Annotated in this window: 102 protein-coding genes, 4 tRNA genes and 1 pseudogene (2 of these 107 cut by a window edge); 64 read left to right on the forward strand and 43 right to left on the reverse strand. The window is 61.0% G+C overall.

All coding sequences use genetic code 11. The features are described 5' to 3' along the window. On the reverse strand, positions 1-1,158 hold the 5' portion of the coding sequence (gene trhP / locus L6D81_RS00500) for a prephenate-dependent tRNA uridine(34) hydroxylase TrhP (RefSeq protein WP_236177416.1). Its footprint begins 171 nt before the window's first position; 1,158 of the gene's 1,329 nt are visible here — the first part of the coding sequence; its start codon is at positions 1,156-1,158; the stop codon falls past the left edge of the window. Between the two features lie 156 nt (positions 1,159-1,314). Between trhP and L6D81_RS00505 the strand changes: the two genes are divergently transcribed. Further along, positions 1,315-2,376, forward strand: coding sequence for an AI-2E family transporter (locus L6D81_RS00505; protein WP_236177418.1), 1,062 nt, complete (start codon positions 1,315-1,317; stop codon positions 2,374-2,376). On the opposite strand, the gene L6D81_RS00510 is transcribed toward L6D81_RS00505, so the two are convergent. The 3 genes from L6D81_RS00510 to L6D81_RS00520 all read right to left on the reverse strand — a co-directional run bounded on the left by L6D81_RS00510 (position 2,373) and on the right by L6D81_RS00520 (position 3,449). Further along, positions 2,373-2,555 carry a hypothetical protein gene (locus L6D81_RS00510; protein ID WP_236177419.1) on the reverse strand — a complete coding sequence of 61 codons (183 nt, stop codon included), beginning with the start codon at positions 2,553-2,555 and terminating at the stop codon, positions 2,373-2,375. The two genes, L6D81_RS00505 and L6D81_RS00510, sit on opposite strands and share 4 nt — an antisense overlap. Positions 2,556-2,657: 102 nt before the next feature. Continuing rightward, a complete protein-coding gene (locus tag L6D81_RS00515; RefSeq protein ID WP_236177421.1) occupies positions 2,658-2,852 on the reverse strand; it encodes a hypothetical protein in 195 nt (64 codons plus the stop codon). 246 nt (positions 2,853-3,098) lie between these two features. Continuing rightward, positions 3,099-3,449, reverse strand: coding sequence for a hypothetical protein (locus L6D81_RS00520; RefSeq protein WP_236177423.1), 351 nt, complete (start codon positions 3,447-3,449; stop codon positions 3,099-3,101). 254 nt (positions 3,450-3,703) lie between these two features. On the opposite strand from L6D81_RS00520, the gene L6D81_RS00525 reads away from it, so the two are divergent. Both L6D81_RS00525 and L6D81_RS00530 read left to right on the forward strand, forming a co-directional pair. Beyond that, on the forward strand, positions 3,704-4,522 hold the full coding sequence (locus L6D81_RS00525; protein ID WP_236177425.1) for a shikimate 5-dehydrogenase: 819 nt from the start codon (positions 3,704-3,706) through the stop codon (positions 4,520-4,522). A 97-nt stretch (positions 4,523-4,619) separates the two neighbouring features. Then, a complete protein-coding gene (locus L6D81_RS00530) occupies positions 4,620-5,138 on the forward strand; it encodes a cupin domain-containing protein (protein ID WP_236177426.1) in 519 nt (172 codons plus the stop codon). Positions 5,139-5,154: 16 nt separating this feature from the next. Here L6D81_RS00530 and L6D81_RS00535 read toward each other — a convergent pair whose 3' ends face one another. Then, a complete protein-coding gene (locus tag L6D81_RS00535) occupies positions 5,155-5,805 on the reverse strand; it encodes a YceH family protein (protein ID WP_236177428.1) in 651 nt (216 codons plus the stop codon). A 125-nt stretch (positions 5,806-5,930) separates the two neighbouring features. On the opposite strand from L6D81_RS00535, the gene L6D81_RS00540 reads away from it, so the two are divergent. Beyond that, entirely contained in the window at positions 5,931-6,440 is a 510-nt protein-coding gene (locus tag L6D81_RS00540; protein ID WP_236177430.1) for a DUF1993 domain-containing protein, read from the forward strand. Between the two features lie 67 nt (positions 6,441-6,507). Here the strand turns inward: L6D81_RS00540 and sstT are convergent, their stop codons facing one another. Then, on the reverse strand, positions 6,508-7,740 hold the full coding sequence (gene sstT, locus L6D81_RS00545) for a serine/threonine transporter SstT (protein ID WP_236177432.1): 1,233 nt from the start codon (positions 7,738-7,740) through the stop codon (positions 6,508-6,510). Between the two features lie 335 nt (positions 7,741-8,075). Here sstT and L6D81_RS00550 point away from each other — a divergent pair, with 335 nt between their 5' ends. Continuing rightward, entirely contained in the window at positions 8,076-9,236 is a 1,161-nt protein-coding gene (locus L6D81_RS00550) for an MFS transporter (RefSeq protein WP_007951570.1), read from the forward strand. On the opposite strand, the gene nhaR is transcribed toward L6D81_RS00550, so the two are convergent. Beyond that, a complete protein-coding gene (nhaR, locus tag L6D81_RS00555; RefSeq protein ID WP_236177434.1) occupies positions 9,233-10,132 on the reverse strand; it encodes a transcriptional activator NhaR in 900 nt (299 codons plus the stop codon). The two genes, L6D81_RS00550 and nhaR, sit on opposite strands and share 4 nt — an antisense overlap. Before the next feature lie 146 nt (positions 10,133-10,278). On the opposite strand from nhaR, the gene L6D81_RS00560 reads away from it, so the two are divergent. Beyond that, complete coding sequence (locus tag L6D81_RS00560; RefSeq protein WP_236177436.1) at positions 10,279-10,518, forward strand: hypothetical protein; 240 nt, start codon at positions 10,279-10,281, stop codon at positions 10,516-10,518. A gap of 29 nt (positions 10,519-10,547) precedes the next feature. Beyond that, complete coding sequence (locus L6D81_RS00565) at positions 10,548-11,297, forward strand: TerC family protein (RefSeq protein ID WP_236177438.1); 750 nt, start codon at positions 10,548-10,550, stop codon at positions 11,295-11,297. 77 nt (positions 11,298-11,374) lie between these two features. On the opposite strand, the gene L6D81_RS00570 is transcribed toward L6D81_RS00565, so the two are convergent. Next, positions 11,375-11,542: a hypothetical protein gene (locus L6D81_RS00570; protein ID WP_007951566.1), complete on the reverse strand. Its 168-nt coding sequence runs from the start codon at positions 11,540-11,542 to the stop codon at positions 11,375-11,377. 231 nt (positions 11,543-11,773) lie between these two features. On the opposite strand from L6D81_RS00570, the gene L6D81_RS00575 reads away from it, so the two are divergent. The 3 genes from L6D81_RS00575 to L6D81_RS00585 all read left to right on the forward strand — a co-directional run bounded on the left by L6D81_RS00575 (position 11,774) and on the right by L6D81_RS00585 (position 12,964). Further along, positions 11,774-12,445 carry a peptidase C39 family protein gene (locus tag L6D81_RS00575; protein ID WP_236177440.1) on the forward strand — a complete coding sequence of 224 codons (672 nt, stop codon included), beginning with the start codon at positions 11,774-11,776 and terminating at the stop codon, positions 12,443-12,445. Between the two features lie 93 nt (positions 12,446-12,538). Continuing rightward, positions 12,539-12,745 (forward strand): DUF6021 family protein, encoded by a 207-nt coding sequence (locus L6D81_RS00580; protein WP_236177442.1) that lies wholly within the window; start codon positions 12,539-12,541, stop codon positions 12,743-12,745. A gap of 12 nt (positions 12,746-12,757) precedes the next feature. Continuing rightward, complete coding sequence (locus tag L6D81_RS00585; protein WP_236177447.1) at positions 12,758-12,964, forward strand: hypothetical protein; 207 nt, start codon at positions 12,758-12,760, stop codon at positions 12,962-12,964. 53 nt (positions 12,965-13,017) lie between these two features. Here the strand turns inward: L6D81_RS00585 and pbpG are convergent, their stop codons facing one another. Both pbpG and folD read right to left on the reverse strand, forming a co-directional pair. Further along, on the reverse strand, positions 13,018-13,956 hold the full coding sequence (gene pbpG / locus L6D81_RS00590) for a D-alanyl-D-alanine endopeptidase (protein ID WP_011335039.1): 939 nt from the start codon (positions 13,954-13,956) through the stop codon (positions 13,018-13,020). Positions 13,957-14,186: 230 nt separating this feature from the next. Then, positions 14,187-15,041, reverse strand: coding sequence for a bifunctional methylenetetrahydrofolate dehydrogenase/methenyltetrahydrofolate cyclohydrolase FolD (folD, locus tag L6D81_RS00595; protein ID WP_011335038.1), 855 nt, complete (start codon positions 15,039-15,041; stop codon positions 14,187-14,189). A 274-nt stretch (positions 15,042-15,315) separates the two neighbouring features. Here folD and L6D81_RS00600 point away from each other — a divergent pair. The 12 genes from L6D81_RS00600 (at position 15,316) to L6D81_RS00655 (ending at position 26,204) form a co-directional block, all read left to right on the forward strand. After that, positions 15,316-15,392: transfer RNA gene (locus L6D81_RS00600), tRNA-Arg, on the forward strand. Positions 15,393-15,424: 32 nt separating this feature from the next. Then, positions 15,425-15,500 (forward strand) — tRNA-His (locus tag L6D81_RS00605). A gap of 58 nt (positions 15,501-15,558) precedes the next feature. Further along, positions 15,559-15,643: transfer RNA gene (locus L6D81_RS00610), tRNA-Leu, on the forward strand. Between the two features lie 76 nt (positions 15,644-15,719). Beyond that, positions 15,720-15,795 (forward strand) — tRNA-His (locus L6D81_RS00615). Between the two features lie 400 nt (positions 15,796-16,195). Continuing rightward, entirely contained in the window at positions 16,196-17,506 is a 1,311-nt protein-coding gene (gene tig, locus L6D81_RS00620; protein ID WP_039767617.1) for a trigger factor, read from the forward strand. A 92-nt stretch (positions 17,507-17,598) separates the two neighbouring features. Beyond that, the gene (gene clpP / locus L6D81_RS00625) at positions 17,599-18,234 is read left to right on the forward strand and encodes an ATP-dependent Clp endopeptidase proteolytic subunit ClpP (protein WP_007951559.1); all 636 of its coding nucleotides are present in this window, start codon (positions 17,599-17,601) and stop codon (positions 18,232-18,234) included. 113 nt (positions 18,235-18,347) lie between these two features. Further along, positions 18,348-19,631 (forward strand): ATP-dependent Clp protease ATP-binding subunit ClpX, encoded by a 1,284-nt coding sequence (clpX, locus tag L6D81_RS00630; RefSeq protein WP_007951558.1) that lies wholly within the window; start codon positions 18,348-18,350, stop codon positions 19,629-19,631. A 162-nt stretch (positions 19,632-19,793) separates the two neighbouring features. Further along, a complete protein-coding gene (gene lon, locus L6D81_RS00635) occupies positions 19,794-22,190 on the forward strand; it encodes an endopeptidase La (protein WP_236177449.1) in 2,397 nt (798 codons plus the stop codon). 149 nt (positions 22,191-22,339) lie between these two features. Next, complete coding sequence (locus L6D81_RS00640) at positions 22,340-22,612, forward strand: HU family DNA-binding protein (RefSeq protein ID WP_002552737.1); 273 nt, start codon at positions 22,340-22,342, stop codon at positions 22,610-22,612. A gap of 231 nt (positions 22,613-22,843) precedes the next feature. Continuing rightward, entirely contained in the window at positions 22,844-24,715 is a 1,872-nt protein-coding gene (locus L6D81_RS00645; protein WP_236177450.1) for a SurA N-terminal domain-containing protein, read from the forward strand. A 291-nt stretch (positions 24,716-25,006) separates the two neighbouring features. Beyond that, positions 25,007-25,888, forward strand: coding sequence for a DUF2242 domain-containing protein (locus tag L6D81_RS00650; RefSeq protein WP_236177452.1), 882 nt, complete (start codon positions 25,007-25,009; stop codon positions 25,886-25,888). A gap of 127 nt (positions 25,889-26,015) precedes the next feature. Continuing rightward, the gene (locus L6D81_RS00655) at positions 26,016-26,204 is read left to right on the forward strand and encodes a hypothetical protein (protein ID WP_236177454.1); all 189 of its coding nucleotides are present in this window, start codon (positions 26,016-26,018) and stop codon (positions 26,202-26,204) included. 4 nt (positions 26,205-26,208) lie between these two features. Here the strand turns inward: L6D81_RS00655 and L6D81_RS00660 are convergent, their stop codons facing one another. Both L6D81_RS00660 and L6D81_RS00665 read right to left on the reverse strand, forming a co-directional pair. Beyond that, complete coding sequence (locus L6D81_RS00660; RefSeq protein WP_236177456.1) at positions 26,209-27,249, reverse strand: AraC family transcriptional regulator; 1,041 nt, start codon at positions 27,247-27,249, stop codon at positions 26,209-26,211. Between the two features lie 3 nt (positions 27,250-27,252). Then, the gene (locus L6D81_RS00665) at positions 27,253-28,380 is read right to left on the reverse strand and encodes a nitrilase-related carbon-nitrogen hydrolase (protein ID WP_236177458.1); all 1,128 of its coding nucleotides are present in this window, start codon (positions 28,378-28,380) and stop codon (positions 27,253-27,255) included. 205 nt (positions 28,381-28,585) lie between these two features. On the opposite strand from L6D81_RS00665, the gene L6D81_RS00670 reads away from it, so the two are divergent. Both L6D81_RS00670 and L6D81_RS00675 read left to right on the forward strand, forming a co-directional pair. Further along, positions 28,586-30,625, forward strand: coding sequence for an NADPH-dependent 2,4-dienoyl-CoA reductase (locus L6D81_RS00670; RefSeq protein WP_236177460.1), 2,040 nt, complete (start codon positions 28,586-28,588; stop codon positions 30,623-30,625). 41 nt (positions 30,626-30,666) lie between these two features. Further along, positions 30,667-31,575, forward strand: coding sequence for a 1-aminocyclopropane-1-carboxylate deaminase/D-cysteine desulfhydrase (locus L6D81_RS00675; protein WP_236177462.1), 909 nt, complete (start codon positions 30,667-30,669; stop codon positions 31,573-31,575). On the opposite strand, the gene L6D81_RS00680 is transcribed toward L6D81_RS00675, so the two are convergent. Both L6D81_RS00680 and L6D81_RS00685 read right to left on the reverse strand, forming a co-directional pair. Then, positions 31,572-32,126 carry a cytochrome b gene (locus tag L6D81_RS00680; protein ID WP_236177464.1) on the reverse strand — a complete coding sequence of 185 codons (555 nt, stop codon included), beginning with the start codon at positions 32,124-32,126 and terminating at the stop codon, positions 31,572-31,574. The two genes, L6D81_RS00675 and L6D81_RS00680, sit on opposite strands and share 4 nt — an antisense overlap. A gap of 112 nt (positions 32,127-32,238) precedes the next feature. Then, the gene (locus L6D81_RS00685; RefSeq protein ID WP_236177466.1) at positions 32,239-32,757 is read right to left on the reverse strand and encodes a hypothetical protein; all 519 of its coding nucleotides are present in this window, start codon (positions 32,755-32,757) and stop codon (positions 32,239-32,241) included. A 10-nt stretch (positions 32,758-32,767) separates the two neighbouring features. Between L6D81_RS00685 and L6D81_RS00690 the strand changes: the two genes are divergently transcribed. Then, positions 32,768-33,073 (forward strand): hypothetical protein, encoded by a 306-nt coding sequence (locus tag L6D81_RS00690; RefSeq protein ID WP_236177468.1) that lies wholly within the window; start codon positions 32,768-32,770, stop codon positions 33,071-33,073. A 111-nt stretch (positions 33,074-33,184) separates the two neighbouring features. On the opposite strand, the gene phnX is transcribed toward L6D81_RS00690, so the two are convergent. Then, entirely contained in the window at positions 33,185-34,012 is an 828-nt protein-coding gene (gene phnX / locus L6D81_RS00695) for a phosphonoacetaldehyde hydrolase (protein WP_236177470.1), read from the reverse strand. A 57-nt stretch (positions 34,013-34,069) separates the two neighbouring features. Beyond that, on the reverse strand, positions 34,070-35,179 hold the full coding sequence (locus tag L6D81_RS00700) for a 2-aminoethylphosphonate--pyruvate transaminase (protein ID WP_236177472.1): 1,110 nt from the start codon (positions 35,177-35,179) through the stop codon (positions 34,070-34,072). Positions 35,180-35,292: 113 nt separating this feature from the next. Between L6D81_RS00700 and L6D81_RS00705 the strand changes: the two genes are divergently transcribed. Then, positions 35,293-36,153 carry a LysR substrate-binding domain-containing protein gene (locus tag L6D81_RS00705; RefSeq protein ID WP_236177474.1) on the forward strand — a complete coding sequence of 287 codons (861 nt, stop codon included), beginning with the start codon at positions 35,293-35,295 and terminating at the stop codon, positions 36,151-36,153. Positions 36,154-36,177: 24 nt separating this feature from the next. Here the strand turns inward: L6D81_RS00705 and L6D81_RS00710 are convergent, their stop codons facing one another. Further along, on the reverse strand, positions 36,178-37,050 hold the full coding sequence (locus tag L6D81_RS00710) for a LysR family transcriptional regulator (RefSeq protein ID WP_064380790.1): 873 nt from the start codon (positions 37,048-37,050) through the stop codon (positions 36,178-36,180). 270 nt (positions 37,051-37,320) lie between these two features. On the opposite strand from L6D81_RS00710, the gene L6D81_RS00715 reads away from it, so the two are divergent. Further along, on the forward strand, positions 37,321-38,646 hold the full coding sequence (locus L6D81_RS00715) for an MFS transporter (protein ID WP_236177475.1): 1,326 nt from the start codon (positions 37,321-37,323) through the stop codon (positions 38,644-38,646). A 71-nt stretch (positions 38,647-38,717) separates the two neighbouring features. Then, positions 38,718-40,109: an FAD-dependent oxidoreductase gene (locus tag L6D81_RS00720; protein WP_236177477.1), complete on the forward strand. Its 1,392-nt coding sequence runs from the start codon at positions 38,718-38,720 to the stop codon at positions 40,107-40,109. Positions 40,110-40,112: 3 nt separating this feature from the next. Here L6D81_RS00720 and L6D81_RS00725 read toward each other — a convergent pair whose 3' ends face one another. After that, the gene (locus L6D81_RS00725) at positions 40,113-41,519 is read right to left on the reverse strand and encodes a type VI secretion system Vgr family protein (RefSeq protein ID WP_236177479.1); all 1,407 of its coding nucleotides are present in this window, start codon (positions 41,517-41,519) and stop codon (positions 40,113-40,115) included. Between the two features lie 220 nt (positions 41,520-41,739). Here L6D81_RS00725 and L6D81_RS00730 point away from each other — a divergent pair, with 220 nt between their 5' ends. Continuing rightward, positions 41,740-42,444: a YebC/PmpR family DNA-binding transcriptional regulator gene (locus L6D81_RS00730; RefSeq protein WP_236177481.1), complete on the forward strand. Its 705-nt coding sequence runs from the start codon at positions 41,740-41,742 to the stop codon at positions 42,442-42,444. A gap of 38 nt (positions 42,445-42,482) precedes the next feature. Here L6D81_RS00730 and L6D81_RS00735 read toward each other — a convergent pair whose 3' ends face one another. Beyond that, positions 42,483-43,796, reverse strand: a complete 1,314-nt coding sequence (locus L6D81_RS00735) for a leucine-rich repeat-containing protein kinase family protein (RefSeq protein ID WP_236177483.1) — start codon at positions 43,794-43,796, stop codon at positions 42,483-42,485. Between the two features lie 62 nt (positions 43,797-43,858). Continuing rightward, positions 43,859-44,992 carry a cell division protein ZapE gene (gene zapE, locus L6D81_RS00740; protein ID WP_236177485.1) on the reverse strand — a complete coding sequence of 378 codons (1,134 nt, stop codon included), beginning with the start codon at positions 44,990-44,992 and terminating at the stop codon, positions 43,859-43,861. Between the two features lie 286 nt (positions 44,993-45,278). Here zapE and L6D81_RS00745 point away from each other — a divergent pair, with 286 nt between their 5' ends. From L6D81_RS00745 to L6D81_RS00775, 7 genes are all read left to right on the forward strand, one after another. Continuing rightward, a complete protein-coding gene (locus L6D81_RS00745) occupies positions 45,279-45,788 on the forward strand; it encodes a Csu type fimbrial protein (protein WP_236177781.1) in 510 nt (169 codons plus the stop codon). Positions 45,789-45,888: 100 nt separating this feature from the next. After that, positions 45,889-46,422 carry a Csu type fimbrial protein gene (locus tag L6D81_RS00750; RefSeq protein ID WP_236177487.1) on the forward strand — a complete coding sequence of 178 codons (534 nt, stop codon included), beginning with the start codon at positions 45,889-45,891 and terminating at the stop codon, positions 46,420-46,422. Between the two features lie 20 nt (positions 46,423-46,442). After that, positions 46,443-46,979, forward strand: coding sequence for a Csu type fimbrial protein (locus L6D81_RS00755; protein WP_236177489.1), 537 nt, complete (start codon positions 46,443-46,445; stop codon positions 46,977-46,979). Positions 46,980-46,983: 4 nt separating this feature from the next. After that, entirely contained in the window at positions 46,984-47,484 is a 501-nt protein-coding gene (locus L6D81_RS00760) for a Csu type fimbrial protein (protein ID WP_236177491.1), read from the forward strand. Positions 47,485-47,508: 24 nt separating this feature from the next. Beyond that, positions 47,509-48,291, forward strand: a complete 783-nt coding sequence (locus L6D81_RS00765; RefSeq protein WP_236177493.1) for a fimbrial biogenesis chaperone — start codon at positions 47,509-47,511, stop codon at positions 48,289-48,291. 84 nt (positions 48,292-48,375) lie between these two features. Further along, positions 48,376-50,733 (forward strand): fimbria/pilus outer membrane usher protein, encoded by a 2,358-nt coding sequence (locus L6D81_RS00770; protein WP_236177495.1) that lies wholly within the window; start codon positions 48,376-48,378, stop codon positions 50,731-50,733. Then, on the forward strand, positions 50,730-51,707 hold the full coding sequence (locus L6D81_RS00775) for a Csu type fimbrial protein (protein WP_236177497.1): 978 nt from the start codon (positions 50,730-50,732) through the stop codon (positions 51,705-51,707). The genes L6D81_RS00770 and L6D81_RS00775 overlap by 4 nt, the downstream gene beginning before the upstream one ends. A gap of 5 nt (positions 51,708-51,712) precedes the next feature. Here L6D81_RS00775 and L6D81_RS00780 read toward each other — a convergent pair whose 3' ends face one another. Further along, complete coding sequence (locus tag L6D81_RS00780) at positions 51,713-52,465, reverse strand: anti-sigma factor family protein (RefSeq protein WP_236177499.1); 753 nt, start codon at positions 52,463-52,465, stop codon at positions 51,713-51,715. After that, positions 52,462-52,968 (reverse strand): sigma-70 family RNA polymerase sigma factor, encoded by a 507-nt coding sequence (locus L6D81_RS00785; protein WP_236177501.1) that lies wholly within the window; start codon positions 52,966-52,968, stop codon positions 52,462-52,464. The genes L6D81_RS00780 and L6D81_RS00785 overlap by 4 nt, the downstream gene beginning before the upstream one ends. A 259-nt stretch (positions 52,969-53,227) precedes the next feature. On the opposite strand from L6D81_RS00785, the gene L6D81_RS00790 reads away from it, so the two are divergent. From L6D81_RS00790 to L6D81_RS00810, 5 genes are all read left to right on the forward strand, one after another. Then, on the forward strand, positions 53,228-54,802 hold the full coding sequence (locus L6D81_RS00790) for an amino acid adenylation domain-containing protein (RefSeq protein WP_236177503.1): 1,575 nt from the start codon (positions 53,228-53,230) through the stop codon (positions 54,800-54,802). 62 nt (positions 54,803-54,864) lie between these two features. Then, positions 54,865-56,133 carry a hypothetical protein gene (locus L6D81_RS00795; protein ID WP_236177505.1) on the forward strand — a complete coding sequence of 423 codons (1,269 nt, stop codon included), beginning with the start codon at positions 54,865-54,867 and terminating at the stop codon, positions 56,131-56,133. A 49-nt stretch (positions 56,134-56,182) separates the two neighbouring features. Next, complete coding sequence (locus L6D81_RS00800) at positions 56,183-56,947, forward strand: enoyl-CoA hydratase-related protein (protein ID WP_236177507.1); 765 nt, start codon at positions 56,183-56,185, stop codon at positions 56,945-56,947. Positions 56,948-57,067: 120 nt separating this feature from the next. Continuing rightward, complete coding sequence (locus tag L6D81_RS00805; RefSeq protein ID WP_236177509.1) at positions 57,068-58,162, forward strand: catalase family peroxidase; 1,095 nt, start codon at positions 57,068-57,070, stop codon at positions 58,160-58,162. Further along, positions 58,159-58,704, forward strand: coding sequence for a cytochrome b (locus tag L6D81_RS00810; protein WP_236177511.1), 546 nt, complete (start codon positions 58,159-58,161; stop codon positions 58,702-58,704). The genes L6D81_RS00805 and L6D81_RS00810 overlap by 4 nt, the downstream gene beginning before the upstream one ends. 9 nt (positions 58,705-58,713) lie before the next feature. Here the strand turns inward: L6D81_RS00810 and L6D81_RS00815 are convergent. Together L6D81_RS00815 and L6D81_RS00820 are read right to left on the reverse strand one after the other, a co-directional pair. Then, a pseudogene (locus L6D81_RS00815) lies at positions 58,714-59,455 on the reverse strand (MFS transporter). Between the two features lie 146 nt (positions 59,456-59,601). Next, positions 59,602-60,753 carry a M14 family metallopeptidase gene (locus L6D81_RS00820; RefSeq protein WP_236177513.1) on the reverse strand — a complete coding sequence of 384 codons (1,152 nt, stop codon included), beginning with the start codon at positions 60,751-60,753 and terminating at the stop codon, positions 59,602-59,604. Positions 60,754-60,850: 97 nt separating this feature from the next. On the opposite strand from L6D81_RS00820, the gene L6D81_RS00825 reads away from it, so the two are divergent. Next, the gene (locus tag L6D81_RS00825) at positions 60,851-61,069 is read left to right on the forward strand and encodes a hypothetical protein (RefSeq protein ID WP_236177514.1); all 219 of its coding nucleotides are present in this window, start codon (positions 60,851-60,853) and stop codon (positions 61,067-61,069) included. 159 nt (positions 61,070-61,228) lie between these two features. Here L6D81_RS00825 and L6D81_RS00830 read toward each other — a convergent pair whose 3' ends face one another. Then, positions 61,229-61,567 carry a DUF6124 family protein gene (locus L6D81_RS00830; protein WP_236177515.1) on the reverse strand — a complete coding sequence of 113 codons (339 nt, stop codon included), beginning with the start codon at positions 61,565-61,567 and terminating at the stop codon, positions 61,229-61,231. Between the two features lie 129 nt (positions 61,568-61,696). On the opposite strand from L6D81_RS00830, the gene L6D81_RS00835 reads away from it, so the two are divergent. Next, positions 61,697-62,353 (forward strand): LexA family protein, encoded by a 657-nt coding sequence (locus L6D81_RS00835; RefSeq protein WP_236177516.1) that lies wholly within the window; start codon positions 61,697-61,699, stop codon positions 62,351-62,353. Between the two features lie 39 nt (positions 62,354-62,392). Here L6D81_RS00835 and L6D81_RS00840 read toward each other — a convergent pair whose 3' ends face one another. The 4 genes from L6D81_RS00840 to L6D81_RS00855 are packed head-to-tail and all read right to left on the reverse strand — an operon-like array spanning position 62,393 to position 67,954. Continuing rightward, positions 62,393-64,342: an acetyl/propionyl/methylcrotonyl-CoA carboxylase subunit alpha gene (locus L6D81_RS00840; protein WP_236177517.1), complete on the reverse strand. Its 1,950-nt coding sequence runs from the start codon at positions 64,340-64,342 to the stop codon at positions 62,393-62,395. Continuing rightward, positions 64,342-65,157, reverse strand: coding sequence for a gamma-carboxygeranoyl-CoA hydratase (locus L6D81_RS00845; RefSeq protein WP_236177518.1), 816 nt, complete (start codon positions 65,155-65,157; stop codon positions 64,342-64,344). Before L6D81_RS00845 ends, L6D81_RS00840 begins: the two co-directional genes overlap by 1 nt. Positions 65,158-65,170: 13 nt before the next feature. Then, complete coding sequence (locus tag L6D81_RS00850; RefSeq protein WP_236177519.1) at positions 65,171-66,778, reverse strand: carboxyl transferase domain-containing protein; 1,608 nt, start codon at positions 66,776-66,778, stop codon at positions 65,171-65,173. Between the two features lie 12 nt (positions 66,779-66,790). Further along, complete coding sequence (locus L6D81_RS00855) at positions 66,791-67,954, reverse strand: isovaleryl-CoA dehydrogenase (RefSeq protein ID WP_236177520.1); 1,164 nt, start codon at positions 67,952-67,954, stop codon at positions 66,791-66,793. Between the two features lie 201 nt (positions 67,955-68,155). Here L6D81_RS00855 and L6D81_RS00860 point away from each other — a divergent pair, with 201 nt between their 5' ends. After that, positions 68,156-69,853 (forward strand): AMP-binding protein, encoded by a 1,698-nt coding sequence (locus tag L6D81_RS00860; RefSeq protein ID WP_236177521.1) that lies wholly within the window; start codon positions 68,156-68,158, stop codon positions 69,851-69,853. Between the two features lie 594 nt (positions 69,854-70,447). On the opposite strand, the gene L6D81_RS00865 is transcribed toward L6D81_RS00860, so the two are convergent. From L6D81_RS00865 to L6D81_RS00875, 3 genes are read right to left on the reverse strand one after another with little or no spacing between them, the layout of a single operon-like run. Then, complete coding sequence (locus L6D81_RS00865; protein WP_236177522.1) at positions 70,448-71,347, reverse strand: hydroxymethylglutaryl-CoA lyase; 900 nt, start codon at positions 71,345-71,347, stop codon at positions 70,448-70,450. Positions 71,348-71,376: 29 nt separating this feature from the next. After that, the gene (locus tag L6D81_RS00870) at positions 71,377-71,778 is read right to left on the reverse strand and encodes a MerR family transcriptional regulator (RefSeq protein ID WP_039767497.1); all 402 of its coding nucleotides are present in this window, start codon (positions 71,776-71,778) and stop codon (positions 71,377-71,379) included. A gap of 55 nt (positions 71,779-71,833) precedes the next feature. Then, the gene (locus L6D81_RS00875; protein ID WP_236177523.1) at positions 71,834-72,778 is read right to left on the reverse strand and encodes a LysR family transcriptional regulator; all 945 of its coding nucleotides are present in this window, start codon (positions 72,776-72,778) and stop codon (positions 71,834-71,836) included. Positions 72,779-72,968: 190 nt separating this feature from the next. Between L6D81_RS00875 and L6D81_RS00880 the strand changes: the two genes are divergently transcribed. Continuing rightward, positions 72,969-74,198, forward strand: a complete 1,230-nt coding sequence (locus L6D81_RS00880; RefSeq protein WP_011334996.1) for an acyl-CoA dehydrogenase — start codon at positions 72,969-72,971, stop codon at positions 74,196-74,198. Positions 74,199-74,262: 64 nt separating this feature from the next. Here the strand turns inward: L6D81_RS00880 and L6D81_RS00885 are convergent, their stop codons facing one another. Continuing rightward, positions 74,263-75,597 (reverse strand): substrate-binding domain-containing protein, encoded by a 1,335-nt coding sequence (locus tag L6D81_RS00885; RefSeq protein ID WP_236177524.1) that lies wholly within the window; start codon positions 75,595-75,597, stop codon positions 74,263-74,265. Positions 75,598-75,717: 120 nt separating this feature from the next. Further along, positions 75,718-76,530 carry an exodeoxyribonuclease III gene (gene xthA / locus L6D81_RS00890; protein ID WP_236177525.1) on the reverse strand — a complete coding sequence of 271 codons (813 nt, stop codon included), beginning with the start codon at positions 76,528-76,530 and terminating at the stop codon, positions 75,718-75,720. Positions 76,531-76,704: 174 nt separating this feature from the next. On the opposite strand from xthA, the gene L6D81_RS00895 reads away from it, so the two are divergent. The 7 genes from L6D81_RS00895 (at position 76,705) to L6D81_RS00925 (ending at position 87,858) form a co-directional block, all read left to right on the forward strand. Beyond that, complete coding sequence (locus L6D81_RS00895; RefSeq protein ID WP_007951503.1) at positions 76,705-77,355, forward strand: GNAT family N-acetyltransferase; 651 nt, start codon at positions 76,705-76,707, stop codon at positions 77,353-77,355. A gap of 66 nt (positions 77,356-77,421) precedes the next feature. Beyond that, complete coding sequence (locus L6D81_RS00900; RefSeq protein ID WP_236177526.1) at positions 77,422-79,149, forward strand: autotransporter assembly complex protein TamA; 1,728 nt, start codon at positions 77,422-77,424, stop codon at positions 79,147-79,149. Beyond that, the gene (locus tag L6D81_RS00905; protein WP_236177527.1) at positions 79,146-82,820 is read left to right on the forward strand and encodes a translocation/assembly module TamB domain-containing protein; all 3,675 of its coding nucleotides are present in this window, start codon (positions 79,146-79,148) and stop codon (positions 82,818-82,820) included. Before L6D81_RS00900 ends, L6D81_RS00905 begins: the two co-directional genes overlap by 4 nt. 267 nt (positions 82,821-83,087) lie before the next feature. Further along, entirely contained in the window at positions 83,088-83,570 is a 483-nt protein-coding gene (locus L6D81_RS00910) for a MarR family winged helix-turn-helix transcriptional regulator (RefSeq protein ID WP_236177528.1), read from the forward strand. Beyond that, positions 83,560-85,029, forward strand: coding sequence for an efflux transporter outer membrane subunit (locus L6D81_RS00915; protein WP_236177529.1), 1,470 nt, complete (start codon positions 83,560-83,562; stop codon positions 85,027-85,029). Before L6D81_RS00910 ends, L6D81_RS00915 begins: the two co-directional genes overlap by 11 nt. Positions 85,030-85,044: 15 nt before the next feature. Then, complete coding sequence (locus L6D81_RS00920) at positions 85,045-86,247, forward strand: HlyD/EmrA/EmrK family protein (RefSeq protein WP_236177530.1); 1,203 nt, start codon at positions 85,045-85,047, stop codon at positions 86,245-86,247. A gap of 81 nt (positions 86,248-86,328) precedes the next feature. Then, complete coding sequence (locus L6D81_RS00925; RefSeq protein WP_169430969.1) at positions 86,329-87,858, forward strand: DHA2 family efflux MFS transporter permease subunit; 1,530 nt, start codon at positions 86,329-86,331, stop codon at positions 87,856-87,858. A 152-nt stretch (positions 87,859-88,010) separates the two neighbouring features. Here L6D81_RS00925 and lpxH read toward each other — a convergent pair whose 3' ends face one another. Both lpxH and L6D81_RS00935 read right to left on the reverse strand, forming a co-directional pair. Then, on the reverse strand, positions 88,011-88,766 hold the full coding sequence (gene lpxH, locus L6D81_RS00930; RefSeq protein WP_236177531.1) for a UDP-2,3-diacylglucosamine diphosphatase: 756 nt from the start codon (positions 88,764-88,766) through the stop codon (positions 88,011-88,013). Further along, complete coding sequence (locus tag L6D81_RS00935; protein ID WP_169430967.1) at positions 88,763-89,269, reverse strand: peptidylprolyl isomerase; 507 nt, start codon at positions 89,267-89,269, stop codon at positions 88,763-88,765. The genes lpxH and L6D81_RS00935 overlap by 4 nt, the downstream gene beginning before the upstream one ends. A 250-nt stretch (positions 89,270-89,519) precedes the next feature. On the opposite strand from L6D81_RS00935, the gene L6D81_RS00940 reads away from it, so the two are divergent. Next, positions 89,520-91,220, forward strand: coding sequence for a glutamine--tRNA ligase/YqeY domain fusion protein (locus L6D81_RS00940; RefSeq protein ID WP_236177532.1), 1,701 nt, complete (start codon positions 89,520-89,522; stop codon positions 91,218-91,220). A 20-nt stretch (positions 91,221-91,240) separates the two neighbouring features. Then, a complete protein-coding gene (cysS, locus tag L6D81_RS00945; protein WP_039767472.1) occupies positions 91,241-92,623 on the forward strand; it encodes a cysteine--tRNA ligase in 1,383 nt (460 codons plus the stop codon). Positions 92,624-92,774: 151 nt separating this feature from the next. On the opposite strand, the gene L6D81_RS00950 is transcribed toward cysS, so the two are convergent. Further along, positions 92,775-94,640, reverse strand: coding sequence for a sigma-54-dependent Fis family transcriptional regulator (locus tag L6D81_RS00950; protein ID WP_236177533.1), 1,866 nt, complete (start codon positions 94,638-94,640; stop codon positions 92,775-92,777). 270 nt (positions 94,641-94,910) lie between these two features. Between L6D81_RS00950 and L6D81_RS00955 the strand changes: the two genes are divergently transcribed. The 6 genes from L6D81_RS00955 to L6D81_RS00980 are packed head-to-tail and all read left to right on the forward strand — an operon-like array spanning position 94,911 to position 100,863. Continuing rightward, a complete protein-coding gene (locus L6D81_RS00955; RefSeq protein ID WP_085690014.1) occupies positions 94,911-96,005 on the forward strand; it encodes an ABC transporter ATP-binding protein in 1,095 nt (364 codons plus the stop codon). Beyond that, positions 96,005-97,117, forward strand: a complete 1,113-nt coding sequence (locus tag L6D81_RS00960; protein WP_236177534.1) for an ABC transporter ATP-binding protein — start codon at positions 96,005-96,007, stop codon at positions 97,115-97,117. The genes L6D81_RS00955 and L6D81_RS00960 overlap by 1 nt, the downstream gene beginning before the upstream one ends. Beyond that, on the forward strand, positions 97,114-97,980 hold the full coding sequence (locus tag L6D81_RS00965) for a carbohydrate ABC transporter permease (RefSeq protein WP_236177535.1): 867 nt from the start codon (positions 97,114-97,116) through the stop codon (positions 97,978-97,980). Before L6D81_RS00960 ends, L6D81_RS00965 begins: the two co-directional genes overlap by 4 nt. Before the next feature lie 9 nt (positions 97,981-97,989). Continuing rightward, a complete protein-coding gene (locus tag L6D81_RS00970) occupies positions 97,990-98,790 on the forward strand; it encodes a carbohydrate ABC transporter permease (protein WP_007951486.1) in 801 nt (266 codons plus the stop codon). 10 nt (positions 98,791-98,800) lie between these two features. Beyond that, the gene (locus L6D81_RS00975; RefSeq protein WP_039767461.1) at positions 98,801-99,073 is read left to right on the forward strand and encodes a DUF2160 domain-containing protein; all 273 of its coding nucleotides are present in this window, start codon (positions 98,801-98,803) and stop codon (positions 99,071-99,073) included. 47 nt (positions 99,074-99,120) lie between these two features. After that, a complete protein-coding gene (locus tag L6D81_RS00980) occupies positions 99,121-100,863 on the forward strand; it encodes an ABC transporter substrate-binding protein (protein WP_236177536.1) in 1,743 nt (580 codons plus the stop codon). 43 nt (positions 100,864-100,906) lie between these two features. Here L6D81_RS00980 and L6D81_RS00985 read toward each other — a convergent pair whose 3' ends face one another. From L6D81_RS00985 to L6D81_RS01005, 6 genes are all read right to left on the reverse strand, one after another. Then, a complete protein-coding gene (locus L6D81_RS00985; RefSeq protein ID WP_236177537.1) occupies positions 100,907-101,785 on the reverse strand; it encodes an alpha/beta fold hydrolase in 879 nt (292 codons plus the stop codon). Beyond that, positions 101,782-102,732, reverse strand: a complete 951-nt coding sequence (locus L6D81_RS00990; RefSeq protein WP_236177538.1) for a class I SAM-dependent methyltransferase — start codon at positions 102,730-102,732, stop codon at positions 101,782-101,784. The genes L6D81_RS00985 and L6D81_RS00990 overlap by 4 nt, the downstream gene beginning before the upstream one ends. Then, the gene (locus L6D81_RS00995) at positions 102,729-103,952 is read right to left on the reverse strand and encodes a YcaO-like family protein (protein ID WP_236177539.1); all 1,224 of its coding nucleotides are present in this window, start codon (positions 103,950-103,952) and stop codon (positions 102,729-102,731) included. Before L6D81_RS00995 ends, L6D81_RS00990 begins: the two co-directional genes overlap by 4 nt. Positions 103,953-104,002: 50 nt before the next feature. Then, on the reverse strand, positions 104,003-104,131 hold the full coding sequence (locus L6D81_RS29480) for a hypothetical protein (protein ID WP_276574189.1): 129 nt from the start codon (positions 104,129-104,131) through the stop codon (positions 104,003-104,005). 384 nt (positions 104,132-104,515) lie between these two features. Next, positions 104,516-105,925, reverse strand: coding sequence for a heavy metal sensor histidine kinase (locus L6D81_RS01000; protein WP_236177540.1), 1,410 nt, complete (start codon positions 105,923-105,925; stop codon positions 104,516-104,518). Beyond that, positions 105,922-106,596, reverse strand: a complete 675-nt coding sequence (locus L6D81_RS01005; protein ID WP_236177541.1) for a heavy metal response regulator transcription factor — start codon at positions 106,594-106,596, stop codon at positions 105,922-105,924. Before L6D81_RS01005 ends, L6D81_RS01000 begins: the two co-directional genes overlap by 4 nt. 409 nt (positions 106,597-107,005) lie before the next feature. Here L6D81_RS01005 and L6D81_RS01010 point away from each other — a divergent pair, with 409 nt between their 5' ends. The 4 genes from L6D81_RS01010 to L6D81_RS01025 all read left to right on the forward strand — a co-directional run. Continuing rightward, the gene (locus L6D81_RS01010; protein ID WP_236177542.1) at positions 107,006-108,253 is read left to right on the forward strand and encodes a TolC family protein; all 1,248 of its coding nucleotides are present in this window, start codon (positions 107,006-107,008) and stop codon (positions 108,251-108,253) included. 49 nt (positions 108,254-108,302) lie between these two features. Next, complete coding sequence (locus L6D81_RS01015; protein ID WP_236177543.1) at positions 108,303-109,496, forward strand: efflux RND transporter periplasmic adaptor subunit; 1,194 nt, start codon at positions 108,303-108,305, stop codon at positions 109,494-109,496. A gap of 15 nt (positions 109,497-109,511) precedes the next feature. Further along, positions 109,512-112,664, forward strand: coding sequence for a CusA/CzcA family heavy metal efflux RND transporter (locus L6D81_RS01020; protein ID WP_236177544.1), 3,153 nt, complete (start codon positions 109,512-109,514; stop codon positions 112,662-112,664). 134 nt (positions 112,665-112,798) lie between these two features. Continuing rightward, positions 112,799-112,814: the 5' portion of a co-regulatory protein PtrA N-terminal domain-containing protein gene (locus tag L6D81_RS01025; protein ID WP_236177545.1), read on the forward strand. The gene runs 185 nt beyond the window's last position; only the first 16 of its 201 coding nucleotides appear in the window; its start codon is at positions 112,799-112,801; its stop codon lies off the right edge, out of view.

Consider the following 112,814-nt stretch of genomic DNA (forward strand, 5'->3'; position numbering starts at 1 on the left):
CAGATGATCGCCCACGGCAAAGCGGTTCTTCACCTTGACCTCAGCCAGCCGATCCCGGCGCTCACCGGTCAGTTCACCCACGAACTGCTGACGTTCTGACACCGAGCTGCCGTTCTGATAGTTCTGGTATTCGTCATGCACGTGCCGGCGCAGGAAGCCTTCGGTGTAGCCGCGCTGGGCGAGGGATTCCAGATCGGTCATCAGGCTGCGGTCGAATTCGCGACCGGCCACCGCATCGTCGATGGCCCGGCGATAGACCTGAGTGGTGCGCGCGCAATAGAAGTGCGATTTGGTCCGACCTTCGATCTTCAGTGAGTGCACGCCCATGCGGGTCAGGCGCTCGACGTGCTGCACCGCGCGCAGGTCCTTGGCGTTCATGATGTAGGTGCCGTGCTCGTCTTCGAAGGCCGGCATCAGTTCGCCGGGGCGATTGGCTTCTTGCAACAGGAACACCTGATCGGTGGGGGCGCCGAGGCCGAGGGTCGGTTGCGGTTCGAAGGTCTGCACGATTTCGCCGAGCTGATTTTCGGTGGCCTCCTGCGCCGAATATTTCCAGCGGCAGGCGTTGGTGCAGGTGCCCTGATTGGCGTCGCGTTTGTTCATGTAACCCGAGAGCAGGCAGCGGCCGGAGTAGGCCATGCACAGTGCGCCGTGGACGAACACTTCCAGCTCCATGCCGGGCACTTGCTCGCGGATTTCGCCGATTTCTTCCAGCGACAATTCACGGGACAGGATGATCCGGCTCAAGCCCAGTTGTTGCCAGAATTCGACGCTCGCCCAGTTCACCGTGTTGGCCTGCACCGACAGGTGGATCGGCATCTGCGGGAAGTGCCGGCGCACCAGCATGATCAGGCCAGGGTCGGACATGATCAGCGCGTCCGGTGCCATTTCGATCACTGGCGCCAGATCCTTGAGGAAGGTCTTCAGCTTGGCGTTGTGCGGCGCGATGTTGACCACCACGTAGAAGCGCTTGCCCTGGGCCTGGGCTTCACGAATGCCGAGCGCCAGGTTGGCATGATCGAACTCGTTGTTGCGCACCCGCAGGCTGTAGCGTGGCTGGCCGGCATACACCGCATCGGCCCCGTAGGCGAAGGCGTATCGCATGTTTTTCAGGGTGCCGGCGGGGGCGAGCAGTTCGGGGGTGAAGGAGGTCGTCATGGCGGCGTCGGTCGCAAAAGCGCGGCAGGTTAGAGCAGTTGCACCGAGGGTTTATTGATCTGGATCTATGCTCCATGAAGAAACAGGGCACTCGCGCTGACGCTGGCTGACTAAACGGGATGGGCGCGGCTGGCGCCTGACTGACCTGGACCGGACATGAACCAAAAGAGTCTGCAATTCAAATCCCTCACCGTGCTGCTGTTTCTGGTGACGGTCGCCTTCATCTGGATCCTGCTGCCGTTCTATGGTGCGGTGTTCTGGGCGGTAATCCTTGGCATCCTGTTCGCACCGATGCAGCGCCAGTTGCAACTGAAATTCGGCTGGCAACGCAACCTCACATCACTGTGTACGTTGAGCATCTGCCTGGTGATCGCGATCTTGCCGGTGATCGTTCTCAGTGTGCTGCTGGTGCAGGAAGGGGCGACGCTCTACGACAATATCGAAAGCGGCAAGCTCGATATCGGCGCTTATCTGGCGCAGTTCAAGCACAGTCTGCCGCCTTACTTTCAGCACCTGCTCGACCGCTTCGGCATGGGCGAGCTCAATGCCTTGCGCGAGAAGATCGTCAAGGCCGCCATGCAGGGCAGTCAGGTGCTGGCGAGCCAGGCATTCAGTTTCGGCCAGGGCACGTTCGAATTCGTGGTGAGTTTTTTCATCATGCTGTACTTGCTGTTTTTCTTCCTGCGCGACGGCGCCGAGCTGGTGCGCAAGGTGCGCATTGCGATACCGCTGGAAGAGCATCACAAGCGTCGCTTGCAGTTGAAATTCAATCGCGTGGTGCGCGCCACGGTGAAGGGCAATCTGTTGGTGGCGATTACGCAGGGTGCGCTGGGCGGAGCGATTTTCTGGTTCCTCGACATTCCCAGCGCGTTGCTTTGGGCGGTACTGATGGCGTTTCTGTCGTTGCTGCCGGCGGTGGGCGCGGGGATTGTCTGGGTACCGGTCGCCATTTACTTTCTGCTCAGCGGGATGATCTGGCAGGGCGTGGTGCTGGGGTTGTTCGGGGTGTTCGTGATCGGTCTGGTGGATAACCTGCTGCGCCCGATCCTGGTGGGCAAGGACACCCGGATGCCGGATTACATGATCCTGATCTCGACCCTGGGTGGGCTGGCGGTGTTCGGCCTCAACGGCTTTGTGATCGGGCCGCTGATCGCGGCCCTGTTCATGTCGAGTTGGGCGCTGTTCATCGAAAGCAAACCGAAAGTGCAGCTGCCTTAAGCCTTGAACGGGCCGTTGATCAGCTGTTGCGACAGCGCCTGAGCCGCCGGCAAGGACGTGAGCGGGCCGCTGACCGGCTCGCCGTCGCGCACCAGATACCAGCAGGCGAGCAGTCCCAGCTCTCTGAGCGATGCGGGAACGGCGCTGCCGATAACGGACATGATTTGAACCTGAGCCATGAGAAGTACCTCCATCAAACGATGGAGGTACCTTAGGGAATTGGCTGTTTCAGGGACAATCAACGCTTTCGATAGTGGTCATTGATGCCGCTGAGGGCTGGATCAATCGACCACTTGATCGAGCATGTGCACGACCTCGTTTTCGTTGAGAAAACCCTTGCGCACCAGGTTTTCTGCCAGCAGCGAGAGAAACTTCGCTGTGCGGTGGCCTTCCAGGTGCTTGAGTTCGGTCAGGGCGTTATAGACCTTGCTCGAGGTGCATAAACCGACGATGCGGTGCGGATTCTGTGTAGGCATTCAAGTCGTCCTTGTTGTTATCAACCTGTTGTATGCGGACGGATTCAGAGTGCGGTTCCGTCATGACAAATAGATGACCGTTTGTGTCTGGCCCCCAACGGTCGAGTCCATCATGCCGACTTTAGCGGTTCAAACTGTCCCCACAGCGACCTTGGCGAGATTTTTTCAGACCTTGGCCGACGGACGGTTGGCTTTCTTGAAAGCAATAAAAAGCCCCGCGCTATCAGGCGGGGCTTTGTGTACCGCTTACCAGCGCGGGCCACCGTAGTAGTGCGGCCGACCGTAATAACCACGGGGCGGGCCGTAGTACACCGGGGCCGGCCGGACGTAAACCGGTTGCTGCACATAAACCGGGGCCGGCTGGTAGTAGACCGGTGGCGGCGGTTGCTGCACGTAGACCGGTGCCGGTTGAACGTAAACAGGCTGCTGGACGTACACCGGCCGATCCTGATTGATGAGTGCCGAGCCGATGATGGCCGAGCCGACGATCGCGCCAAATACCGCCGGACCCTGCCAGCCACCGCCGTGGGCTTCTGCCTGACCTGTGATCGCGAATGCACCAATCAACAAGGCCACGATGGGGAGTTTACGAATCATGATAATTCCTCGGTTCTTCGACCCGGCGTCCGAGCCTGCAACAGGCACGGGATGGCACGGGGATACTTCTAAGACAGCAACATTTTGAAAAACAGCACGGCCGCCAGGTAAATTTTGTGTAAGGTCTGTACCGGTTTGTTTACCGAGCTTGCGGCATCGACTCTGATGCCCGGAACAGACCGCCTTATGATCGTTCAGAACCCGATGGCCTGGCTAATCCCGTCCATCCGATAGTGCATTCGAAGGAGCCTCCCATGCAGATGAACCCCAACAAAGACACCCAATTGTGCATGTCCCTGTCTGGGCGTCCCGGGAATTTCGGTCTGCGTTTTCATAACCATTTGTATGAACAGCTGGGGCTGAATTTCTACTACAAGGCGTTCAGCAGCCAGGACCTGCCTGGTGCGGTCGGCGGCATCCGCGCGCTGGGGATTCGCGGTTGCGGGGTGTCGATGCCGTTCAAGGAAGCCTGTATCGCACTGGTCGATGAACTGGATGCCTCGGCGGCGGCGATCCAGTCGATCAACACCATCGTCAACACCAACGGTCATCTCAAGGCCTACAACACCGATTACATCGCAATTGCCCAGTTACTGCAGACCCACGCGGTGCCGCAGGACACGACCTTCGCCCTGCGTGGCAGTGGCGGTATGGCAAAAGCCGTGGCCAGTGCCTTGCGCGATGGCGGTTACAAAAACGGTTTGATCGTCGCCCGTAACGAGCGCGCCGGCCGTGCGCTGGCGGATGCACTGGGCTATCGCTGGCAGGCGGAGCTGGGCGACGAGCGCCCGCAGATGCTGGTCAACGTGACGCCGGTCGGCATGGACGGTGGCCCGGAGGCGGGGCAGTTGGCGTTTGAAGTGGATGTGATCAAGTCTGCCGACACGGTGTTTGATGTGGTGGCGATCCCCTCGGAAACGCCGCTGATCGTGCGCGGCCGTGCCGAGGGCAAAAAAGTGATCACCGGGCTGGAAGTGATCGCGATCCAGGCGCTGGAGCAATTCGTGCTGTACACCGGCGTGCGGCCGACGGTCGAGCAGTTCGAGGCAGCGGTGGCGTTCGCGCGCAGTTGATGGCACCTGAACGACGGCAAGTCCGCCCGGATTTGCCGTTGCCTATACTGGCCGGGTCAGCAAGCACAGACTTGCCCATCACAAAGCTGAGGTTTGCATGCATCCGCCGATTCTCAACCTGAATGATGTCGAACTCGAACCGCTCCCCGAAGCCCTGTCTCCCGAGGGAGAAACTGCCGGGCGTTATCAGCAGCGCCTGGCCCGGGTCGGGCAGCAACTGGGCGCGCAGAAGCTGGGGTATCGACTGTATGCGCTGCCGCCGGGCATGCGTGGCAGCCCGTTTCACAGTCATCGGGTCAATGAGGAAATGTTCTACGTGGTGGCTGGGGAAGGGGAAGTACGCCTGGGCGCCGAACGTTTTCCGATCCGCGCCGGTGACGTGATTGCCTGTCCGCCGGGCGGCCCGGAAACCGCGCACCAGATCATCAACACCAGTGCGGCGGAGCTGCGCTATCTGGCGGTCAGCACCCAGCAGCAACCGGAAATCTGCGAGTACCCGGATTCGAACAAATACGTGGTGATGGACAACTTCAACATCGATGCCGAGGGCAACGCCTCAGGATTCGTGGCGGTGGCGCGACAGGCGGACGGGGTGGATTACTGGGACGGCGAATAACGCCGCCCCGGTGCAATTACTCTTCGAGGCGGGCCAGACGCTCTTCCAGCGCTGCAATCCGCGCTTCCAGCTCTTCGATACGTTCCACTGACACGCCGCTGGCCGCCCCGCGCTCACTCGGGTTCTGCCGCGCCGCGATAATCGCCTCGATGTCCGCCGGATCGCCCAGTGCGTGGGTGTAGCGATCTTCGCGCTGGCCGGCCTGACGCGGAATCAACACCGCCAGCTCCCGGGCAATCAGGCGTTCGAGCTGATGCACCACCTGTTCGGCGTCTTCAAACTCATGCATGCGACCGCTGCGGGTCAGCAGTTCGTTGACGGTCTGCGGGCCGCGCAGGAACATCAATCCGGTCAGGATCAATTGCGCCGGCACCAGCTCCATGGCCTTGTCGACCTTGTGCTCCCAGCGGTCGGCGCGACTGCCCATCACCAGTCTGGCGAAGCCGCGGCTCTCGAGGGCGCGCAGGCTCTGGCCGACCTGGCCCGGGGTCAGGTTCATCACCGGTTCCCGGCTGGTTTTCTGGTTGCAGGCCAGCACCAGCGCGTTGAGTGTCAACGGATAGGTTTCCGGGCTGGTGGCCTGTTTCTCGATCAACGAGCCCAGAATGCGGATTTCCGTGGCGTTGAGCCGTGGTTCATCGGAGCGGGTTTCAAATTCTGTGGTCATCGCGCGTTCCCTCTGCAGTCGAAGGCGCCTAGCCTAATCCTTGCTGGATAAAAGACAAGCCGCGGCGCCTGCGAGCATGGCTATAATCGCCCCCACGATTCACCCAGCCACCACGTGAGACTGCCATGACCCTTTCCCTGTACGCCGCATCCGTCCCGGTTTTCCAACAAATGCTCAACGCCGTGAGCGATGTGCTGAAAAAGGCTGAAGCCCACGCCACCGAGAAAAACATCGACCCGAACGCCTTCCTGCAAGCGCGTCTGTACCCGGACATGTTCCCGCTGGTGCGTCAGGTGCAGATCGCCGTGGACTTCGCCAAAGGCGTGTCGTCGCGCCTGGCCGAAATCGAAATCCCGAAATATGACGACACCGAAACCACCTTCGCCGAGCTGCAGGCGCTGATCGCCAAGGTTCTGGCCTTCATCGGCGAGATCAAGCCCGAGCAAATCAATGGCAAGGAAGGCATCGAGATCGTGACCCGTCCGGGCACCCCGAAAGAGAAGCGCTTCAGTGGCCAGGCTTACCTGCTGAGCTACGGCCTGCCGCAGTTCTTCTTCCACGTCACCACCACCTACGCACTGCTGCGTCACAACGGTGTGGAAGTGGGCAAGCGCGATTACATGGGCGCGTTCTAAACCGCTCTGCAATGAAAAAGCCCGCCAAGGTTTGCGCCTTGGCGGGCTTTTTGTTGCGAAGGTTTTTTTACGCCGGACGCTGGGTTTTCTGTTCCTCGCCCAGGCACGCGGCGGCGGTGAACAGCACGTCGGTGGAGGAGTTAAGCGCCGTCTCGGCCGAATCCTGCAACACTCCGATGATGAAACCGACCGCCACCACCTGCATGGCAATTTCGCTCGGGATGCCGAACAGGCTGCACGCCAGCGGGATCAGCAGCAGCGAGCCACCGGCCACGCCCGAGGCGCCGCAGGCGCAGGTCGCGGCGACAACGCTGAGCAGAATGGCGGTCGGGATGTCCACGACAATCCCCAGTGTGTGCACGGCAGCGAGGGACAGCACGGTGATGGTGATCGCCGCGCCGGCCATGTTGATGGTGGCGCCGAGCGGGATCGACACCGAATAGGTGTCTTCATGCAGGCCCAGGCGCTTGCTCAGTTCCAGGTTGACCGGAATGTTCGCCGCCGAGCTGCGGGTGAAAAACGCAGTGATGCCGCTTTCACGCAGGCACTGGAGCGTCAGCGGGTACGGATTGCGGCGCAGCTTCCAGAACACGATCAGCGGGTTCATCACCAGCGCCACGAACAGCATGCAGCCCAGCAACACCGCCAGCAGGTGCGCATAACCGATCAGTGCGCCGAAACCGGAGGTGGCCAGGGTCGAGGCCACCAGACCGAAAATCCCCAGCGGTGCAAAACGGATCACCACCCGGACAATTAGCGTCACGCCATTGGACAGATCGCCCAGCACTTCGCGTGTAGTGTCACCGGCGTGCCGGATCGCCACGCCCATGCCGATGGCCCAGGCCAGAATGCCGATGAAGTTGGCGTTCATCAGTGCGCTGACCGGGTTGTCGACCACGCTCAGCAACAGGCTTTGCAGCACTTCACTGATGCCGCCCGGCGCGCTCACCGCGATGTTGTCGGTAGACAGCACCAGATGCGACGGGAACATCATGCTGGCAATCACCGCGACCACGGCAGCGGCGAAGGTGCCCAGCAGATACAGGAACAGAATCGGCCGGATGTGGGTTTCCTGGCCGTGTTTGTGGTTGGCGATGGAGGCCATGACCAGCACGAACACCAGGATCGGTGCCACGGCTTTCAATGCCGAGACGAACAGCTTGCCGATGAAGGCCGTGCCTTTGGCCGCTTCCGGCGCGAACAGCGCGAGGGCGATGCCGGCAATCAGGCCGATCAGGATCTGCGTGACCAGGCTGAGACTTTTAAGACGTTGCAAAAGAGAAGTGGATGAAGCGGTCATGAACGGCATCTCTGTTTTTATAGGGTGCAAGGTTGCGTGATCCGGGCGATTGATCGGGGCAGGCCACAGACACGAACCGAAAGGTCTTTCGCGCCAGCCACTCCGGTAAACGAGTGGCTGAACAGGGTGTACGTTTTGCAGGGCGCGGACTTTATCACAGGGTCGTCCAATTCCTTCAGACCTGTGACGATCTGCCACCGGATCCATCTACAACTTAGACAGGTTTGTGCAAGTCACTCGGGAAACACTCTGTTAAGATTGCGCATCCTTATTTTCAAGTTCTGCCAGCGGGCCCTCGGGTCAACGCTGGTGTCGTCGTTTTGCTGGAGTTCCTCATGCTGTTGCCCATCCTTCTGTTGTCCGCTGCCGGGTTTACGGTGCTGACCACGGAGTTCGTCATTGTCGGCCTGTTGCCGGCCATTGCCCGCGACCTGGCGGTCACCATCCCGCAAGCCGGGCTGCTGGTGACTCTTTTCGCTTTCACCGTGGCCATGTTCGGCCCATTCCTGACCGCGTATTTCGCCCGCTTCGAACGCCGCAAACTGTTCATCACCATTCTGATCATGTTCGGCCTGGCCAATACTGTGGCGGCCCTGGCGCCGAATATCTGGGTGATGGCCATTGCCCGATTGATCCCGGCGCTGGGGCTGCCGGTGTTCTGGGCGCTGGCCAGTGAAACGGCGGTGGATATCGTCGGCCCGGACTTCGCCGGTCGTGCGATCGCCAAGATCGGCTTCGGCATTGTCTGCGCCACGGTGTTCGGCATCCCGGTCGGCACATTGATTTCCGATGCGTTCGGCTGGCGCAGTGCATTCGCCATTCTGGCGGTGATCGCATTTGCCAAGGCGCTGCTGCTGTTTGTCTATCTGCCGAAAACCAGCCTGCACCAGCATCAGGTCAGTTTCGCTTCGCAGTTCAAGATCCTGCGCAGCCCGCTGATGCTGGGTCATGTGCTGCTGTCGATCCTGGTGTTCAGTGGCATGTTTACCGCCTACACCTATCTGGCGGATATCCTCGAACGTCTGGCCGGCTTCAATGGCACCGTGGTCGGCTGGTGCCTGATGGGCTTTGGCGCGGTCGGTCTGATCGGCAACTCGCTGGGCGGTCGCGCGGTGGATCGCCACCCGCTGATGGCGTCGGTGATGTTCTGTGCGTTCATGATTCCCGGGATGGTGGCGCTGGTGCCGAACATCAATTCGTCGCTGGGTCTGGCGGCGGCGATGGGCATCTGGGGCGTGACGCAAGCGGCGCTGTTTCTGGTCAGCCATGTGCGCTTGATGAAAGCCGCACCCGAGGCGCCGGCCTTCGCCGCGTCGCTGAACATTGCCGGGGCCAACCTCGGGATCGGCCTGGGCGCGATCATTGGTGGTCGAGTGATCGACAGCGCCGGTCTGGGCTTTGTGGGCTTTGCCGCCGCCGGGTTCATTCTGCTGTCGATTTTCCTCGCCATGGTGCTGATGGTGCTCAAGCCGCGGGACGTCTGCGCGCCGGCTTAAAACGTTGTAAACAGCTCGCGTCGGGCACCTTCGGTAATCGCTTTGATGCCGGGGTGCTTGACCTTGCGCTCCACCGAGATCGCGTAGAACGACTCGCTCACGGCATCGGTCTGGCCGATCAACTCGACGCCGTACTGGCGCTTCACCTCATCGGCAATCACGCTCGGGCCGATGAAAATCCCGCTGCCGGACTGGCCGAACGCCTGCATCAGCGCGCTGTCATCGAACTCCCCGACAATCCTCGGCTGAATCTGCTGCTCGGCGAACCAGCGCTGCAAACGGCTGCGCACCACGGTTTCCGCGCCGGGGATCAACAGCGGCGCACCGTGCAGACTGCGCGGGAAATCCTGACCGTATTGAGCGGCCAGCTCGGCGGTGGCAAAAAAACTGATCCCGCATTCCCCGAGTTTCTGGCTGTAGCCCTTGATGTCCAGGTGCGAGGGCATGGGGCTGTCGGAGATCACCAGGTCAAGGCGCTGGATCGCCAGGTCCGCCAGCAAGCGTTCGAGTTTGTCTTCGCGGCAGGTGATGCGCAGTGGCTCGCTCAATTCCATGGTCGGCGCGATCAGGCGATAGACAATGGATTTGGGGACCACGTCCGCCACGCCGACCCGGAACAGGATCTGCTGTTCGTTGGGTTGGGCGCGGAGCATCAGCTCCAGTTCGCCGCCGAGCTGGAACATCTGTTCGGCGTAGGGCAGGGCCTGACGTCCGGCCTCGGTCAGTTCCAGTTGCCGGCCCACCCGTTGGAACAATTCAATGCCGTAGGTCTGTTCGAACAGGGAAATCTGCCCACTGATGGTTTGTGGTGTCAGGTTCAGCTGCTCGCACGCGCGCACGATGCTGCCGGTCTTGGCCACCACCCAGAAGTAATGCAGTTGTCGGTAGTTGAGCATGGGGTTCCGTCTGCCAAATACAGTTCGTATAAATCGAAGTATAGCCGCTAAAAATACGAATTTTCCTGAAGTGTTTGTCTCCCTAGAATGCCCAGCCATCGACGGCCGGTCTGTACGGCGCTGTCTGTTCTATCGAGGGAAGCATCATGAAATTAAAGCGTACGGCGTTATTGATCGCGTCTTTACTGGTACTGGCCGGTTGCGATCAGGCCGAAAAGAGCGCCCAGCAACTGATGGGGCAGGCCGCTGAGGCGGCCAAGCAAGCCATCGACGACACGCACAAAGCCGCCGAGCAGGCGCTCAGCGATGCCACCGGCAATTTGATCAGCAAGAAAGAACCGAAAGACGACGAAGAACAATCCGAATCGTCCTCCCAGGAAATCTAAACCGTCTTATACAGAGTCAGGACTGACCCATGGAATACCTGTTAGAACTCGCTTCCAGCCCGACCGCCTGGATTGCCTTGGCCACACTGGTGGTGATGGAAATCGTGCTCGGCATCGATAACCTGATCTTTATCTCGATCCTGACCAACAAGCTGCCCGAGCAGTACCGGCAGAAGGCCCGTCGTCTGGGGATCGGCATGGCGCTGATCATGCGTCTGGTCCTGTTGAGCACCATTGCGTTCATCGTTCAGTTGACTGCGCCGGTCATCGAGATCCTCGGCCAGGCGTTCTCCTGGAAGGACATGATCCTGATTGCCGGTGGCCTGTTCCTGGTGTGGAAAGCGACGACCGAGATCCATCACAGCATGGACCCGGCGCCGGAAGATCCGAAGTCTGCGACCTCGACGGTAACCCTGGGTTTTGCCGCCGCCATCGGGCAGATCCTGATGCTGGACATGGTGTTCTCGATCGACAGCATCATTACGGCGGTCGGCATGACCGAGCACTTGCCGATCATGGTGATCGCGGTGGTGGTTTCGGTGCTGGTGATGCTGTTTGCAGCTGATCCGCTGGCCAAGTTCATCAACGACAACCCGACGGTGGTGATGCTGGCTCTGGGCTTCCTGATCATGATCGGCATGACGCTGATCGCCGAAGGCTTCGGCGCTCACGTACCGAAAGGTTATGTGTATGCCGCCATGGCGTTCTCGGCTGCGATTGAAGTGCTGAACATGATGTCGCGCCGTGCCAGGCAGAAGAAATTGACTGCTGAAGCGTAAACGCTGGAAAACCAAAGGCCGCCTGAACTCGCGAGAGTCCAGGCGGCCTTTTTTTTGTTTGAAGCGGTTACCGAAAGTCAGTGCGCGGTGGCGTGACGGGCGTCGTGTTTCTCGATCTTTCTGGTCGGTGCAGGTTGCACCGGGTGGTGATGGCGACGGGAAATCCGCAGTACGCCCCACAGCATGGCGGCGGCAACAGCCAGCCAGCCGGCAATCAGCATTACGATGGTCATGGTCAGGCTCATCTGTGCCTCCTCTTTGCCCTGCGCCGGGCTAACGCTCTTTGGCTCTTGTCTGAATGACAGTCTAGTCGCTGGTGTGTTTCAAGCTATTGACCGAAGGTCGGTGGTGACCAATCAGTTCGCTCTATGCAACCGGTGCATCTGCCGCTTCGGGCTATACCGCAGCGTGGCGCCGCCCTATGATTCTCGACCAAGCCGGAACACGATGACCGGTAACTGATCAAGAGAGTGACGATGGTTCAGCTATTTTCCCGGATTCGCGCGGCGCTGCTGGCAGCCGGTTGCGTGACAGCATTGGTGGGGTGTGCGGGCAGTGTGGCACCCGAGGTCAAGCGCCTGCCGGAGCGGGTCGAGCTCAGTGGCACCTTCTATCGCGGTGAGGCCAATCAAAGCGGGCCGCAAGTGTTGGCCAGCCTGCTGTCGCAGCAGGGCATTGTGATCACACCGGGTCTGTTGGAAAAACCGCTGCACTTGCCGGGCGCCGAGGACAAGTTGCAACAGAACCTGCAGAACCTTGCCCGTGAATACGGCATGGTCGTGTATCCGCTGGACAGCAATCTGCCGGCGCTGCTGACCCAGGTGGCGGCCGGGTATCCGGTGATGGTGCGTTTCAGCGAGGGTTCGGCGTTTTGGGCAGAGCCGCGCTACGCGATCCTCTCCGGCTACGATCGTCTGAAGCAGAAAGTGTTGCTTCGCGCCGGGATGAATCGCCGTGAATTGATGAGCTTCAGCGCGTTCGAGTCGGCCCTCGAAAAGTCCGGCGGGTGGGCGGTATTGATCCAGAAACCGACGCAGATTCCGGCCGCGGTCGATCCACAGCGCTGGCTCAAGGCCGCCGATGCACTGGCCCAGGCCGGGCAGGAGCGGGAAGCGGCGCAAGCGAGGAAGGCGCTGGCGGCGCATTGAGGTTCCGTTCGTCGCCTTTCGGGCACCCTGGCGAAGGATGCGCTTCTGAACTGTAGCGTCCCGTATTTTTCGGGCCAGTATCAGGAGGCGAACATGGCAATTCCAACTTCACCCAGTGGGCCGCATTCTTCCGAGCATGGCAGCGGCGACGACCTGGGCTTTGATCCGGACTCGCCTGATCTGGACGATCCGCAGGTCGATCCCATCGGCCCGGCGAAGGCGCCTAAGGATGTGCAGTCGGACGATGATCCCAAGCGTCCGGCCAAGCCTTACGATCCCTTGGCTGATCTCAAGCCTTGAAGCGAGGTGCGTATGAGTACCGATTCGAGTTTCGACGACCATAAGCCTGACAGTGTGCCCACCACCCCTGAGCCGGAGGTCGATCCGGTGCTGGATCCGGAAAGCCCTCTGCGAGATCCTCTGGCGCGCCCGGCGGTGGTCACGCCAGAGCATTCGCGTGACTCGAGTGCCGGCGACGGCATTCCCGATGATGACAAGATGCCCTTGCCCAACGACTGAGTGCTGAAACGAAAAAGCCCCGACGATTCGGGGCTTTTTCATGGGCGGGCGATTTACTTGGACGCTTCGATCACGCCGCTCTGGCGACTCTTGAGGTTTTTGTCGGCCTTGTATTGCTGGGCCACGGCCGGGACGTTGGCGCTCTTGCCGGTTTCCACCCAGCTGCGGATACGGCTGGCGTCGGCAAAGTGGGTGTACTTGCCGAACGCGTCGAGAATCACCAGGGCGACGGGACGGTTGGCCATGCGAGTCACCAGCACCAGGCAGTGACCGGCGGGGTTGGTGAAACCGGTCTTGGTGATGCGGATATCCCAGTCGGCCTTGTTGACCAGGTGGTCGGTGTTACGGAAACCCAGGGTGTAATTGGGTTTGCGGAACGAGACGGTCTTTTCCTTGGTGGTGGTCAGCTCGATGAGCAGCGGCTGTTTGTGCGCAGCCACCAGCAACTTGCTCAGGTCGCGGGCGGTGGAAACGTTGCGCTCCGAAAGGCCTGTGGGCTCCACAAAGTGCGTGCTGGTCATGCCCAGTGCCTTGGCTTTGGCGTTCATCGCTGCGATGAATGCAGCGTAACCGCCGGGATAGTGGTGGGCCAGGCTGGCGGCGGCGCGGTTTTCCGAGGACATCAGGGCAATCAGCAGCATCTCTCGGCGGGGCAGTTCGCTGCGCAGCTTGACGCGGGAAAACACCCCCTTCATTTCCGGTGTGTGGCTGATGTCGACGTCAATCCATTCGTCCATGTTCTGGTGAGCTTCGACCACTACCAAACCAGTCATCAACTTGCTCACGGACGCGATGGGCACCACCACGTCCGGATTGCTGGAATAAATGACTTTGTTGGTCTGCAGATCCATCAGCAGGGCGCTGCCGGAGGCAATCTTCAATTGCGAAGCGTCTCGAGGGGCAGCGGTAGTTTCGGCGGCGTTGACCGTTGGCGTGAGGAGCGTGCCTGAAAATGCAAAAACCAGGCTCAGGATGGACAGACGAATATTCACGCGGGCGAACTCATGAAGGTTGGAAATGCCGTATTTTGTAACGGCCTGTGTCGTAAAAACGACGCATTTTAGGAGTATGGCTGAAGAACTGTCGATGGTTGTTTGGAGGGCATGAAAAAGTCGTGAAAAGCCCTGTAGAAATAGGGGTTTCCGGCGAACGGTAAAGGTTTTTTCGAGGGCATGAAAAACCCCGCACGGGGCGGGGTTTCAGGTGTGCAAAAAAACGCGACTCAGGCGTGCAGTGTTTCTGCCGCGTAGAGGGTGTTTTCCAGCAGGCAGGCGCGGGTCATCGGGCCGACGCCGCCGGGTACCGGAGTGATCCAGCCGGCGCGGGGCAGGGCGGTCTCGTAGACCACGTCGCCGACCAGTTTGCCGTCTTCCTGACGGTTGATGCCGACGTCGATCACGATCGCGCCTTCCTTGATCCACTCGCCCTTGACCAGGCCCGGCTTGCCGGCGGCTACAACCACCAGGTCGGCGCGCCCGACGTGGCCGGCCAGATCCTTGGTGAAGCGGTGGGTGACGGTTACGGTGCAGCCGGCCAGCAGCAGTTCCATTGCCATCGGGCGACCGACGATGTTGGAAGCGCCGACAACGACTGCGTCCATTCCGTACAGGTCGGCACCAGTGCTTTCCAGCAGGGTCATGATGCCCTTCGGCGTGCATGGGCGCAGCAGCGGAATGCGCTGGGCCAGGCGGCCGACGTTATAAGGATGGAAACCATCGACGTCCTTGTCCGGGCGGATGCGCTCCAGCAGTTTGGAGGCGTCCAGATGCTCTGGCAGAGGAAGTTGAAGCAGAACGCCGTCGATTGCCGGGTCGTCGTTCAGTCGATCGATCAGATCGGTCAGTGCTTCTTGAGTGGTTTCGGAAGGCAGGTCGTACGCTTGAGAGAGGAAGCCGACCTCTTCACAGTCTTTACGCTTGTGCGAGACATAAACCTGAGAGGCAGGATCGCTGCCGACCAGGATCACCGCGAGGCCTGGCGTGCGCAGACCTTGCTGGCGACGTTCGGCAACCCGTTGGGCGATCTGCTGGCGCAGGCTGGCGGCGATCGATTTGCCGTCGATTAGTTGTGCAGTCATTGCGCGTGATTAACCATCGAGAGGGGAAAAAAAGAGAACGCATTCTCGCATGTCAAACGGTGAGGGCAAAGGCGCTTGGTCAGCAAATTCCCCTAAGCCCTTTAATTAAATGAATTTTTTTTAAAAAGGATTTGACGACCTTCGGGTCGCTCTATACTATTCGTCGCACTTGTCGGGCACAGCCTAGCACTGGTTAAGAAGGTCGAACGAAATTACGGTTTCTAACGGCTGGAAAGCACTTAGTTTGTAGTCCTCCAAGGGTACAGCTAACAAGGCGCCCGTAGCTCAGCTGGATAGAGCATCCGCCTTCTAAGCGGATGGTCGCAGGTTCGAGTCCTGCCGGGTGCGCCATTAGGCAGCATTGGCACAAGTAGCGCGATATGGTGGGCGTAGCTCAGTTGGTAGAGCACGGGATTGTGACTCCCGTTGTCGTGGGTTCGATCCCCATCGTCCACCCCATATTTCGAAAGGCGCCAGATGTAACAGTCTGGCGCCTTTGCTTTAAAAAGCTTCATCTGCGGATGTGGTGGAATTGGTAGACACACTGGATTTAGGTTCCAGCGCCGCGAGGCGTAAGAGTTCGAGTCTCTTCATCCGCACCAATCAAAGCTTCATTCATGCCGTTGGCCGGGTGAAGTTCTACAAAGAAGTTGTTTGGCTTCTTTGGCACGCAATATGGTGGGCGTAGCTCAGTTGGTAGAGCACGGGATTGTGACTCCCGTTGTCGTGGGTTCGATCCCCATCGTCCACCCCATATTTCGAAAGGCGCCAGATTTAACAGTCTGGCGCCTTTTTTGTTTTACGGTTTCGGATTTCGGCGATTGCAGGTTTTGGGTCGCAGGGTGGTGTGCTTCGTCGTATTAATGTTGCTCGATGATGCTGCGCTGTCCGTTGGCCTTGCTTGCGAGGTCGGCTGTCAGGGAAATGATTCAATCGCCTCTATATATAGAAGAGGTTGGCGCAGAGCCCTGGCTTGAATTGGCTGTATTTGCTAACAGGGCGAGGCGCAACCGTTTGTCCCCGCCTTCAAATGGCCTGCTGTTTTTTTACCCGTTTTCAGTAGGGTGACTTCTTGAGTTTGACCTACTAGAATGCTTGCCCTTGATTCTTGGGTCGGAAACGGCCGGCTAATGTCTGTGCAACGAGGAATATCCATGCAAGTTTCTGTTGAAAATACTACTGCTCTTGAGCGCCGCATGAGCATCACCGTGCCGGCTGAGCGCATCGAGACTCAGGTCAACAAGCGTCTGCAGCAGACTGCCAAAAAGGCCAAGATTGCTGGCTTCCGTGTTGGCAAAGTGCCAATGAGTGAAATCAAGCGCCGTTTCGGTGCTGATGCGCGCCAGGAAGCGATCGGCGACGTGATCCAGTCCTCCTTCTACGAAGCTGTGGTTGAGCAGAAGCTGAACCCGGCCGGTTCGCCATCGATCGAGCCCAAGTCGCTCGAAGCTGGCAAGGATCTGGAATACGTAGCCGTATTCGAAGTGTTCCCTGAGTTCACCGTTGCTGGCTTCGAAGGCATCACCGTCGAGCGTCTGAGCGCTGACGTGGCTGACGCCGATCTGGACAAGATGCTGGACATCCTGCGCAAGCAGAACACCCGTTTCGAAGTGGCCGATCGCGCTGCCCAGAACGAAGACCAACTGAACATCGATTTCGTTGGCAAGGTTGACGGCGAAGTATTCGCTGGCGGTTCCGCCAAGGGTACTCAGCTGGTCCTGGGTTCCGGCCGCATGATCCCTGGCTTCGAAGAAGGCCTGGTCGGCGCTAAAGCCGGCGAAGAGCGCGTTCTGAACCTGACCTTCCCAGAGGACTATCAGAACCTGGACCTGGCTGGCAAAACCGCCGAGTTCACCGTCACTGTAAACACCGTTTCCGAGCCAAAGCTGCCTGAGCTGAACGAAGAGTTCTTCGCTCAATTCGGCATCAAGGAAAGCGGCATCGACGGTTTCCGCACCGAAGTTCGCAAGAACATGGAGCGTGAACTGCGTCAGGCGATCAAATCCAAGGTCAAGAATCAGGTCATGGACGGTCTGCTGGCCACCAACCCGATCGAAGTGCCTAAGGCTCTGCTGTCCAACGAAGTTGACCGTCTGCGCGTGCAGGCTGTTCAGCAGTTCGGTGGCAACATCAAGCCAGACCAACTGCCGGCCGAGCTGTTCGAAGAACAAGCCAAGCGCCGCGTTGTTCTGGGTCTGATCGTGGCTGAAGTGGTCAAGCAGTTCGACCTGAAGCCAGACGAAGCCCGCGTTCGCGAAATGATTCAGGAAATGGCTTCGGCTTACCAAGAGCCTGAGCAGGTGGTGTCCTGGTACTACAAGAACGAGCAGCAACTGAACGAAGTTCGTTCGGTTGTGCTGGAAGAACAAGTTGTGGATACTGTTCTGCAGAAAGCTAGCGTGACCGACAAATCGGTCTCTTACGAAGAAGCGGTCAAGCCGGTAGAAGCTCCAAAAGCCGACTGATTGTTTTTGCGTTAGAAGCACACACCATAAGCCAGCCTTCGAGCTGGCTTATGCGTATTCAAGACATGACTATTTGGGAGTGACTGCAGAGCATGTTCCGTAATTCCTATATTCAGCAGAACTCTGATATCCAGGCCGCCGGCGGCCTGGTCCCGATGGTTGTCGAGCAATCTGCTCGTGGCGAGCGCGCCTATGACATCTACTCGCGTCTTCTCAAGGAACGAGTGATCTTTCTGGTGGGTCCGGTAGAGGACTACATGGCCAACCTGATTTGCGCGCAATTGCTGTTCCTTGAAGCGGAAAACCCGGACAAGGACATCCATCTTTATATCAACTCCCCGGGCGGTTCGGTAACGGCGGGCATGTCTATCTATGACACCATGCAGTTCATCAAGCCAAACGTATCGACGACCTGTATCGGTCAGGCGTGCAGCATGGGCGCGTTCCTGCTGACGGCCGGTGCCCCTGGCAAGCGTTTCTGCCTGCCGAACTCGCGCGTGATGATTCACCAGCCACTGGGCGGTTTCCAGGGCCAGGCATCGGACATCGAAATCCATGCCAAGGAGATCCTCTTCATCCGCGAACGTCTGAACACGCTGATGGCCAAGCACAGCGGCCGTACGCTTGAAGAAATCGAGCGCGACACCAACCGCGACAACTTCATGAGTGCAGAAGCTGCGAAGGAATACGGTCTGATCGACGAAGTCATCAACCAGCGCCCAGCTTAAAAATAAGCAGCTCAAAATAGGCTTGGTCGGCGCGTCTGATCAGCGGCGGGCTTGAAAAAGCCCGCAATAGCCTTCATCTTGTGTTGCAAGCCTATCGGATTTGGATCGAACGAATGACTGACACCCGCAACGGCGAGGACAACGGCAAGCTGCTCTATTGCTCCTTCTGTGGCAAAAGCCAGCATGAAGTACGCAAATTGATTGCCGGCCCCTCGGTCTTTATCTGCGACGAGTGCGTCGACCTGTGCAATGACATCATCCGCGAGGAGGTGCAGGAAGCACAGGCCGAAAGCAGCGCGCATAAATTGCCTTCGCCTAAAGAAATCAGCGGCATCCTTGATCAATATGTCATTGGTCAGGAGCGTGCCAAGAAGGTTCTGGCAGTAGCGGTGTACAACCACTACAAGCGTCTGAACCAGCGTGACAAAAAGGCTGACGACGTCGAACTCGGCAAGAGCAACATCCTGCTGATCGGCCCGACAGGCTCCGGTAAAACCCTGCTGGCCGAAACCCTGGCCCGCTTGCTGAACGTTCCGTTCACCATCGCTGACGCAACCACCCTCACCGAGGCGGGTTATGTGGGTGAAGACGTCGAGAACATCATTCAGAAGCTGCTGCAGAAGTGCGATTACGACGTAGAGAAAGCCCAGATGGGTATTGTCTACATCGACGAAATCGACAAGATTTCGCGCAAGTCCGACAACCCGTCGATCACCCGGGATGTTTCCGGTGAAGGCGTGCAGCAGGCCTTGCTCAAACTGATCGAAGGCACGGTCGCTTCGGTTCCGCCGCAAGGTGGCCGCAAGCATCCGCAGCAGGAATTCCTTCAGGTTGATACCCGTAACATCCTGTTCATCTGCGGTGGCGCATTCTCCGGTCTGGAGAAGGTTATCCAGAACCGTTCCACCAAGGGTGGTATCGGTTTCAACGCAGAAGTGCGCAGCAAGGAAGAAGGCAAGAAAGTCGGTGAATCCCTGCGTGAAGTCGAGCCTGACGATCTGGTCAAGTTCGGTCTGATCCCGGAATTCGTCGGTCGTCTGCCGGTTCTTGCAACGCTGGACGAGCTGGATGAGGCTGCTTTGATGCAGATTCTCACCGAGCCGAAAAATGCTCTGACCAAACAGTATGCCAAGCTGTTCGAGATGGAAGGCGTGGATCTGGAATTCCGTTCCGACGCGCTCAAATCGGTCGCCAAGCGTGCCCTGGAACGTAAAACCGGTGCCCGTGGCCTGCGTTCGATTCTCGAGGGTGTGCTGCTCGACACGATGTATGAAATCCCCTCGCAGTCCGAGGTGAGCAAAGTCGTGATCGATGAAAGCGTGATCGAAGGCAAGTCCAAGCCACTGTATATCTATGAAAACAGTGAGCCGGCTGCCAAGGCAGCGCCGGACGCGTAAGCGCCCTTACTGCCGGAACAAAGAAGAGGCCTTCGGGCCTCTTTTTTTTATGTCGTTTTTTACATCCGCTTTGCGCTTGTTTTTTTTCAAGGCAGCCCCCATCTTGGTTTCAAGCTTAATTCCATCTGATTACGGCCATATGGCCGCCGTAGAGGCGAAATCATGAAGACCACCATCGAATTGCCTCTCCTGCCATTGCGTGATGTCGTTGTGTATCCGCACATGGTTATCCCGCTGTTCGTGGGGCGCGAGAAATCCATTGAAGCCCTCGAGGCCGCGATGACGGGCGACAAGCAGATCCTGCTACTGGCCCAGAGAAACCCGGCTGACGACGATCCCGGTGAGGAAGCTCTCTATCGCGTAGGTACCATCGCCACTGTTCTGCAACTGCTGAAGCTGCCGGACGGCACCGTCAAGGTTCTGGTCGAAGGCGAGCAGCGTGGCGCTGTGGAACGCTTCAGTGAAGTCGATGGCCACTGCCGTGCCGAAGTGTCGCTGATCGACGAAGTCGATGCCGCCGAGCGCGAATCCGAAGTGTTCGTGCGCAGCCTGCTGTCGCAGTTCGAACAATATGTGCAGCTGGGCAAGAAAGTCCCGGCTGAAGTCCTGTCGTCGCTCAACAGCATCGACGAGCCTGGCCGCCTGGTGGACACCATGGCCGCGCACATGGCGCTGAAGATCGAGCAGAAGCAGGAAATCCTCGAAATCATCGATTTGTCGGCACGGGTCGAGCACGTTCTGGCCTTGCTGGACGCCGAGATCGACCTGCTGCAAGTCGAAAAACGCATTCGTGGCCGCGTCAAAAAGCAAATGGAGCGCAGCCAGCGCGAGTACTACCTGAATGAGCAGATGAAGGCCATTCAGAAGGAGCTCGGCGACAGCGACGAGGGTCACAACGAAATCGAAGACCTGAAAAAGCGCATCGACGCTGCCGGTCTGCCGAAGGATGCCCTGGCCAAGGCCACTGCCGAGCTGAACAAGCTCAAGCAAATGTCGCCGATGTCCGCCGAAGCCACCGTGGTGCGCTCGTACATCGACTGGCTGGTTCAGGTGCCGTGGAAGGCTCAGAGCAAGGTGCGTCTGGACCTGGCCCGTGCCGAAGACATTCTCGACGCCGATCACTACGGCCTCGAGGAGGTCAAGGAACGCATTCTTGAATACCTCGCTGTTCAGAAGCGCGTGAAGAAAATCCGTGGCCCGGTGTTGTGCCTGGTCGGTCCTCCGGGCGTGGGTAAAACCTCGCTGGCCGAATCGATCGCCCATGCCACCAACCGCAAATTCGTGCGCATGGCCCTCGGTGGCGTGCGTGACGAAGCGGAAATCCGTGGTCACCGTCGAACCTACATCGGTTCGATGCCAGGAAGATTGATTCAAAAGATGACAAAAGTGGGGGTGCGCAACCCGCTGTTCCTGCTCGATGAAATCGACAAAATGGGTAGCGACATGCGTGGCGACCCGGCGTCGGCGTTGCTGGAAGTGCTTGATCCGGAGCAGAACCACAACTTCAACGACCACTATCTGGAAGTCGATTACGACCTCTCGGATGTGATGTTCCTGTGCACCTCCAACTCGATGAACATTCCGCCGGCGCTGCTGGACCGGATGGAAGTGATCCGTCTGCCGGGCTACACCGAAGACGAGAAGATCAACATCGCGGTCAAGTACCTGTCGCCGAAGCAGATTGCAGCCAACGGCCTGAAGAAGGGCGAGCTGGAATTCGACGAAGAAGCGATCCGCGACATTATCCGTTACTACACCCGCGAAGCCGGTGTGCGTGGCCTCGAACGGCAGATTGCCAAGGTCTGCCGCAAGGCGGTCAAAGAGCACGCACTGGAAAAGCGCTTCTCGGTAAAAGTGACAGCTGACGTGCTTGAACATTTCCTTGGTGTCCGCAAATTCCGCTATGGTCTGGCCGAGCAGCAGGATCAGATCGGTCAAGTGACCGGCCTGGCCTGGACTCAGGTGGGCGGTGAATTGCTGACCATCGAAGCCGCGGTGGTACCGGGTAAAGGTCAGTTGATCAAGACCGGTTCGCTGGGTGACGTAATGGTCGAATCGATCACTGCGGCCCTGACGGTGGTGCGCAGTCGCGCCAAGAGCCTGGGCATTCCCCTGGACTTCCACGAGAAGCGCGACACCCACATCCACATGCCCGAAGGCGCTACGCCGAAAGACGGCCCGAGCGCTGGTGTAGGCATGTGTACTGCGCTGGTGTCGGCTTTGACGGGAATTCCTGTGCGTGCCGATGTCGCCATGACCGGCGAGATCACCCTGCGTGGTCAAGTTCTCGCCATTGGCGGTCTGAAGGAAAAACTGCTGGCCGCTCACCGTGGCGGAATCAAGACAGTGATTATTCCGGAAGAGAACGTGCGCGATCTGAAGGAGATTCCTGACAATATCAAGCAGGATCTGCAGATCAAACCGGTTAAATGGATTGACGAGGTCCTGCAAATTGCGCTGCAATACGCGCCGGAGCCCTTGCCGGATGTGGCTCCGGAGATAGTTGCCAAGGATGAAAAACGTGAGTCTGACTCTAAGGAAAGAATTAGCACGCATTAATACGCTTTTGCCTGGGGGGCTTCCTTGACAGCTTTTTAGAGCCCTTGTTATAAAGCGGCTCTTAAGTGTCTGTAGGCCATTCAGCACTCGTTTTTGCTTTCACCAAAAAACTTAGAATCATACTCAAAATAGATATAAGGGGACTTAGAGTGAACAAGTCGGAACTGATTGATGCTATCGCTGCATCCGCTGATATCCCGAAAGCTGCTGCTGGCCGTGCGCTGGACGCTGTAATCGAATCCGTCACTGGCGCTCTCAAGGCTGGCGACTCCGTTGTTCTGGTTGGTTTCGGCACGTTCTCCGTGACTGATCGTCCAGCTCGCATTGGTCGTAACCCACAGACCGGCAAGACTCTGGAAATCGCGGCAGCCAAAAAGCCAGGTTTCAAAGCCGGTAAAGCCCTGAAAGAAGCCGTCAACTAAGTTTGATTCAGGTTTTTACCCATCCGGGTCGGGGTCATGCCTGACTTGGCAGCGGAGCGGTAGAGCAGGCGGTTGGAATAGCTGCCTGTCACACCGGGATCGAGGGTTCGAGCCCTGTCCGCTCCGCCAGTTACGAGAAGGCGCATCCTCGGATGCGCCTTTCTTCTATCCGGATTCTACCCACGCTCCACGGTTGCCTAATTTTGAAGTTCAACCGTTTCTGGGGGACGCATGCTGCAGAATATCAGGGACAATTCACAAGGCTGGATTGCCAAGACAATTATCGGGGTCATCGTTGCACTGATGGCTCTGACCGGTTTCGACGCCATTTTTCAGGCCACGACTCACAAGAATGAGGCGGCCAAGGTCAACGGTGAAGAAATCAGCCAGAACGAGCTGAGCCAGGCGGTGGATATGCAACGCCGTCAGCTGATGCAACAACTGGGCAAGGACTTCGACGCGTCCTTGCTGGACGAAAAAATGCTGCGCGAATCGGCCCTCAGAGGGCTGATCGATCGCAAGCTGCTGCTGCAAGGCGCAGAACAATCGAAATTCGCTTTCTCCGAAGCGGCGCTGGACCAAGTGATCCTGCAGACGCCTGAATTCCAGGTCGACGGCAAGTTCAGCTCCGACCGTTTCGATCAGGTGATTCGTCAACTGGGTTACAGCCGCATGCAGTTCCGCCAGATGCTGGCTCAGGAAATGCTGATCGGCCAACTGCGCGCCGGTGTGGCGGGCAGCGGTTTTGTGACCGACGCTCAAGTGCTGGCTTTCGCCCGTCTGGAAAAACAGACCCGCGACTTCGCCACCCTGAACATCAAGGCTGACCCTTCGGCGGTGAAGCTCACCGATGACGAGGTCAAGGCTTACTACGACGAGCACGCCAAGGAATTCATGACCCCGGATCAAGTGGTCATCGATTACCTGGAACTGAAGAAGGCTTCGTTCTTCGATCAGGTCACCGTCAAGGACGAAGACCTGCAGGCGGCGTATCAGAAAGAGATCGCCAACCTGTCGGAACAACGTCGTGCGGCGCACATTCTGATCGAAGTGAACGACAAGACCACCGAAGCCCAGGCCAAGGCGAAGATCGAAGAAGTCCAGGCGCGTCTGGCCAAGGGCGAGAAATTCGAAGCGCTGGCCAAGGAGTTCTCGCAGGATCCGGGTTCGGCCAACAACGGCGGTGACCTTGGCTATGCCGGTCCTGGCGTTTACGATCCAGCTTTCGAGAAAGCCCTGTATTCGCTGAACAAGGATCAGGTTTCCGAGCCGGTTCGCACCGACTTCGGCTTCCACCTGATCAAGCTGCTGGGTGTCGAGGCGCCTGAAGTGCCGACACTGGCCAGCCTTAAAGACAAGCTGACCCGCGAGCTGAAAACCCAGCAGGTCGAGCAGCGTTTCGTCGAGGCGACCAAGCAACTGGAAGACTCTTCGTTCGAAGCATCCGACCTGGCCCAGCCGGCGCAGGACCTGAAACTGACCGTGCACACCTCCAAGCCGTTTGGCCGTGAAGGTGGCGAGGGCGTTGCAGCCAACCGTGCTGTAGTGACTGCCGCGTTCAGCACTGAAGTGCTGGAGGAGGGTGCCAACAGCACCGCGATCGAGCTGGATCCGGAAACCGTGATCGTGCTGCGCGCCAAAGAGCACCTCAAGCCGACTCAATTGCCGCTGGAGAGCGTGGCCCCCGCCATTCGCGCCCAGTTGACCAAAGAGCACGCCAGTGCGGCTGCCAAGACCAAGGCGGAGCAACTGATTGCCAGTCTGCGTGATGGCAAGACCCCGCTGGACAAGGCTGTGGACGGTCAGAGCTGGAAAGTCACTGAAGCGGCGAACCGTGCTCAGGAAGGGGTTGATCCGGCGGTGCTGCAAGCGTTGTTCCGCATGCCAAAACCGACCGCCAAGGACAAGCCGACCTTCAGCAGCGTGACGCTGGCGGACGGTAGTCTGACTATCGTGCGCCTGAACGGTGTGAACGAAGGGGCGGCTCCGACCGATGAAGAGAAAGCGCAATACCGTCGCTTCCTCGCATCGCGTGTAGGCCAGCAGGACTTCGCGGCGTACCGCAAGCAGCTGGAAAGCGAAGCCGACATCAAGCGTTTCTGATGCCTGGCTGAGCCGCAAGACCCGAGCCCCGGATGAAAATCCGGGGTTTTTTTATGCGCGCTATATGGCGTTCGGGAAGCCGTGGGATCGGGCACTGACGGTCGCATACAGGGTGAGCAGCAACAGAGCTGTCGCCAAGTGGCGGGTGTTCATCGATCATTTATCGGTGCGACTTTTTCCTGTCGCCCATGACCGGTAGAGTTGTAACTGTTTTAAGACACTAATCCATACGCCGCGGGGCAGCGATCTGTTGCACAATACGCCCCGGACCGTTTTCCCTCAGGATGTTTAATGTTGAATTCTATTCCCGTGCGTTTCATCGGGTTGGCGTTGTTGCTGACCGCCGCTGCCGGCTGCTCCAAGGACAAGCCTATCTACGAGCATGAGAATTTCGACGACTCCGGCACCTTTTCGCGCAATTATCCGGTGACCGACACCGCCAGTTGCGAAGCGGCCCGCCGAGCGTTGCTCAGCCAGGGCTACATCATTACCAGCAATGACCCGAAACTGGTCAGCGGGCACAAGAGCTTCCAGCAGACCGGCGAAACCCACCTGGAGATCAGCTTCAACGTGGTGTGCGCCGATGATGGCAGCGCCGGCCATCACGCCACCGTGTTCGCCAATGCCCTGCAGGACCGTTACGCGCTGAAGAAGACCAACAACTCGGCCAGCCTCGGTGTCGGCGTGTTGGGCTCGGTGTCGATGCCGATCGGCTCGTCTGACGATTCGATGGTCAAGGTGGCCAGCGAAACCGTGTCGTCGCAGAAGTTCTATGAGCGCTTCTTCACGCTGGTCGAGTTGTTCTTGCCGGCGGAAGCGAAGAAAGCCGCGCACATTAGCGAAAAACCCAAGACTGACCTGGGTGTCCCGGAGGCCAAAGCGGCGCCGGCTCCGCTGGTTCCCGCCCCTGCGGCTGAACCTACCCCGGCCCCTGCGCCGACCGCCGAGCCCGCTGCAGCACCTGCGCCAGCGCCTGTGCCTGTAGAAGCGCCTGCAGAAGCGGCCCCGGCCAGTTCCGAGCCGGTAGCACCACCGGCCGAAGCTGCGCCAATCACCCCGGCACCGGTTGCCGAGCCTGCGCCCGCAACGGAAACCATCACGCCGCCGGCCAACCCGACGGACATGCCGCCGCCCTCAGAGCCGATTCCGGCCATGCCTGCCTCCGGGCAGTAAGCTTTATGCCACGCGCCCGACCTCTGTCGGACGCGTGGCGTTTTGTTGTGCCCTTTGAGCTTCTTCCTGCCTGCCCCGTCGAAAAATTTCCCGCGATAAATTCCTGATTGCCTGCTACGTTTATTTCATGAAGGCCGTGTTTCATTTTTCCTTCACACGGGCACTTTATGCTCGAGGCACTGGTCATTTGTTCCAGGCCATTTCAAGCAAGCGTCAGGGGGATTACGTAATGGATGACTATCAAGAAGAGCTGCTCGAGTTCCACGCTTACGAACTGGACTCACCGGAGCCAGCAGAAGACGCCACCGAGCTGTGAGGTGTCAGCCTGTCTTGCGGTGACTGCGGCGAAATTCGCCCGGTGTCTGACCGCTCCAGCGCTTGAAGGCGCGCTGGAAAGCTTCGGCCGAGGCAAAGCCCAGCAGGTAGGCGATTTCACCGAATGCCAGTTCGGTGTCGCGGATGTAGGTCATTGCCAGATCACGGCGGGTGTCATTGAGGATCGCGCGAAACTGCGTGCCTTCCTCAGCCAGCTTTCGCCGTAACGTCCAGGTCGGCAGCTTCAGGCGTGCCGCCACTTCTTCCAGGTCCGGTTCCCGGCCGCCATTGAGCAACGGCCCGAGCAATTGCGTGATGCGTTCACGCAGGCTGCGAGTGCGGGTCAATTGCTCCAGTTCCCGTTCACACAAACCGAGCAAATGTTTCCAGGTGCTGGGGCAATGCTCCGGGTTGCGTTGGGCCAGGCTGGTGAGGCTCAGGCGCAGTTGATTGTGTTCGGCGCCGAACTGGATCGGGCATTCGCCGAGCACCGCATAAGCGTCGCGATAGTCAGGCGTGTCGAACTCAATCTCGATCCGTTCGGCGCGTAACGGTTCGCGGCTGACGCTGGACAACTGATGCAGCCAGCCGGCGATGATCGAATCCACCACAAAGCGGTTGTAGGCGTTGTACGGGCTGATCGAATAGAAGCGCAGCCACGCACCGCTGGCGTCTTCGTGGAAACTCGACTGGCCGCGATAATTGGAACCGTACAAGGGTTCGAAGCGAGTCAGGCAGCGGGCGGCTTCGCGCACGGTCGGAGCCTGCGCGGCGGTCACACCGGCCAACCCGGCCTGACTCAAGCGACTGAGCCGGCCCATGCGCAAACCCAGTGCCGGATCGCCGGTCAGCTGGATCGCGCCGTGCCCCAGACGCATGTAGCGCGGGATCGACAGACGCGCCCCGGCTTCGGCCAGTCGTGCGGCATCCAGGCCATACTGTTCAAGCAATGGCAGTGGATCGACGTCATGGCTGCGCACAGCGTCCGCCAGGCTGTGGACAAAGCCCACCGACAGATCCCCGAGACGCATCGGCAGTGGCTTCATGGGTTACAACCAGAGGTTCAGCAGGCGCGCGCCACGGGCTTCGCTGTCGGCGAACTGCTGGCCGTTGCTGCTGAGGAAACTTTGTCCGGAACTCGGTTTGTCCCAGAACTGCCCGCGCAGAAACACACTCATGCCGGCCACCGCCTTGCTGGCTGGCGGTTGCGCGGTCAGGGTCAACTGTTGCCAGGCCTGGCCTTCACTGACAGTCCCCGGTTTCAGGCTGACCGAGTCCGGCACGCTCAAGCCTTTGTAACCACGCCAGGGTTGATCCCACACGCCATGACCGACCACAAACGCAGGTACCGCGATCAGTTGCGCGCCTTGCTCGTCGAGTTTGCGGTAGTTGTCCGGATACCAGCTGTCGTTGCCGATCAAGACGCCGAGGCGCCCGGCCGGGGTGTCGATCACATTGATCCGGGAAGCCTCGCGGCGGCTGGAGTCATCCTGATCGAAGATCGGGCGCATCTGTCGCTGTGGCTGGCCGAGCGGGGCGCCGTCGCGACCGAACACCACCGTGCTGTTGTACAGCGCGCCACTGCCGGCCTTGAGCCGGCCGTCGGTGATATTAGGCTCGGGCAATACGATCGAACCGGCTACCAACGTGATGTGAAATTCCTTGGCCAGGCCGCCGAACAGCGCCTGATAGTCCTTGGCCATGTCCCGGGCTTTCATGCGCAGGTGCGCGTCATCCAGACGGCTGCTGCCCTTGGCGGTGAGCCAGGCACGAGCGAATTGCACCGGGTTGCTCGCCGCCAGCCAGTTCATCGCTTCGGCGAGGGTGGCGGCCTGGTACAGCTCGTCTTTCTCGCCGCTGATCATCAGCCAGGTGCCGACGTGTTCAGGCAGGATGACCACGGTTTTTTCATTCAACAGCCCTTGATCCTGCGCTTGCTGCAAATAGGCCGCGAGCTTGCGGTGCAGGCGTTCGGGGCTTTGGTAGTCGGTGGGGAACAGCTCGGGCTGGATACCCAGCAGGTTGCCACGGTCGGCGGGCGTACCCTGATCGACCGCGAGTTTGATCCGCAGGTCCGACAGGTAGTGGCCCACCGGCCGGTCAGCCGCCCACATGGCATAGAAGGTGAGTGCGGCGATGAGCGCCATGGAAAAGGTCAGGTACAGAAGTTTACGCATGAAATTCAACAACAGCCGGGTACAGGGTGTGCGGACAGGGTAGGGCGCCAGCCCCGGCTTGCCAAGGGGCGCTGCGCATTTGGATCAATAACTTGTCAGTTTCGGTCATTGAGTGGCAGCGAGGCGACTCCTAATCTGTCGAGCATGACTGACGGGGGACGCAGAGCTCCCGCATTTTCCGTGATTGCCTGCTGTGGAGTTAACGATGACCGCCACTCAATACCCGCACCTGTTGGCCCCGCTGGACCTGGGATTCACCACCTTGCGCAACCGCACCCTGATGGGCTCGATGCACACCGGCCTTGAAGAGAAGCCGGGCGGTTTCGAGCGCATGGCGGCGTATTTTGCCGAGCGTGCCCGTGGCGGCGTCGGCCTGATGGTCACCGGCGGTATCGGCCCGAATGATGAGGGCGGCGTGTATTCCGGTGCGGCCAAGCTGACCACCGAGGAAGAAGCGCTCAAGCATCGCATCGTCACCCGTGCCGTGCACGATGCAGGCGGCAAGATCTGCATGCAGATCCTCCACGCCGGCCGTTATGCCTACAGCCCGAAACAGGTTGCACCGAGCGCCATTCAGGCGCCGATCAACCCGTTCAAGCCCAAAGAGCTGGACGAGGACGGGATCGAGAAGCAGATCCGCGATTTCGTCACCTGCTCGGTACTGGCCCAGACCGCCGAGTACGACGGCGTGGAAATCATGGGCTCGGAAGGCTATTTCATTAATCAGTTCCTTGCGGCCCATACCAACCACCGTACCGACCGTTGGGGCGGCAGCTACGAAAACCGCATGCGCCTGCCGGTGGAAATCGTCCGCCGCGTACGTGAAGCGGTGGGCCCGAACTTCATCATCATTTTCCGCCTGTCGATGCTCGATCTGGTCGAGGGCGGCAGTACCTGGGAAGAAATCGTCACTCTGGCCAAGGCCATCGAGCAGGCCGGCGCGACCCTCATCAACACGGGCATCGGCTGGCACGAAGCGCGGATCCCGACCATCGCCACCAAAGTGCCGCGTGCGGCGTTCAGCAAGGTCACGGCCAAGCTGCGCGGTTCGGTGAATATTCCGCTGATCACCACCAACCGCATCAACACCCCGGAAGTCGCCGAGCAGATCCTCGCCGAAGGCGATGCCGACATGGTCTCGATGGCGCGGCCATTCCTCGCTGACCCGGACTTCGTCAACAAGGCCGCCGAAGGCCGCGCCGATGAAATCAACACCTGCATCGGCTGCAACCAGGCCTGCCTTGATCACACCTTCGGCGGCAAGCTCACCAGTTGCCTGGTCAACCCGCGTGCCTGCCACGAGACCGAACTCAATTACTTACCGGTCAAGCAGATCAAGAAAATAGCCGTGGTCGGTGCCGGTCCTGCCGGTCTGTCCGCCGCCACCGTGGCCGCCGAACGCGGGCATCAGGTGACGCTGTTCGATTCGGCCAGCGAGATCGGTGGCCAGTTCAACGTCGCCAAGCGTGTACCGGGCAAGGAAGAGTTCTACGAAACCCTGCGCTACTTCAAACGCAAGTTGCAGACCACCAACGTCGAAGTGTGTCTGAACACCCGCGTTGACGTAGCAAAACTGGTCGAGGGCGGTTACGACGAAGTCATTCTGGCGACCGGCATTGCGCCGCGTCTGCCGGCGATTCCGGGTGTCGAGAACGCCAAGGTGCTGAGCTACCTCGATGTGCTGCTCGAGCGCAAACCGGTCGGCAAGCGCGTGGCAGTGATTGGCGCCGGCGGTATCGGTTTCGACGTCTCGGAATTTCTCGTCCATGAAGGCGTGGCCACCAGTCAGGATCGCGCTGCGTTCTGGAAAGAGTGGGGCATCGACACGAATCTGCAAGCCCGGGGTGGGGTGGCCGGGATCAAGGCTGCGCCGCACGCACCGGCCCGTGAGGTGTTCCTGTTGCAACGCAAGAAAACCAAGGTCGGCGACGGCCTGGGCAAGACCACCGGCTGGATTCACCGCACCGGTCTGAAGAACAAGCAGGTGCAGATGCTCAACAGCGTCGAGTACCTGAAGATCGACGACGAAGGCCTGCACATCCGCATCGGCGAAACCGGCGAACCGCAAGTGCTGCCGGTGGACAACATCGTCATCTGCGCCGGTCAGGATCCGCTGCGCGAACTGCACGACGGTCTGGTTGAGGCCGGGCAGAACGTGCACCTGATCGGCGGCGCTGACGTGGCGGCCGAGCTGGATGCCAAGCGTGCGATCAATCAGGGTTCGCGTCTGGCCGCCGAGCTCTGATCCACCCTAGAATGCCGGCTCTTTGTACAGAGCCGGCCTTCATGTTTCTCCCTCCCACCGACTGGCTGACCCCAGCCCCCCTCGAACCACTTCATCTGGACTGGCTTACCGCCTCCGGTGTTGAAGTCGCGATCCTGCGCCTTGACCGGATCGATCCGCTGATCAGCGGCAATAAGTGGTTCAAACTCGTCGAGCATCTCAAAGCCGCCGACCGTGCGGGTGCCGAAGGCATCATCAGCCTGGGCGGTGCGCACTCCAATCATCTGCATGCACTGGCGGCTGCGGGCAAGCGCCTGGGATTCACAACAGTCGGCCTGTTGCGCGGGCATCCGCAGGACACGCCGACGGTCAGGGATCTGCAGGAATTCGGCATGCAGTTGCACTGGCTCGGGTTTGGCGGTTATCGGGCGCGGCATCAGCCGGGGTTCTGGCAGCCGTGGCTGGCGCAATATCCGACGCTGCATCCGGTGCCCGAAGGGGGCGGTGGTTTGCCGGGTGCGCAGGGTTGCGCGTCATTGAAGGATCAGGTCAGTCAACAACTCGGCAAGCTCGGCTGGGACGACTACCACGGTTGGTGGCTGGCCTGCGGCACGGGCACCACGCTCGCGGGATTGGTGTTGGCGCAGGCCGGTCAGCATGCTGTATACGGCGCCATGGCCGTTCCCGACGATCACGGCGTCGCGGCCAATGTCGAGGCGATTGTGGGCAAGGCTGGAGGCTTTGATCTGATCGACGCCAGCCGTGGCGGCTTCGCCAAGGTCGATCCGGCGTTGCTTGAGTTCATCGCGCAAACCGAACAGGCCAGCGGCGTTCCTCTCGAACCGGTGTACACCGGCAAGGCCTTGCTGGCGCTTGAACAACAGATCGAGGCGGGCCGCTTTGCCCGGGGTTCACGCTTGATCTTCGTCCACACCGGCGGCTTGCAGGGCCGGCGTGGATTCGATGGTTAACCGTGGCTTCGCTTGGGCATCATCCGCAGCAACGTGTTATCGCGCACCACGTAATGGTGGTAGATCCCCGCCAGTGCGTGCAGACCGATCATCCAGTAGCCAATCGTGCTGATCAGTACGTGCCAGTACTCAACCTGTTTGGCAAAGGCCTTGTCCTCACTCACCAGCAACGGCAGGTCGAACCCATAGAACATCACCTGATGGCCCTCGGCGCTGGTGATCAGCCAGCCAAGGATCGGCATGCTGATCATGAACAGGTACAAGGCCCAGTGCATCAAGCGTGCGAGGATGGTTTGCCACGGTGGCGAGGCCGGGAAGATTTTCGGCGCCGGGCCCAGGCTGCGGGCGAACAGGCGAAACCAGACCAGCACGAACACGGTCAGCCCAAGCATGTAATGCACTTCGCGGATCAGCGTGCGACCGCCGCTGCCCTTGGGAAACAGGCCGCGCAGTTCCATGCTGGCGTACACCAGCACCAACAGCACCAGCATCAGCCAGTGCAACAGGATCGACACGGTGCTGTAACGGGATTCGGAATTTGTCCACGGCATACGGCGCTCCTCACGGTTCAGGGCTCAAGCGTGCCGTTCTGCGACGGCATGCCTTAACTGTAACCGTGTTGAAATCATTCTTCCTGCGCAATCCGTTTTTTATTGACGCATGTCATTGGCAGTGCAGTGCGTTATCAACGTGCCGGCCGGATGGCTGTAACAAGGCTTTGTTTATATTTTGTATTTGCGAAAGTTTGAGAACGCCAAGTGAGGTGGTTATTGTCTGTGGCAGTCGAAAGTTGAAATTCGGCTCGATAAATAAATCAATGGCGTCGATAAGGATGCTGTAATGGAAAAAGGATTTAATCATGGCTTTCAATATTCTTCTTAATAACAAACATGGATTTATTGTCAAAAAGGCAATGGCCAAACCAACGGTGCCGAAGCCAAGACCGAAGCCTGTGATCACGCCGCCCTCCAAGCCGGGAACCAAGCCGTCCGTTCCGCCCGTCAAGCCGCCGGTAAAGCCTCCAGTCAAGCCTCCGGCAGCGCCTGTGAAACCATCCGTGCCCCCGGCCAGGCCACCAGTAAAACCTGCTCCGCCGGTCAAGCCAAACACGCCACCTGTGACGCCGAGCACGCCAGTCAATGTCGCCAGGCCCCCAATGCCGTGGCCTACGCTCAATGTCAACGTAGACCCTGTGGCGCTGATCAACCTGCTGAGTGCGATTGGAAGCCGCCGTAATCCGGATGGATCCACCGTGTTGGCCGATGGCAGTCTGGTGAATGCGCAGCAGACGGCGGTGACGCGTCCGGACGGCATCATTCAGCATACGGACGGCAGGGTCGAATACCCCGACGGACGCATCGTCTGGCCAGACGGTACAGTCGAATATCTCGATGGGCGCATTGTTTGGGCTGATGGAACCGAACAACTGGCAGATGGTTCGGTGAAGTATCCAGACGGGCTGATTTACGATGCGCAGGGTAATCTGGTTTCCGAATGATTCTGTTTTTCTTGGAGGAAGATGATGGATCACTAGTTATCTGTTCAGAATAGGTAGTGCATTAATAAAAAGCCGCCAGCTAGTTTCAGCTGGCGGCTTTTTCTATGGAGTTTAATTGTTTTGCGGCATTTCCCCTTTGGCCAGGCGCTTGTTGATGTCGGCGATCACTTGCGGCAGATCGCTGATGGTGTCGATCATGTAGTGCGGGCGCGAGCCCTCGAACAGCGCGTGAATGCGCTTGCGCTCGCTGGCCAGCGCGTCGCTGCCCAGTGCGCGGTAGCCTTCGTAATCCAGGCCCAGCGCGTTGCCGGAGCAGATCAGCGCAACGGTCCACATCCCGGCCCGACGCCCTTCGAGAATCCCCGGTACGGTGTCGTCGATCTTCACGCAGGCGGCGACATCGTCGATGCCCAGCGCAATCACGTTGGCCAGGGCCTGGGCCGGCCAAGGGCGGCCGTTCGGCACTTCGTCGGTGGCGACGACGTGGTCGGCGATATAGCCGTTGGTGGCGGCCAGTGCCACGACCTTGTCCATCACCTGCTTCGGATAACCGGAGCAGGAGCCGATCTTGATCCCTTGCTGGCGCAGGTTGGCAATGGTCTCCAGCGCGCCGGGAATCAGCGCCGAATGCTCGGCGATTTTCTCGATCTGCAGCGGCATGAAGCGGTTGTAGATCGCGGTGACATCATCGTCGGTCGGGGTGCGGCCGAACACCTTGCGATAGCGCTCGGCAACTGACGGCTGGTCGCACAGGGTGCGAATGTGATCCCACTTGCCCATGCCCATCGGGCCACGGGCCTCTTCGATGGAGACCTGAACGTCGAATTCGGCGAAGGCTTCGACGAAGATCTGGGTCGGTGCGAAAGAACCGAAGTCGACCACGGTGCCGGCCCAGTCGAGAATGGCGGCTTGCAGTCGGGTTGGGTTGTTGTAGTTCATGTTGGTCAGAATCCTGTGTGGGCAATGCAATTCAAATGAGGGCGCGAGCTGTTCGAATCAGATGTCGAGCACTTCCATCTCGCGCAGTACTTCACCCACCGCCGCGACGGCTTCGCGCATCTGCGCCGGGGTGACGTGGCCGATGCAGCCGACGCGGAAGGTTTCGACCTGGGTCAGCTTGCCGGGATAGAGGATGTAACCCTTGGCCTTGACCCGTTCGTAGAAGTCCTTGAACTGGTAGCGCGGATCTTTCGGTGCGTGGAAGGTCGCGATGATCGGCGCCTGGATCGCAGCCGGCAGGAAACTGCGCAAGCCGAGTTTGCCCATCTCTTCCATCAGCGCCTGGCAGTTGGCGGCGTAACGCGCATGCCGCGCCGGCAGCCCCCCTTCTTCGTGGTATTGCAGCAGCGCTTCGTGCAGTGCCGCGACCACATGAGTCGGCGGGGTGAAGCGCCATTGGCCGGTCTTTTTCATGTAGCTGTGCTGGTCGAACAGGTCCATCGCCAGCGAATGCGAGTTGCCGGCGGCTGCGGCCAAAGATTCCTTGCGGGCAAACACGAAGCCCATGCCTGGCACGCCTTCCAGGCATTTGCCGGAGGCAGCAATCAATGCGTCGAACGGGATTTGCTGTGCATCCACCGGCAGTGCGCCGAACGCGCTCATCGCGTCGATGATCAGACGTTTGCCGTGTTGCTCGACGACCTGAGCGATTTCCGGCAAAGGATTGAGAATGCCGGTGCTGGTTTCGCAATGGATCAGCGCGACGTGGGTAATGTCGCTGTCGGCGCGCAGCAGGCGGTCGACGTCGGCGGCGGTGGTCGGTTCGTCTTCAGCGGTTTCAAAGGTGCTGAACGAGCGGCCGAGCACTTCGCAGATTTTCGCCAGACGCTTGCCGTAGGCGCCGTTGATCAGCACCAGCACCTTGCCGTCACGGGGGACGAGGGTGCCGATCGCGGCTTCGACGGCGAAGGTGCCGCTGCCCTGCAACGGCACGCAGTGGTGGGTGGCGGCGCCGTTGAGGATGGCCAGCAGTTGTTCGCACAGGCTGGCGGTCAGTTGGTTGAAGCGGTCATCCCATGAACCCCAGTCGACCATCATCGCCTGGCGGGTGCGGGCCGAGGTGGTCAACGGGCCGGGAGTGAGCAGGATGGGTGCGGCAGTACTCATTCGTGTGTCCTCGCGATTGCGCTGTGGGATGAAGCTACGGGGCCTACGTTGCAATTCGGCGGATCATCAATCAAATTGTTTATTGTTATGCCAACCATCAGTGAGGGTTATTCATGAACCTGTTCCAGCTTCGCGCCTTCGATGCCGTGGCCCGGGAAGGCAGCTTTACCCGGGCCGCCGCACGCCTGTTCATCAGCCAGCCGGCGGTCACCGGGCACATCAAGGCGCTGGAGGAGCATTACCAGATCACCCTGTTGCGACGCACGGCACGCCGGGTCGAGCTGACGGAGGAGGGCACCAAACTGGCAGCGATCACCCGGGCGATGTTCGGCATGGCCGAAGAGGCCCAGGCGCTGCTGGAGGCCAACCGGCAGTTGCTGACCGGGCGTCTTGAGGTGGCGGCGGACGGCCCGCACCTGGTCATGCCGATGCTCGCCAGCCTGCGGGCGCGCTATCCGGGAATCACCGTGAATCTGCGGTTGGGCAATGCTCAGGAAACCTTGGCTGCGTTGTTGTCCGAACATGCTGATGTGGCGGTGCTGACCGAGGTCGAGCCGCGCAAAGGGCTGCATCTGCAAGCACTGAGTGAATCGCGCATTTGCGCGCTGGTGCCGGCAGGGCATCCGTGGGCGACACGCAGCGGCGAGGTCAGGCTCGAGGCGCTGGATCAGGTGATCATGGTGTTGCGCGAGCCGAGTTCGATTACCCGGCGCACGTTTGATCAGGCCTGCGCCCAGGCGTCGGTCAGCCCACGGGTGTTGCTGGAACTGGACAGCCGCGAGGCCGTAACGGAGGCGGTGGCGGTTGAGCTGGGGGTTGGGGTGGTGTCATCGGTGGAGGTCAGCCACGATCCGCGCGTTGTCGCGATTCCCATTGCGGGAGAAGGGCTGGTGAACCGGCACATGATCGGCTGCGTGGAGCGACGGCGGGAGTTGCGCTTGATTCAGGCGTTTTTCGGATTGGCCCCCACCTGATACCCACCAGAGCGTGGGAACGATCTATACCAAGCTTTCGCGCACCATCTCGAGAAACGTCGCCACCACTCGCCGCGAACTCTGCTCGCGCAGGCACACCAATGTTTCGGTCAGGCGCCGGGTGCAATCGGTGATCGGCAGCGCGCAGACCCGCGAGTCCGCACCAAACTCCGCCGCCGACACCACCCCCACGCCAATCCCCACCACCACCGCCTCGCGCGCGGCTTCCCGGCCTTCGACCTGAATCGCCGGGCGGATGCGGAAACCGGCGCGGGCCATTTCCTCTTCCAGGGTCTGGCGGGTCACCGAGCCGTGTTCGCGCAGCACCAGCGGCGTGTCGTCCAGATCTTCCAGGCAGATCGATTCACGCTCGGCCCACGGATGATGGCGGGAGACAAACGCCACCATCGGGTCGTTGCGCAGCGGTACGCACAGCAGGCGTTCATCGCTGACATCGCGCCCCAGCAACGCCAGATCGGCCTGATAGTTGAACAGGCGAAACAGCGATTCATCGGTGTTACCGGTCTCGATCTTCACGCTGATCCCCGGATAGCGTTCGCAGAACCGAGCGATCTGCGGCAACACATGCACCGGCGCATCCACCGCCAGAATCAGGCTGCCGGTCTGCAAGGCCTGAGACTCTTGCAACAACTCCTGGGCTTCGGCCTCAACCACGAACAGACGCTGGGTGATTGCCAGCAAGCGTTCGCCCAGATCCGTCAGGCGCACCGAGCGTTTGTTGCGATGAAACAGCAACACACCGAAGCGTTCTTCGAGTTTGCGCACCTGGTCGGAAATCGCCGGTTGCGTCAGATAAAGCCGCTCGGCGGCCTTGGTGAAGCTTCCGTGCACGGCCACGGCGTGAAAGGCTTTGAGCTGGGCGTGTGAAACCGACATGGCTGACTCCATTAACAAGCTGAGCTTATTTGTGAAATACGATAAATCGATTTTATTTATTAAACAGTAATTGCTTTGATCGGCTCACGCCAACGCTGACTGTCCGGTCGGGCAGCGACGCTGGCCATGAGCCTGTGCGTGCAACACCAGGACTCATCTGACCGGTATCGCCGAAGGGACGGGGTGATATCGCAGTGCTCAACAATAAAAAACACAGGCGTTTACTTAACGATTCTGCCGGCACACTCACACCCTGAGGTCAGAACCACAATGAACAAGCACATCGGCACCCTTGCGCGTTGGCGCATGCAGATCTTCGCTATTACCTGGCTCGCTTACGCCGCGTTCTATTTCACCCGCAAAGCCTTTTCGGTGGCCAAACTGGGCATCGCCGAAGACCCAAGCTTCACCCTCGACAAAATGGCCATGGCCAACCTCGACGCGATTTACCTGGCGGCCTACGCCATCGGCCAGTTCACCTGGGGCATGCTCGCCGATCGCTTCGGCCCGCGGGTCGTGGTGCTCGGTGGTTTGCTGATTTCCGCCGCTGCAGCGCTGGTGATGGGCAGCTTCGCAACCTTGCCGATCTTCGCCACCTGCATGCTGATTCAGGGGCTGGCGCAGTCCACTGGCTGGTCGGGGTTGTGCAAGAACCTCGGCAGTTTCTTCCCTTCCGAACAGCGCGGGCGCGTGCTCGGTTTGTGGAGTTCCTGTTATGCATTCGGCGGTCTGGTGGCCTCGCCGTTCGCCGGTTGGTGGGCGTACACGCTGATCGGTTCGTGGCACGCGGCGTTCATTTCCAGTGCGGCGGTGGTGGCGATGGTGGCGGTGTTGTTCTTCATCTTTCAGCGCAATAAACCGGAAGATGTAGGCCTGCCCGCTGTGGAGCCGGAGCCGGTCATCAGCGCCGAGGAAGCCGAAGCCAACAGCAAACTCAGCGTGTGGGAACCGCTCAAGGAAATCCTGCGCAACCGTACGGTGCTGGTGCTGGGTCTGGCGTATTTCCTGTTGAAACCGGCGCGATACGCGATTCTGCTGTGGGGCCCGGTGATTGTGTTCGAGCAGATGCCTTCGGTCGGCAAGGTCGGTGCGGCGATCATTCCCACGGCGTTCGAGCTGGCCGGGCTGTTGGGGCCGATCATGATCGGCCTGGCCTCGGACAGACTGTTCGGTGCCCGCCGCATGCCGGCCTGCGTGCTGAGCCTGCTGGCATTGACCGTGACCCTCGCGCTGTTCATGGGCGCCTTGCAAACCGGCAGCGTGATGCTGGTGGTGGCACTGCTGTTTGTGATGGGCCTGACCCTGTACGGCCCGGATTCGATGATCAGCGGCGCGGCTGCGATCGATTTCGGCAAGGCCAAGGCCGGCGCCACGGCGGCAGGATTTGTCAACGGCTGCGGCTCGGTCGGTGCGGTGCTCGGTGGTTTGCTGCCGGGCTACTTCGACTCGGTGACGGTGTTCATCGTGTTCGCCGGTTGCGCGCTGTTCTCGGCGCTGGTGCTGATTCCGCACTGGAACAGCCGTCCGGTCGGCGTCATGGAACCGCGTGCCTGCGTGCCCAATCGCGCCCTGAGCATCAAACCCCTGCGTAACTGAAAAACCTTGCCTCGCGGCCTGCTGCGGCGCTCGCGGCAGGCAGTGCCGTGGCTGACTGACTGGAGAATCCCATGAGACCGTTTTGGCTGGAGCAGGCTTTGCAGCTCGACACGTCCCAACCTTGCCCGCCGCTGCAAGGCGACGTGCGCACTGACGTGTGCATCGTTGGCGGCGGTTATACCGGGTTGTGGACGGCGATCATGCTCAAACAGCAGAACCCCGAACTCGATGTGTTGCTGATCGAAGCCGACATCTGCGGTGCCGGCGCCAGTGGGCGCAACGGCGGTTGTGCGCTGTCGTGGTCGGCGAAGTACTTCACCCTCGAGCGGCTGTTCGGCGTTGAAGAAGCGGTGCGGCTGGTCAAGGAATCGGAGCGCAGCATCCACGCCATCGGCGAGTTCTGTGAGCAGTACGACGTGGATGCCGATTACCGGCTCGACGGCACGCTTTACACCGCCACCAACCGCGCGCAATGCGGCGCCACCGATGCGGTGATCGCGGCGCTGGAACGCAATGGCATAAATTCGTTTACCCAACGGCCGGTCGCCGATGTACAGCGCATGGCCGGTTCGGAAAAACACCTGGAAGGCTGGTTCTCGCCCGCCGCCGCCAGTGTGCAGCCGGGCAAACTGGTGCGTGGCTTGCGCCGGGTGGCGTTGCAACTGGGCGTGCGGATTCACGAAAGCACGGCGATGACGGGGCTGGAGGAGGGCCGCCCGGCGCGCCTTCACACGGCGAACGGGCGGGTGGCCGCCGATCGCGTGGTACTGGCGATGAACGCGTGGATGGCCCGCGCCTTTCCGCAGTTCGAGCGCAGCGTGGCGATCGTCTCCAGTGACATGTTGATCACCGAACCGCGTCCGGACCTGTTGCAGGAAATCGGTTTGACCAGCGGCGTGACCGTGCTTGATTCGCGGATTTTCGTGCACTACTACCACAACACCCCGGACGGCCGAATCATGCTCGGCAAAGGCGGCAACACCTTCGCTTTCGGCGGGCGGATGCTGCCGGTGTTCGACCAGCCATCGCCTTATACCGGTTTGCTCAAGCGCAGCCTCGACGACTTCTTCCCGGCGTTCGCCAATGTGAAGGTTGACGCCACCTGGAACGGTCCTTCGGATCGCTCGGTCACCGGCCTGCCGTTCTTCGGCCAGATGAGTGCCAGCGGTAATGTGTTCTACGGTTTCGGTTATTCCGGCAGCGGTGTCGGGCCGTGCCACATGGGCGGGCAGATCCTCGCTTCGCTGGTGCAGGGCCTCGACAACCCGTGGACGCGTTCGCCGCTGGTCAACGGGCCGCTGGGTTACTTTCCGCCGGAGCCGATCCGCTACCTCGGCTCGCTGATAGTGCGCAACGCCATTCGCCGCAAGGAGCGCGCCGAGGATCACGGACGATGGCCCCGGCACCTTGACGTGCGTCTGGCGAAACTCGCGGCGGCGGCGGGCAAGGCCGACAAGGCTTGATCGTCAGCGCGGCGGGGCGGAGCGGTTGAGCAGCCAGTCGAGCAGGAGGTCATCGTCGGGCTCGGTTTCTTTCGGTTGTGCCGGTTGAGGCCGGCAGGCGTCGAGGCAGAGGACCGGCCGGTCGGGATCGCTGTCGAGAAAACTCACCCAGACCTCACTGCCGGCACAGGGCAGATGTTCCCGAGTCAGGCCGGCGCCGGCATGGGGCATGACCACCGGCAGCCACAGCCCTTCGCTTGCGCCGTCAAGTGAGTGTTCCGGCCACAACCGGACGGCAATGCGTCCCTGTTCGTCCACTTGCGCCGGTTGCCCCGGCGCACCGAGCAATTGCGCCGGGTGATACCCCGGAATGCCCGGACGCGGTTGTTTCGGCGGCGGACGAAACGGGGTCGACCACGGCAGCGCCGTGAAATCGTTGTGATAGCGGCGAACCGTCGGCACCGGATCGAGAATCGAAGGTTGCTGGCCCTGATGACGCAAGTCGGTAATCAGCCACTGCTCGTTGAACGCGCTTACCGGGTGATCCATCACTTGCAACAGGCGTCCGCTGAGCAATCGCGGACAATCGCTGCGGCCCTGAATCGAGCGCGATCGACAGCGTTGGCGCTCCAGCAGGCGACGACTGCGCTGGGCCGCGTGACGTTGCGCAGTCGGTAGAAATCCCGCTGGGGCGATGGCACTGCCCAGCGTGTGATTGGCGGCCTCCTGGCCCGCAATCGCTTGCCCTCGCTCATGCACGCCGGCGGGCATCTGAGGTAGCACTGCCTCATGGCGCTGGAAAAGGCTGCTGAGGCCGGTTGCTGGCGCATCGATCTGCGTGTTGAAAGGAATCGCCGTCGGTTGTTGCGGCAGGCTCAGGCTGTCATCGGCGAACACCACCACATGGCCGTCCGGCTGATGTTCGAAGTGATAGTGGATGCCTTCCTCCTCACACAGCCGTTGCAAAAACGCCAGATCGGTTTCTTCGTACTGAATGCAGAACGGGCGCGGCGGGTAGTGGCCGACGGTCATCTCGATCCGGTAACTGTGAGCAGGCAGGTGATGTTCACTGAGCAATTGCTCAAGGATGGCCGGCACGCTCAATTGCGTGAAGACCCGGCGTACGGGATGTTGCTCCAGCGCTTGCAGATGCGGCATCAGCACCAGTTGGTAGGCGATCCGGTGCGTTGCCCGGTGTTCGCAGCTGGCACTTTGAATGATGCCGTGAATCCCGTGGTCGTCGCCCAGATGCAGAAACGCCGCCTGATGCAGCAGTGTGCCGGGTGACCAGGCGGGCGCCAGGCCCATGACCTCGACGTCGAACCGATAAGGCTGATTCAGCGCCTCATGACCGTTGAAGCGCAGAACCGGCAGGCGGATCCCGCCTTCGGCCAGGGTCAGCGAAAACGGACTTTCCTTGTCATTGAGCATGGGGGGCGGGCTCTGTCAGGCAATACGGGCGAATGAGGGTACGAAAACGCGGCGCTGAATGGACGTGGCAAACCGGTTTTTCAGAATCGCCCTACAAGGCGCGTAGAAGATGTCGATGCGCATCGGAATTTTTGGTCGATTGCCGACTTTAGGCCGTATAAACTTGGCGCCATGCGTCGGCCAATAGATGTCTCGGCGCCACAGATCAAGAGAGTGAGTAATGGGCGCACAGTGGAAGGTTAAACACAAAGAAGCGGCAGCCAACGCCAAGGGCAAGATCTTCGGCAAACTGGTGAAGGAAATCACCATTGCTGCACGTAACGGTGCCGATACCGCCACCAACGCACACCTGCGTCTGGTGGTCGAACAGGCCAAGAAAGCTTCGATGCCCAAGGAAACCCTGGATCGCGCCATCAAGAAGGGTGCAGGCCTGCTGGGCGAAACCGTTCAATACCATCGCGTGACCTACGAAGGTTTTGCACCGCATCAGGTGCCGCTGATCGTCGAGTGCGTAACCGACAATATCAACCGCACCGTGGCGGAAATCCGCGTGGCATTCCGCAAGGGGCAACTGGGGGCTTCCGGTTCCGTTGCCTGGGACTTCAACCATGTCGGCATGATCGAAGCATCGCCGGACACCCCGGACGCCGACCCGGAAATGGCCGCGATCGAAGCCGGTGCTCAGGATTTCGAGCCGGGCGAAGACGGCGCGACCCTGTTCCTGACCGACCCGACCGACCTTGATGCCGTGCAGAAAGCTCTGCCGGGACAAGGCTTCACCGTGCTGTCGGCCAAGCTGGGCTACCAGCCGAAGAACCCGGTCAGTGGCCTGAGCGACGAGCAGATGGCTGAAGTCGAGGCCTTCCTCGAAGGCCTGGACAACCATGACGACGTGCAGGACATGTTCGTCGGTCTGGCCGGCTGACAAACCAGAACATCGCAGCCTTCGGGCTGCGATTTTTTTCAGCCGTGTTGCAACGCCTGGCTGATCTCGCCGAACCCCGGCCGCGCCAGCACATCCGACTGACAGCAGCGCTGTTCCAGGGCTTCCAGCGCCTGACGCTGCTCATCGCTCAACCCCGAGTCGATGCGCGCCAGCAGTTCCCCCAGCAAAATCCCGAACGCCCGCACTTCGAGGCGTTGCAAGGCGCGGGTTTCAGGCGTGTCCGCCGTGGCATGGAATGACGCCGCACCAAAATCCCCCAGCAGACAATCGCCCTGATCGTTCAACAGAATGTTGTGTCCGTAAAGATCGCCGTGGGTGATGCCGTGACCGTGCAGATGCCCGGCGACCGAGGCGATGCCCCGGGCGATGCGCAGGGCGACCTCGGCACTGAAACGGTAATCTTCGGCATACACATCCCGTGAACAGGACGCCAGGCTCGGCAACCCGGCCAGGTTGCGGTAACTCGGATCGATCAACTGCATCACCAGGCCTTGCTGACCATCGGGATGTTGACCGATGCGGCCTTCGACGCGGATCAGGTTGGGGTGCAGCCCGGCAGTGATGCACGCGTTCATTTCATGCAGCGGCGAGCCGTCGCTGGTCATTTCGCCCTTGTACAACTTGACTGCCACGGGCGTGGCCGGCTGATCCGCAGGCTGCCACTGCGCCCGGTAGATGACCCCGGAAGCGCCTTCGCCCAGCCGTTGTTCCAGCTGCAGCGCCGACCAGTCGATCAGGGGCGCGGCGCCGAGTGCGGCGGCATCGGCTTCGGTTTCCAGCGGATTGCCGGCGTAGGCCAGCCAGGTCAGGCTCGGCAGGGTCAGCAGCCATCGCGGTAACTCGGTCAACTGGTTGGCGGCGATGCGGATCAGCTCCAGCCGATGGCACTGGCTCAGTGACGGCGGCAGGCAGCGCAGGCGATTGCCGGCGAGCATGAGTTTCTGCAGCATCGGTCGTTCGCCCAGCTCCGTGGGCAGGGTTTCGATGGCGTTGTCGGTCAGGATCAGCCAGCGCAAATGCGGCGGCAGCGCCGCGCCCGGCACCTGAGTGATGCGGTTGGCCTTGAAGCCGATCATCGTCAGCGCCTGGCACTGGCCCAGGCACGCCGGCAATTGCGTGAACTGATTGTCCGAGCAGAACAGCACGCGCAGGCGTGTCAGACGGTGCAGGTCATCCGGCAGGCTGCTCAGGGCATTGCCGCTGAGGTTGAGCACTTCCAGCGAATCGGCCAGGTTGAAAATCTCTGACGGAAATTCAGTCAGGCCTTCCGCCAGATCGAGCCGGGTGATGCCTGACAGTTCGCCGGCGCGCAGTTGTGCAAGGGTGTGCATGAAAAGGATCGCTATCGAGAAGGCGCACGGGCGCCGGAAATGGGCCGCATGATAACGGCAAATCAGCCCGGTTCGTGCACTTCGCGCAATTGCCCGAGCCGGCTGCGGGTGCGGGCCAGATCGATCGCCTGGCCGCCGAGGCTTTCGCGCAGCGGGAGCTGGCCGAGCAGGGTCAGGTGTTTGTCCTGGTCGTAGAGCACGTCGATCAGGTTGATGAAACGCTGCTGGGCGGCGATCGAACATTCGCCCAGCTCCGGCAGATCATCAATGATCCAGTGGTCGAAACGCCGGCACAGTTCCAGATAATCCATCACCGCCGTGGGCTGTTCGCAGAGGTCGTTGAAGGTGAACCCCACGCGCCGGTCTTCGCACAGGCGCGCCTGCAAATCCCGGCTGCCGACCGTCAGAGGCAACGGCGTGGCGTCGAGTGGCGGCAGGTTCAAGGTCTGGCGTTGCGCCGGGGTGGCCGGCCAGACGTAATGGCCCTGGGTAAACAGCTGATGCGCGTGACGGCGCGCCTGGCTGCGGTAGTCGTGGGGGCCGCCGACCTCCATGACCTGCATGCGCGCATTGATCAGGTCGATCACCGGTTTGAACCGCGCGTGGTACAGCGGGTTGGGCAACAAGCCTTCCGGTGGGTAGTTGGAGGTCACCAGCAGCAGGATCCCGCGCTTGAACAGGGCCTTGAACAAGCGGCTGATGAGCATCGCATCGCCGATGTCATGCACATGAAACTCGTCGAAACACAGCACCCGACAGTCCTGCAGCAGTGCGTCGAGGGTGACGGCAAGGGCGTCGTCGCAGGCACGATGCTCGAACATGCCTTGATGCAGTTGGGCGAAGAATCCATGGAAATGCAGGCGGTGCTTTTGCTGGATCGGCAACGCCTGGAAGAATCCGTCCAGCAGCCAGCTCTTGCCGCGCCCGACCGCCCCGTGCAGATACAGGCTGGGCGGAGTTCGCGCAGGGGTGCCGAACAACAGACCGGCCTGCTGCGCCATGCAGTCGATGACCCGCTGCTGGCTGTGGCTGAGGGTGTAGCCCTGGCCCCGGGCCTTTTGCTGGAAGTAGTCGCGGACCGATTGCGCGCTGGCAGCGCACTGGCCGGCAGCAGAAGTGGAGCGTTTGCCGAAGAGGCGGCGCAGGGCTGACCAGCGATGGGTCAGACGCGGACGTTCGGGCGGTCGGGTGGGCACTGCAGTCACTCCGTCATCATCGGGCCGGCTCACCCCGAGCGCGGCGGCGTAGTGTAACCAGACGGGTAGTTTTGCTTCCACTGCGCTTTATCGTTTTTCCGCACAGTAATCTGCGGCGTGTACAGGTTTTTTCAACATTATGAATCGACCTGTTGCCAACCTTTTGAAACAAGTCCGGCCGGTGACTGGATCCAGTCGACTGGCGCAATTGGCGTCCGTTGCTAACCTGAAACACTGTAACGGCACCGACGCCGTCGCGATCAAGGAGCAGGCGGTGAATGCAGGGATGGTCTGGGCATTGCTGGGCGGGCTCGCGGCACCGGTCCACGCTGCCGACCTTCAGGTCGAGGTGCGGGTCGAGGTGCAGCGCGGTTGCCAGTTGATCGGCCAGCAACGCGAAGCCGGCATTGAGCAGCCGGGCGTGCTCGATTTCGGCACTACGTCACGGCTCGGCGACCGGGACGGGCCTCTCGGTGCGGCGCTGATCAATCCGCGTCTGCCACGTCTGGAATGCAACCCGGACACCCCGTATCAGCTGCGCGTCGATGGCGGCCTGCACGGTGGCGTTGGCGAGGTGCGCTATATGGCGGGGGAGGCCGGCGGCAAGCCTATTCCTTATCGCCTGTATCAGGACGCCGCACGGCGGGTGCCGTTGGTGGTGGATGTGCCGGTCAGTGGCCGGGTGCCGGACAGCGGCACGGTGGACTTGCCGTTATACGGGCGGATCGAACGGATGGCCGAGGTGCCACGGGTCAGCCGGTATTCGGATCTGGTGAAAGTAACGGTCACCTGGTGATCGCGGAGTTTTTCAGCCATTCGGTGGAACCGGGTGGCGCAGGGACGGGCGTTCAATGATGAGCGCAGTGGTCGAGTGATCCTGAGGGAGTAGGGGCTCAATGATGGGCAGACACGGGCGGGTCATCGCCGCAGCCACGCTGCTGATGTTCACCGAGTTCGCATCAGCGGCGGTCAGTGGGCAGATCCTTGCGCGGCTGACGCTGATTGCCGGTTGCGAGGTGACCAACGCGACCAGCCCCGCCAGTCCGGTGGATGGGCTGGGCGCTCTCGATTTCGGCCAGCAGGGCCCGACCTGGAACGCGCCGATCAAGGCCAGCCTCAGCGAAGCAGGCAGCGGCCAGCTCAATGTCGCCTGCAACCCTTCGGTCACCGGGTTTACCGTGACTATCGACGGCGGCACCCATGGCGACGGCACGACTCGCCGGCTGAGCAACGGGCGCCAGACACTTCCCTATCAGCTGTTTCTCGATGCCTCCGGCAGCCAGAGCTACCGCATCGGTCAACAACACAATTTCGCTGTCACCAGCGGCGCACAGATACCCATCCCGGTATTTGGCTCGGTGGTGGCGAACACCCGTGCGGTACCGGCCGGTGTCTACACCGACACCCTGACGGTGACGCTCGACTGGTAACCCCGCAGAGGACGGACATCATGCATACGATTGCATCAAGGATAGGTTTGTCGTTGCTCGGCCTGACGCTCGCTTCCAGCGTCAATGCCGCCACCACGGTCACCGGCCAGATCACCTCCAGCCTGATCCTGATCAGCAGTTGCCAGGTCAACGGTTCCGGCGGTTCTACCGGGCTGAACTTCGGTGCGTTGAACTTCGGCACCGCCAACAGCCTGTTCACCACGGCCACCGGGCAGGTGCTGGGCGGCGGGGGCGGGGCGCTGTCGATCCTGTGCTCGGCCGGCACCACGCCAACGGTCAAGGTCCGGGCCGGTGCCCATGACGGTCTCTCGCCGGGCGGCACGCGCGCGCTGTACGACGGGGTTGCCAACTATGTGCCGTATGACCTGTACACCGACGCCGGACACTCGCAATTGCTGGCCATCGACGGGGTGATCAACCTCGCGGCCAGCACCGGCGTGGCGCAGACCGTGAACATCTACGGTCAGGCGGTGGGCAAGGCCGGGCTGCCGGCGGGTACGTACACCGACACGATTTCCGTTGAACTGACGTTCTAGTGCCATGGGCCGGCATGGCTGTGCGGCGCTGCTTCTGCTGTGTGCGTGCAGCTTGCCGCTGCCGTTGGCGGCGGTGACCAGTCAGAGCTTCCAGGTCAGTGCCACGGTGACGCCGGGCTGTCTGGTGGTGGGGGGCGTATCGAACTATGGCGGGCTGAATTTCGGTTCGCGATCGGCGCTGGCCACCGATACGGTGCAGGTCGCGCTGACCGGCGGCGTCTCGCTGCAATGCACGCCGGGGGTGGCGCTGAACATGACGGTCGATGGCGGTCAATACAACAGCGGCGGGCGACGCATGCAGATCAACGGGGGCAGTGCGAAGGTCGCGTATGCGCTGTTTCGCGATGCGGCGTACAGCCAGAGCCTGGGCATCGGCCAGAGCGTGGCGGTGGCCTACAGCGACGCGAACAACATCAGTCTGCCGATCTACGGGCAGGTGCTATTGCCGGGCAATCTGCCCGGGGGGACATACAGCGATGTGTTGCAGGTGCAGCTGTCGTGGTGATGTGACATGACAAGGAGCAGGTTTATGGGGTTTTTCACGTCACGCCATTCGTCCGTGTGTCGGGCCGTGCTGGTGCTGCTCATGTTCGGGATGCTCAAGGCCCAGGCTGCCAGTTCGGTGCTGATCTGGCCGATCGATCCGGTGCTGGAAGCCGATCAGCAGGCCAGTGCGCTGTGGCTGGAAAATCGCGGTACTGAAACCGCCAACCTGCAGATCCGCGTGTTCGGCTGGAGCCAGAGCGGTTTCGAAGAGCAGTACCGTAATCAGCGCGAGGTGATCGGCAGTCCGCCGGTGGCGAAGATCGAGCCGGGACAGAAGCAACTGGTGCGCCTGACCCGCACCAGGGACGTGCCGCCAGGCCAGGAACTGGCATACCGGATCATCATCGATGAAATCCCCTCGGGCCAGCCGCCCGTCGTCGAAGACGGCAAGACCGCTGCGGCGATCCGCTTCCAGATGCGCTATTCGGTGCCGCTGTTCGCCTATGGCGCGGGCCTGTGGAGCAAGGAGGACAGCGCCCGTCAGCGTGACCCCAAGGGTATCGGCCTGCCGCAATTGAGCTGGCGCACGGTGGCGGTGGAGGGCCGTCCTTATGTGGAAGTGCGCAATCAGGGCGCGGTGCATGCGCGGCTGACCGATGTCGCCATCATGCAGGGTGGCCAAAGCAAACCGTTGGCCGAAGGCCTGCTCGGTTATGTGTTGCCCGGTGCAGTGATGCGCTGGCCGGCACCGGGGCCGGGGGCTGCAGAGCTGGCGGGACGGGTCAATGGCGCGGCCAAGGCGCAGAGCATTCCGCCGGCGCGATAGCCGTAGCGAGTCATGTCGAAGTGATCAGGCTTCGGCGCCAGCGGTATCAGGAGGAAGCAGTCCATTGACGGACGTAACACGCTAATGAGTCCAGGATGGGCTCGACGTATTCAGCGTCCGTTGTGGCTCATGACCGGCGCGTGGTGCCTGATGTTCATTCATCCATCCGGGGCCGGCGAACTGCCGCCGCCTCCCAGCGGCATGGAGGCCGTGAGTGATGCACAGTTGTTTCTGGAACTGGTGGTCAACCAGATGAATACCGGTCGCGTGGTGGCGGTGGAGCAGCGCGGCGGGCGGTTGTTCCTGCCGGCCAGCGTATTGCGCGACACCGGCATGAAGTTGCCGGAAGAGGCCGGTGCCGAAGTCGATCTCGACGGCCTGCCGGGCCTGCACAGCGATTACGACAGTGTCAGCCAGCGCTTGCTGCTCGACGTGCCGCCGGACTGGCTGCCGGAGCAGTTCATCGGCAATCGCGAAGTCTATCCGCGCACCCCGGCGCTGAGCAGTTTCGGCGCCTTGTTCAACTATGACCTGTACCTCAATGACACCGACGATGCCGGCACTTATCTGGCGGCATGGAACGAGGTGCGGCTGTTCGACAGTTGGGGCACGCTGTCGAATACCGGGCAATATCGCCGCACGTTGTCAGGGGATGCAGTCAGTACGCTGGACAACGGCTATCTGCGTTACGACACCACTTGGCGCTACTCCGATGACGAGCGGATGCTGACCTACGAGGCCGGGGACGTGGTCAGCGGCGCCTTGCCCTGGAGCAGTTCGGTACGGCTGGGCGGCGTGCAGTTCTCACGGGATTTTGCGGTGCGTCCGGATCTGGTGACCTACCCGCTGCCGCAGTTTGCCGGGGAAGCGGCCGTGCCGTCCTCGGTGGATCTGTTCATCAACGGCTACAAATCGAGTAGCACCGATCTGCAACCGGGGCCGTACACCCTGACCAATATTCCGTTCATCAACGGCGCGGGCGAAGCGGTGGTGGTGACCACCGATGCGCTGGGCCGGCAGGTGTCGACCACGGTGCCGTTCTACGTCACCAGCAGCCTGTTGCAAAAAGGCCTGAGCGATTTTTCGGTGGCCGCCGGCACGCTGCGCCGCGATTACGGCCTGAAGGATTTCAGCTACGGGCCGGGCGTGACCTCGGGCAGTCTGCGCTATGGCGTCAGCGACATCTTTACTCTGGAAAGTCATGCCGAAGCGGCGGATACCCTGACTCTCGGAGGATTGGGCGGTAACTTGCGACTGGGTAATTTCGGGGTGCTCAACGGTGCGATCAGCCAGAGTCGCTTCGACGGCGACGCTGGTCAGCAAGTGAGCCTCGGTTATCAATACAGCGGTCAGCGCTACAGCTTTTCCTACCAGCGTCTGCAACGTCGCGACCGGTATGCCGACCTGACGGTTGTGGACAGTTCCTACACCACGCTCAGTCGGCGCAGTGAGCAGGCGACCCTGAGCCTCAACCTCGAACGCTGGGGCAGTCTCGGCGTCGGTTATTTCGATATTCGCGCGGCGGACGCAACCCGTACGCGGCTGCTCAACCTGAGCTGGAGCAAACCGCTGTGGCGCAACAGCAGTTTCTACCTGTCGGCCAACCGCGAAATCGGTGACAGCCACTGGGCGGTGCAGGCGCAATGGGTGATTCCGTTCGACCTGCGCGGCAGCCTGGCCATCAGCAGCGAACGCAGCAAGACCGGGCAGACGCAGCAACGGGTCAACTACAGCCGCGCCGTGCCGTCCGAGGGCGGGGTGGGCTTCAATCTCGGCTATGCCAAGGGCGACGGCGCCGATTACCGCCAGGCGGACGTGACCTGGCGCCTGCAATCGGTGCAGTTGCAGGCCGGCGTCTACGGGACGTCCGACGCCGAAACCCGTTGGGCCGATGCCAGCGGTTCGCTGGTGTGGATGGATGATCAAGTGTTCGCCGCCAACCGTATCGACGATGCGTTCGTGGTGGTCAGCACCGACGGCTACGCGGACATTCCGGTGCGTTACGAGAACCAGCAGGTCGGCCAGACCGACCGCAATGGCCACTTGCTGGTGCCGTGGAGCAGTGCCTATTACCGCGGCAAGTACGAAATCGATCCGCTGAACCTGCCGGCCAACGTGCGCAGTCCGAATGTCGAGCAACGTGTTGCCGTGCGCCGGGGCAGCGGCTATCTGCTGGAGTTTCCGCTGAGCCGGGTGATTGCCGCGAGCATCGTGCTGGTGGATGCGCAGCAAAAGCAATTGCCGCTGGGCAGTGGCGTGTTGCACGAGCAGAGCGGCACTCGGACAGTGGTCGGCTGGGACGGGCTGGTCTATCTGGAAAATCTCCAGGCACAAAACTCGCTGCGAGTGACACTTGCGGACGGCAAGCTCTGCCAGGCGCAATTCAGCGTCGATCTGCAGCAGAACGAAGTGCCGCTGATCGGCCCGCTGGTGTGCCAATGATCCGGGCGCGGCGTGTTCTGTGGCTGCTGTTGCTGTTGCTGCTGCCGGGGCTGGCGCAGGCGCTGTGTTCGGTGGTCCCCACTACGCCGGCCGGGTTCGGGACGATCAGTTCGATCGCCGTGCGCACCACCTCGCAACCCAGTTCCACCTTGAACGGGGGGCTGAGTTGCACCGGTTCGCTGCTGTCGCTGTTGACCAACAATGACCATTTCTGGGCCACCGTCACCTCGACCCAGAGCGGTTTGCTCGGGCCTTCGGGCGATGTGATCGGTTACACGATCTACGCCAACAACAGCACCAGTTATCCGCTGACGCGCGGCACCGCCTATGACTTCGCCCGCAACGGCATCATCGATGCCTTGGGATTGCTGGCCGGCACCGTGCCGAAAACCGTTCCGCTCTATTTCGGCACCACCGTCGGCAGCAATGTGGCGGCGGGGGTGTACAGCGAGACCCTGAGCATCTTCTGGAGCTGGAATTACTGCTCGGGCATAGGTGTCGGCGGGCTTTGCCTGGGTCGCGACATCAACAGCGGCACCACGACGCTGACGGTCAACCTGACAGTGGCCAACGACTGCACCATTACCGCGCCGAACATCGCTTTCGGCAGCGCGCCGGTGGTCAGTGCGTTCACCCCGGTGACCGGGCAGACCATCAACCTCGCCTGCACCAAGGGCAGTGCCTACACCGTGGGTCTGAACGACGGGCAGAATGCGCTGAGTGTCGGCGGACGGCGGCGGATGATTTCCGGTAGCAACTATCTGGCCTACGACATTTTCAAGAGTGCCGGGACCACCCGTTGGGGCAGCGTCGGCGCGGCCCGCCGGGCCAGCAGCGATGCCGAGGTCAACCCCGGCAACGGTCTGGGCACCGGCAGCCAGATCTTCAATTACAACGCGAAAATCTACACTGACCAGACCACACCGCCCGCCGGAACCTACTTGGACAATGTGGTGCTGGATGTAGGGTTCTGAACCGGCTAGAAGCTCAGAGATTGCTTGAGCATTTTCGCCGCCGGGGTATCGGTCGGGCTGACCATCGCGTAGTTGTAACCCTTGCCGGACCAGTACTCGGCCTGCAGATCCCCGTCCTGGCGGCTGCCCCGGGGCAGAAAGGTATTTTTCGGTCCCGGCGGACGCACGTAGAAACTGACCTTGTGCCCGCTCTGGTCTTCATACATCACCATCGCCGCCGGGCCTTCATCGGTGCTCAGCAGACGGCCGCTGACCGGTGCAAAACCGGCCGCCGTCAGATCCGGCAGGCGATTGGCCTGAGTGAAATAACGATCGAGCCAGCGCTGGATATTGCCGTCGTCCTCGACCTTGTAGTCCGCCGGCAGAAGCCCTTGCTGAGCAATCAAACGGTACGCTTGCAAAGCATCCGTCATCGGTGCCGGAGGATGAAACACGGTCATGTCCCGGGCTTTCCAGCCACCGACACCGCCGAGGCTGACGGCAATCAACAGCACTGCCGCGCTGGCCCACTGGCGACGCGACTGGCGCTTGAGTCGCTGGCGAATCAGCGCCGGATCGAGGTCCGGATTGTTCGGTTGCTGCAAGGCACCGCCGAGGGCGGCGCGCAGGTGCTGGGCGTCCTGTTGCCAGGCGCGAACCTGCGCCGCTTCGTCCGGGTGACTGGCGAGCCAGGTTTCCAGCACATGCCGGTCGGCCTCGCTGAGCTGATGGTCGACGTAGGCGTGCAGGTCACGTTCGTTGGGGGGCAGACTGATCATTTGAGTATCCGCAAGGAAGGGCTGCTGATTTCCCCGTCGCTGAGCTGGCGCAGGGCCTGGCGAGCACGGGACAGGCGCGACATCACGGTGCCGGTGGGGACGCCAAGAATCTCGGCGACCTCCTTATAGGTCAGGCCTTCCACCGACACCATCAGCAGCAGCGCGCGCTGTTCGGTGGGCAGTCGGTCGAAGGCCTTCAAGGTCGATTGGGCAATGACCGTGCGTTCCACCGAAGGCTCGGCGTCATCGCGGCCGGTGAAGAATTCGAGCATCCGCGCATAGCGCCGCGAACGCCGATGCGCATCGAGAAACTGCCGGTACAGGATCGAAAACAGCCAGGCGCGCAGATCGCCATCGGCGCGTTTATCGCCCCACCCCGACAGCGCCCGCTCGAGGCTGGCCTGTACCAGGTCGTCGGCGCTGCTGCTGTTGCGTGTCAACGACAGTGCGAAGCGGCGCAATCTGGGGATCAGATCGCGTAATTGCTCGTCGAGTGTATTCATGACAGGGACATGTTCTGGGCCACAAGCGCGGTAGTGGTAGGAAAGACGCCTCTCGACACAGCTTATTCCATTCCAGAAGCTGAAAGATTTCATTACTGGCGACGTAGGAAAGTTCGCCGCGTTCTGTAGTGCGTGTAATGGATTCAAATCCCCCGGCTCAACCTGTCCGACAAGCGCAGGCAGCCACCGATGTCGCCAGCAGGCAATCGGTGGCCGAAGCGGCTGAAACGATGACTTGAGCAAAAAAGGGATGTTTTAAATGCACGCAATCGTAATGAATCCCCCCGCACCGAGTGTCGGCCCTGAGGCCTGGCGGACATTCGGCTGCGGCCCGATGGCCGAGCCTGAGTTCTCGTTGATCCACCGTGCGATCGAGGCGCGGGCGGCGACACACCCGCAGCAGGTGGCCGCACGCTTTCAGGGACGGAGCCTGACGTACGGCGAGTTGAATCGCCAGGCCAACCGGTTGGCCAGATTGTTGTCGAGCCATGGCGTAGCACCGGGCGATCACGTGGCACTTTTCGTCGAACGCTCGATCCCGATGCTGGTGGGCATGCTTGCGACCTTGAAGGTGGGGGCCGCTTATATTCCACAGCATGTCGGCATTACCCCGACCCCGCAGTTGAGCCACATCATGTCGGTTGCTTCGACGCAGGTGGTGTTGACGCTTTCAACGCTGGCCCATGCGATTCCCCTGACGGCCGGGCAGCATTGCATTCATCTGGATACGTTCATCGACTCGCCGGGCTCGGCTGTCGATGACGTCAATGTGGGAAAGGATATTTCGTCACCGGATGCCTTGTGTTTTGTGTTGTTTACGTCCGGTACGACCGGTCAGCCCAATGGTGTCAGGGTGACCCAACGCAATGTCTGCAACATTCTGCTGACCGGCCCCGGCAATCTCGGCATGGGGCCGGGCATGAACGTCGGGCAGATCCTCAATATCGCCTTTGACATGGCTGCCTGGGAAATCCTCGGCTGTCTGGCCCATGGCGCGACGCTGCTGATCCGGGGCAAGGACATTGCCGAAACCGCCGAGCAGTGTGACGTGCTGATCGCGACGCCATCGATTCTCGCCACGCTGGATCCGGCGCGCTGCAGCCAAGTGAAAGTGGTGGCGCTGGCCGGCGAACCGTGCCCGCAGCCCCTGGCCGATCGCTGGGCGTCCTTTTGCGATTTCTACAATGCTTGCGGCCCTACAGAAACCACCATCGTCAATACCATGCAGCACTACCGAGGCGTGGGCCCGTTGACGATCGGCAAGCCAACGCCCAACAACACCGTGTACGTGCTGGATGAATCGGGCCAACTGTGCGCGCCGGGTGAACAGGGCGAAATGTGGGCCGGCGGCGATTGTGTGACGGCCGGGTATCTGGGCAATCCAGCGCTGACTGCCGAACGTTATCGGCTCGATCCGTTTCTGGGGCAGGGACGCATGATGTTTCGTACCCGTGATCTGGGACGCTGGACCACTGACGGCGAACTGGAACACTTGGGCCGAGTGGACGATCAGGTGAAGGTTCGGGGCTTTCGCGTTGAACTGGACTCGGTATCGGCGGCGCTGGAGTCTGCACCGGGCTGCGAGCGCGCGGTGACCTTGAAGTTCGATAACCGTCATCTGGTGGCGTTCGTCTATCCCGCTTCAACGGATACCGACGAAGCGCGACGCCGTTGCGAGGAGCGTCTGGCCTATTACTGCGTGCCTTCGATGATTCTGCCGGTGGACGACATCCCGCTGACCTCAAGGGGCAAGGTCGATAAACGCTTGCTGCTTGAGCGGGCTCAGGCGTATCAGGCACAGCTCGTTGCCACCACTGAGGAGGCAGGGCAATGACTCAGGTCGATGACGCTTTTGCCCTGCCACCTCGAAGGCCGCTTTGGCGGCGTCTGGGAACGATGCCCTTGTTTTCGCACTACAACCGCCTGGTAGCGCTGGTGCTGCTGGCTAACGTCGGGGCGCTGGTGTACGGAGTGACCGTCGGTCAGTGGTGGCCGGCCTCGGGGATTGCGTTGGAGGCATTGTCGCAGCTGGTGTTGGCGAATCTGTCGATGGCGATCCTGATTCGTCAGCAATATGTGATCAATCTGTTGTTCTGGCTGGCGACCCGGGCCCCGACGAGCTGGCCGTTGGCGATTCGTCGTTCGCTGGCCAAGGTCTACCATTTCGGTGGGCTGCACAGTGGCGGGGCGATGGCTGCGATTGCCTGGTTCGTGGCACTGCTCGGCTCGATGATCTGGCAAAGGACCCAAGGGGTGGCTGGGGTTTCGCTGACGTTGCTGACCATCAGCGCCGGGCTGCTGGGATTGTTGCTGCTGATGGCGATCATGGCGTTGCCGGGAATTCGTTCACGGTTTCACAACGCTTTCGAGCGCACCCACCGGTTCGCCGGTTGGGCGGCGCTGCTGCTGTTCTGGGTCATGACGCTGGTGTTTGCGCGGGACAGGAATCCTTCGGCAGACCTGGCGCAGGTCCTGTTGACATCCGTTTCGTTCTGGATGCTGCCGATCCTGACACTCAGCATTGCCTTGCCTTGGTTGCGCCTGCGCAAGGTGCCAGTGACGCTGGTCAAACCGTCATCGCATGCAGTGATTGCCCGGTTCAATCACCTCACGCCGTTCGCCGGATCTTCCACCGCCATCAGTCGCCATCCGCTGTGGGAATGGCACTCGTTTGCCAACATTCCTGCACCTGACGAACAGGGTTTTCGCCTGATCATTTCCCGGGCCGGCGACTGGACCGGGCAGTTGATCGAGCAGCCGCCAACCCATGTCTGGGTCAAGGGCATCACCACGGCAGGCGTCGCCCATATCGAAACCCTGTTCAAGTCAGTGGTGTATGTCGCCACCGGCAGTGGCATTGGCCCTGTGCTGCCGCATCTGTTGGCGCGGCAAGTGCCGATCCACCTGATCTGGTCTACCCGCAGCCCGCGCGCGACCTATGGTGATGCGCTGGTGGAGGAAATCCTGCAGGCACAACCCGATGCCCATATCTGGGACACCGACCGGTTGGGCAAACCGGATCTGGTGGCGCTGGCGTATGCCGCCGTTCGTGCCCACGGTGCGGAGGCGGTGATCTGTATTTCCAACCAGAAGTTGACCGAACGCGTGGTCGAGGAAATGGAATCCCGAGGTATTCCGGCCTACGGCGCGATCTGGGATTCCTGACAGCGCGTCGGTGTTTTCCCACTCACTTCATTTTTCAAAGAGATTGCGAATGAACCTATTGATTGAACGGTACGGCCCCGTGGTACTGATCCGCCTCAACCGCCCGCAGGCACGGAATGCGCTCGACTCATCACTGATGCGCGAACTGCTGGGGACCTTGCAACCGCTGGACAGTGAACCGGGTATCGGATGTTTCCTCATCACCGGTACCCAGGATTATTTTGCTGCCGGAGCCGATATCAAGGAGATGTACGAAAAATCCTGTCGGGAAATGATCGAGGAAGATCATTTCGCCGGATGGGATGCGTTTGCCGCTCTGCGCACGCCCAAAGTCGCCGCAGTGGCGGGATTCGCGCTCGGTGGAGGATGCGAATTGGCAATGATGTGCGACGTGATCGTGGCGGCCGAATCTGCGAAATTCGCACTGCCGGAAATCACGTTGGGGGTGATGCCGGGCATGGGTGGTACGCAACGCCTGACCCGATTGATTGGCCGTGCCAAAGCCATGGACATGATACTGACCGGTCGCACGATGTCCGCCCGGGAAGCGGAGCAGGCGGGGTTGGTGTCGAGGGTGACAGAAGCCGATCAAGTGCTGACGCAGGCCATGGACATTGCGCAGCGCATCGGCGGTTTTCCCCGCACGGCGACACGGGCCGCCCGGGAGGCTGTGGACCGAGCGTCCGAGTCGGGATTGCGTGAAGGCATTCTGTTTGAACGACGCTCGTTTCACGGCCTGTTCGCGACACCCGGGCAGAAAGAGGGCATGCAGGCGTTTCTGGAGAAGCGCGAGCCGCGTTTCGATCAGATTTAGCCCGCGGCGATTGGACTCCGACGCCACTGCATGAAAGAAACTACAGTTCAGAGGGAATAATCCTACGAGACGTGCGTCTCATAGCACCTTTCCCTATGGCCGATGGCCCTGGAGTCTTTCATGGTTGATCGCAGCTCACCGCCCGGCGGGCCTCAACACCCGTCACTGAGTGCCCCGAGCCTGGTATTGCGACTTGGCGGAATCGCCCTAGTGGTCGCCGCCCTGGCCGGGGCTTTTGCCTACGTACATGGTTCATTTGACCCACAACGCCTGACGCCGAAAGCGTTGGTCGACGTGCTGGAAAAGAACAACGGCGTGCATCCCGGCTTTCGCCGCAATCACGCCAAAGGCGTTTGCGTGATTGGGTATTTCGAGAGCAGCGGCGAGGCTCGCCCGTATTCCGTCGCGCAAGTGTTCAACGAGCCGCGCACGCCGGTGGTCGGGCGCTTTGCGCTGCCGGCCGGCAGCCCGTATGCGCCAGACAGCGCCGTACCGATCCGCAGTCTGGCGTTGCGTTTCACTCAGGCCAACGGTCAGCAGTGGCGCACCGGGATGAACAGCATGCCGGTGTTCCCGGTCGGCACGCCCGAGGCGTTCTATCAGTTGCAGCAGGCGCAATCGCCGGATCCGGCGACAGGCAAGCCGGATCCGACCAAGGTGCCGGCATTTTTTGCCGCACACCCGGAAGCCGTGCCGTTTCTGACCTGGATAAAAACGGCCAAGCCCTCGGCCAGTTACGCGACCGAAACCTACAACAGCGTCAATGCGTTCTATCTGGTGGATGCCAGCGGCAAGAAGCAAGCGGTGCGCTGGGGCATGACACCTCTGGCCCAGGACGCTGCCGGTGCGACTGCGCCTGAAGGCAGCGATTTTCTTGAGAAAGACCTGGTGCAACGTCTGGCTGAAGGGCCGCTGCGCTTTCAGTTGAACATCACCTTGGCCAACGCGGACGATCCGGTGAACGATGCGAGCAAGGCCTGGCCCGCCGACCGCAAGGTGTTGAACGCGGGCACTCTGGTGCTGGAAAAGACCCAGCCGCAGCTCAGCGGCGAATGCCGTGATATCAACTACGACCCGCTGGTGCTGCCCGCCGGCATCCAGGGTTCCGACGACCCGCTGCTGGCCGCGCGCTCGGCCGGTTACGCCGATTCCTACCTGCGTCGCACCAGCGAAGTCAGCCAACTGCCCACCGGCAAAAAGGAGGCTCGCCCATGAGCACGCAACCGACCCATTTCAACCCGCTGGCGCGCTTGCTGCACTGGTTGATGGCGCTGATGATCATCGCGATGTTGTTCATCGGTGCCGGCATGGTGACCTCCGTGTCGGCGCGGCATGAATGGTTGATCAATCTGCACAAACCGTTGGGTATCGCGATTCTGCTGCTGGTGATCGTGCGCATTGTGGTGCGACTGGGCACCCGTCAACCACCGCTGCCGGCGGATCTGCCGGGCTGGCAGGTGATGGCGGCCAAGGCCTCTCATCTGTTGCTGTATGCGCTGATGCTGGTGTTGCCGCTGCTGGGCTGGGCGATGATCAGCGCGGCAGGGGATCCGGTGATGCTCGGCACATCCCTGCAATTGCCGTCGATCGTGCCGGCGGATGCGCAGGTGTTTGCGTTGCTGCGCAAGGCTCACGGGTATCTGGCGTATTTGTTGTTCCTGACCGTGCTGCTGCACCTGGCGGCGGCGCTGTTCCATGGCTGGGTGCGCCGTGACGAGGTGCTCGACAGCATGTTGCGGGGACGCAATCGCAACTGACCGTGGACGTTAATCCGACGTGGCGAGCGCGCAGGTCTGCTCGCCACGCTGTTGCGGTGCCAGCGTTCGCCACCAGTACAGCAACGCGACGATGTTGATTCCGGCACCCAGCCAGCAGACACCCGGCCATCCTGCCCAGGCGTACATGACCGTCGAGGCGATCGCACCCAGCGCGCTGCCGATTGAATAAAACAGCATGTAGCCGGCAGTCAGTCGGCTTTGCGCCTGCGGGCGAACGCTGTAGATCATGCTCTGACTGGTGACGTGCACGGCCTGCAAGCCCAGATCCAGGGTGATGACGCCAAGCAGCAGCGCCCACAACGAAGACTGGGTCAGTGCGATCGGCAGCCACGAAACGAGCATCAGCAGCAGCGACAGACCGCTGACCCATTGCCCCAATCCTCGATCCGCGAGGTGTCCGGCTCTGGCTGCGGCCAGTGCGCCTGCCGCGCCAGCGAGTCCGAACAGTCCGATTTCACTGTGGGAAAGCGACAGCGGCGGACAACAGCGTTTGCATGACGATCAGCCGTCGGCGGTTGAGCAGGTCGCCAAGGGGCACCAGCAATAACAGACCGATGCCGTAGCCGACCTGGGTCAAGGTCATGACGATGCCGATACTGCCCGGCGACATCTCGAAGGCTTCGGCCATCGCATCCAGCAGCGGCTGGGCGTAATACACGTTGCCCACCGCGAGGCCGCAGGCGATGGCGAAAAGCAGCACGACACCTTTATCGAGCGTTGCATTTTTCATGTCCCGGTTACTTTCAGGTTTCAAGTTGAAACTTGAATGACGGTAAGTAATCCGGTTTTGATTTGCAACCTGATTGAATAAACGTCGGCGCAAAAAAAAGATCGCAGACAGGCTGCGATCTTTTGTGAAGCGCATATCAGGGGCGATCAGCGCAGGGTGTCGACCATGTCCGCGATGGTGGTCAGCACGTCCTTGCCCAGTTGCTTCGAGCGTTTGCCCGACCAGCCGGTGAGCGGGTTCGGCGCGTCGTCGTGATCCTTGAACGGCATTTCCAGGGTCAGTGACAGGCAGTCGAATTTCTGTCCGACGCTGTTGCAGGCCAGGGTCATGTTGGCCTGCCCCGGTTCGTCACGGGTGTAGCCGTATTGGGTCTGGAAGTCCTTGGTGGTGTGCTTCAGATGGCTGCGGAAGTGCTCTTCGAGTTTTTCGATCCGCGGGGTGTAACCGGGGTTGCCTTCGCAGCCAGCGGTGAATACGTGGGGGATTTCTTCGTCGCCGTGTACGTCGAGGAACAGATCGACGCCGTACTTTTCCATTTGCTGTTGTACGAAAAGGACTTCCGGACTGACTTCCTGACTGGCGTTCTGCCAGGCGCGGTTCAGGTCCTGGCCCATGGCATTGGTGCGCAGGTGACCGTGGAAGGCGCCGTCCGGGTTCATGTTCGGCACCAGGTACAGATCGGCGCTGGCCAGCAGTTTGTTCAGCACTGGATCGTCATGCTGTTCCAGGCGTTCGATCACGCCTTCCATGAACCATTCGGCCATGTGTTCGCCCGGATGCTGCTGGGCGATGATCCAGATCTTGCGTCGACCTTCGGCGCCGGTGCCTTTGCGCAGGAGCTGGATGTCGCGGCCTTCGACGCTTTTGCCGGTGGCCAGCAGTTCGGTTCCGGCCTTGGTCAGCGCTTGCTCGATCAGCCAGTCATGACGGCCGCGGCTGTAAGGTTCGAAGTAGGCGAACCAGGCGTGGGTCTGCTCGGCCTCGAGGCAGAAGCGCAGGCTGTCGCCTTCGAATTGGGTCGGAATGCGGAACCAGTTGACGTGGTCGTAGGAAGCGACCGCCTGATAGCCGGTCCAGGCTTTGTTATAGGAGGACTGGCTGGCATTGACCAGGCGAAACCAGTGTTCCTGATGGACGTGCAGACCGCTGGCCTTGAAGTGGAACCACTGGAAATGGGCGCTGCGGGTATCTGGCCGAATTGCCAGCACCGGGTTGAGTGGATTGCTGATGTCGATGACTTGGATGTTGCCGCTGTCGAAGTTGGCGCTGATGTCGAACGAAGATTTGGCCACGGTCATAATCGGTTCCTGAATATGATTTTTATGGCGGCTACTTTACACGCAAGACAGGGGTGAAACCGAGGGAAATTGCGGGTTGTGGCGGGGGGCGTCTTCCGTGACGCGGATGCAGCTTAGTAGCTGTGCGATTGATTCTCAAGTGCTAATTGGCATTACTTCGCCCCAATGTGGCCGGGGTTCGCTTGCCAAGCAATATTCTTTTGATATTATCCGCGCCATCGAATTTGCAGCACCCAAAGACTTCATTAGCCTGAAGCTACAAGCCAGAAAACTGGCAAAAAAAAGACCCGGCAAAAAGCCGGGTCAAAAACCGTGATTAGCCTGATGAGGAGATAGTCCAGAAGACCGACCTAAGGTCTCTGGTCCATCGACTGATCTCGCGACCAGTTGCTTGCAATAGTAATCATTATCATTTGCAAGTCAAATGTTTTTATCTGCGCGATTGGAAAATTCTTTCCCGTCCGTATACCTGTCTTCAGCGAACTGCGCCATCGAGCGAGTGATCAACCATCGCCCGCGCCATGTCCACCATGTGCACGACCGAAAATGCCAGATCCCGATTGACGCCCTGCAAGCTGTCCGCCGCCTTGAATGCCGTGGCTGCTGCACATCGCAGCAGGTCTGAGGCGTGGACCAGGGATTCTTCGCCACTCAGGTTGCTGTTCACGCCGAAGAAGCGTTCCTCTACATCCGGTTCTGACACAGCTGGTTTCAAGTAATAGTCCAACGCCCGTTGTGCAGCGGCGCACCCTTGCGGGGACGTGAAGGTGGTGTCCATTTGCAGGTCGGGCATGTCTTTGCTGGTGATATTCATGGTGAAAGGTCACTCCTTGGTCGATTCAAATCCGTGACCCAAGAATAGTACTATCAGTATTTGTGACCAGAATTTAAATACTACAATATGTGTTTTGCCGGCCGCAGGCGTCCACGTATGGTGCCGCACATGGATAAATGGATTGAGTTGGTCAAGGCCAAAATGAGTGAACTCAACGTCACTCAAGTCGAACTCGGCGAGCGCGTCGGCATGTCTCAGGGCGGTATCGGCCATTGGCTGAACAAGCGCCGCGAGCCCGGCATCACGCAGATGAACCGCGTGCTCAAAGCGCTGGGCATGGAGTATCTCGAAGTCGCGGTGGTGATTCGCGAGCCGCAGGTCGATGCGGATGACGAAATGCCCCTGGCGCAGAAGTACAACCCTTACTTTCGCTATCCGGTCAGCGAGTGGAATGCGCCGATCGAGGCCCGCGAAAGCCAGCCAGCGTATTCGAGTGCCAAGGACAAGCGACGTTTCGAACTGACGGATTACCACGCCCGTGGCCCGGCGTTCTGGCTCACGGTGAGGGGCAACGCGATGACCGCGCCCACCGGGCAGAGCATCGGCGAGGGGATGATGATCCTGGTGGATCCGGCACTGGAGGCCGAGCCCGGCAAACTGGTGATTGCCCAGTGGCCGGACAGCGACGAGGCGATTTTCCGCAAACTGATCGAAGAGGGCGGCCAGCGTTACCTGGTGCCGCTCAATCCGACCTGGCCGAAAGCCTTGTTCACCGACGAGTGCCGAATCATCGGTGTTGTGGTTCAGGCAACCGCCAAATACTAGTCAGATCGATCCTCGCCAGTCGTAGGATCGATCCTCCTTTCAAACCTCTTCCAGCTCGACCAGAGCGCTGCCTTCACTGACCATTTCGCCTTCCTGGCAATACAGCGCCTTGATCACGCCAGCATGGGGCGCGCGTATGCTGTGCTCCATCTTCATCGCCTCGAGCACCACCAATTGCGCACCGGCCTCAACCGATTGCCCGGCCTCCACCAGCACCCGCACGATGCTGCCGTTCATCGGCGCTGTCAGACCGCCCTGATGGCTGTGACTGGCTTCGACTGCGCTGATCGGGTCGTACGTTTCAACGCGTCGCAGTTCGCCGTCCCATTGAAGATACACAACCTCTCCACGACGAATCGCCCGCCGCTGTCGACGCAGCCCGTCGTGCTCGACCACCAGTTGCTCGCCGATCAGTTTTGCATTGCCGCCAGCACCGAGGGTAAAGGCCCGATCCTGCCCCTCGCAACTCAAATGCAGAGTGACTTCACTTGGCAGACCCGCGCGCAAACCGCTGTGAAGCGCCCAAGGCGAAGCCGGATCATCCGCCCGAGCCATCCCCGGCAGACTCTGCGCAACAGCTTGCGCCGCCGCCTGCCAGAACTCATCGCTCAGCGCAGCGGGCGCTGGCAACAGTTGCTCCTGATAGCGCGGAATGAACCCGGTATCCAGCTCGGCCGCCGCAAACGCCGGATGACCGATGATCCGCCGCAGGAAGTTGATGTTGGTCTTCAGCCCGCCAATCGCAAATTCATCGAGCATGCTGAGCAGCCGCAAACGCGCCTGTTCACGATCCTCGCCCCAGGCAATCAGCTTGCCGAGCATCGGATCGTAGAACGGCGAAATCTCGTCGCCTTCCTCAACGCCGCTGTCCACTCGGCGCCCCGCGCCTGCGGCGGATTCGCGGTACAGATCCAGGCGCCCGGTCGCCGGCAGGAAATCATTCGACGGATCTTCCGCATACAACCGAACCTCAATCGCATGCCCGTTGAGCGGCACCTGATCCTGGGTGATCGGCAGCGCTTCGCCGCGAGCGACGCGAATCTGCCAGGCCACCAGATCGAGCCCGGTGATGGCTTCGGTGACCGGGTGTTCGACCTGCAGCCGCGTGTTCATTTCCATGAAGAAGAACTCGCCGCGAGCATCCAGCAGAAACTCCACCGTGCCGGCACCGACGTAACCGATGGCCTGCGCCGAACGCACAGCCGCTTCGCCCATCGCGCGACGCAGCTCCGGGCTCAGACCCGGTGCCGGCGCCTCTTCGACGACCTTCTGGTGCCGACGCTGGATCGAGCAGTCGCGCTCGTTCAGGTACAGGCAATTGCCATGCTGATCGGCAAACACCTGGATTTCCACATGGCGCGGCTTGAGCAGGTATTTCTCCACGAGCATCCGCGAGTCGCCGAACGACGACTGCGCTTCACGCTGGGCCGAGGCCAACGCTTCAGCCAACTGGCTGACGTCTTCAACGACCTTCATGCCCTTGCCACCACCGCCAGCGGTGGCCTTGAGCAGCACCGGATAGCCGATGCGCTCGCAAGCATCGCGGAAGGTGTCCAGATCCTGAGCTTCGCCGTGATAACCCGGCACCAGCGGCACGCCAGCGGTTTCCATCAGCGCTTTGGCGGCGGACTTGCTGCCCATCGCGTCGATGGCCGAGGCGGGTGGGCCGAGAAAAATCAGGCCGGCCGCTTCGATCGCGCGGGCAAAACCGGCATTTTCCGACAGAAAGCCATACCCCGGATGAATCGCCTGAGCGCCGCTGGTCTTGGCCGCTGCGATCAGTTTGTCGATTTGCAGGTAACTGTCGGCCGCTTTGCTGCCGCCCAGATCCACGCGGATATCCGCTTCACGGCTGTGCCGCGCTTCGCGGTCGGTGGCGCTGTGCACGGCGACTGTGGTGAGGCCCAGGGCCTTGGCGGTGCGCATGACCCGGCACGCGATTTCGCCACGGTTGGCCACCAGCAGGGTGGTGAGAACAGGTGCGCTCATCAACGCGGCTCCTTGGTGGTGGTTGCGGCTAGCCAGTTCGGCGGACGCTTCTGCAGAAAGGCCCGCAAGCCTTCCTGGCCTTCCGGGCTGACGCGGATACGGGCGATGGCGTTTTCGGTGTAGCGACGCAGGGCCGGGGTCAGCGCGCCGTTGCCGACTTCACGCAACAGGTCCTTGCTGGCGCGCATGGCGGCGGGGCTGTTGAGCAACAGATTGTCGATCCATTGTTCGACTTTCTGCTCAAGTTCGGTCGCTGGGTAGCTTTCCGCCAACAAGCCGATTTCCCGCGCCCGTTGCCCGCCAAAACGCTCGGCCGTCAGCGCATAACGCCGCGCCGCGCGCTCGCCGATGGCTTGCACGACGAACGGGCTGATCACCGCCGGCGCCAAGCCAATGCGCACCTCCGACAGGCAGAACTGCGCGTCGTTGGCGCCAATCGCCATGTCGCAGCAACTGATCAGGCCCAGCGCGCCGCCGAACGCCGCGCCTTGCACCACGGCCACGGTCGGGATTTTCAGTTTGGCGAGGTTGTACATCAGCTCCGCCAGTTCCCGGGCGTCGTCGAGGTTGGTGTGGTAATCGAGTTCGGCCGATTGCTGCATCCAGGCCAGATCCGCGCCGGCGCTGAAATGCTTGCCACGTCCGCGTACCAGCAGAAAGCGCAGGCTGGCGTCGCTGGCGACCTTGTCCAGCGCCAGGATCAGTTCGCGGATCATCTCGGCGTTGAACGCGTTGTTCTTTTCTTCGCGGCTCAGCCACAGGGTCGCGAAACCCCGTGGATCGCTCTGCAATTCGAGGGTGTTGAAGTCGCTCATGAGGTTCTCCCGATCACATCCGGAACACGCCGAAGCGGCTCGGTTCGATAGGCGCGTTCAACGACGCGGACAAGGCCAGGGCCAGCACATCGCGGGTTTGCGCCGGGTCGATGACGCCGTCGTCCCACAGCCGTGCGCTGGAGTAGTAGGGGTGACCCTGCTCTTCGTACTGGTCGAGAATCGGTTGCTTGATCTCGCTTTCCTGCTCGGCGCTGAACGCTTGGCCGCTGCGTTCGGCCTGCTCGCGCTTGACCTGAACCAGCACGCCGGCCGCCTGTTCGGCGCCCATCACGCCGATCCGCGCGTTTGGCCACATCCACAGGAAGCGCGGATCGTAGGCCCGCCCGCACATGCCGTAGTTACCGGCGCCGAAGCTGCCGCCGATGATCACGGTGAATTTCGGCACCTTGGCGCACGCCACCGCGGTCACCAGTTTTGCGCCGTGCTTGGCGATGCCGCCAGCCTCGTACTTCTGGCCGACCATGAAGCCGGTGATGTTCTGCAGGAACAGCAGCGGGATGCCGCGCTGGCAGGCCAGTTCGATGAAGTGCGCGCCTTTTTGCGCGGCTTCGGCGAACAGGATGCCGTTGTTGGCGAGGATCGCGATCGGGTATCCGTGCAGATGAGCGAAACCGCACACCAGCGTCGTCCCGAACAGCGCTTTGAATTCATCGAACACCGAACCGTCGACCAGCCGCGCAATCACTTCACGCACGTCGAACGGCTGTTTGGCGTCGGCCGAAACCACGCCGTACAACTCGTCGCTGGCGTACAGCGGCGCAATCGGAGTGCGCTGCTGTACTTCGCCGAGCTTGCGCCAGTTGAGGTTGGCGACGCTGCGGCGGGCGAGGGCGAGGGCGTGTTCATCGCTTTCGGCGTAATGGTCGGCGACCCCGGACGTCTTGCAGTGCACATCGGCCCCGCCGAGGTCTTCGGCGCTGACCACTTCACCGGTCGCGGCTTTCACCAGCGGCGGGCCGGCGAGGAAAATCGTCGCCTGATTGCGCACCATGATCGCTTCGTCAGCCATCGCCGGCACGTAAGCGCCGCCGGCGGTGCAGGAACCCATGACCACCGCAATCTGCGCAATGCCCATGGCGCTCATGTTGGCCTGGTTGAAGAAAATCCGCCCGAAGTGCTCGCGGTCCGGGAACACTTCGTCCTGACGCGGCAGGTTGGCGCCACCCGAGTCCACCAGATAAATGCACGGCAGTCGGTTTTGCTGGGCGATGGTCTGGGCGCGCAGGTGTTTCTTTACGGTCAGCGGGTAATACGAGCCACCTTTCACCGTCGCGTCGTTGGCGACGATCATGCACTCGACGCCTTCCACACGACCGATCCCGGCAATCACGCCGGCGGCCGGCACGTCTTCGCCATACACGGCGTGGGCGGCCAACTGGCTGATTTCCAGAAACGGCGAGCCCGGATCGAGCAGGCGGTTGATCCGCTCACGCGGCAGCAGTTTGCCGCGCGAGGTGTGCCGTTCCTGAGCTTTCGCGCCGCCGCCCTGGGCCACTTGGGCGAGCAGGGTGTGCAGGGCGTCGACCTGTTTGCGCATCGCCGCGCTGTTGGCGGCGAACTCCGCTGAACGGGGGTTGAGCTGGGTATGCAGGATAGCCATGGACAGCTCCGTTTAGCGGGTTTCGTTGAACAGTTCACGACCGATCAGCATGCGACGGATCTCACTGGTGCCGGCACCGATTTCGTACAGCTTGGCGTCACGCAGCAGGCGGCCGGCCGGGAATTCGTTGATGTAACCGTTGCCGCCGAGAATCTGGATCGCGTCGAGGGCCATTTGCGTGGCGCACTCGGCGGTGTAGAGGATCACGCCAGCGGCGTCCTTGCGCGTGGTTTCGTTGCGCTCGCAGGCCTGGGCCACGGCGTAGAGGTAGGCGCGGCTGGCGTTGAGCTGGGTGTACATGTCGGCGACTTTGCCCTGAATCAGCTGGAATTCGCCGATGCTCTGGCCGAACTGCTTGCGGTCGTGGATGTACGGCACAATCAGGTCCATGCACGACTGCATGATCCCGGTCGGGCCGCCGGACAGCACGACGCGTTCGTAATCGAGGCCGCTCATCAGCACTTTCACGCCGCCATTGAGCACGCCGAGGATGTTCTCCTCCGGGACTTCGACGTCATCGAAGAACAGCTCGCAAGTGTTGGAGCCGCGCATGCCGAGCTTGTCGAACTTGTTGCTGCGGCTGAAGCCTTTCCAGTCACGTTCGACGATGAAGGCGGTGATGCCGTGCGGGCCTTTTTCCAGGTCGGTCTTGGCATAGATCACATAGGTGTTGGCGTCGGGGCCGTTGGTGATCCAGGTCTTGCTGCCGTTGAGCACGAAACGGTCGCCGCGTTTATCGGCGCGCAGCTTCATCGAGACCACGTCGGAACCGGCGTTCGGCTCGCTCATCGCCAGAGCGCCAACGTGTTCGCCGCTGATCAGTTTCGGCAGGTATTTGGTTTTCTGTTCGTGGTTGCCGTTGCGGTTGATCTGGTTGACACAGAGGTTGGAGTGGGCGCCGTAGGACAACGCCACGGAAGCCGAGCCACGGCTGATTTCTTCCATCGCCACGACGTGCGCCAGGTAACCCAGGCCAGCGCCGCCGTACTCTTCCGGCACGGTGATGCCGAGCAGGCCCATGTCGCCGAACTTGCGCCACAGATCGGCCGGGAACAGGTTGTCGCTGTCGATCTGCGCGGCACGCGGGGCGATCTCTTTGGCGACAAAGGACTGAACCTGATCGCGCAGCATGTCGATGGTTTCACCGAGGGCAAAGTTCAGGGATGGGTAGCTCATGGGTCACCTTTTGACTTTTTTGTAGGGTGGGGAGGGCGGCGGTTCGGCTCTCACCTTTACGTTAACGTAAGCCTGTGACGAATGGCTGTCAATCACCCTTTACGTTAACGTCAACTTGAGCGAGAGTAGAGCCAGTTCTGAGTGGTCGGAGCTGACATGGCTCCGGTCCAACACCCACTAATAAAGACAATAGGGGTCGTCATGGATCAACCCAGTGCAAACCCGCAGCGCAGCTATACCCGCGGTTCCCAGGACAAAGCCTTGCTGGCGATGACCATCGGGCAGAAGTTCGACGAGACCGTCGTGCAGTGCCCGCACGGCGAGGCGCTGGTGGTGCGCCATCAGCAGCTGCGTTACACCTGGCGGCAACTGGCCGAGGCGGTGGACGTGCATGCCAGAGCGCTGCTGGCGTTGGGTTTGCAGGCCGGCGACCGGCTCGGCATCTGGGCGCCGAACTGCGCGCAGTGGTGCATCACGCAGTTCGCCACCGCGAAGATCGGCGTGATCCTGGTCAACATCAACCCGGCCTACCGCAGCTCCGAACTCGAATACGTGCTCAAGCAATCCGGTTGCCAATGGCTGGTCTGCGCGGGTGCGTTCAAGAGCTCCGACTACCACGGCATGTTACAAGGCTTGCTGCCGGAACTGGCCGAGCAATCCATCGGCGAACTGCGCAGCGAGCGCCTGCCGGAACTGCGCGGGTTGATCAGCCTCGATCCACGGCCGCCCTCGGGTTTTCTCCCGTGGTCGCAACTGGCCGATCTGGCCGCCAGTGTCTCGCCAGTACAATTGCGTGAACGCAGCGACAGCCTGCACTTCGATCAACCGGTCAACATCCAGTACACCTCCGGCACCACCGGTTTCCCCAAGGGCGCGACGCTCAGCCACTACAACATCCTCAACAACGGTTACATGGTCGGCGAAAGCCTCGGCCTGACGGCTGCTGATCGCCTGGTGATCCCGGTGCCGCTGTATCACTGCTTCGGCATGGTCATGGGTAACCTCGGCTGCATGACCCACGGCAGTACCATGATTTATCCCAGCGATGCCTTCGATCCGTTGCTGACCCTGAGCACCGTCGCCGAAGAGCAGGCCACCGCGCTGTACGGCGTGCCAACCATGTTCATCGCCATGCTTGATCAGCCACAACGTGCCGAATTCGACCTGTCGACCTTGCGCACCGGGATCATGGCCGGCGCCACTTGCCCGATCGAAGTGATGCGCCGGGTCATCAACGAAATGCACATGAGCGAAGTGCAGATCGCCTACGGCATGACCGAAACCAGCCCCGTGTCGCTGCAGACCGGACCATCCGACGAACTGGAACTGCGCGTCACCACCGTCGGCCGCACCCAGCCGCAACTCGAAAGCAAGATCATCGACGAGGCCGGTCATCCGGTGCCACGTGGCACCATCGGCGAGCTGTGCACCCGTGGTTACAGCGTGATGCTCGGCTACTGGAACAACCCGAATGCCACCGCCGAAGCCATCGACGCGGCGGGCTGGATGCACACCGGCGACCTGGCGAGCATGAATGACGAGGGTTATGTGTGCATCGCCGGCCGCAACAAGGACATGATCATCCGTGGCGGCGAGAACATTTACCCGCGTGAACTGGAAGAGTTCTTTTTCACCCACCCAGCGGTGGCGGACGTGCAGGTGATCGGCATTCCCTGCTCGCGTTACGGCGAGGAAATCGTCGCCTGGATCAAATTCCATCCCGGCCACAGCGCCACCGAACAAGCGCTGCAAGCGTGGTGCAAGGAGCGCATCGCCCACTTCAAGACGCCGCGGTACTTCAAGTTTGTGGAGGAATTTCCGATGACGGTAACGGGCAAGATCCAGAAATTCCGGATGCGCGAGATCAGTATCGAGGAGTTGCGCAGTAACGAGGGCTGACGATTAGGCCTGTGGGGGCTTGGCTCCCACAGTGTCCAGCAGGATTTCGCAAGGGCAGACAGCACAAAGGGGAGCCGAAGCTCCCCTTTAATTTTGTCGTCGCGTGCTCTTTTTATTATTGAGGGTCGGTCTGTTGTTGTTTTTGGCAACCGTGGCCCTTTACCGCTGTTTTTGGCGACCCCCATCCGGGGTCAAGAGCAAACGTATTTTTTTGAGCGCTGATCTGCTTTCTCGTCTAGCGATCCAACCGATTCGGGAGCTACCTGAGGGTAGTTTTATTGTTCTCTGCCCGGTTGCGGGTCATTCCGAGGAATACCCTGAAAAGCACACCTTCTCCAAAAAAATCTGTTAGCTGCGTCTCTGCCGTGTTGTTTTTGTTATGTCAGAGTCGGTACGTCTTATTTTTATTGGTTTGCTGCTTTTTATTCTTGTTATGCCATAGAGATAGCAGAAGCCGTGCCAACTTTTAAAAATCCTTGTAAATCAATGACTTGAGTTTTTGGTGGGATTTTTCCTTCAGCTCAAACCAGACAATTTGTTTCCGTGTTACTCGCTTGTGCCCACGTTTCGAACTCAGCGGTAACACCGTCCCCCTCACTGTGCGCTACGGGCCTTGGCCACGCGCGAACCGGTCGGGCGACCCAGCACGGCGCTGATCTGCTGGCCGGCGGCAATCAAGGCATCGAGGTTGATACCGGTCTCGATGCCCAGGCCGTTGAGCAGGTACACCACGTCTTCGGTGGCGACGTTACCGCTGGCGCCCTTGGCGTACGGGCAGCCGCCAAGGCCGGCGATCGAGCTGTCGAACACTGCAATGCCTTCCAGCAGGCTGGCGTAGATGTTGGCCATGGCCTGGCCGTAGGTGTCGTGGAAGTGGCCGGCGAGTTTCTCTCGCGGCACTTGCTTCGACACTACTTCGAACAGCCGGCGAGTGGCGCCAGCGGTGCCGGTGCCAATGGTGTCGCCCAGCGACACTTCGTAGCAGCCCATCGCGTACAGCTCGCGGGCCACCATTGCCACTTGCTCCGGCGCGACCTCGCCTTCATAAGGGCAGCCGAGCACGCAGGAGACGTAACCGCGCACGGTAACGCCGTGCTGTTTCGCCGATTCCATGATCGGTGCGAACCGCGCCAGGCTTTCGCTGATCGAGCAATTGATGTTGCGTTGCGAAAACGCTTCGGACGCGGCGGCAAACACCGCGACTTCCTTGACCCCGGCGGCCAGCGCATCTTCAAAACCGCGCAGGTTCGGCGCCAGCGCGCCGTAGGTCACGCCGGGTTTGCGCTGGATTTGCGCGAACACTTCGGCGGAACCGGCCATCTGCGGTACCCACTTGGGCGAAACGAAACTGCCGACTTCTATATAGCCGAGGCCAGCGGCGCTCAGCGCGTCGACCAGTTGCACCTTGTCGGCGACGCTGATGGGCCGGGCTTCGTTCTGCAGGCCGTCACGCGGGCCGACTTCGATCAGGCGTACTTGGGAGGGGAGGGACATGGCGTTGACCTGTTGTAATTATCGGGAGGCTACTGCGCGACTTGCTGACTCTTGAGCGTCTGCTCCAGCGCCTGCACGCAGCGTTCTTCAGCGGTGTCGAGTTCCAGCTTCATCTGTTCGATGTCCAGCAGTTGCTGTTCAAGCTGTGCCCGACGTTCGCTGATTTTCGCCAGCATGCTGTTGAGTTGTTTGGTGTTACCGCTGGAGGGGTCGTAGAGCTCGATCAGCTCGCGGCACTCGGCCAGTGAAAAACCGATGCGCTTGCCCCGCAGGATCAGCTTCAGGCTGACCTTGTCGCGCGGCGAATAGATGCGTTCCTGGCCTCGGCGCTCGGGGCTGAGCAGGCCTTGTTCTTCATAGAAGCGGATCGCCCGGGTGGTGATGTCCAGCTCGCGGGCGAGATCGGAAATGCTGTAGGTCTGGCTGCTCATGAAAGCGCTCGCAATAAGGTCTTGGCGCTAAGCTAATGGCAGGTTGACGTTTACGTCAAGTCGCGGACGCCTGCGCCTTATCGAGCTTCTTCTCGTGGGCTGTCACTTGTTGGCACAACTCGATCATCTGCTCGCGCATCCAGCGGTTGGCCGGGTCCTGATCGGTGCTTTCGTGCCAGTACAAATGGGTTTCCACTGGCGGCACATCGTTGACCGGCAGATTGAACGCATGCAGGTCATGGCGGCGGGCGAAACGCTCCGGCACGGTCATCACCATGTCGGTCTGCTGCAACACCTGGGAAGCCATCAGGTAATGCTGCGAACGCAGGGCAATCTTGCGCTGGATACCCATTTTGCCCAACGCCAGATCGACATGGCCCAGGCCACTGCGGCGGCTGGAAATATGAATGTGGGTCAGCGACAGGTAATCGTCGAGGGTGAATTTTTCCTTGGTCGCCAGCGGATGGCCCTTGCGCATCGCGCAGACGTAGCGGTCTTCCATCAGCTTGACGTGGCGCACCTGCGGATCGGTGTTGAGCGGTGCATCCACGGCAAAATCCAGGCGTCCGGCGGCCAGCTCCTTGGTGGTTTCCCGGCGCTTGGACAGGAAGCTTTCGATGATCACCGTCGGCGCCAGACGACGCAGGCGCTGGAACAGCGGTGGCAAAATCACCGCTTCGGTCAGGTCGGTCATGCTGATGCGGTAGGTCTTGACCGCTTGCGAGGGGTTGAAAATCCGGCTTTCCTGAACCGATACCCGCAGCAGCGACAGCGCATTGCGCACCGGGCCGATGATGTTCTGCGCCATGGGCGTGGGCACCATGCCCTGGGCGGTGCGTACGAAGAGCGGGTCGTTGAAGGTCTCGCGCAACCGCGCCAAGGCGTTGGACACCGCTGGCTGGGTAATGCCGACAATCTGCCCGGCGCGGGTCAGGTTGGCTTCGGTGTAGATCGCGTCGAAGACGATGAAAAGGTTGAGGTCGACCTTGCTCAGATTCATTACGCGGCTCTCTTGTTATAGGGGCTTGTCATAGGTGGATGGCGCGGGTCAGGGCGGCCTGGAAAATCAACCAATCATATATCGGTGATGAATGTTTATACACGCCGAGAATAGGCTAGGTAAATTATCAACGCTGTTCTAGCATCGATTGCATGACTTAAACAACCTCTGCCCAAGAAGGTAATTGCTCATGGATTTCGCTTATTCGCCCAAGGTGCAAGAACTGCGTGAGCGCGTGACCGCGTTCATGGACACTTACGTTTACCCGGCCGAAGCCGTGTTCGAGCGCCAGGTTGCCGAAGGCGATCGCTGGCAGCCGACGGCGATCATGGAAGAGCTCAAGGCCAAGGCAAAAGCTGAAGGGCTGTGGAATTTGTTTCTGCCTGAGTCGGAACTCGGCGCCGGCCTGACCAACCTCGAATACGCACCATTGGCGGAAATCATGGGCCGTTCGCTGCTGGGCCCCGAGCCGTTCAACTGCTCGGCGCCGGACACCGGCAACATGGAAGTGCTGGTGCGTTACGCCAACGAAGAACAGAAACAGCGCTGGCTCGAGCCGCTGCTGCGCGGCGAGATCCGCTCGGCGTTCGCCATGACCGAGCCCGACGTCGCATCCTCCGACGCCACCAACATGGCCGCCCGTGCCGTGCGTGATGGCGACGAGTGGGTCATCAACGGCAAAAAGTGGTGGACCTCCGGCGCCTGTGATCCGCGCTGCAAGATCCTGATCTTCATGGGCCTGAGCAACCCCGATGCGCCGCGCCACGCCCAGCACTCGATGATTCTGGTGCCGGTCGATACCCCCGGCGTAAAAATTATCCGTCCACTGCCGGTGTTCGGTTACGACGACGCGCCTCACGGTCACGCCGAAGTGCTGTTCGACAACGTACGAGTGCCGTACGAAAACGTCCTGCTCGGTGAAGGACGCGGCTTCGAAATCGCTCAGGGTCGCCTTGGCCCGGGCCGGATTCACCACTGCATGCGTTCGATCGGCATGGCCGAGCGTGCGCTGGAACTGATGTGCAAACGCTCGGTGAGCCGTACCGCGTTCGGCAAACCGCTGGCGCGTCTGGGCGGTAACGTCGACAAGATCGCCGACTCACGCATGGAAATCGACATGGCACGCCTGCTGACCCTGAAAGCGGCGTACATGATGGACACCGTGGGTAACAAGGTCGCCAAGAGCGAGATCGCGCAGATCAAGGTCGTCGCGCCGAACGTCGCGTTGCGGGTGATTGACCGGGCGATCCAGATTCACGGCGGGGCCGGGGTGTCGAACGACTTCCCGCTGGCCTACATGTACGCCATGCAACGCACCCTGCGTCTGGCCGACGGCCCGGACGAAGTGCACCGCGCGGCGATCGGCAAGTTCGAAATCGGCAAGTACGTGCCGAAGGAAATGCTGCGTAGCGAGCGCTGATCCAAAAGCGCGTTATCGGTGATCGTTCCCACGCAGAGCGTGGGAACGATCATCAACACCAGATTCAGTAAACCCACACCTCAACCCGCCGATTCTTGATCCGGCCTTCATCCCCGCTGTTGGTTGCCACCGGCATCAGCGCGCCAAACCCGCGCACTTCGCGCAACACCACACCGTTTTTCACCAGTTCCCGGCGTACCGCCATCGCCCGCAGCTTCGACAGCAAATCCGCCCGTGCCGGGTCGTCCTTGGCGTCACCGAATCCCACCAGTGTGACCGCGCGGTCGGTCTTGTCGTGGTGCTTTATATAGTCGAACACCCGGGCCAGATCCTGGCGGGCCTTGTTGTCGAGGCTGGCGCTGCCTTCTTCGAAGCGGAAGTTCACGGTCAGACGCTGGGCGTGGCGGCTGAGGGATTGATAACCCTCGGGCATCAGCGCATTCGGCGTCACCGCAATGGCCTGCACGGTCTGGGCGATAAAACCGTTGGCCGCGACAATCGCCTGACCCCGGGGACTTTGCGCAAACTCCACCAAGGCCTTGGCCCACGGATTATTGCTGTCGGGCGGTAGATAGAAGAACAGCCGCCGCGACAGCGGATAGTCTTCGGTGGCGATCAGGCTGGCGAGCGGCAGCATCGCCTGGGATTGCCCGTCGACAATCGCCACGGCCTTGGCCTGGCGCACATAGGGCAGGCCGATGAAACCGATGGCTTGCGGATCGGCACTGACGGCATCGGACAACTGCTCGCTGGATTCAAACCGTTTCGCGGCATTGCTCAGGGATTTCCCACGACGGCTGAGGACAAGTTCCTTGAACGTGTCGTAGGTGCCGGACTGATCATCCCGCGCATATAAATGAATCGTCCCACCCTTGCCGCCGACGTTTTCCCACGTCTTCGCCTCGCCGCTGAAGATCCGCGCCAGTTGTTCGGTGTTCAATTGATTCAGCGGATTGTCGGGATGAAGGATGATCGCCAGGCCATCAATGGCGATCACTTGCTCGGCGCCGGGGCTTTTCAGATCGCCCAGTGATTGCAGACTCAGCAGTTCGCTGTCCTTGATCGGACGCGACGAGGCGGCCAGATCGGCGCTGGCGGTCTTGAGTGCGGTGAAACCGGTGCTCGAACCGTGGGCGGCGATCTCCACGACGACCCTTTGGCCTTGGGCCGTCAAGCCGACGACCCGTTGTTCGTTGGCGGTGTCCGGGGTTTCGCTGTGGACTTTCAACAGCCCCTGATCGTGCAACAGGCCTTCAACCAATGCCGGGCCGAGCGCTGCGCCAATGGTGTTGGAACCCTGGATGCGCAATACCGGGCCGTTCTCGGGAATGGGCAACGCCGCGGCCGCAACCTGCAGCCAGGCGCTCAGGAGAAAGACGAACAGAACACGCAGGGTCATGCCGGCACCGCTTGCAGCCAAGGGGATTGCCGGGGAGATTAAGTCAAAGACGTTTCTGAAAAATGACAGCGCTCAAGCTGTGGGAGCGAACTCCCACAGCGATTTGAGGGGATTGCGGTATCAGCTCAATTCCAGCCAGATCGGCGCATGGTCCGAAGGCTTTTCCATCCCGCGCAGCTCATAGTCGACACCGGCGGCTTTCACCCGTGGCAGCAAGCCATGGGACGCCAGAATCACATCAATGCGCAGACCGCGTTTCGGCTCGTCCTCAAACCCGCGGCTGCGGTAGTCGAACCAACTGAACATGTCGGTCACGTCCGGGTTCAGGTGACGGAAACTGTCGGTCAGGCCCCAGTTTTTCAGGCGGGCCATCCACTCGCGCTCTTCCGGCAGGAAGCTGCATTTACCGGTTTTCAGCCAGCGCTTCATGTTGTCCGGGCCGATGCCGATGTCGCTGTCTTCCGGCGAGATGTTGACGTCACCCATCACCACCAGCGGCTGCTCGTTGTGGAACTGGCTTTCCAGCAACGCCTGCAAATCGCTGTAGAAGCGCTGCTTGGCCGGGAATTTGGTCGGATGGTCGCGGCTTTCGCCCTGTGGAAAATAGCCGTTCATGATCGTCACCGGCACGCCATTGGCGTCGGCGAACGTGCCCCAGATAAAGCGTCGCTGCGCGTCTTCTTCATCGGTGGCGAAGCCTTTGTGCACGGCAATCGGTTCCTGGCGCGAGAGCAGGGCAACGCCGTAATGGCCTTTCTGGCCGTGGAAATACACGTGATAACCCAGGGCCCGCACTTCCTCCAGCGGGAACTGGTCGTCGTGGACCTTGGTTTCCTGCAGGCCGATGACGTCCGGCTGATGCTTTTCGATCAGCGCCGCCAGCTGATGCGGACGGGCCCGCAGTCCGTTGATGTTGAAGGAAACGATCTTCATGGTCGGCAGTCCTGGCAAAAGGGCGATGCTAGCTGACATGTAGGATCTGGGCCAGCGTGGCGGTAGTCCATATGCGCTGCTAATGTCTTTCGGGTGTGGGAACGATCCCTTCTGCCCAAGGCTCGTATAACAAGAACGGGGCCTCTTGAGTCCCGTCCAGGGAGAATCACCGTCATGCCTGAAACCCAAACCGCCATTGCCGACATTCATATGCTCGACCGCGGCTATTCCCGTGAAGCGCGATCCCTGCTGTATCAGGCTTACCGTCACGAGCCGACCTTCGCCTACCTGTTCGAGGCCGAGCGTCCTGGCTACGAACAACGGGTGCGGGCCACGGTGCGGGAGTTGGTCAAACAGCATTTCCTGCAGGATCTGCCGGCCATCGGCCTGTTGGTCAACGATCGCCTGATCGGCATCGCCCTGATCGCGCCGCCGCAGCGGCGTCTGGGCGTTACCGAGAGTTGGGCCTGGCGTTTGCGCATGGTGCTGAGCACCGGTTTCCGCTGCACCCGGCGTTATCTGGAATACCACGCCGCCGTTGAAGCCTGCGTGCCGACCGACTCGGTGCACATGCTGCCGCTGCTCGGCGTGCATCCACAATTTCAGGGCAAGCATTTCGGCGAGCAACTGCTGCAAGCGGTACACAACTGGTGCGCGGTGGACGAAAGCTCCCAAGGCGTCATCCTCGACACCGGCAACCCGCGTTACCTTGAGTTCTACAAGCGTCAGGGTTACGAGGAAATCGGTGAAGTCGCCGTGGGCCCGGTGCGCGAGCACGTGTTTTTCCATGCCAACCCGCAGGTGTTACAAACAGCAACGGGATGACCGTCGAACTTTTGGGGGAATTTCCTGTTCTATCACGCTCCCAAGCCCGTGATAGCATCCGCGCCTATGAAGTTTCCAGGAAGATTTACCAGTGGCGTGCTCATGCTGTTAAGCAGCTGCGCGGCGCTGGCGCAAAGTGAATTGGATGTGCGGATCAAACCGTCCAACGATGAACTCAAAGCCAATATAGAAGGCTATATCGGCAGCCTCGGCGATCGTGACGAAGAAGCCTTGCAGCGCTTCAGTCGTGGCGCCGAAGAGCAGGCGCGCAAGGCCGCTCAGGCCTTGGGTTATTACCAGCCGCAGATCGAAAGTGACGTCAAGGGCGGTGAAAAACCGCGTCTGGTGCTGAACATCGATCCCGGCGAGCCTATCCGCCTGCGCAACGTGACCGTGCGCGTCGACGGCCCGGCGGCCTCCCTCAAGTCCTTTCGAGTCCCGAAAAGTGACGTGCTCAAACCCGGCGCGGTGCTCAACCATGGGCGTTACGAAGACGCCAAACGCTTGATTCAGAACCAGGCCTCGCGCTATGGCTTCTTCAGTGGCCGTTTCACCAGCCAGAAATTGCTGGTCGATCCCCGCGCCGGGGTTGCCGACGTCGAATTGATCTACGAAAGCGGCCCGCGTTATGCGCTGGGCAAAGTCAGTTTTGAAGGCGACACACCGTTCGACGAAGACTTGCTGCAGCGCATGGTGCCGTTCAAGGCTGGTGCGCCGTATGACTCCGAGCTGATCGCCGAACTCAACCGCGACCTGCAATCAAGCGGTTACTTCGAAGGTGTGCGGGTCGACGCTGCGCCGACCGCCGCGATAAATGACGTGATCCCGGTGGACGTCAAACTCGACACCCGCAAGCCGCGCACCATGGGCCTGGGTCTCGGTTATTCCACCGACGTCGGCCCACGAATCAAGGCCAACTGGACCCGCCACTGGGTCAACCCGCAGGGCGACAGCTACGGCTGGGAGGCGGAGTTGTCGGCGCCACGGCAGAACGTCGGCCTGTTCTACGACATCCCGCTGGACCCGCCGCTGACCGACAAACTGCGCTGGGCCGGCGGTTATCAATACGAGGACATCGACGGCTCCGACACCTTGAGCAAGCTGCTGACCTTCGGCCCTGAATGGCACAGCAAATTGCCCAGCGGCTGGCAGCGGGTGATCTCACTGAAATGGCAGCGCGAGGAATACCAGCTCGGCGACGACTCCGGTCTGAGCACCTTGCTGATGCCCGGCGTCAGCTATTCCTACCTCAAGAGCGACAACCGCATCGATCCGCGCAATGGCTATCGCCTGACCTTCGAAAGCAAAGTGGCGAAAGAAGGCCTCGGCTCGGACAACAACCTGCTTTATGGCACGGCGCTGATCAAAGGCCTGACCACCGTGTTCGACAAGCACCGCCTGCTCGGCCGGGTGCAGGTTGGCGGCAGCGCCACCAACGGTTACAAATCGGTGCCGCCGTCGCTGCGCTTCTTCGCCGGTGGCGATCAGAGCGTGCGCGGCTACGACTATCAGAGCCTGTCCCCGGAGAACTCCGAGGGTGACCGCATCGGCGGGCGTTACATGGTGGCCGGCAGCGTCGAATATCAATATTCGATTGCCGAAAAGTGGCGTGTCGCGACCTTCGTCGATCAGGGCAACTCCTTCAACAAACTCGAACTGCCGAACCTCAAGACCGGGGTCGGTATCGGTGTGCGCTGGGTCTCGCCGGTGGGGCCGATCCGCCTCGACCTGGCCCACGCGCTGGACGACGATGGCGGCATCCGGCTGCACTTTTCCATGGGGCCTGAGCTGTGAAGCGTGGTTTGAAAATATCGGCACTGGCGCTGTTGTCGCTGGTGCTGCTGATCGTATTGAGCATCACCGCTGTGCTTGGAACGCAGGCTGGCAGCCGTTGGGTGCTGGGGCGGGTGCCGGGCTTGAGCGTCGACAATTTCCAGGGCCGCCTCGGCGGGCAGTGGAGTGCCGATCACCTGCTGTGGCAGCAGGACAGCAGCCGCGTCGAACTGGACAAACCGATCTTCGAATGGTCGCCGCTGTGTCTGACGCGCATGACCCTGTGCATCCAACAGCTCAAGACCGATACCGTCAGCCTGCAATTCCCGCCGAGCGAGGACACCACGGAAAGCGGCCCAATCAAGCTTCCAGATCTGCAATTGCCCGTGGCCATCGAGCTGGGTGACGTGCAGGTCGGCAGCCTGTTGTTCAACGGCAGCGAAGCATTGAAAGGCCTGCAACTGGCGGCGCATTGGACCGCCAAGGGCCTGCAGATCGACAGCGTGAAGCTGCAACGCGATGAGTTGAGTCTGAATCTGTCCGGCCTGTTGCAACCGACCGGCAACTGGCCGCTGAACATCGCCGGTGATCTGACCTTGCCGTCGCCGGCTCCCGAGCCCTGGACGCTGGCGCTGAAGGTCGAAGGCGATCTGCTGAAAACCCTGAACCTGCACGCCGACAGCCGTGGCTACCTCGACGGCCAGTTGAGCGGCGAACTGCAACCGTTGGCGGAAAACCTGCCGGCCAAGGTGCGGATCACATCGGAGGCGTTCAAGCCGAGCGCCGATCTGCCGGACACCCTGCAATTCAATCAACTGGTATTGACCGGCGAAGGCGACCTGAAAAACGGTTACCAACTCATCGGCAATGCCACGTTGCCTGCCGATAAAGGCCCGGTGGCGCTGTTGCTTAAAGGCAAGGTCGACGCCAAGGGTGCGCAGATTGCCGGCCTCGACCTGACGGCCAATGACAAGCAAAGCCTGAAGCTCACCGGCAATGTTGACTGGAGCAAAGGCCTCAGCGCCCAAGCCAATATCAACTGGCTGGACTTTCCCTGGCATCGGCTCTATCCGGAGATCGACGAGCCGCAGGTCACATTGCGCACCTTCACGGGCGAAGTCTCCTACACCGACGGTCAGTACATCGGTAACTTTGCCGCCGCCGCAGAGGGGCCGGCGGGGGCGTTCAGCCTGAACAGTCCGTTCAGCGGCAACCTCAAGCAGATCTTCCTGCCCCAATTGAAACTTGAAGCCGGGCAGGGCAAGGCCGAAGGCCATGTGAACGTGCAATTCGCCGATGGCATTGCCTGGGACACCGCGCTGGAACTGTCGGCGCTTAACCCGGCGTACTGGGTTGCGGAGCTGCCGGGCACGCTGGCCGGTCCGTTGAAGAGCCAAGGCGAAATGAAGAACGAGCGCCTGAGCCTGAATGCCGACCTCGATCTGAAGGGCAAGCTGCGCGGCCAACCGGCGATCCTGCAAGCCAAGGCTGACGGCGCCGGCGAGCAGTGGAATCTCAATGCCCTGCAAATCCGCCTCGGCGACAACAGCATCAACGGCAAGGGCAGCCTGCAACAGAAGCTCACCGGCCAGATCGACATCAAACTGCCGCGTCTCGCCCAGCTCTGGCCGCAGCTGCGTGGACAGATCAACGGTCGGGTCGATGTCGCCGGCACGCTCAAGGCGCCGCAGGGCAAGCTCGGCCTGCAAGGTTCGCAACTGGCGTTCCAGGACAATCGCCTGCAAAGCCTCAACCTCGATGCCACCCTCGACAGCGCGCAACGGGCGAAGATCGACCTCAAGGGCAGCGGCATCCAGGCCGGCGATACGCCGCTGGGCACCCTGACCGCCAGCGCTCAGGGCGATATCAAAAGCCAGAAACTCAATCTCGATCTGCTCGGGCCGAAGCTGAAACTGGCGTTGGGTCTGGACGGCACTCTGGACAAAGGCAACTGGCGCGGGCGTCTGGCCAGCGGCGACATTCAGGCCGGCGGCCAGGACTGGAAGCTGCAAAACCCGGCCAGGCTCGAGCGTCTGGCTGACGGCAAGATCACCTTCGGCGCCCATTGCTGGCTGTCCGGCAATGCCAGTCTGTGCGGTGAAGATCAGCGCCTGATGCCGGAACCGAAGCTGCGTTATCACCTCAAGCAATTCCCGATCGAAAGCCTGGCGCAGTGGCTGCCCAAGGATTTCGCCTGGCAGGGCAAGCTCAACGCCGACCTGCAACTGGACCTGCCGGCCAGCGGCCCGAACGGCCAGATCAGCGTGGATGCCAGCGGCGGCACCTTGCGCATGAAGGAAAAGGATCAGTGGCTCGACTTCCCGTATCAGACCCTCAAGCTCAACAGCAAACTCACGCCCAAGCGCATCGACACCGACCTTAACTTCGTCGGCGGCAAGCTCGGTGAGTTGATGGTGCAGGCGCAGATCAATCCGCTGCCGAAGAACAAGCCACTCAGCGGTTCGTTCCGCCTCAGCGGGCTTGACCTGTCGGTGGCGCGGCCGTTTGTGCCGATGGTCGAGAAACTCACCGGGCGCCTGAACGGCAGCGGCACGATTTCCGGCGGGCTGCTCGCGCCGCTGGTCAATGGCACGGTGCAGCTTAGCGACGGCGAAGTGTCTGGGCCGGAGTTGCCGATGGAGTTGCAGAACCTGCAACTCACCGCTGTGATTGCCGGTGAGTCGGTGCGCCTCGATGGCGGCTGGAAAAGCGGCAAGAGCGGGCAGGGCAGTCTGAACGGCAACGTTGCCTGGGGTCAGGCGCTGGTGGTGGATCTGGCGCTCAAGGGTACGCAACTGCCGGTGACGGTCGAGCCCTACGCCAAACTGGAAGTGGCGCCGGACCTGAAGATTTCCATGGCCGGCGATGAGCTGGCGATAGCCGGCAAGGTGTTGGTACCGAAAGGCGAAATCACCGTGCGCGAACTGCCGCCATCGACGGTGAAAGTCTCCGATGACACGATCATCGTCGGCGCGCAGACCGAAGAGGGCAAACCGCCGCTGGCGATGAAAATGGACATCGACGTGGTGGTCGGCCAGGACAAGCTGAGCTTCGCCGGATTCGGCCTGACCGCCAACCTGCAAGGTCAGGTGCACATCGGCGACAACATGGACACCCGTGGCGAGCTGTGGCTCAACGACGGACGCTACCGCGCCTACGGCCAGCGCCTCACGGTGCGTCGAGCGCGTCTGCTGTTTGCCGGGCCGATCGATCAGCCGTATCTCGACATCGAGGCGATTCGCCAGACCGACGACGTGATCGCCGGCATCCGCCTGAGCGGCAGCGCCGAGCAGCCGACCACGCAGATTTTCTCGGAACCGGCCATGAGCCAGGAGCAGGCGCTGTCCTATCTGGTGCTGGGGCGTCCGCTGAGCACCACCGGCGAGGACAACAACATGCTCGCGCAGGCGGCGCTCGGTCTGGGCCTGATGGGCAGTTCCGGGGTCACCAGCAGTCTGGCCAGTGACCTGGGCATTCAGGACTTCCAGCTCGACACCCAAGGCAGCGGCAACACCACCAGCGTGGTGGCCAGCGGCAACATCTCCGAAAAACTCAGCCTGCGTTACGGCGTGGGTGTGTTCGAACCGGCCAACACCATCGCTCTGCGCTACAAACTGAGCAAAAAGGTCTACCTCGAAGCCGCCAGCGGCGTGGCCAGTTCGCTGGACATCTTCTACAAGCGGGATTTCTAGCCCGCTTCTTCCCTCCCTGATCCTGATCATTCCCACGCTCCGCGTGGGCATGCAGCCCGGGACGCTCCGCGTCCCATTCAACAGCGGACGCAGAGCGTCCATTCAGGCATTCCCGCGCAGACGGTTCGAAGCCTCAAGGTGGGAACGATCTTGCGGGGTCAGTGATCGGCTAATTACAAAGCAACCTAACTATTACGTTGACATTCGCTGCCTAGGCAGTAACATCTCGACATACATTCACTGCCTAGGCAGTTATTAGGTGAGCAAATGAAACATTTCACCCCGGACGAATTCAAGCATTGCCATCTCGGCCTGTTGCTCGGCCGCGCCGCCTTGCTCAAGGACAAGATCATCGACACCCACATGGAACCCCACGGCATCACCGCCGCGCAGTTCAAGGTGTTGATCATCATGGCCCAGTTCGGCGTCGACACCCCGGCCGAGCTGTGCCGGCACCTGTCGCTGGACAGCGGTTCGATGACTCGCATGCTCGACCGTCTGGAGCAGAAAGGTTTTCTGGTTCGCCAACGCAGCGAAGGCGATCGCCGTCAGGTGCAACTGAAACTCACCGAGCAGGGCCAGCAACTGGCCGATCGCCTGCCGCACATCGGTGCCGACGCCATGAATGAACTGGCCGGCGCCGTGACCCCGGACGAGTTGAAAACCCTGGAATACATCCTCAAGAAAATTTTGCTGGCAGCCGGTGACCCGATCACCCTCCAGCGGTTAGGTGAACACAATGAGCGGTAAAACCTTGCGCAGCAGCCTGACACTGGTGCTGTCGGCGATGATCCTCGCCGGTTGCGCCAACTACAGTGGCCTCGATACCCAGGGCGCCAGCCTCGATGCGAAAACCCTCGAGACCGGGCAATCGCTCAACGGCGTCACCCTGTCCCAGGCCGCGTGGCCGAAGAGCGACTGGTGGACCAGCCTCGGCGATCCGCAGCTCGACGGCCTGATCCGCGAAGCCCTCAAAGACAGCCCGGACATGCAGATCGCCGACGCCCGCGCCCATCAGGCCAGCGCCGCCGCGTATGCCGCCGATGCCGAGCGTTATCCGACCCTCGACGCCAGCGCCGGCATCAGCCGTTCGCGCCTGGCCAAGGATCAGGACCCGCGAGGGCAGGGCGATGCCTACGCCACCGTGCGCAACATCAGCGCCGGTTTCAATTACAACTTCGACCTGTGGGGCGGTCAGCGTGACGCCTGGGAAGCCGCACTCGGTCAGGCTCGCGCCGCCGAAGTCGACCGTCAGGCCGCGCAACTGACCCTCGCCGCCGATGTGGCACGGGCCTACAGCGATCTGGGTCAGGCGCACATCATCTATGACCTGGCCAGCGAAGACCTCAAACGCACCCAGCAGATGCTCGACCTGAGCCAGCGTCGTTTGAACTCGGGGATTGACAGCCAGTACCAGTTCCAGCAGACCCAAAGTCTGGAAGCCAGCTCCGAAGCCAGCCTGATCGACGCCGAAAAACGCCTGAACAGCGCAAAAATTGCTTTGGCCGTGTTGCTCGGCAAGGGCCCGGATCGCGGCAACGAAATCGCCCGACCGAAAGTCCTGCAAGCCAGCGCCGTGGCATTGCCCTCGGTGCTGCCGGCCGAACTGTTGGGCCGTCGCCCGGATCTGGTCGCCGCGCGCTGGCGTGTCGAGGCGGCGAGCAAGGACATCGATTCGGCCAAGACCCGCTTTTATCCCAACCTGAACCTGTCGGCCTCCGCCGGTGCCGAATCCCTGTTGGGAGACGCGATGTTCGGTTCCGCCAGTCGCTTCTTCAACATTGCCCCGACGATTTCGGTGCCGATCTTCGATGGCGGACGCCTGCGCGCCAACCTCGATGCCCGCGACGCCGATTACGACCTCGCCGTGGCGCAGTACAACAAAAGCCTGGTGAAAGCCCTGGGCGATGTCAGCGACACGATCAACCAGTTGCGTGACATCGGCCGGCAGATCGGCGCCCAGCAGCACGCGACCGAGATTGCCCAGGACTCTTACAACACCGTCGTCCAGCGTTACGGTTCCGGCATCGGCAACTACCTGGACGTGCTCAGCATCGAGCAGCAATTGCTGCAGGCCCAGCGTCAGCTGGCCAACCTGAATGCCGAGCAGATCGACCTGTCGATTCAACTGATGCAAGCGCTGGGCGGCGGCTTCCAGGGGCAAACCCTGACCGCAGCCAACGCCACCCCAGCCACGCCGCACAACTAATTCAAGGTACTTGTCATGGCCACTGCCGAAAACACACAAGCTCAAGACAACGCCCAGGACACTGGCAATCCGCGCAAACGCAAGATGATGCTGCTGGTGCTGGCCGTTGTGGTTGCCCTCGCCGGTGCCGGTGTCTGGGCGTATCACGAATTCATCGGGCGCTGGAGCGAAAGCACCGACGACGCCTACGTCAACGGCAACGTGGTGGAAATCACCCCGCTGGTGACCGGCACCGTGGTCAGCATTGGCGCCGACGATGGCGATCTGGTGCATGAAGGCCAGGTGCTGATCAACTTCGACCCGAACGACGCCGAAGTCGGCTTGCAAAGTGCCAAGGCCAATCTGGCCCGCACCGTGCGTCAAGTTCGCGGTTTGTACAGCAACGTCGACGGCATGAAGGCCCAGGTCAATGCGCAACAGGCCGAAGTGCAGAAAGCCCAGGACAACTTCAACCGGCGGAAAAATCTCGCGGCCGGCGGGGCGATTTCCCAGGAAGAACTGTCCCACGCCCGCGATGACCTGACCTCGGCACAGAACGCCCTGGCCAGCGCCCGGCAGCAGCTGAAAACCACCAGCGCGCTGGTCGATGACACCGTGGTCTCCTCGCACCCGGACGTGATGGCCGCCGCCGCGCAACTGCGTCAGGCCTACCTGACCAACGCGCGCAGCACCTTGATTGCGCCGGTCACCGGTTACGTCGCCAAACGCACCGTGCAACTCGGCCAGCGTGTGCAGCCGGGCACCGCGCTGATGGCGGTGATTCCGCTGGATCAGCTGTGGATCGACGCCAACTTCAAGGAAACCCAGCTGCGTGACATGCGCATCGGCCAACCGGTGGAGATCGAGTCGGACATCTACGGCAGCGACGTCAAGTTCAACGGCACCGTCGACAGCCTCGGCGCGGGCACCGGCAGCGCGTTCGCCCTGTTGCCGGCGCAGAACGCCACCGGTAACTGGATCAAGATCGTGCAGCGTGTGCCGGTACGGATTCACGTCAACGCCGAAGAACTGGCCAAACACCCGCTGCGCGTCGGTCTGTCGACCAATGTCGAGGTCAACCTGCACGACCAGAGCGGCCCGGTACTGGCCCAGCAACCGCCGCAGAAGGCCTCGTTCAGCACCAACGTCTACGACCGCCAATTGGCCGAAGCCGACGCGATGATCACCCAGTTGATCCACGACAACAGCGCGGCGGTCAGCAAGACCGCGCAACGCTGATTCGCCAATCCCTTCGCCGCGCCCCGTAAGGGGTGCGGCGCTCGTCCCCGCTGTAAAAAAATCGGCTCCAAAGGATTCGCGATGAGCAATAACGCCTCTTTTTCGCCGCCCAGCCTGTTGCTCAGCACCATCGGCCTGTCGCTGGCGACCTTCATGCAGGTGCTCGACACCACTATCGCCAACGTGGCGTTGCCGACCATTTCCGGCAACCTCGGCGTGAGTTCGGAGCAGGGCACCTGGGTCATCACCTCGTTTGCCGTGAGCAATGCTATTGCGCTGCCGCTCACCGGCTGGCTGAGCCGTCGCTTCGGCGAGGTAAAGCTGTTTCTGTGGGCGACCATCCTGTTTGTCCTGGCTTCGTTCCTCTGCGGTATTTCCACGTCGATGCCGGAACTGATCGGTTTCCGCGTGCTGCAAGGTCTGGTGGCCGGGCCGTTGTACCCGATGACCCAGACGCTGCTGATCGCGGTGTATCCGCCGGCGAGGCGGGGCATGGCCCTGGCGTTGCTGGCGATGGTCACGGTGGTGGCGCCGATTGCCGGGCCGATCCTCGGCGGCTGGATCACTGACAGTTACAGCTGGCCGTGGATCTTCTTCATCAACGTGCCGATCGGGATTTTCGCGGTGATGGTGGTGCGCCAGCAACTGGCCAAGCGCCCGGTGGTCACCAGCCATCAGCCGATGGATTACGTCGGGCTGATCACGCTGATCATCGGCGTGGGCGCATTGCAGGTGATCCTCGACAAGGGCAATGACCTGGACTGGTTCGAGTCGAACTTCATCATCATCGGCGCGGCGATTTCGGTAATCGCGCTGGCGGTGTTCGTGATCTGGGAAATGACCGACCAACATCCGGTGGTCAACCTGCGGCTGTTTGCCTATCGCAACTTCCGCATCGGCACGCTGGTGCTGGTGTTGGGGTACGCTGGGTTCTTCGGCATCAACCTGATCCTGCCGCAATGGCTGCAGACCCAGATGGGTTACACCGCGACCTGGGCCGGGCTGGCGGTGGCGCCGATCGGCATTCTGCCGGTGTTGCTGTCGCCGTTTGTCGGCAAGTACGCCCACAAGTTCGACCTGCGCCTGCTGGCCGGGCTGGCGTTTCTGGCAATCGGCCTGAGCTGCTTCATGCGCGCCGAGTTCACCAACGAAGTGGACTTCCAGCACATCGCCCTGGTGCAGCTGTTCATGGGGATTGGGGTGGCGCTGTTCTTCATGCCGACCCTGAGCATTCTGATGTCGGACTTGCCGCCGAGCCAGATTGCCGATGGCGCCGGTCTGGCGACTTTCTTGCGGACATTGGGCGGCAGTTTTGCGGCGTCGTTGACTACGTGGATCTGGATTCGCCGGGCGGATCAGCATCATGCCTATATGAGCGAGAGCATCAGCACCTTCGAACCAGCGACTCGCGAGACCTTGCATTCGCTGGGTGGCGCGAGCCAATCGGCCTATGCGCAGATGGATCAGATCCTCACCAGTCAGGCGTACATGCTCTCCACCGTGGATTACTTCACGCTGTTGGGCTGGGGGTTCATGGGGTTGATTCTGATTGTGTGGCTGGCGAAACCGCCGTTTGCTGCCAAGGCAGGCCCGGCCGCCAGCGGTCACTAACTTTGCCAGATCGTTCCCACGTCGAGGCGTTGAACCGTCCGCGTGGGAATGCAGCCCGGGACGCTCCACGTCCCATGCCGAAGCGGACGCGGAGCGTCCATTGAGGCGTTCCCACGCAGAGCGTGGGAACGATCACCTAAGTCAGGGAACGATCAGACGGTGGCGGGGGCGGGCAGTGCCGGCGGCGGGGCAAAGTCAAACGGCGCCAACGCAAACCCGTTCTCATCCACCTGCAACGCCCAACCCTGACGATCCCAATCCCCCAGCACAATCCGCTTCGCTGCCTGATCGCCGATCTGCAACTTGTGGATGGCCGGGCGATGGGTGTGCCCGTGAACCAGGGTTTTCACCCGGTATTCCTGCATGATCCGCGGGATTTCCTCTGGCGTGACATCAACGATGTCATTGGCCTTCATCCGCGTCTGCGCCCGGCTTTCGCTGCGCAGCTTGCGCGCAAGCTTGTACCGGGTGCGCAAGGGCAGGTTGCGCAGGATGAACAGGCTGAGCGGGTTGCGCAGATAGCGGCGCAGCTTCATGTAGGATTCGTCGCGGGTGCACAGGCTGTCGCCGTGCATCAGCAATACCGGTTCGTTGTAAAACTGCACGACACTCGGGTCCTTCAACAGCGTGCAGCCGGCCTGCTTGCAGAAGGCCTTGCCGAGCATGAAGTCGCGATTGCCGTGCATCAGAAAAATGGCCGTGCCGCTGTCGCTGAGTTCGCGCAGGGCCTGGCAGATGGAACGCTGGAAGGGGGTCATGGCGTCGTCGCCAATCCACGCCTCGAAGAAGTCGCCCAGAATGTACAACGCACTCGCCGAGCGGGCGCGTCCGGCGAGCAAATCCAGAAACGCCCGGGTAATGTCCGGGCGCTCCTCTTCCAGATGCAAGTCTGAAATCAGCAATATCACGCTTCGATGATCTCGGCTTTCTCGATGATCACGTCGTCTGCGGGTACGTCCTGGTGGCCTGCCTTGGACGTGGTGGAAACGCCTTCGATCTTGTCGACAACGTCGGTGCCTGCAACCACTTTACCGAACACGGCATAACCCCAGCCCTGAGCGGTCTTGGCGGTGTGGTTCAGGAAGCTGTTGTCGGAGGCGTTGATGAAGAACTGCGCCGAAGCCGAATGCGGGTCCATGGTACGGGCCATGGCGATGGTGTATTTGTCGTTCTTCAGACCGTTGTCGGCTTCGTTCTGGATGCTTGGGCTCTTGTCTTTCTTTTCTTTCATGCCTGGCTCGAAACCGCCGCCCTGGATCATGAAGCCTTTGATGACGCGGTGGAACACGACGTTCTCGTAGTGACCTTTCTTGACGTATTCGATGAAGTTGGCAGTGGTGACAGGCGCCTTTTCAGCGTTCAGTTCGATGACGATGTCACCGAAGTTGGTGGTCAATTTAACTTGAGTCATGATCGATGCTCTTTATAAGGAATTCGTGGGTATTGGGACATTTCGGCCCCGTACCGGTTCAGCCCGTGAGGGCCAAGGTGCGCAGTTTAGCGTGACAGGCGCGAATTTCGAGGCTGTTTTTCAAAACCCGGCGATTAAATGCATTCCTTTTAAGCCCTGCTCTGTCAGGGGCTTGACAGCATCGGCTATGATAGCGGCTTTGTTTTGTCAGGCCCGTGTCCCGGCCGCGCACTGTACGTTCAAGGATCCTATGAGCAAGCCCACTGTCGACCCTACCTCGAATTCCAAGACCGGCCCTGTCACGCCGGTCAATTTCCTGCGCCCGATCATCCAGGCGGACCTGGACTCGGGTAAGCACACGCAGATCGTCACCCGTTTCCCGCCTGAGCCCAACGGCTACCTGCACATCGGCCACGCCAAGTCGATCTGTGTGAACTTCGGCCTGGCCCAGGAGTTCGGCGGCGTCACTCACCTGCGTTTCGACGACACCAACCCGGCCAAGGAAGACCAAGAATACATCGACGCGATCGAAAGCGACGTCAAATGGCTGGGCTTCGAATGGTCCGGCGAAGTGCGCTACGCCTCGCAGTACTTCGACCAGTTGCACGACTGGGCCGTCGAGCTGATCAAGGCCGGCAAGGCCTACGTCGACGACCTGACGCCTGAACAAGCCAGGGAATACCGTGGCAGCCTGACCGAGCCGGGCAAGAACAGCCCGTTCCGCGATCGTTCGGTGGAAGAGAACCTGGACTGGTTCGCCCGCATGCGCGCCGGTGAGTTCCCGGACGGCGCCCGCGTACTGCGCGCCAAGATCGACATGGCCTCGCCGAACATGAACCTGCGCGACCCGATCATGTACCGCATCCGCCACGCCCACCACCACCAGACCGGTGACAAGTGGTGCATCTACCCGAACTACGATTTCACCCACGGTCAGTCCGACGCCATCGAAGGCATCACCCACTCGATCTGCACCCTGGAGTTCGAAAGCCATCGTCCGCTGTACGAGTGGTTCCTCGACGCACTGCCGGTGCCGGCGCACCCGCGTCAGTACGAGTTCAGCCGTCTGAACCTCAACTACACCATCACCAGCAAGCGCAAGCTCAAGCAACTGGTTGACGAGAAACACGTCAACGGCTGGGACGATCCGCGCATGTCGACGCTGTCGGGCTTCCGCCGCCGTGGCTACACCCCGGCATCGATCCGCAACTTCTGCGAGATGATCGGCACCAACCGTTCCGACGGCGTGGTCGATTTCGGCATGCTCGAGTTCAGCATCCGTCAGGACCTGGACGCGAACGCCCCGCGCGCCATGTGCGTGCTGCGTCCGTTGAAAGTCGTGATCACTAACTACCCGCAAGACCAGGTCGACAACCTCGAACTGCCGCGTCATCCGCAGAAAGAAGAACTCGGCGTGCGCAAGCTGCCATTCGCCCGTGAAATCTATATCGACCGCGATGACTTCATGGAAGAGCCGCCAAAAGGCTACAAGCGCCTGGAGCCGAACGGCGAAGTGCGTCTGCGCGGCAGCTACGTGATCCGCGCCGACGAAGCGATCAAGGACGCCGACGGCAACATCGTCGAGCTGCGTTGCTCGTACGATCCGGACACCCTGGGCAAGAACCCTGAAGGCCGCAAGGTCAAGGGCGTGATCCACTGGGTGCCGGCCGCTGCCAGCGTCGAGTGCGAAGTGCGTCTGTACGATCGCCTGTTCCGTTCTCCGAACCCGGAGAAGGCCGAAGACAGCGCGAGTTTCCTGGACAACATCAACCCTGACTCACTGCAAGTGCTGACCGGTTGTCGTGCTGAACCCTCGCTGGGCAACGCACAGCCGGAAGACCGTTTCCAGTTCGAGCGCGAAGGCTACTTCGTCGCGGATATCAAGGACTCGAAACCAGGCCAGCCGGTATTCAACCGTACCGTGACCCTGCGCGATTCGTGGGGCCAGTGATCAAGTCTCAAGGAAACACCGTGCTTACGATCTACAACACGCTCACCAAGAGCAAAGAAGTCTTCAAGCCGCTGGATGGCAACAAGGTGCGCATGTACGTCTGCGGGATGACCGTGTACGACTACTGCCACCTGGGCCATGGCCGCAGCATGGTCGCGTTCGACCTGGTGACCCGCTGGTTGCGGTTCAGCGGTTATGACCTGACCTACGTGCGCAACATCACCGACATCGACGACAAGATCATCAACCGGGCCAACGAGAACGGCGAGTCGTTCGAAGCGTTGACCGAGCGCATGATCGCCGCGATGCACGAAGACGAGGCGCGCCTGAACATCCAGAAGCCGGACATGGAGCCGCGCGCCACGGATCACATCCCTGGCATGCACGCGATGATCCAGACCCTGATCGACAAGGGTTACGCCTACGCCCCGGGCAATGGCGACGTGTACTACCGCGTCGGCAAGTTCATGGGCTACGGCAAGCTGTCGCGCAAGAAGATCGAAGACCTGCGCATCGGTGCGCGGATCGAGGTCGACGAAGCCAAGGAAGATCCGCTGGACTTCGTGCTCTGGAAAGGCGTCAAGCCGGGCGAGCCGAGCTGGGAATCGCCGTGGGGCGCCGGGCGTCCGGGCTGGCACATCGAGTGCTCGGTGATGTCCACCTGCTGCCTGGGTGAGACGTTCGACATTCATGGCGGCGGCAGCGACCTCGAGTTCCCGCATCACGAAAACGAAATCGCCCAGAGCGAAGCGGCCACCGGCAAGACCTACGCCAACGCGTGGATGCATTGCGGCATGATCCGTATCAATGGCGAGAAGATGTCCAAGTCCTTGAACAACTTCTTCACCATTCGCGACGTGCTCGACAAGTACCACCCGGAAGTCGTGCGTTACCTGCTGGTGTCGAGCCACTACCGCAGCGCGATCAACTATTCGGAAGACAACCTCAAGGACGCCAAGGGCGCACTGGAGCGTTTCTACCACGCGTTGAAAGGCCTGCCGAACGTGGCGCCGGCGGGCGGCGAAGCGTTCGTCGAGCGTTTCACCACGGTGATGAACGACGACTTCGGCACGCCGGAAGCCTGCGCGGTGCTGTTTGAGATGGTCCGTGAGATCAACCGTCTGCGCGAGAGCGATCTTGATGCCGCGGCCGGTCTGGCGGCGCGCCTGAAAGAACTGGCCAGCGTGCTCGGTGTGTTGCAGCTTGAAGCCGACGATTTCCTGCAGGCCGGCGCCGAAGGGCGTGTCGATGCCGCCGAAGTCGAGGCGCTGATTGCTGCACGTCTGGCGGCACGTGCCGGCAAGGACTGGGCCGAATCCGACCGCATCCGCGACCAGCTCACCGCCATGGGCGTGGTGCTGGAAGACGGCAAGGGCGGTACGACCTGGCGTCTGGCTGACTGATCGCTGCGTCTGTTGCAAACAAAACCCGCCTTGTGCGGGTTTTTGTTTTTCTGCTGGTTGGATCATTCCCACGCAGACGGTTCGACGCCTCGACGTGGGAACGATCTAATATGCAGGCCTCTTTTTTCGACCTGACCCGCTAGGGGGGCGCTCAGTTCTCAAGTTGCCGCAACCGCTTGTAGAGGGTATTGCGGCTTACCCCCAGCCGTCGCGCCAGGTGGGAAATATTGCCCCCGGCCAACTGCAACTCCCGGTTCAACGCCTCGGCATCGTTCAGGTCGATGCCCAACGGCTCGGCCACTTCCACCGGCTCCATCTCCAGATCGACGAAGAAATCGTCCGGCAAATGCTCGGGCCGAATCGGTTGTTCCTCGGCCATCGCCAGCGCTACCTGCATCACACTGCTGACCTGACGCAGATTGCCCGGCCACGGATGCCGTTCGAACAGCTCCAGCACTTCACGACTCAATCCCGCCCACTGCGACGGCTCGCGATGTTGTTCCCACAGGCGTTTGAACAGCGCCTGCTTGTCGCTGCGCTCGCGAAGGGGGGGCAATTCGAGCGTCAGGCCACCGATGCGGTAGTACAAATCTTCGCGAAAGCGCCCCAGTTGCACCTGTTCCCGGAGCGAGCGGTTGGTGGCGGAGATGATCCGCAGGTCTACCGGGAACAGCTCGCTGCTGCCCACCGGTTGCACGCAGCGCTCCTGCAACACGCGCAACAGGCGGGCCTGGGTTGGCAGCGGCATGTCGCCGATCTCGTCGAGGAACAGGGTGCCTTTGTCGGCCTTGCGGATCAGGCCGATGCTGCCTTTCTGGTTGGCGCCGGTGAACGCGCCTTTCTCATAGCCGAACAGCTCGGACTCCACCAGTTCGGCGGGGATCGCCGCGCAGTTGACGGCGATGAACGCCTGTTTGCTGCGGGAGCTGGCCTGGTGCAGGGCCTTGACGAAGACCTCCTTGCCAACCCCGGTTTCGCCGTGAATCAGCAACGGAATGTCCTTTTCCAGCAGGCGTTCGGCCTGGCGCACGGCTTTTTCCACACGGCTGTCGCCGAAGTGCAAAGTGCTCAGGCTGATGGCCGTGGGTGCGGCGACTTTCGGTTCGATGGTTCTGGTTTCGGCGGCTCTGGTTTCAGTGAAGACTCGCGCCTGAATCGGCGCCTGTTTAGGTCGCTTCAACAAACACTGGAACCGATTGCGCCCGGAAGTCTGCAAGGCAAACGGCAAACCGTCCGGCTGATTGATCAACTCCAGCAACGACACCTTGAACAGACTTTCAACACTGACCCGCGACAACCGCACACCCAGCAGATTGTCGGCCCGGCGATTGGCCGACAGCACCTGACCGCTCTCATCAAAGATCAGCAGCCCGGCCCACTGGCTGTCGAGGTTGTTCAACCCGGTGTTGAAGGTCAGTTGAAAATGCTGGCCATGGAACAGGTTGAGGATCAGCCGGTTCTCCACGGTCTGGCTCATCATCTTGACCATGCCGAGGGTGTGCGAGGGCGGCAGGTAGCTGTCACTGGACACATCGAGCACGGCGATGACCTTGCGCTCGGCATCGAAAATCGGCGCGGCGGAACCGGTCATGAAGCGGTTGGCCTTGAGAAAGTGCTCATCGTGTTCGATGTGCACCGCCTGCTCACAGGCCAGCGCAGTCCCGATGGCATTGGTGCCGCTGGCGCGTTCGATCCAACTGGCGCCGGCCTGAAAACCGCGCGCCAGGTTCGGCTCGATGAAACGCTGGGTGCCCCAGGACGTCAGCACCTGGCCCTGATTGTCGGCCAGCATGATCAGGCAGTTGGAATTGCTCAGGATGTTTTCGTAATACGGCAGCACTTCCTGATGGGTGGTCTGCACCAGCGATTGATGGCGCTCGAGCAACTGCGCGATGCCGGCGGCGGGCAACTGATCGAAGGCCGGGGCGCTCTGGTGATTGAGACCGAAGGCGCGGCAACGGGACCAGGAGTCCTGAACGATCGCATCGTGGGAAAGCGGCGGGGCAGGTGCGGCCATGATCGGCAGTCTCTGAAGGGTGCTTTGTTGTTTTTGTTATGGCTCGTTCGACGAGCAAAAAGCATCCCTAGAGTGTTGTTCACTATTGTTCATTGTCAATCGCCAGACTGTTCAATTGTTCAGTCGCAACTGTTCATTTGTGTTCAGCTACGAACCACGGTTTGCCTGGCTCGCAGCGAATTTGGCGGTAAATCAACAGCTTGCCGTTTCTGGCACGAATGTCGCTCTACAGGACAGGTCGCTTGACTCCAATAATAAAAAGGCCGAGCCATGTCACTCACCCTGGAGCACGTCAGCCGCACCGTCGAAGGCCAGACCTGGATCGACGATGCGAGCCTGAAATTCGAACCTGGATCCTTCAACGTTTTGCTCGGGCGCACGCTGTCCGGCAAGACCAGTCTGATGCGCCTGATGGCCGGTCTGGACAAGCCCGACAGCGGTCGGATCCTGATGAACGGCGTCGACGTCACCCAGCGTCCGGTGCGTTTGCGCAACGTATCGATGGTTTATCAGCAGTTCATCAATTACCCGACCATGACGGTGTTCGAGAACATCGCCTCGCCGCTGCGCCAGGCCGGGATCTCCAATGAGCAGATCCAGAGCAAGGTGCAGGAAACCGCGAAGATGCTGCGCATCGAAAAATTCCTGAAGCGCTATCCGCTGGAACTCTCCGGCGGCCAGCAACAGCGCACCGCCATGGCCCGGGCGCTGGTCAAGGATGCCGAATTGATCCTGTTCGACGAGCCGCTGGTCAACCTCGACTACAAACTGCGCGAAGAACTGCGCCAGGAAATGCGCGAGCTGTTCAAGGCGCGCCACACCATTGCCATCTACGCCACCACCGAACCCAACGAAGCGCTGGCGCTGGGCGGCACCACCACGATTCTTCATGAGGGCCGGGTGATCCAGAGTGGCCCTTCGACCGAGGTCTATCACCAGCCCAAAACCGTGCTGGCGGCTGAATTGTTCTCCGAGCCACCGATCAACCTGATGCCGGGGCGTATTGCGGGCAACGAAGTGAGCTTCGCCAACTTCGTGCACTTCCCGTTGAACGTCGACCTGCGGCCGGTGGGCGAGGGCGAGTTCCGCTTTGGCGTGCGCCCGAGCCACATCTCGCTGGTGCCGAGCAATGACGACGACCTGGAACTGGCGGTGACCGTCGAGGTGGCGGAGATCAGCGGTTCGGAAACCTTCCTGCACGTGCGCAACGAGCATTTCCTGCTGGTGCTGCATCTGCCGGGGGTTCACGAATACGACGTCGATGCGCCGATCCGCATTTATATCCCGACCCATAAACTGTTTGTGTTCGATGCGCAGGGCCGTCTGGTGCAGGCACCGGGCCGGCGCGTCGCGAGGGTTGCCTGATGGCCGAAATCCGTTTGCAGCACCTCGCCCACAGCTACAGCAAAACCCCGAGCGGGCCCGAGGATTATGCGATCCGCGAGATGGATCACATCTGGGAGCAGGGCGGTGCCTATGCCTTGCTCGGCCCTTCGGGCTGCGGCAAATCGACCTTGCTCAACATCATTTCCGGTCTGCTCAGCCCGTCCCAGGGGCATGTGCTGTTCGACGGCAAAGCGGTCAACGACCTGACCCCGGAGAAGCGCAACATCGCTCAGGTGTTCCAGTTCCCGGTGGTGTACGACACCATGACCGTGTTCGACAACCTCGCTTTTCCCCTGAGAAATCAGGGCCTGGCCGAGGCGAAAGTACACAGCAAGGTGCAGGAAATCGCCGAAGTCCTCGATCTGCAAAACCTGCTGAGCAAGAAGGCGCGCAACCTCACCGCCGACGAAAAACAGAAAGTCTCCATGGGCCGGGGCCTGGTGCGCGATGACGTGTCGGCGATCCTGTTCGACGAACCGCTGACGGTGATCGACCCGCACCTGAAATGGAAACTGCGGCGCAAGCTCAAGCAGATCCACGAGCAGTTCAACATCACCATGGTTTACGTCACCCACGATCAACTGGAGGCTTCGACCTTCGCCGACAAGATCGCGGTGATGTACGGCGGGCAGATCGTCCAGTTCGGCACGCCACGGGAATTGTTCGAGCGGCCGAGCCATACCTTTGTCGGCTACTTCATCGGCAGCCCGGGGATGAACCTGATCGAAGTGCAGCCGCAACCGGGCGGGGTCGGTTTCAATTCGACCCACCTGCCGCTGTCCGACGCCTTGCAGCGCCATATCGAACACGGTCAGTGGAAAAATCTGAAGGTCGGTATCCGTCCCGAGTTCATCCATGTGTGGGACGAGCCCTTTGATGACGCGATGCAGGCGCGGGTTGTACACGTCGAAGACCTCGGCACCTACAAGATCATGACCCTGGATCTCGATGGCGTACCGCTGAAAGTGCGTCTGGCCGAGGACAAACCGGTGCCCCAAGGCACGGCGTACATCAGTTTCCCGGCGCAGTGGCTGATGGTCTATGCCGACGAATTTCTGCTGGATGCCACCGACAGCGAGGTACAGCCATGAACAAAGTGCAGAACAACAAGGCCTGGTGGCTGGTGTTGCCGGTGTTTCTGCTGGTGGCGTTCAGTGCGGTCATCCCGATGATGACCGTGGTCAATTACTCGGTGCAGGACATCTTCGACCAGTCCAGCCGCTACTTCGTCGGCGCCGACTGGTACAAGCAGGTGCTGCTCGATCCGCGTCTGCATGACTCGTTGCTGCGCCAGTTCATCTACTCGGCGTGTGTGCTGCTGATCGAAATCCCGCTCGGCATCGCCATCGCGCTGACCATGCCGACCAAGGGTCGCTGGTCGTCGCTGGTGCTGATCGTGCTGGCGATTCCGCTGCTGATTCCATGGAACGTGGTCGGCACCATCTGGCAGATTTTCGGCCGCGCCGACATTGGCCTGCTCGGCTCAAGCCTCAACGCCATGGGCATCAGCTACAACTACGCGGCCAACACCATGGACGCCTGGGTCACCGTGCTGGTGATGGACGTCTGGCACTGGACTTCGCTGGTCGCGCTGTTGTGTTTCTCCGGGTTGCGGGCGATTCCCGACGTCTATTACCAGGCCGCACGGATCGACCGGGCATCGGCGTGGGCAGTTTTCCGGCACATTCAGTTACCGAAGTTGAAGAGCGTGCTGCTGATCGCGGTGATGCTGCGCTTCATGGACAGCTTCATGATCTACACCGAGCCGTTCGTGCTCACCGGCGGCGGGCCGGGTAACTCGACGACCTTCCTGAGTCAGACCCTGACCCAGATGGCCGTAGGCCAATTCGACCTGGGGCCGGCGGCGGCATTCTCGCTGGTGTACTTCCTGATCATCCTGCTGGTGTCCTGGCTGTTCTACACCGCCATGACCCACAACGATGCCAACCGCTGAGGCCCGGCCATGAGCAAAAGAAAGCTGATTCCACTGCTGCTCTACATCCTGTTCCTGCTGGTGCCGATCTACTGGCTGCTGAACATGTCGTTCAAGAGCAACACCGAAATCCTCGGTGGACTGACCCTTTTCCCACAGGATTTCACGCTGGCGAACTACAAGGTGATCTTCACTGATCCGAGCTGGTACACCGGCTATATCAACTCGCTGTACTACGTCAGTCTGAACACGATCATCTCTCTGACCGTGGCACTGCCGGCGGCCTATGCGTTTTCGCGCTACCGTTTTCTCGGCGACAAGCACCTGTTCTTCTGGCTGCTGACCAACCGCATGGCGCCGCCGGCAGTATTCCTGCTGCCGTTCTTCCAGCTGTATTCATCGATCGGGCTGTTCGACACCCACATCGCCGTGGCGCTGGCGCACTGCCTGTTCAACGTGCCGCTGGCGGTTTGGATTCTTGAAGGGTTCATGTCCGGGGTGCCGAAGGAGATCGACGAAACTGCCTACATCGACGGCTACAGTTTTCCCAAGTTCTTCGTGAAGATCTTCATTCCGTTGATCGGCTCCGGCATCGGAGTGACGGCGTTTTTCTGCTTCATGTTTTCCTGGGTCGAGCTACTGCTGGCACGCACGCTGACCTCGGTGAACGCCAAACCGATCGCGGCGGTGATGACGCGCACGGTGTCGGCATCCGGGATTGACTGGGGCGTACTGGCGGCGGCGGGGGTGTTGACTATTCTCCCCGGCATGCTGGTGATCTGGTTCGTTCGCAACCACGTGGCCAAGGGCTTTGCCCTGGGCCGGGTCTGAGGAACTGATGATGGAATGGATGAGCTGGACCGTCCCGACGGCGGCGTTTTTCATCGTGATTGGTTTGATCCTGGTGGGCATGACCACCTGGGAATTGCGCTCGCCGAGCATCTTGCGGCGAGGGTTTCTGCCGATTGCCACCACCCGTGGCGATCGCTTGTTCATCGGTCTTCTCGGCAGCGCCTACCTGCATCTGCTGGTAATCGGCGTGACCGACTGGAGCATCTGGGTAGCGTCCGCGTTGTCCCTGGTGTGGCTGTTGGCTGTGATGCGTTGGGGCTAGTCGAATCGCTCGGCAATCGTGCTCCGAAAACCTAACAGGAGGTCTCTATGTTCGATAAGAAAAATAAGCTGCGACATAGCATTTCATTGGCAGCCATGCTGGCACTCAGCGGTTTGAGCGCGTCCGCCTGGGCCGACGCCTACGAAGATGCCGCGAAAAAGTGGATCGGCAGCGAATTCAAGCCGTCGACTCTGACGCCTGAGCAGCAGCTTGAGGAACTGAAATGGTTCATCAAGGCCGCCGAGCCGTTTCGCGGGATGGACATCAAGGTCGTCTCGGAAACCCTGACCACCCACGAATATGAGTCCAAGGTGCTGGCCAAGGCCTTCAGCGAAATCACCGGCATCAAGCTGACCCACGACCTGCTGCAGGAAGGCGACGTCGTGGAAAAAATGCAGACGGTGATGCAGTCGGACAAAAACATCTACGACGGCTGGGTCAACGACTCGGACCTGATCGGTACACACTTTCGCTACGGCAAGACCGAATCGATCACCGACCTGATGGCCAACGAAGGCAAGAACTTCACTTCGCCGACCCTCGACATCAAGGACTTCATCGGCATCTCCTTCACCACCGCGCCGGACGGCAAGATCTATCAGTTGCCCGACCAGCAGTTCGCCAACCTGTACTGGTTCCGCGCCGACTGGTTCGAACGTGCCGACCTGAAAGCCAAGTTCAAGGAAAAGTACGGCTATGAACTGGGCGTGCCGGTGAACTGGTCGGCCTATGAAGACATTGCCAAATTCTTCAGTGAAGACGTCAAGGAAATCGACGGCAAGCGCATCTACGGGCACATGGACTACGGCAAGAAAGACCCGTCCCTGGGCTGGCGCTTCACCGATGCCTGGTTCTCCATGGCCGGTGGCGGCGACAAGGGCATTCCCAACGGTTTGCCGGTGGACGAGTGGGGGATTCGTGTCGAGGATTGCCACCCGGTCGGCTCCAGCGTGACCCGCGGCGGCGACACCAACGGTCCGGCGGCAGTGTTCGCCACCACCAAATACGTCGACTGGCTGAAGAAATACGCGCCACCGGAAGCGGCGGGCATGACCTTCTCCGAATCCGGCCCGGTGCCGTCCCAGGGCAACATCGCCCAGCAGATCTTCTGGTACACCGCGTTCACCGCCGACATGACCAAACCGGGCCTGCCGGTGGTCAACGCCGACGGCACGCCGAAATGGCGCATGGCGCCGTCGCCGCGTGGGCCGTATTGGGAAGAGGGGATGAAACTCGGTTATCAGGACGTGGGCTCGTGGACCTTCATGAAATCCACGCCTGAGAAACAGAAACTCGCAGCCTGGCTGTACGCGCAGTTCGTGACTTCGAAAACCGTGTCGCTGAAGAAAACCATCGTCGGCCTGACGCCGATTCGCGAGTCGGACATCAACTCGCAAGCGATGACCGATCTGGCGCCTAAACTCGGTGGTCTGGTCGAGTTCTACCGCAGCCCGGCCCGCGTGCAATGGACCCCGACCGGCACCAACGTGCCGGACTACCCACGCCTGGCGCAACTGTGGTGGAGCCACATCGCCGAAGCCGCCAGCGGCGAGAAGACCCCGCAACAGGCCCTCGACGGTCTGGCCAAGGATCAGGACGCGATCATGACCCGCCTGGAACGCTCCAAGGCCCAAGCGGTGTGCGCACCGAAAATGAACCCCGAGCGCGACGCGCAATACTGGTTCGACCAGCCGGGCGCACCAAAACCGAAACTGGCCAACGAGAAACCGAAAGGCGAAACCGTGAGCTACAACGAACTGCTCAAATCGTGGGAGGCGGCACGCAAGTAAGCGCTTTTGCGGGACGGAACGGCACCTTCGGGTGCCGTTTTTTTTAGTCCTCGATTTCACGTTTCACCGCTCGGCGCACCGCTTTGAGGAGGGCGTTTTCAAAGGCGTTGTGCCCGGCGTGCAACAGACGGCAGTGGATGTTCATGCGTTGCCTGAGCCAGCGCACGCTGGCCATGCCATGGGTGTCGTGGATGCCCTGGATCAGCAGGGTGTTGTCGTGGAGGGTCAGGCCTTCATCCTTGGGCGTGAAGAAATAGTGTTGCAGGTGGTAATGCAGTTCGAGGCGGATCGCGAGTACCGCTTCCTGATCGACGAAACGCTCCAGGGTGTCGGGGCAGATGGTCTGCCCTGTGCGACGTAAAACGGCATTCAGCCATTCGATGGCGGCGCGGTGTTGCTGCGATGGGCGGCCTTCGCCGAGGATCCGGTAGAGGTCCCTGGCGCGTTGGCCGGGCGATATTTGAGGCGACTGCGCCAACCCGTCATTGAGTGCCTGATCGTAGGCCCTGACATTGGCGGCGAAAGGTACGAACACCGAAACCAGTGTGGTTTTCAGCAGGTGCTGCGGGTAACGCTGCTGGTACTGAATCGCCAGCCAACTGCCCCATGACACCCCCAGCACACTGATCTTTTCGAAACCGAAATGCTGGCGCAGGGCGTCGATGTCTTCGACACACAGCCCGGTGGTGTTGTCCCGCAGTTCGCCATAGGGCGTCGAGCGCCCGCAACCCCGTTGGTCGAACAGGATGATGTCGAACCGCCCCGGGTCAAAGAATTGCAGGTGGTGACGGCTGATACGCCCGCCGGGACCGCCATGGAGGAAAAACACCGGTTCGTGTCCCGGAACACCATGGCGTTCCCAATAGAGTTGATGGCCGTCGCCGGTCGGGTAATAACCTCGGCTGTGCAGGGAGAAGGTCATGACGCCTGAACCGTCAGACGATAGAACTGGAACAGCTCGATTTGACCCGGCCGCGCCGCGACGCTGGATTCAAGTTTCAGGTTGTGGATGGAGGCAAGCCAGGTCACCGGGATCAACACCGGGGTGTGACCGAAGACGAGGATCGTGCCGCCGGGCTTGACGCAACGGATCAGCGATTCGAAGGCGGCCTGGGCCTCACGGCGGGTCATGACTTCGGCGTTGAGGAACCGCAGGATCAAGACATCGCAGCGGATGCCGGCATCGAAGGCCTCACTCGCCTCCAGTACATCGAACTCGACGGATGTTCCGCTGTGCCATCGCCTGGCGTGTTCGATCATCGAGGCCGAACGGTCACTGCCCAGGCACAGACAGTCCGGCAAGGCGCGGGCCAGATGGGCGATGAACGCGCCGGTCGAACAGGCCGGGTCGTAAATCAGTGCGGCTTTTTCAGTGATGGCCTGGAGCAGCCCGGCGCAGTATTCGCGCAAGTGGAGTTCGTCCGTGTTCAGCTGTTTGGCCAGTGACTCGTTGCATTGCCAGAAGCCTTGCGGGCAGACCGCTTCCCGGCCTGTCTCATCGAGCAGTGGAAAGGGAAACAGGATCTCGCTGTCAGCCTGATGCAAGGCGTACTCGAAGAACTGCGCTTTGTCCGCGGGGGAGGCCGCCCGATAGCCGATCGACAAGCCGTCATCACCCCACAATGAATGGCAATGCGGGCCAAACAACATGTCGGGCTTTAGCGCGCTGCTGGCCTGCCATCGGAAATGCCGGTCACGTTGCAGGAGCTTGCGGCCAACCCAGAGTTCATCGTTCACCCGCAGGAAAAAAACGTGATGCAGTCCGCTGCCACGCGGTTCGAGGAAGTGGCCAACAGCGCCATTCTCGTTGAGGTGATGGCGCATGGATCGGGCCAATGTCAGTTCCCGGTTGCGATCGAGTCGGTTCATGCGACTGGCCTCTCCAGGGTACGGCCCCGGGCTTGCGGGATGACGACGTTACCGCTGGAGACCACGAAGAAACGTTCCAGTCCGGGGATCACCACGTTGAGCAGGGTCGTGCCGAGCTCGGTTCGCTGCAGGACGGCTGCACCCAGCGTACGGCCATGGATGCGCAGGTCTTGAGTCAGCAAGTGAAGTTGATTTGCCACCGACAGGTCGTGACTGGAATCCGGCAGTCTCACCTCGTGTTGAACGCAGCGATGCAACAGCGTCTGCGTATCGAACTGCGCACAGCGCAGCAGACGCGGGAAGGGTTGCAGGTTGCGCAGTGCATTGGTCAGCGTCTGGTGGTACTCGGGTTCGCCGGCACTGAGTTGCAATTGCACCAGCTCAGTGAGCGCCCGCCGCGCCGCGTGGCGCGGGTCGAGGGAGCTGCCGCTGCCGAACACCTGAGGATGAGGGCCTGGCTTGGTCGTGAACGCCAGAAAGGTTCGCGTCTTGAACTCGGTGCTGATATCCACCAGCACGATTTCGCCGTCGATTTCCTCTTCGGCATCGTTCCATAGACGACCGAGTTCGTCGTTTTCAGAGAGACGCCTCACCCGTCGCAGTGGCGGATGGTTCTGGTAGTAAAAATGATCGAGCAGAAACAACGACACGGCGTCGCGTTCGATGCATTCGTTGGCGGCGTGCAGCATCGCTTCGTCGTACGTGGCGCCAATGGCGGTGCCGCTGTTGCTGGCGTAGCGCTGCACGGCGCGGTAGTCCGCCATGCCCGGTGACGAGGGCAAACGTGAGCCGTGCGGCGCAGTCAGCGCCAGCGGATAGGAAAACCGGTCATGCCACGGCGGACAGACATAGGTCCGGCAGGTGATGCGCACGTTTTGCTGGCAAGTGAGCCTGTGCAGAAGCGAGTCATCGGCAAACACCGGAGTGTCTTTGAAATAGTGTTCCGTTTCGTGGTGAACATCGGTGGTACAGAGCTCATCCGTCCAATAGTGCTCGAGCGCTTCATAGAGCGCGCCCAGGTGCGCCTGATCCGCATAGCCCTTGCCGGAGCCACGGGCATGACGGTTGCCGCAGCCATGAAGACTCGCCTGAACGGCAACCACTTTGCTGCCGAGGGTGCGGGTGTGGGTTGTGAGGCCCAGGCGAGAAAGTTCGGCATGAATACGTCGTTCTGCCTGATCGGCCGTGAGCTCACGCTCGGCCAACGTTGTCTTGTTCATGATTCCCTTCCTGGAAAGCCCGCAGGGGCACAAGGCCCCCACGGGTTCTGTCACTCGGCGTTGAGTTCCGCCTGTTCTTCCTCGGTCAGTTGCAGTGCTTCGATCTGCTCTGCCGAGGGCACTTCCTGCTCTTCCAGTTCATCGATCTGGTTGGCGTTCCAGCTGCCGATGTAGCCCATGATGTTGCTCCTTGGTTGTTGTTTGGGAGTGCTGTTGCAAGCACGAGCCGAATCTAAAAGGGCCTTGAGGGGGGGGTCAAAAATGTCCAGACGTTTCCAGTCGCGGGTTTCAGCGATGTCGAAATACGTACTGATAAAACGTGAATTGACGTGCCGGCGTCATCGGGCGGGCTTGTTTCTGAGGGGGCTGTACTGCGTGGCAACGGGCGAGCCACGGGAAAAAAACCAGCGGTTTGAGGCGTTCTGTCTTCAGCCTCTGTCAGACGTTTCGGCGCAGGGGCGACGCAAATTCGTACTGAAGGGGTTGCGCGGATCTATGGAGCACTTGTGCGGCGATTTTTCCCATGAGGTTTGAGAAAACACCGCACAAAACGGCTTGAAGGTTTAATGCCGTTCCCGGTGCATCACGGGAAACACCAGACTGAATACCGTCATCGCCCCCGGACGGCTTTGAACCTGGGCAGAGCCCTGATGCAGGGTCATGATCGAGTGCACGATGGCCAGCCCCAGACCGGTACTGCCCTGTGAGCGGGTGCGGCTGCTGTCGACCCGGTAAAAACGGTCGAACAGGTACGGCAGGTGCTGGGCTTCGATGCCCGCACCGGGATTGCTCACCCGCAATGACACCTCGTTCGGCGCCTGTTCGATGAACAGCGAAACGGTCTTGCCGCACGGGCAGTGGCGCAGGGCATTGGACAGCAGATTGGAAATCGCTCGCTGAATCATCAGCCGGTCCCCCGACACCTGAGCGCTGCCGATGACTTTCAGATCGATCTGTTTGTCCTGCACCGTCAGAGAAAACAGTTCGACCACTCTTAACGCCTCTTCTTCCAGGGCAATCGGCTCGAACGAGGCGTGCGCCGCAGGCTGGCTGGCCTGGGCCAGGAACAACATGTCCGAGACCATCCGCGCGACCCGCTCCAGCTCTTCGGTGCAGGACACCAGAACGTTGGTGTATTCCTCGACCGAGCGCTCCCGCGACAGCGTCACCTGGGCCTTGCCCATCAGGTTGTTGATCGGCGTGCGCAGCTCGTGGGCCAGGTCATCGGAGAATTGCGACAGTTGCTGCACGCCGCTGTCCAGGCGATCGAGCATGACGTTGATGCCCTGCGCCAGTTCGCTGAGTTCCTGGGGCATGTTCAGCACCGACAACCGATGATCGAGATCCTGCGTCGTCACTCGCGCCGCCACTTTGCGAAACTCGCGCAGCGGAGCCAGCCCTCGCTGCACGGCGCCCCAAGCGGTCAGACCGATGAATACCAGCAGCAACGGCAAGGCCACCAGCGTCGAGCGCAAATAAGCGCTGAGCAGCGCCTGATCGTGGGCGTTATCCATCGACAGCAGCACCGGTACGTTGCTGCCGTCCTTGAGGCGAATCAGCCTGGAGACGGTGAGAAACTTCGCGCCTTCGGCATCGGCGCTGTCGGTGTGGGTCAACTGATCGGTCGTCGCCCGTACCGCCTTTAACTCAACCCGTGGATCGGTCAGGCCCGAGCCCGATTTGAGCAGCGGGGTGCGCAGGTTGTTCAGGTCATAAATGGTCAGCGTCAGGTTGTCGTGCCCCATGACCTGATCGAGCAGAATGTGCGGCTTGGCGCTGATCTGCGCGGTGTCGAAGTACAGCGTCAGGCTGTGCTCGACCTGTTCCAGCTTCTTTTCCAGGCTGTCGCGCGATAGCGCGTTCAGCTCGTGGGTCAGGGCGAAGTACGCGAGGATCGCCAGGAACACCACCAGCAGCGCGCCGAGAATGCTGACCGTCAGACCCAGCCGCAGCGACAGGCTCGCAGGCTTCATTCCCGCGCCTCCAGCACATAGCCGACACCGCGCAGGGTGTGGATCAGTTTGTTGTCGAACGGGTCGTCGATCTTCGCCCGCAAGCGGCGGATCGAGACTTCGACCACATTGGTGTCGCAGTCGAAATTCATGTCCCACACCAGCGAGATGATCTGGGTGCGGGTCAGCACTTCGCCGCAATGGCGCATCAGCAGGTGCAGCAGGGCGAATTCCTTGGTGGTGAGGTCGATGCGCTGTGTCCCTCGGAAGGCCCGATGACGGCCCGGATCGAGTTCCAGATCGGCGACCTTGAGCACCTGCGGCACCGGGATGTTCTCGCTGCGACGCATCAAGGTGCGCACCCGGGCCAACAATTCGGGGAATTCGAACGGCTTGACCAGATAATCGTCGGCGCCCAGATCCAGCCCCCGGATCTTGTCCGCCAGCCGCCCGCGCGCGGTGAGCATCATCACCCGGGTGGAGTGGGTCCGACGCAGTTGTTCCAGCACGCTCCAGCCGTCGAGTTCCGGCAGGTTCACATCGAGGATGATCAGGTCATAAACCTGTTGTTGCGCCAGGTGCAAACCATCTGCGCCATTGACGGCGTGATCAACGATATAACCACTTTCGGTCAGGCCCTGATGCAAGTATTCGGCAGCTTTAAGCTCGTCCTCGACGACAAGGATTCGCATGATGTTTCACCACTTTTAATGAATGGGTATTTAACTAAGTGAGTCTGGAAGTTGCAGTTTTTTGTAGGGGCTTCCTGACGGACTTTGTAACTGAGTGGCGTGCACGGTAAAGGCTGTAGTGGCTACAGAGTCAACGCCTGAGCCCTTTAAATCGGCCATCCGCGACAGCCTGTCGCAGTGGAATGGCAAATTTTTCACGACTTTAATTTCGGCAAGTGCTATCCGGCAGATAACTAACGTACATTTGTTTCGATGTATTGCAGCAAAGCCATTCGAACTTCGAATCCTAGAGCAAAACAACTTCGGTATACCGTGGATAACGGATTTGTAATGTTCACGTCACCTTGTCGATAAGTTCAAAACCCTACCGTGGCGCCATCAACGATTCTTGATTGAAGGAAGCCTTTCATTGTCCGGTTTAATAGAACTGACGGCGCGATCACGCCTGAAAAAAACCGCCAGCGGCCTCTTGTTGCTGGCCTGTGCCAGCTTGGCCAACGCATCGACTTTGACCCTTGATCAGGCCCTGCAAGCCGCTCTCGCCGGCAACCCGGAGCTGGCCGCCGCGCAGTGGGAAATCGGCATTGCCGAGGGTGACCGCAAGCAGGCCGGGCTGATCCCCAACCCCGAGGTGTCGTGGGAGGCCGAAGACACCCGGCGTGAATCGCGCACCACCACGGTGATGCTCAGCCAGCCTATCGAGCTGGGCGGCAAGCGTGGCGCGCGGATCGAGGTGGCGAGCCGTGCGCAGGATGCCGCCGGCATTGAACTGGAGCGCAAGCGCAACGCCCTGCGCGCCGACGTGCTTCAAGCGTTCAACGGTGCGCAGACCGCGCAGCAACGTTTGCAACTGGCCCGGCAGTCGCTGCAACTCGCCGAGCACGGTTTGCGTGTGGCTCAGGGGCGGATCGAGGCGGGCAAGTCGTCGCCGGTGGAAGGCACGCGGGCGCAAGTGCAGCTTTCGCAAGTGCGCCTGGAATTGAGCCGCGCCGAGCGTGATCAGGCCAATGCGTACCAGCAATTGGCACAGGTCATGGGCGCACCGTTGCCAACCTCGACCACGGTGCAGACCGCAACTCAAAGTCTGCCCAGCGTACCGCCGCCCACCCGTTTGCTTGAGCGTCTGAACGAGACCGCGGAGCTGCGGCTTGCCAGGTTGCAGATCGATCAACGCGAGGCGTCGCTGGGGCTGGAAAAGTCCCAGCGGATTCCCGATCTCACCGTCAGCATCGGCAGCCAGTACAGCGAAACCGAGCGCGAGCGGGTCAACGTTGTCGGGCTGTCGATGCCGATTCCGTTGTTCAACCGCAATCAGGGCAACGTGCTGGCGGCGGCGCGGCGTACCGATCAGGCGCGGGACCTGCGCAACGCCACCGAACTGCGCTTGCGCACCGAAATCCAGACCACGCTGGCGCAATGGCAGACCGCCAACGGCGAAATCCAGGCGTTCGACCAGACCATCCTGCCCGCCGCGCAACGTGCGGTCGACAGTGCCACTCGTGGTTTCGAAATGGGCAAGTTCGGCTTCCTCGACGTGCTCGATGCCCAGCGCACATTGATCGCCGCTCGCAGCCAATACCTCCAGGCGGTGAGCGAGGCGACCGACGCCCGGGTCCGTATCGAACGCATCTTCGGCGACCTCAGCGCCCACCCTTGAATTTCAACATTCTGATGACTGCGCGATGGTTTGGCGCAGAGGAGTTTCCATGGAAAAAAAACTGATCGTGGTCGCTGCGGCGACCTTGGTGTTGGGCATTGGTATCGGCTCGATGTGGGGCGGTAACGGGTCTATCGACGCCCATGCCGATGAAGCGGCGGAACACGCCGATCACGCCGAAGAAGGCGCCGCTGCTGACGGCGAGCACGACGAAGAAGGGCACATCGAATTGACTGCCGAGCAGATCGCGGCGGCGGGGATTCAACTGGCCGCCGCCCAGGCGCAGAACTTCAGCCTCGGTCTGTCGTTCCCCGGCGAGGTGCGCTTCGACGAGGACCGCACCGCGCACGTGGTGCCGCGTGTGCCGGGCGTGGTCGAGTCGGTGTCGGTCAATCTCGGGCAGTCGGTGAAGAAGGGCCAGTTGCTGGCCGTGATCGCCAGTCAGCAGATCTCCGATCAGCGCAGCGAACAGGCGGCTGCGCAACGTCGTTTGGCCCTGGCCCGTACGACGTTCGAGCGCGAGCAGAAACTGTGGCAGGACAAGATCTCCGCCGAGCAGGATTTCCTTCAGGCACGTCAGGCTCTGGAAGAAGCCGAAATCGCCGTGAGCAATGCCCGGCAAAAGATCAGCGTGCTCAGCGGCAGCGTGGTCGCCACCGGTGGCAATCGCTATGAACTGCGGGCGCCTTTTGACGGTGTGGTGGTGGAAAAACACCTGACGCCAGGGGAGGTGGTCGATGAAACCACGGCGGCGTTCACGCTCTCGGATCTGTCGCGGGTGTGGGTCACGTTCGGTGTTTCACCGAAGGACCTGAACAAGGTGCAAGTGGGCAAACCCGTCACCGTCAGCGCGGCAGAGTTGAACGCCGAAGTCAGCGGCACCGTGGCTTACGTTGGCAGCCTGCTCGGCGAACAGACCCGCACCGCGACCGTACGCGTCACCCTGGAAAACCCGCAGGGTTCCTGGCGGCCTGGCCTGTTCGTCACGGCGCGGGTCGCGACCGACAGCCGTCAGGCCCAAGTTGCGGTACCGGAAACCGCGATTCAGACCGTCGAGGACAAACCCACGGTGTTCATCCGCACCGACGACGGCTTCAAGGCGCAAGCGGTGGAGCTGGGCAGTCGCGCGGCCGGCCATGTGGAAATCACCCAAGGACTGGAGCCGGGCGTGCAAGTGGCCAGCGCCGGCAGCTTCGTCCTCAAATCGGAGCTGGGCAAAGCCTCGGCCGAGCACAGTCATTAATCGCGGAAGACGCCCATGTTCGAACGCCTGATCCAGTTTGCCATTGAGCAGCGCATCATCGTGCTGCTCGCCGTTCTGCTCATGGCCGGCCTCGGCATCGCCAGTTATCAGAAACTGCCGATCGACGCCGTGCCCGATATCACCAACGTCCAGGTGCAGATCAACACCGGCGCGGCCGGGTTCTCGCCGCTGGAAACCGAGCAGCGCATCACCTTTCCGATTGAAACCGCGATGGCCGGTTTGCCGGCGCTGGAGCAGACCCGCTCGCTGTCGCGCTCGGGGTTGTCCCAGGTCACGGTGATCTTCAAGGACGGCACCGACCTGTTCTTTGCCCGGCAACTGGTCAACGAGCGGTTGCAGTCGGCCAAGGAGCAATTGCCCGAAGGTGTGGAAGCGGTGATGGGGCCGATTTCCACCGGGCTCGGCGAGATCTTTTTGTGGACGGTCGAGACCAAGGAGGGCGCGCTGAAAGATGACGGCACGTCCTACACGCCGACCGACTTGCGGGTGATCCAGGACTGGATCATCAAGCCGCAACTGCGCAACGTCCCCGGCGTGGCGGAGATCAACACCATCGGCGGTTTTGCCAAGGAATATCAGATAGCGCCCGATCCGAAAAAACTCGCGGCCTACAAACTGACCCTCACCGATCTGGTGACGGCGCTGGAGCGCAACAACGCCAACGTCGGCGCCGGGTACATCGAGCGCAGCGGCGAGCAGTTGCTGATTCGCGCACCGGGCCAGGTGGCGAGCACCGAGGACATCGCCAACATCGTCATGGCCAATGTCGACGGCACGCCGATCCGCATCAAAAACGTCGCCACCGTGGACATCGGCCGCGAACTGCGCAGCGGCGCCGCCACGGAAAATGGCCGCGAGGTGGTGCTCGGCACGGTGTTCATGCTGATCGGCGAAAACAGTCGCACAGTTTCCCAGGCCGTCGCCACGAAGCTTGAACAGATCAACAAATCCTTGCCCGCGGGCGTGATCGCGGTGCCGGTGTACGACCGCACGCATCTGGTCGACAAAGCCATCGCCACGGTGAAGAAGAACCTCGTCGAAGGCGCGATTCTGGTGATCGCGATCCTGTTTCTGTTCCTCGGCAACATCCGCGCTGCGCTGATCACGGCGATGGTGATTCCGCTGTCGATGCTGTTCACCTTCACCGGCATGTTCAGCAACAAGGTCAGCGCCAACCTGATGAGCCTCGGCGCGCTGGACTTCGGGATCATTGTCGACGGCGCGGTGGTGATCGTCGAAAACACCCTGCGCCGGCTGGCCCATGCGCAGCAGCATCACGGGCGCCTGCTGACGCGATCCGAGCGTTTCCATGAAGTGTTTGCGGCGGCAAAAGAAGCGCGGCGACCGCTGATTTTCGGCCAGCTGATCATCATGATCGTGTACCTGCCAATTTTCGCCCTGAGCGGTGTCGAAGGGAAAATGTTCCACCCGATGGCGTTCACCGTGGTCATCGCGTTGCTCGGCGCCATGTTGTTGTCCGTAACCTTTGTGCCGGCGGCGATTGCGCTGTTCGTGACCGGCAAGGTCAAGGAAGAAGAGGGCGTGGTGATGCGCGGCGCGCGTCGCGTTTATGCACCGGCGCTGCACTGGGTCATGTGCCATCGGACGATGGCGGTCGGCGCGGCGTTGGGGGTGATCGTGCTCAGTGGCGTGGTTACCGGTCGTATGGGCAGCGAGTTTGTGCCGAGCCTCAGCGAAGGTGATTTCGCCTTGCAGGCATTGCGCGTGCCGGGTACCAGCCTGACGCAATCGGTGGACATGCAGCGGCGGCTGGAAACGTTGATCCTCAATAAAGTGCCGGAAGTCGAGCGCGTGTTCGCCCGCACCGGCACCGCGGAAATCGCTTCCGATCCGATGCCGCCGAACATCTCCGACAGCTACGTGATGCTCAAGCCCAAAGAGCAATGGCCGGACCCGGGCAAGTCCCGCGAAACCCTGATGGCCGAACTGCAACAGGCCGCGGCCACGCTGCCGGGCAGCAACCATGAACTGTCGCAGCCGATCCAGTTGCGCTTCAACGAGCTGATCTCCGGCGTGCGCAGCGACGTGGCGGTCAAGGTGTTCGGTGATGACATGGACGTGCTCAACGCCACGGCGGCGAAGATTGCCGCCGCGATGCAGAAGGTCGACGGTGCGTCCGAGGTCAAGGTCGAGCAAACCACCGGTCTGCCGGTGCTGACCATCAACATCGACCGCGACAAAGCCGCGCGTTACGGGCTCAACGTTGGCGATGTGCAGGACACCATCGCCGTGGCCGTCGGTGGGCAAAAGGCCGGGACGCTGTATGAAGGTGACCGTCGATTCGACATGGTGGTGCGGTTGTCCGACGCCATGCGCAAGGACATTGAAGGGCTGTCGGCGCTGCTGATTCCAGTGCCGGCGGCTGGCGGTGACGCAGCTAGTCAGATCGGTTTCATTGCACTGAAGGACGTTGCCAGCCTCGATCTGGTGCTGGGGCCGAATCAGGTCAGCCGCGAAAACGGCAAACGGCTGGTGATCGTCAGCGCCAACGTGCGTGGGCGCGACATCGGTTCTTTTGTCGCCGAGGCGGGCGAGGCGATCGAGCGTGACGTGCAGGTGCCGGCGGGTTACTGGACCACCTGGGGCGGGCAGTTCGAGCAACTGCAATCGGCGGCCAAGCGCTTGCAGATCGTGGTGCCGGTGGCGTTGCTGCTGGTGTTCGGATTGCTGTTCATGATGTTCAACAACCTCAAGGACGGCTTGCTGGTGTTCACCGGGATTCCGTTTGCGCTGACCGGCGGGGTTATGGCGTTGTGGTTAAGGGACATCCCGTTGTCGATCTCGGCGGGTGTCGGGTTTATCGCGTTGTCCGGTGTGGCGGTGCTCAACGGGCTGGTGATGATCGCGTTCATTCGCAACCTGCGGGAGGAGGGGCGTTCGCTGTCCGAAGCGATTCACGAAGGTGCGCTGACGCGATTGCGCCCGGTGCTGATGACGGCGTTGGTGGCGTCCCTGGGCTTCATTCCAATGGCTCTGGCGACCGGCACCGGGGCCGAGGTGCAGCGACCGTTGGCGACGGTGGTGATTGGCGGGATCCTGTCCTCGACCATTCTCACGTTGCTGATCCTGCCGGCGCTGTATCAGCTGGCGCATCGCCGGGACGAGGAATTGCCCACTGCTGGCTAGGCACTTTTGGCCCTGACAACAGGCCAGCGATTGCGGGCCTTTCTACATGACGGATATGTAATTTCAGCGCCACCGTCACGAAAGGTTCGGATTGTTACCTTGATCCCGTCAGTGACTTGAATGAGGAATCAACGATGAAACTTGCACAGA

Origin of the sequence: Pseudomonas sputi (assembly GCF_021603585.1) — a bacterium.
GTDB lineage: Bacteria > Pseudomonadota > Gammaproteobacteria > Pseudomonadales > Pseudomonadaceae > Aquipseudomonas > Aquipseudomonas sputi.

Excerpts from the sequence above, each read along its gene's own strand:
- L6D81_RS00810 (WP_236177511.1), top strand. The coding sequence starts at position 58,159 with ATGAGCACGCAACCGACCCATTTCAACCCGCTGGCGCGCTTGCTGCAC.
- L6D81_RS00575 (WP_236177440.1), top strand. The coding sequence starts at position 11,774 with ATGGTTCAGCTATTTTCCCGGATTCGCGCGGCGCTGCTGGCAGCCGGT.
- L6D81_RS00675 (WP_236177462.1), top strand. The coding sequence starts at position 30,667 with ATGTTTCTCCCTCCCACCGACTGGCTGACCCCAGCCCCCCTCGAACCA.
- L6D81_RS00895 (WP_007951503.1), top strand. The coding sequence starts at position 76,705 with ATGCCTGAAACCCAAACCGCCATTGCCGACATTCATATGCTCGACCGC.
- L6D81_RS00880 (WP_011334996.1), top strand. The coding sequence starts at position 72,969 with ATGGATTTCGCTTATTCGCCCAAGGTGCAAGAACTGCGTGAGCGCGTG.
- L6D81_RS00820 (WP_236177513.1), bottom strand. The coding sequence starts at position 60,753 with ATGACCGTGGCCAAATCTTCGTTCGACATCAGCGCCAACTTCGACAGC.
- L6D81_RS00655 (WP_236177454.1), top strand. The coding sequence starts at position 26,016 with ATGAAGGCCGTGTTTCATTTTTCCTTCACACGGGCACTTTATGCTCGA.
- L6D81_RS00860 (WP_236177521.1), top strand. The coding sequence starts at position 68,156 with ATGGATCAACCCAGTGCAAACCCGCAGCGCAGCTATACCCGCGGTTCC.
- L6D81_RS00885 (WP_236177524.1), bottom strand. The coding sequence starts at position 75,597 with ATGACCCTGCGTGTTCTGTTCGTCTTTCTCCTGAGCGCCTGGCTGCAG.
- L6D81_RS00775 (WP_236177497.1), top strand. The coding sequence starts at position 50,730 with ATGATCCGGGCGCGGCGTGTTCTGTGGCTGCTGTTGCTGTTGCTGCTG.
- L6D81_RS01015 (WP_236177543.1), top strand. The coding sequence starts at position 108,303 with ATGGAAAAAAAACTGATCGTGGTCGCTGCGGCGACCTTGGTGTTGGGC.
- sstT (WP_236177432.1), bottom strand. The coding sequence starts at position 7,740 with ATGACCGCTTCATCCACTTCTCTTTTGCAACGTCTTAAAAGTCTCAGC.
- L6D81_RS00505 (WP_236177418.1), top strand. The coding sequence starts at position 1,315 with ATGAACCAAAAGAGTCTGCAATTCAAATCCCTCACCGTGCTGCTGTTT.
- L6D81_RS00585 (WP_236177447.1), top strand. The coding sequence starts at position 12,758 with ATGAGTACCGATTCGAGTTTCGACGACCATAAGCCTGACAGTGTGCCC.
- L6D81_RS00900 (WP_236177526.1), top strand. The coding sequence starts at position 77,422 with ATGAAGTTTCCAGGAAGATTTACCAGTGGCGTGCTCATGCTGTTAAGC.
- L6D81_RS00865 (WP_236177522.1), bottom strand. The coding sequence starts at position 71,347 with ATGTCCCTCCCCTCCCAAGTACGCCTGATCGAAGTCGGCCCGCGTGAC.
- L6D81_RS00700 (WP_236177472.1), bottom strand. The coding sequence starts at position 35,179 with ATGAGTACTGCCGCACCCATCCTGCTCACTCCCGGCCCGTTGACCACC.
- L6D81_RS00560 (WP_236177436.1), top strand. The coding sequence starts at position 10,279 with ATGAAATTAAAGCGTACGGCGTTATTGATCGCGTCTTTACTGGTACTG.
- L6D81_RS00795 (WP_236177505.1), top strand. The coding sequence starts at position 54,865 with ATGCCCTTGTTTTCGCACTACAACCGCCTGGTAGCGCTGGTGCTGCTG.
- phnX (WP_236177470.1), bottom strand. The coding sequence starts at position 34,012 with ATGAACTACAACAACCCAACCCGACTGCAAGCCGCCATTCTCGACTGG.
- L6D81_RS00765 (WP_236177493.1), top strand. The coding sequence starts at position 47,509 with ATGGGGTTTTTCACGTCACGCCATTCGTCCGTGTGTCGGGCCGTGCTG.
- L6D81_RS00705 (WP_236177474.1), top strand. The coding sequence starts at position 35,293 with ATGAACCTGTTCCAGCTTCGCGCCTTCGATGCCGTGGCCCGGGAAGGC.
- L6D81_RS00990 (WP_236177538.1), bottom strand. The coding sequence starts at position 102,732 with ATGAACCGACTCGATCGCAACCGGGAACTGACATTGGCCCGATCCATG.
- L6D81_RS00950 (WP_236177533.1), bottom strand. The coding sequence starts at position 94,640 with ATGGCCGCACCTGCCCCGCCGCTTTCCCACGATGCGATCGTTCAGGAC.
- clpX (WP_007951558.1), top strand. The coding sequence starts at position 18,348 with ATGACTGACACCCGCAACGGCGAGGACAACGGCAAGCTGCTCTATTGC.
- L6D81_RS00715 (WP_236177475.1), top strand. The coding sequence starts at position 37,321 with ATGAACAAGCACATCGGCACCCTTGCGCGTTGGCGCATGCAGATCTTC.
- L6D81_RS00850 (WP_236177519.1), bottom strand. The coding sequence starts at position 66,778 with ATGGCTATCCTGCATACCCAGCTCAACCCCCGTTCAGCGGAGTTCGCC.
- L6D81_RS01020 (WP_236177544.1), top strand. The coding sequence starts at position 109,512 with ATGTTCGAACGCCTGATCCAGTTTGCCATTGAGCAGCGCATCATCGTG.
- L6D81_RS00645 (WP_236177450.1), top strand. The coding sequence starts at position 22,844 with ATGCTGCAGAATATCAGGGACAATTCACAAGGCTGGATTGCCAAGACA.
- L6D81_RS00535 (WP_236177428.1), bottom strand. The coding sequence starts at position 5,805 with ATGACCACAGAATTTGAAACCCGCTCCGATGAACCACGGCTCAACGCC.
- L6D81_RS00780 (WP_236177499.1), bottom strand. The coding sequence starts at position 52,465 with ATGATCAGTCTGCCCCCCAACGAACGTGACCTGCACGCCTACGTCGAC.
- L6D81_RS00800 (WP_236177507.1), top strand. The coding sequence starts at position 56,183 with ATGAACCTATTGATTGAACGGTACGGCCCCGTGGTACTGATCCGCCTC.
- L6D81_RS00910 (WP_236177528.1), top strand. The coding sequence starts at position 83,088 with ATGAAACATTTCACCCCGGACGAATTCAAGCATTGCCATCTCGGCCTG.
- L6D81_RS00515 (WP_236177421.1), bottom strand. The coding sequence starts at position 2,852 with ATGCCTACACAGAATCCGCACCGCATCGTCGGTTTATGCACCTCGAGC.
- L6D81_RS00725 (WP_236177479.1), bottom strand. The coding sequence starts at position 41,519 with ATGCTCAATGACAAGGAAAGTCCGTTTTCGCTGACCCTGGCCGAAGGC.
- L6D81_RS00965 (WP_236177535.1), top strand. The coding sequence starts at position 97,114 with ATGAACAAAGTGCAGAACAACAAGGCCTGGTGGCTGGTGTTGCCGGTG.
- L6D81_RS00735 (WP_236177483.1), bottom strand. The coding sequence starts at position 43,796 with ATGCACACCCTTGCACAACTGCGCGCCGGCGAACTGTCAGGCATCACC.
- L6D81_RS00940 (WP_236177532.1), top strand. The coding sequence starts at position 89,520 with ATGAGCAAGCCCACTGTCGACCCTACCTCGAATTCCAAGACCGGCCCT.
- L6D81_RS01005 (WP_236177541.1), bottom strand. The coding sequence starts at position 106,596 with ATGCGAATCCTTGTCGTCGAGGACGAGCTTAAAGCTGCCGAATACTTG.
- L6D81_RS00970 (WP_007951486.1), top strand. The coding sequence starts at position 97,990 with ATGAGCAAAAGAAAGCTGATTCCACTGCTGCTCTACATCCTGTTCCTG.
- L6D81_RS00510 (WP_236177419.1), bottom strand. The coding sequence starts at position 2,555 with ATGGCTCAGGTTCAAATCATGTCCGTTATCGGCAGCGCCGTTCCCGCA.
- L6D81_RS00920 (WP_236177530.1), top strand. The coding sequence starts at position 85,045 with ATGGCCACTGCCGAAAACACACAAGCTCAAGACAACGCCCAGGACACT.
- L6D81_RS00550 (WP_007951570.1), top strand. The coding sequence starts at position 8,076 with ATGCTGTTGCCCATCCTTCTGTTGTCCGCTGCCGGGTTTACGGTGCTG.
- L6D81_RS00580 (WP_236177442.1), top strand. The coding sequence starts at position 12,539 with ATGGCAATTCCAACTTCACCCAGTGGGCCGCATTCTTCCGAGCATGGC.
- L6D81_RS00660 (WP_236177456.1), bottom strand. The coding sequence starts at position 27,249 with ATGAAGCCACTGCCGATGCGTCTCGGGGATCTGTCGGTGGGCTTTGTC.
- L6D81_RS00955 (WP_085690014.1), top strand. The coding sequence starts at position 94,911 with ATGTCACTCACCCTGGAGCACGTCAGCCGCACCGTCGAAGGCCAGACC.
- L6D81_RS00750 (WP_236177487.1), top strand. The coding sequence starts at position 45,889 with ATGATGGGCAGACACGGGCGGGTCATCGCCGCAGCCACGCTGCTGATG.
- L6D81_RS00785 (WP_236177501.1), bottom strand. The coding sequence starts at position 52,968 with ATGAATACACTCGACGAGCAATTACGCGATCTGATCCCCAGATTGCGC.
- L6D81_RS00680 (WP_236177464.1), bottom strand. The coding sequence starts at position 32,126 with ATGCCGTGGACAAATTCCGAATCCCGTTACAGCACCGTGTCGATCCTG.
- L6D81_RS00995 (WP_236177539.1), bottom strand. The coding sequence starts at position 103,952 with ATGAACAAGACAACGTTGGCCGAGCGTGAGCTCACGGCCGATCAGGCA.
- L6D81_RS00720 (WP_236177477.1), top strand. The coding sequence starts at position 38,718 with ATGAGACCGTTTTGGCTGGAGCAGGCTTTGCAGCTCGACACGTCCCAA.
- L6D81_RS00870 (WP_039767497.1), bottom strand. The coding sequence starts at position 71,778 with ATGAGCAGCCAGACCTACAGCATTTCCGATCTCGCCCGCGAGCTGGAC.
- L6D81_RS00770 (WP_236177495.1), top strand. The coding sequence starts at position 48,376 with ATGAGTCCAGGATGGGCTCGACGTATTCAGCGTCCGTTGTGGCTCATG.
- tig (WP_039767617.1), top strand. The coding sequence starts at position 16,196 with ATGCAAGTTTCTGTTGAAAATACTACTGCTCTTGAGCGCCGCATGAGC.
- L6D81_RS00650 (WP_236177452.1), top strand. The coding sequence starts at position 25,007 with ATGTTGAATTCTATTCCCGTGCGTTTCATCGGGTTGGCGTTGTTGCTG.
- L6D81_RS00935 (WP_169430967.1), bottom strand. The coding sequence starts at position 89,269 with ATGACTCAAGTTAAATTGACCACCAACTTCGGTGACATCGTCATCGAA.
- L6D81_RS00525 (WP_236177425.1), top strand. The coding sequence starts at position 3,704 with ATGCAGATGAACCCCAACAAAGACACCCAATTGTGCATGTCCCTGTCT.
- L6D81_RS00830 (WP_236177515.1), bottom strand. The coding sequence starts at position 61,567 with ATGAATATCACCAGCAAAGACATGCCCGACCTGCAAATGGACACCACC.
- L6D81_RS01000 (WP_236177540.1), bottom strand. The coding sequence starts at position 105,925 with ATGAAGCCTGCGAGCCTGTCGCTGCGGCTGGGTCTGACGGTCAGCATT.
- L6D81_RS00790 (WP_236177503.1), top strand. The coding sequence starts at position 53,228 with ATGCACGCAATCGTAATGAATCCCCCCGCACCGAGTGTCGGCCCTGAG.
- L6D81_RS29480 (WP_276574189.1), bottom strand. The coding sequence starts at position 104,131 with ATGGGCTACATCGGCAGCTGGAACGCCAACCAGATCGATGAACTGGAA.
- L6D81_RS00855 (WP_236177520.1), bottom strand. The coding sequence starts at position 67,954 with ATGAGCTACCCATCCCTGAACTTTGCCCTCGGTGAAACCATCGACATG.
- L6D81_RS00665 (WP_236177458.1), bottom strand. The coding sequence starts at position 28,380 with ATGCGTAAACTTCTGTACCTGACCTTTTCCATGGCGCTCATCGCCGCA.
- L6D81_RS00840 (WP_236177517.1), bottom strand. The coding sequence starts at position 64,342 with ATGAGCGCACCTGTTCTCACCACCCTGCTGGTGGCCAACCGTGGCGAA.
- L6D81_RS00915 (WP_236177529.1), top strand. The coding sequence starts at position 83,560 with ATGAGCGGTAAAACCTTGCGCAGCAGCCTGACACTGGTGCTGTCGGCG.
- L6D81_RS00520 (WP_236177423.1), bottom strand. The coding sequence starts at position 3,449 with ATGATTCGTAAACTCCCCATCGTGGCCTTGTTGATTGGTGCATTCGCG.
- xthA (WP_236177525.1), bottom strand. The coding sequence starts at position 76,530 with ATGAAGATCGTTTCCTTCAACATCAACGGACTGCGGGCCCGTCCGCAT.
- L6D81_RS00565 (WP_236177438.1), top strand. The coding sequence starts at position 10,548 with ATGGAATACCTGTTAGAACTCGCTTCCAGCCCGACCGCCTGGATTGCC.
- L6D81_RS00530 (WP_236177426.1), top strand. The coding sequence starts at position 4,620 with ATGCATCCGCCGATTCTCAACCTGAATGATGTCGAACTCGAACCGCTC.
- L6D81_RS00570 (WP_007951566.1), bottom strand. The coding sequence starts at position 11,542 with ATGAGCCTGACCATGACCATCGTAATGCTGATTGCCGGCTGGCTGGCT.
- L6D81_RS00980 (WP_236177536.1), top strand. The coding sequence starts at position 99,121 with ATGTTCGATAAGAAAAATAAGCTGCGACATAGCATTTCATTGGCAGCC.
- L6D81_RS00755 (WP_236177489.1), top strand. The coding sequence starts at position 46,443 with ATGCATACGATTGCATCAAGGATAGGTTTGTCGTTGCTCGGCCTGACG.
- L6D81_RS00710 (WP_064380790.1), bottom strand. The coding sequence starts at position 37,050 with ATGTCGGTTTCACACGCCCAGCTCAAAGCCTTTCACGCCGTGGCCGTG.
- L6D81_RS00805 (WP_236177509.1), top strand. The coding sequence starts at position 57,068 with ATGGTTGATCGCAGCTCACCGCCCGGCGGGCCTCAACACCCGTCACTG.
- L6D81_RS00875 (WP_236177523.1), bottom strand. The coding sequence starts at position 72,778 with ATGAATCTGAGCAAGGTCGACCTCAACCTTTTCATCGTCTTCGACGCG.
- L6D81_RS00975 (WP_039767461.1), top strand. The coding sequence starts at position 98,801 with ATGGAATGGATGAGCTGGACCGTCCCGACGGCGGCGTTTTTCATCGTG.
- folD (WP_011335038.1), bottom strand. The coding sequence starts at position 15,041 with ATGACTGCACAACTAATCGACGGCAAATCGATCGCCGCCAGCCTGCGC.
- L6D81_RS00745 (WP_236177781.1), top strand. The coding sequence starts at position 45,279 with ATGGTCTGGGCATTGCTGGGCGGGCTCGCGGCACCGGTCCACGCTGCC.
- nhaR (WP_236177434.1), bottom strand. The coding sequence starts at position 10,132 with ATGCTCAACTACCGACAACTGCATTACTTCTGGGTGGTGGCCAAGACC.
- L6D81_RS00730 (WP_236177481.1), top strand. The coding sequence starts at position 41,740 with ATGGGCGCACAGTGGAAGGTTAAACACAAAGAAGCGGCAGCCAACGCC.
- L6D81_RS00985 (WP_236177537.1), bottom strand. The coding sequence starts at position 101,785 with ATGACCTTCTCCCTGCACAGCCGAGGTTATTACCCGACCGGCGACGGC.
- L6D81_RS00960 (WP_236177534.1), top strand. The coding sequence starts at position 96,005 with ATGGCCGAAATCCGTTTGCAGCACCTCGCCCACAGCTACAGCAAAACC.
- lon (WP_236177449.1), top strand. The coding sequence starts at position 19,794 with ATGAAGACCACCATCGAATTGCCTCTCCTGCCATTGCGTGATGTCGTT.
- L6D81_RS00925 (WP_169430969.1), top strand. The coding sequence starts at position 86,329 with ATGAGCAATAACGCCTCTTTTTCGCCGCCCAGCCTGTTGCTCAGCACC.
- L6D81_RS00540 (WP_236177430.1), top strand. The coding sequence starts at position 5,931 with ATGACCCTTTCCCTGTACGCCGCATCCGTCCCGGTTTTCCAACAAATG.
- clpP (WP_007951559.1), top strand. The coding sequence starts at position 17,599 with ATGTTCCGTAATTCCTATATTCAGCAGAACTCTGATATCCAGGCCGCC.
- L6D81_RS00835 (WP_236177516.1), top strand. The coding sequence starts at position 61,697 with ATGGATAAATGGATTGAGTTGGTCAAGGCCAAAATGAGTGAACTCAAC.
- L6D81_RS00845 (WP_236177518.1), bottom strand. The coding sequence starts at position 65,157 with ATGAGCGACTTCAACACCCTCGAATTGCAGAGCGATCCACGGGGTTTC.
- L6D81_RS00760 (WP_236177491.1), top strand. The coding sequence starts at position 46,984 with ATGGGCCGGCATGGCTGTGCGGCGCTGCTTCTGCTGTGTGCGTGCAGC.
- L6D81_RS00670 (WP_236177460.1), top strand. The coding sequence starts at position 28,586 with ATGACCGCCACTCAATACCCGCACCTGTTGGCCCCGCTGGACCTGGGA.